At 47.8% G+C, this 86,891-nt stretch carries 66 protein-coding genes, 2 tRNA genes and 2 pseudogenes (1 of these 70 only partly in view); 41 read left to right on the plus strand and 29 right to left on the minus strand.

All coding sequences use genetic code 11. The features are described 5' to 3' along the window. The 9 genes from N530_RS0108960 to N530_RS0109000 form a co-directional block, all read left to right on the plus strand. A protein-coding gene (locus tag N530_RS0108960) for a response regulator (RefSeq protein ID WP_026480425.1) crosses the window boundary here: on the plus strand, positions 1–175 show its end. 620 nt of this gene lie to the left of the window's left edge; the window shows 175 of its 795 coding nt (coding positions 621–795); its start codon lies off the left edge, out of view; its stop codon occupies positions 173–175. 58 nt (positions 176–233) lie between these two features. After that, entirely contained in the window at positions 234–395 is a 162-nt protein-coding gene (locus N530_RS18850; protein ID WP_026480426.1) for a DUF1328 domain-containing protein, read from the plus strand. 69 nt (positions 396–464) lie between these two features. Further along, on the plus strand, positions 465–1,463 hold the full coding sequence (locus tag N530_RS17740; RefSeq protein ID WP_051540856.1) for a sensor histidine kinase: 999 nt from the start codon (positions 465–467) through the stop codon (positions 1,461–1,463). A gap of 106 nt (positions 1,464–1,569) precedes the next feature. Beyond that, positions 1,570–3,210, plus strand: a complete 1,641-nt coding sequence (locus tag N530_RS0108975) for a CHASE domain-containing protein (protein WP_081773932.1) — start codon at positions 1,570–1,572, stop codon at positions 3,208–3,210. 73 nt (positions 3,211–3,283) lie between these two features. Continuing rightward, positions 3,284–4,378 (plus strand): AI-2E family transporter, encoded by a 1,095-nt coding sequence (locus N530_RS0108980; protein ID WP_026480428.1) that lies wholly within the window; start codon positions 3,284–3,286, stop codon positions 4,376–4,378. 369 nt (positions 4,379–4,747) lie between these two features. After that, positions 4,748–6,658 (plus strand): autotransporter assembly complex family protein, encoded by a 1,911-nt coding sequence (locus N530_RS0108985; RefSeq protein ID WP_051540857.1) that lies wholly within the window; start codon positions 4,748–4,750, stop codon positions 6,656–6,658. Then, positions 6,658–10,959, plus strand: a complete 4,302-nt coding sequence (locus tag N530_RS0108990) for a translocation/assembly module TamB domain-containing protein (protein ID WP_026480430.1) — start codon at positions 6,658–6,660, stop codon at positions 10,957–10,959. The genes N530_RS0108985 and N530_RS0108990 overlap by 1 nt, the downstream gene beginning before the upstream one ends. An 86-nt stretch (positions 10,960–11,045) precedes the next feature. Then, entirely contained in the window at positions 11,046–11,963 is a 918-nt protein-coding gene (locus tag N530_RS0108995; RefSeq protein WP_026480431.1) for a sugar kinase, read from the plus strand. A gap of 154 nt (positions 11,964–12,117) precedes the next feature. Continuing rightward, complete coding sequence (locus N530_RS0109000) at positions 12,118–12,579, plus strand: hypothetical protein (RefSeq protein WP_026480432.1); 462 nt, start codon at positions 12,118–12,120, stop codon at positions 12,577–12,579. A 75-nt stretch (positions 12,580–12,654) separates the two neighbouring features. Here N530_RS0109000 and N530_RS0109005 read toward each other — a convergent pair whose 3' ends face one another. From N530_RS0109005 to N530_RS0109020, 4 genes and pseudogenes are all read right to left on the minus strand, one after another. Further along, positions 12,655–13,473 carry a substrate-binding domain-containing protein gene (locus N530_RS0109005; RefSeq protein WP_035266742.1) on the minus strand — a complete coding sequence of 273 codons (819 nt, stop codon included), beginning with the start codon at positions 13,471–13,473 and terminating at the stop codon, positions 12,655–12,657. A gap of 238 nt (positions 13,474–13,711) precedes the next feature. Further along, positions 13,712–14,258: pseudogene (locus N530_RS0109010) on the minus strand (ATP-binding cassette domain-containing protein); the annotation flags it as partial. Beyond that, positions 14,251–14,958, minus strand: coding sequence for an ABC transporter permease (locus N530_RS0109015; RefSeq protein WP_026480435.1), 708 nt, complete (start codon positions 14,956–14,958; stop codon positions 14,251–14,253). The gene N530_RS0109015 and the pseudogene N530_RS0109010, both read right to left, overlap by 8 nt. A 114-nt stretch (positions 14,959–15,072) precedes the next feature. Then, a complete protein-coding gene (locus N530_RS0109020) occupies positions 15,073–16,521 on the minus strand; it encodes an aminotransferase class V-fold PLP-dependent enzyme (RefSeq protein ID WP_026480436.1) in 1,449 nt (482 codons plus the stop codon). Positions 16,522–16,603: 82 nt separating this feature from the next. Between N530_RS0109020 and N530_RS0109025 the strand changes: the two genes are divergently transcribed. The 3 genes from N530_RS0109025 to N530_RS0109035 all read left to right on the plus strand — a co-directional run bounded on the left by N530_RS0109025 (position 16,604) and on the right by N530_RS0109035 (position 18,755). Next, a complete protein-coding gene (locus N530_RS0109025) occupies positions 16,604–17,077 on the plus strand; it encodes an Lrp/AsnC family transcriptional regulator (RefSeq protein ID WP_371179700.1) in 474 nt (157 codons plus the stop codon). 190 nt (positions 17,078–17,267) lie between these two features. Beyond that, positions 17,268–17,585, plus strand: a complete 318-nt coding sequence (locus N530_RS0109030) for a Dabb family protein (protein ID WP_026480438.1) — start codon at positions 17,268–17,270, stop codon at positions 17,583–17,585. Between the two features lie 18 nt (positions 17,586–17,603). Further along, positions 17,604–18,755 carry an aminodeoxychorismate synthase component I gene (locus N530_RS0109035; RefSeq protein ID WP_026480439.1) on the plus strand — a complete coding sequence of 384 codons (1,152 nt, stop codon included), beginning with the start codon at positions 17,604–17,606 and terminating at the stop codon, positions 18,753–18,755. Between the two features lie 130 nt (positions 18,756–18,885). On the opposite strand, the gene N530_RS0109040 is transcribed toward N530_RS0109035, so the two are convergent. Beyond that, a tRNA-Ser gene (locus N530_RS0109040) sits at positions 18,886–18,975 on the minus strand. A 210-nt stretch (positions 18,976–19,185) separates the two neighbouring features. On the opposite strand from N530_RS0109040, the gene N530_RS0109045 reads away from it, so the two are divergent. The 4 genes from N530_RS0109045 (at position 19,186) to N530_RS17745 (ending at position 22,343) form a co-directional block, all read left to right on the plus strand. Then, complete coding sequence (locus N530_RS0109045) at positions 19,186–19,509, plus strand: hypothetical protein (protein WP_026480440.1); 324 nt, start codon at positions 19,186–19,188, stop codon at positions 19,507–19,509. A 37-nt stretch (positions 19,510–19,546) separates the two neighbouring features. Continuing rightward, the gene (gene msrA / locus N530_RS0109050; protein ID WP_026480441.1) at positions 19,547–20,200 is read left to right on the plus strand and encodes a peptide-methionine (S)-S-oxide reductase MsrA; all 654 of its coding nucleotides are present in this window, start codon (positions 19,547–19,549) and stop codon (positions 20,198–20,200) included. Between the two features lie 190 nt (positions 20,201–20,390). Beyond that, on the plus strand, positions 20,391–21,377 hold the full coding sequence (locus tag N530_RS0109055) for a BMP family protein (RefSeq protein WP_026480442.1): 987 nt from the start codon (positions 20,391–20,393) through the stop codon (positions 21,375–21,377). A gap of 72 nt (positions 21,378–21,449) precedes the next feature. Further along, a complete protein-coding gene (locus tag N530_RS17745) occupies positions 21,450–22,343 on the plus strand; it encodes a carbon-nitrogen hydrolase family protein (protein ID WP_051540859.1) in 894 nt (297 codons plus the stop codon). A gap of 48 nt (positions 22,344–22,391) precedes the next feature. Here N530_RS17745 and N530_RS0109065 read toward each other — a convergent pair whose 3' ends face one another. Then, positions 22,392–22,688, minus strand: coding sequence for a hypothetical protein (locus N530_RS0109065; protein WP_026480443.1), 297 nt, complete (start codon positions 22,686–22,688; stop codon positions 22,392–22,394). A gap of 105 nt (positions 22,689–22,793) precedes the next feature. On the opposite strand from N530_RS0109065, the gene N530_RS0109070 reads away from it, so the two are divergent. Further along, positions 22,794–23,693: a LysR family transcriptional regulator gene (locus tag N530_RS0109070; protein WP_018689602.1), complete on the plus strand. Its 900-nt coding sequence runs from the start codon at positions 22,794–22,796 to the stop codon at positions 23,691–23,693. Between the two features lie 13 nt (positions 23,694–23,706). Here N530_RS0109070 and polA read toward each other — a convergent pair whose 3' ends face one another. Then, positions 23,707–26,646 carry a DNA polymerase I gene (gene polA / locus N530_RS0109075; protein WP_026480444.1) on the minus strand — a complete coding sequence of 980 codons (2,940 nt, stop codon included), beginning with the start codon at positions 26,644–26,646 and terminating at the stop codon, positions 23,707–23,709. Between the two features lie 203 nt (positions 26,647–26,849). On the opposite strand from polA, the gene N530_RS0109080 reads away from it, so the two are divergent. Further along, positions 26,850–28,754 carry a murein L,D-transpeptidase gene (locus tag N530_RS0109080; RefSeq protein ID WP_051540860.1) on the plus strand — a complete coding sequence of 635 codons (1,905 nt, stop codon included), beginning with the start codon at positions 26,850–26,852 and terminating at the stop codon, positions 28,752–28,754. Between the two features lie 61 nt (positions 28,755–28,815). On the opposite strand, the gene N530_RS0109085 is transcribed toward N530_RS0109080, so the two are convergent. The 6 genes from N530_RS0109085 to N530_RS0109110 form a co-directional block, all read right to left on the minus strand. After that, entirely contained in the window at positions 28,816–29,190 is a 375-nt protein-coding gene (locus tag N530_RS0109085) for a septal ring lytic transglycosylase RlpA family protein (RefSeq protein ID WP_026480446.1), read from the minus strand. A gap of 21 nt (positions 29,191–29,211) precedes the next feature. Next, the gene (locus N530_RS0109090; RefSeq protein ID WP_026480447.1) at positions 29,212–30,090 is read right to left on the minus strand and encodes an SDR family oxidoreductase; all 879 of its coding nucleotides are present in this window, start codon (positions 30,088–30,090) and stop codon (positions 29,212–29,214) included. Continuing rightward, complete coding sequence (gene queG / locus N530_RS0109095) at positions 30,087–31,250, minus strand: tRNA epoxyqueuosine(34) reductase QueG (RefSeq protein ID WP_026480448.1); 1,164 nt, start codon at positions 31,248–31,250, stop codon at positions 30,087–30,089. The genes N530_RS0109090 and queG overlap by 4 nt, the downstream gene beginning before the upstream one ends. Positions 31,251–31,261: 11 nt before the next feature. Further along, positions 31,262–31,951: a glutathione S-transferase family protein gene (locus tag N530_RS0109100; RefSeq protein WP_026480449.1), complete on the minus strand. Its 690-nt coding sequence runs from the start codon at positions 31,949–31,951 to the stop codon at positions 31,262–31,264. A 78-nt stretch (positions 31,952–32,029) separates the two neighbouring features. After that, positions 32,030–32,974 carry a carbohydrate kinase gene (locus N530_RS0109105; protein WP_026480450.1) on the minus strand — a complete coding sequence of 315 codons (945 nt, stop codon included), beginning with the start codon at positions 32,972–32,974 and terminating at the stop codon, positions 32,030–32,032. Positions 32,975–33,011: 37 nt separating this feature from the next. Then, positions 33,012–34,121, minus strand: a complete 1,110-nt coding sequence (locus N530_RS0109110) for a Gfo/Idh/MocA family protein (protein WP_026480451.1) — start codon at positions 34,119–34,121, stop codon at positions 33,012–33,014. Between the two features lie 142 nt (positions 34,122–34,263). Here N530_RS0109110 and N530_RS0109115 point away from each other — a divergent pair, with 142 nt between their 5' ends. Further along, positions 34,264–35,031, plus strand: coding sequence for an SDR family NAD(P)-dependent oxidoreductase (locus N530_RS0109115; RefSeq protein ID WP_026480452.1), 768 nt, complete (start codon positions 34,264–34,266; stop codon positions 35,029–35,031). A 63-nt stretch (positions 35,032–35,094) separates the two neighbouring features. Here N530_RS0109115 and N530_RS0109120 read toward each other — a convergent pair whose 3' ends face one another. From N530_RS0109120 to N530_RS0109135, 4 genes are all read right to left on the minus strand, one after another. Next, a complete protein-coding gene (locus N530_RS0109120) occupies positions 35,095–37,248 on the minus strand; it encodes a malate synthase G (protein ID WP_026480453.1) in 2,154 nt (717 codons plus the stop codon). Positions 37,249–37,364: 116 nt separating this feature from the next. Continuing rightward, a complete protein-coding gene (locus N530_RS0109125) occupies positions 37,365–39,365 on the minus strand; it encodes a hydantoinase/oxoprolinase N-terminal domain-containing protein (RefSeq protein WP_026480454.1) in 2,001 nt (666 codons plus the stop codon). A gap of 62 nt (positions 39,366–39,427) precedes the next feature. Then, positions 39,428–40,816, minus strand: coding sequence for a cytochrome P450 (locus tag N530_RS0109130; protein ID WP_026480455.1), 1,389 nt, complete (start codon positions 40,814–40,816; stop codon positions 39,428–39,430). 27 nt (positions 40,817–40,843) lie between these two features. Next, entirely contained in the window at positions 40,844–41,485 is a 642-nt protein-coding gene (locus tag N530_RS0109135; RefSeq protein ID WP_035266745.1) for a glutathione S-transferase, read from the minus strand. Between the two features lie 43 nt (positions 41,486–41,528). On the opposite strand from N530_RS0109135, the gene N530_RS0109140 reads away from it, so the two are divergent. Beyond that, on the plus strand, positions 41,529–42,572 hold the full coding sequence (locus N530_RS0109140) for an aldo/keto reductase (RefSeq protein ID WP_026480457.1): 1,044 nt from the start codon (positions 41,529–41,531) through the stop codon (positions 42,570–42,572). Positions 42,573–42,581: 9 nt separating this feature from the next. Here the strand turns inward: N530_RS0109140 and N530_RS0109145 are convergent, their stop codons facing one another. Then, positions 42,582–43,079, minus strand: a complete 498-nt coding sequence (locus N530_RS0109145) for an acyl-CoA thioesterase (protein WP_026480458.1) — start codon at positions 43,077–43,079, stop codon at positions 42,582–42,584. A 219-nt stretch (positions 43,080–43,298) separates the two neighbouring features. On the opposite strand from N530_RS0109145, the gene gyrB reads away from it, so the two are divergent. Beyond that, complete coding sequence (gyrB, locus tag N530_RS0109150) at positions 43,299–45,749, plus strand: DNA topoisomerase (ATP-hydrolyzing) subunit B (RefSeq protein WP_026317444.1); 2,451 nt, start codon at positions 43,299–43,301, stop codon at positions 45,747–45,749. 417 nt (positions 45,750–46,166) lie between these two features. Here gyrB and N530_RS0109155 read toward each other — a convergent pair whose 3' ends face one another. Continuing rightward, positions 46,167–46,775 carry a ribonuclease H gene (locus tag N530_RS0109155; protein WP_051540861.1) on the minus strand — a complete coding sequence of 203 codons (609 nt, stop codon included), beginning with the start codon at positions 46,773–46,775 and terminating at the stop codon, positions 46,167–46,169. 624 nt (positions 46,776–47,399) lie between these two features. Beyond that, the gene (locus N530_RS0109165) at positions 47,400–50,813 is read right to left on the minus strand and encodes a DEAD/DEAH box helicase (protein ID WP_081773933.1); all 3,414 of its coding nucleotides are present in this window, start codon (positions 50,811–50,813) and stop codon (positions 47,400–47,402) included. Positions 50,814–51,851: 1,038 nt separating this feature from the next. On the opposite strand from N530_RS0109165, the gene N530_RS0109175 reads away from it, so the two are divergent. From N530_RS0109175 to N530_RS0109225, 10 genes are all read left to right on the plus strand, one after another. Beyond that, positions 51,852–54,155, plus strand: a complete 2,304-nt coding sequence (locus N530_RS0109175; protein WP_026480462.1) for a class I SAM-dependent DNA methyltransferase — start codon at positions 51,852–51,854, stop codon at positions 54,153–54,155. Continuing rightward, positions 54,155–55,579, plus strand: coding sequence for a restriction endonuclease subunit S (locus tag N530_RS17750; protein WP_051540862.1), 1,425 nt, complete (start codon positions 54,155–54,157; stop codon positions 55,577–55,579). Before N530_RS0109175 ends, N530_RS17750 begins: the two co-directional genes overlap by 1 nt. Further along, positions 55,576–58,836 (plus strand): type I restriction endonuclease subunit R, encoded by a 3,261-nt coding sequence (locus N530_RS0109185; RefSeq protein ID WP_202899050.1) that lies wholly within the window; start codon positions 55,576–55,578, stop codon positions 58,834–58,836. The genes N530_RS17750 and N530_RS0109185 overlap by 4 nt, the downstream gene beginning before the upstream one ends. A gap of 451 nt (positions 58,837–59,287) precedes the next feature. Continuing rightward, a complete protein-coding gene (locus N530_RS0109195; RefSeq protein ID WP_026480465.1) occupies positions 59,288–59,902 on the plus strand; it encodes a hypothetical protein in 615 nt (204 codons plus the stop codon). 785 nt (positions 59,903–60,687) lie between these two features. After that, on the plus strand, positions 60,688–61,425 hold the full coding sequence (locus N530_RS0109200; protein ID WP_026480466.1) for a hypothetical protein: 738 nt from the start codon (positions 60,688–60,690) through the stop codon (positions 61,423–61,425). Continuing rightward, positions 61,422–61,892, plus strand: coding sequence for a hypothetical protein (locus tag N530_RS0109205; RefSeq protein ID WP_026480467.1), 471 nt, complete (start codon positions 61,422–61,424; stop codon positions 61,890–61,892). The genes N530_RS0109200 and N530_RS0109205 overlap by 4 nt, the downstream gene beginning before the upstream one ends. Further along, complete coding sequence (locus N530_RS0109210) at positions 61,882–63,267, plus strand: DDE-type integrase/transposase/recombinase (protein WP_026480468.1); 1,386 nt, start codon at positions 61,882–61,884, stop codon at positions 63,265–63,267. Before N530_RS0109205 ends, N530_RS0109210 begins: the two co-directional genes overlap by 11 nt. Continuing rightward, positions 63,264–64,019: a Mu transposase C-terminal domain-containing protein gene (locus N530_RS0109215; protein ID WP_026480469.1), complete on the plus strand. Its 756-nt coding sequence runs from the start codon at positions 63,264–63,266 to the stop codon at positions 64,017–64,019. The genes N530_RS0109210 and N530_RS0109215 overlap by 4 nt, the downstream gene beginning before the upstream one ends. A 12-nt stretch (positions 64,020–64,031) precedes the next feature. Beyond that, positions 64,032–65,093 (plus strand): TniB family NTP-binding protein, encoded by a 1,062-nt coding sequence (locus tag N530_RS0109220; protein WP_026480470.1) that lies wholly within the window; start codon positions 64,032–64,034, stop codon positions 65,091–65,093. Next, a complete protein-coding gene (locus N530_RS0109225; protein ID WP_026480471.1) occupies positions 65,090–67,285 on the plus strand; it encodes a TniQ family protein in 2,196 nt (731 codons plus the stop codon). Before N530_RS0109220 ends, N530_RS0109225 begins: the two co-directional genes overlap by 4 nt. A 138-nt stretch (positions 67,286–67,423) precedes the next feature. Here the strand turns inward: N530_RS0109225 and N530_RS0109230 are convergent, their stop codons facing one another. The 7 genes from N530_RS0109230 to N530_RS17765 all read right to left on the minus strand — a co-directional run bounded on the left by N530_RS0109230 (position 67,424) and on the right by N530_RS17765 (position 75,706). Beyond that, a complete protein-coding gene (locus N530_RS0109230) occupies positions 67,424–69,277 on the minus strand; it encodes an AAA family ATPase (RefSeq protein ID WP_026480472.1) in 1,854 nt (617 codons plus the stop codon). A gap of 683 nt (positions 69,278–69,960) precedes the next feature. Further along, positions 69,961–71,166 carry an alanine racemase gene (locus N530_RS17755; RefSeq protein WP_051540863.1) on the minus strand — a complete coding sequence of 402 codons (1,206 nt, stop codon included), beginning with the start codon at positions 71,164–71,166 and terminating at the stop codon, positions 69,961–69,963. 41 nt (positions 71,167–71,207) lie between these two features. Then, entirely contained in the window at positions 71,208–72,488 is a 1,281-nt protein-coding gene (locus N530_RS17760) for a D-arabinono-1,4-lactone oxidase (RefSeq protein WP_051540864.1), read from the minus strand. Positions 72,489–72,887: 399 nt separating this feature from the next. Further along, positions 72,888–73,742, minus strand: coding sequence for a fumarylacetoacetate hydrolase family protein (locus N530_RS0109245; protein ID WP_026480473.1), 855 nt, complete (start codon positions 73,740–73,742; stop codon positions 72,888–72,890). A 13-nt stretch (positions 73,743–73,755) separates the two neighbouring features. Continuing rightward, positions 73,756–74,502, minus strand: a complete 747-nt coding sequence (locus tag N530_RS0109250) for an SDR family oxidoreductase (protein ID WP_026480474.1) — start codon at positions 74,500–74,502, stop codon at positions 73,756–73,758. Between the two features lie 16 nt (positions 74,503–74,518). After that, complete coding sequence (locus N530_RS0109255; protein ID WP_026480475.1) at positions 74,519–75,313, minus strand: IclR family transcriptional regulator; 795 nt, start codon at positions 75,311–75,313, stop codon at positions 74,519–74,521. Between the two features lie 75 nt (positions 75,314–75,388). After that, positions 75,389–75,706: a DUF1294 domain-containing protein gene (locus tag N530_RS17765; RefSeq protein ID WP_051540865.1), complete on the minus strand. Its 318-nt coding sequence runs from the start codon at positions 75,704–75,706 to the stop codon at positions 75,389–75,391. A gap of 108 nt (positions 75,707–75,814) precedes the next feature. On the opposite strand from N530_RS17765, the gene lysM reads away from it, so the two are divergent. The 3 genes from lysM (at position 75,815) to N530_RS0109275 (ending at position 78,262) form a co-directional block, all read left to right on the plus strand. Beyond that, positions 75,815–76,324: a peptidoglycan-binding protein LysM gene (lysM, locus tag N530_RS0109265; RefSeq protein WP_026480476.1), complete on the plus strand. Its 510-nt coding sequence runs from the start codon at positions 75,815–75,817 to the stop codon at positions 76,322–76,324. Positions 76,325–76,490: 166 nt separating this feature from the next. After that, a complete protein-coding gene (locus tag N530_RS0109270; protein ID WP_026480477.1) occupies positions 76,491–77,480 on the plus strand; it encodes a complex I NDUFA9 subunit family protein in 990 nt (329 codons plus the stop codon). A 17-nt stretch (positions 77,481–77,497) separates the two neighbouring features. Next, the gene (locus tag N530_RS0109275) at positions 77,498–78,262 is read left to right on the plus strand and encodes a sulfite exporter TauE/SafE family protein (RefSeq protein ID WP_026480478.1); all 765 of its coding nucleotides are present in this window, start codon (positions 77,498–77,500) and stop codon (positions 78,260–78,262) included. On the opposite strand, the gene N530_RS0109280 is transcribed toward N530_RS0109275, so the two are convergent. Then, complete coding sequence (locus N530_RS0109280) at positions 78,259–79,065, minus strand: undecaprenyl-diphosphate phosphatase (protein ID WP_026480479.1); 807 nt, start codon at positions 79,063–79,065, stop codon at positions 78,259–78,261. The two genes, N530_RS0109275 and N530_RS0109280, sit on opposite strands and share 4 nt — an antisense overlap. A gap of 147 nt (positions 79,066–79,212) precedes the next feature. Between N530_RS0109280 and N530_RS0109285 the strand changes: the two genes are divergently transcribed. From N530_RS0109285 to N530_RS0109310, 6 genes are all read left to right on the plus strand, one after another. Next, positions 79,213–80,403, plus strand: coding sequence for an NAD(P)/FAD-dependent oxidoreductase (locus N530_RS0109285; RefSeq protein ID WP_035266752.1), 1,191 nt, complete (start codon positions 79,213–79,215; stop codon positions 80,401–80,403). A 91-nt stretch (positions 80,404–80,494) separates the two neighbouring features. Beyond that, positions 80,495–81,277: an AAA family ATPase gene (locus N530_RS0109290; protein ID WP_026480481.1), complete on the plus strand. Its 783-nt coding sequence runs from the start codon at positions 80,495–80,497 to the stop codon at positions 81,275–81,277. 209 nt (positions 81,278–81,486) lie between these two features. Beyond that, positions 81,487–83,724: an EAL domain-containing protein gene (locus N530_RS0109295; RefSeq protein WP_081773934.1), complete on the plus strand. Its 2,238-nt coding sequence runs from the start codon at positions 81,487–81,489 to the stop codon at positions 83,722–83,724. Positions 83,725–83,939: 215 nt separating this feature from the next. Then, positions 83,940–84,107, plus strand: a complete 168-nt coding sequence (locus N530_RS17770; protein WP_247869182.1) for a helix-turn-helix domain-containing protein — start codon at positions 83,940–83,942, stop codon at positions 84,105–84,107. 198 nt (positions 84,108–84,305) lie between these two features. Beyond that, a complete protein-coding gene (locus tag N530_RS0109305; protein WP_026480483.1) occupies positions 84,306–84,656 on the plus strand; it encodes a hypothetical protein in 351 nt (116 codons plus the stop codon). 1,125 nt (positions 84,657–85,781) lie between these two features. Beyond that, a tRNA-Arg gene (locus N530_RS0109310) sits at positions 85,782–85,858 on the plus strand. A gap of 425 nt (positions 85,859–86,283) precedes the next feature. On the opposite strand, the gene N530_RS0109315 is transcribed toward N530_RS0109310, so the two are convergent. Then, the gene (locus N530_RS0109315; RefSeq protein ID WP_026480484.1) at positions 86,284–86,502 is read right to left on the minus strand and encodes a hypothetical protein; all 219 of its coding nucleotides are present in this window, start codon (positions 86,500–86,502) and stop codon (positions 86,284–86,286) included. Between the two features lie 100 nt (positions 86,503–86,602). Between N530_RS0109315 and N530_RS0109320 the strand changes: the two are divergent. Next, positions 86,603–86,891, plus strand: a pseudogene (locus N530_RS0109320) (hypothetical protein); the annotation flags it as partial.

The raw sequence follows: 86,891 nt of genomic DNA on the forward strand, positions 1-86,891 counted from the left end.
TTTAAAGACCGCTGACATCCCTGTGATTTTCATTACCGCTTTTCCTGAAAAATTGCTGACGGGTGAACGGCCTGAACCTGCGTTTCTTGTAACAAAGCCTTTTGATCCACAGATGGTGAAGGCCTTAATCAGTCAGGCACTCTTCTTCAATGAATCTGAAAGTGAAGTTGCTTAATTTGGAACAGAATTAGCAGTTGAGCGTTTAGTTCTCAGAAAATAAATAGGAGAGAACAATGCTACATTATGCACTTATATTCCTCGTTGTTGCGATTGTTGCAGGCCTACTGGGCTTTAGCGGTATTGCAGGAGCGTCAGTTGGAATCGCGCAAATTCTGTTTTATGCATTCTTGGCTTTTCTGCTGATTTCAGCAGTCTTAACGCTGGTGCGTAGATAAAAAATAACATCAGGTGTTGCTCTAGCGGCACCTGATGTGACGTAATTAGAGTAATTAAAGGGCTAGACTGTGAAAAGAAACCTGACGTGGCACCGCAAGGATTACAGGGAAGATCGCTTCCGTGATGGACTCATCCTTGCGCTGGTTCACTCAGGTGTTTGCGTATGCGCGCAGGCCGAAAGCGGCGAATATCTATTCGTTGCCAATATGCACAAGCCTTGGCACTTCGATCAGGACACGGACCCAGTTGATACGGAAATCTTCGGCGAGGACTTAGGGCAAAGGTTGAAGCTTGCCAAAAGCCGCGTTTTGGAGAACCGAGAAACAGAAGAGTTTGAAGTTCATCTGCCGGATAGCGGCTTTTACCAAATCATCATTGATTTTGTTGCAAGCCCCTATGGTGCGCCTCTCATTCTAACAATGATTAAAGACATATCTGAAGAGCGCCACCGTGAGCAGGTTTTGAAAAACCTTTTGCGCGAGCTTAGCCATCGCTCAAAAAACCTTCTTGCTATCGTGTTAAGCTTGGCTTCGCAGACAGCGCGCGAGCACTCTGATCTTGGCGGTTTTTTGAAAATCTTTCGTGGACGCATCTTTTCTTTGTCCGCATCGCAAGACTTGGTCACAGATATGAGCTGGTCTGGTGCCGGTTTTCATGACTTGGTTGAAAATCAGGTCAAAAAATACTTCCCCGAAGATGCTTCAAGAATCAAAGTTAAGGGCGATGATCCGGTTTTAACCCCCAATGCAGCTACCCATGTTGGTTTAGCGCTTCACGAGCTTATCGTTAATCTGGCAAGCCGCGATGCTCAAAATGAAGGCGCTGTCTCCGCGGTCATTGATTGCTGGGTACTGCCCAATAAAGCAGGCATTGATGAAACTCACATTACCTGGCGTGAGAGCGCCGAATCAGGGGCCATCCAACCCGAATTTACCAATGTTTTCAGTGAGCCGATGTTGCAACGTATCATACCGACATCTGTAAGTGGTTCTGCCGAAATAGAAGTGGATGGGGGGACTGTAAGCTATTCATTGGTATTCCCATCAGCAGAGAACCGGCATAGCTAAGCGATGAAGACGCGGCCTATGGTTGCGCCAAACATGCGTACTCTATGCATTTATTATATTGTAAAAACCCTGCTTGGCGTTAAATGTCTTCGCATAACATGGAGATATGATGCGTAACCGCCTTCCAACAATTCTGTTTTCGGTGACGATGCTGCTCGGGCTTGTTGCTGCGTATGCGGTATACAATTCCACTCGCCAAGCTGAACGTGCAAGCTTTGATATTGTTGCCGATGATATTATCGACAATCTGGAAGAGGGTGTGAAGCAGCACGTTGCTCTTCTTTCAGCGACACGCTCCTTGGTCAATACGGTTGATATTGATGATAAGGGCAGCGGTTTTAAAGAGTTTGTCGCTGATCTTGGCTTGGTTGAGAATTATCGCGGCATTCAAGGGCTTGGTCTCGCGCCGATTTTTGTGTCGGGTAATGAGCTTGCAGCAGAGAATGAAATCAAGCGCAATTATAACCTTGAAAGAAAATTATACCCAGCATCAGACCAAAGCTTTCGCGTGCCGGTTTTGCTGCTTGAGCCAAATGATGAGCGCAATCAAAAAGCATTGGGCTATGATATGTTTGCCGAAAGTAATCGCCGTGATGCGATGATTGCGGCTGCACGAGATCGTCGCCCAAGTGCAACAGCGCCTGTTCGTCTGGTTCAAGAGATTGATAGTGATCAGCAGCTTGGTTTTTTGATTTACGCACCGATTAAGCAAAAAAACATTGATGTTGTTCGCATTGCTAATAACTACCAACCGCTAACAGGTTTTGTTTTTGCAGCGTTTCGCATTGGCGACCTTCACAATGCTGCATTGTCCAGAACGCTGTCTTCTGCCTTGGGTCTATATGTTCAAACGATAGATAAGACAGACAATATCGAAACGGTGGTTTTTCAAAGTAAAAATTATGAAAACTATGCTGATAAAAATGGGCTGAGATCAGTAAAGACGATCAACATGGCCGGCCGTGCATGGGAGGTTGAAGTTATCAAACCTGCCAGCGGCTCGCTTGATAGCAGTTTATTATATGCGCTTATGACGGGGCTTTTGTCATTTTTGTTTGCCGGTGCGTTGGCATCATCTTCCAAACTCCAATTGAGTTCATTGCGCGATTCTGAAGAGTTGCGTCTTTATTCTGAAAAGGCGGCACAGGATAAAGATTTGATGCTGCAAGAGATGAAGCATCGGATTAAAAATTCGATTGCCCGCATCAACTCAATCGCGCGCCAAACGGCCCGTAGCTCAAAAGATTTGCCTGAATTTACCAAATCCTTTTCAGAGCGGCTTCAGGCCATGGCGACAGCACAGGACGTGTTGGCGCGGTCAAAGTGGCAACGCGCAAGTTTTGGTGATCTTTTGAAAAGTGAACTTGAGCAAGTATTCGGCAAAAATGCGAATGAAGTTAAGTTAATTGGCCCCGAAGTGTCGTTGGATGAAAAATATAGCCAAGCCTTTGGTTTAGTACTTCATGAATTAGCGACCAACTCGTTAAAATATGGCGGCATGTCAGGCACTGAAAACGCCATGCAAATCAATTGGAAAATCAAAAAGCTACCCAAGCGCAAGCGCGGACTTTCTATTGTTTGGCGAGAGAATTTCACGGGTGAAAAAACAGAAACAGTTAGCGCAGGCGGCGGCTTTGGCACAAAACTGATAAATGCCAATATTGTTGGTGAACTGGGCGGTTCTTTTGATCGCAGCTTTGACGAAAAAGGTATGATTGTAAAAATTGACGTTCCTTTGACGCAATAATTTACAGATCGGCGGTTTGGGCGGAACCTTTCGGCTGGCGCTGTATTGTTATCCAAGGGGGACAGTACAATTGATGCAACATGCCGATGATATTTATGAAAAAAAAGCTGCAAATGCGATAGAAAAAAACTTGCAGATCGCCGCGAATGTTTCAGCGGTTGTGATCGGTTTGTTCGCCTGTCTTGTGGCGCTGCATTTGGGAAAGACAATAATTGCGCCCATCGCGCTTGCCATAGTCATTGGCATTATGTTCGGCCCAATTGCTGACCGGATCGAAAAGAGTAAAATCCGCCCTTCCATTTCGGCTATGCTTGTCGTCGCGCTATTTGCGGGCTTGATACTCGCAAGCTTTGCTGCGTTCGCAGTGCCTATGTCGAGCTGGATGGATCGGGTGCCAAGAATCTGGAACCAATTCCAGATAAGTTTGGCCGACTGGAAAGGCATGTTTGAAACCGTTGGGTCATTTCAGCAAGAATTGCAAAAAATGGCTGGCGGCGAAGCGACTGCAATGAAAGTGGAAGTAGACGAAAGCGGCCCGTTTGAAGAGGCAGCTTTTCTAGCGCCTGTCATTCTTGGCCAAATCGCAATATTTTTAGCAAGCTTTTATTTCTTCGTTGCGACGCGCCATGATTTGCGCCTTCTCATACTTAAATTATGTGTTCGGCGGAAAACACGTTGGCATGTGGCGCGCATATTCAAAGACGTTGAAGACAGCGTATCAGGCTACCTTATTTCTATTACCTATATCAATTTAGGTATGGGAATAACGGTGTCATTGTTGTTTTGGCTGATAGGTGTGCCGTCGCCTTTTTTGTGGGGCATGCTGGCAGGCGTTTTAAACTATGTCGTTTATATTGGCCCTGCGGTCATGAGCGTGATTTTGATCGGTGTCGGACTGGCAACACATACAGAAACATTGGCGATTCTAACGCCCGCTGCCGTTTTCTTAGGAGTTAATTTCCTTGAAGCACAGTTCATAACGCCCACAATTATCGGAAGACGCACGACGATGAATCCGTTCTTTGTCTTTTTAAGTTTGGTCTTTTGGATATGGCTTTGGGGTCCAGCTGGCGGCTTTATTGCAATTCCTTCATTGCTAATAACAAACGTCATTTATCTGCATATGTTTGTCGCACCACAGCAACGTCGGCAAAGGGCACGGTTTTAAAAAAAATAGCCCAAGCGGAACTATTTTTCAGGTTGAGCGTTCAGGTAATGAAAACACACCCTCAGTTTTCGTCCAGCGGCTCAACCCTCCCCACCACAGGGCCGCAAATAAAGGAGAGAGCATTATGTGCTCTCTCCTTTCGAATTTATAGGGCCACAATATGTGTCTGTAAAAGCAGTACGCAGCTAACTCCCTAATTGTCTGCAATTTTGAAATATAGTTAAGAATATGCTTAGCTATTGAGGTGCAAATCATTGTAAATGGAAAGTTATATTCACCTCCTATTGACTTATTTTGTCCATCATAGCGTGTTATGAGGTCACCTTGTTTTTCGAGTCTGGGTACATCGCTATTGTGAGAAAACATAAGTTGCAGTTGTTACATGCTGCGGGGCTTGCGCTTTTGTGCAGCACTGCACCGTTGTCGCATGCCTATGCTCTGGAGCTTTTTGGCCGCTGCATCCTTGGAAAATGTACTTCCGATGAAGAAAAAGACAATGCTGATCTGATTGATCCCAAACGTTATGATGTTAATTTTTCAGTTGTTAATGATGAAGACGTCGTGGGTGATGCGATAAAATCAGCCTCTCAACTTTGGCAAGGTAAAGACCGCGCTGTGGGCGGTTCTGCGGGCGTGATTGCACGTGCTAAAGGTGATTATCGACGCATCTTAGCTTCTCTTTACAATGAAGGCCGTTATGGCGGCACAATCTCGATCAAAATCAACGGTACAGAAGCTGCAAGTGTGCCGGTTGGAACGGAATTTAACTCAGGCGACACCATTGTTGTCGAGGTGAATCCAGGGCCGGTTTATCTATTCGGTAATGCGCAAGTTGAAGGTGCGCCGCCTGCGCCAACCATGCGCGGTGATGAACTGCCAAGCTTGGAAGATGTTGGGTTTAGCGCTGGTGCGGAAGCTAAGGCAGGTTCTGTCGGCAAAGCATCAAAACTTTTAAAAGATAAATGGCGCCAACAAGGTTATGCGACCGCTAAGGTAACCGATAGGGCTGTTACGGCCAACCATCCTACGCAAGAGCTCAATGTTGTGCTTACCGTCGAGAGCGGTCCACCCGCGGTTTACGGCGATGTTGATGTGCAAGGCACTGATCGTATGGACCCAGCTTTTGTTGCGCGTCAAACTGGTTTGGTGGCTGGTAATGAGTTTGATCCTGATGATTTGGTAAAAGCTAAAAAGCGCTTAGACCGCCTTGGTGTTTTTTCAACGCAAAAAATCGAAGAAGGCAAAGCTGTCTCTGAAGATGGAACATTGCCGATAGGGCTGATCGTCAAAGAACGAAAATTACGGCGCATCGGATTGGGTGCAACCGTGTCCAGCCTCGATGGCGTCGGGTTGGAGAGTTACTGGCTTCACCGCAACCTGTTTGGTAAGGCTGAACGGTTGCGACTTGATGCGAAAGTGGGCGGACTTGGCTCAACCTTTGATTATCAAAAGTTTGATTACGAACTTGGCGCAGCATTCACAAAACCTGGTGTTTTCACGCCTGATACAGATTTAAATTTCAATCTTTATGCGCGCCGCGAGTACAATGATAGTTTCATAGAAACATCTGCTGGCAGTAATATTGGTCTTACGCATTATTACTCTGATGCATTGATTTTCAATGGCGGTGTCTTTGTCGAAGCCGCAAAATTCGAAAGCAAGCTTGGAGATCGGGACTTCATCACAGCAGGCTTGGATTTTTCAGCGGTTTACGATTCACGTGACAGCAAGCTTGATGCGAGCGAGGGTTTTTATCTGAGCGGCGCAGTAAAGCCATTTTATGAGTTTAATTATCAAAATTTTGGTGCGGCAGTTAAGGCCGAAGCACGCAGTTATTTGTCCTTTGGTGAAGATGACCGCATTGTGCTTGCAGGCCGTGCATTGGCCGCGTCAATTGTTGGTCCTGATCGCAGCGAAACGCCTGACAATTTTCTTTATTTTGCCGGTGGCGGCGGATCGGTACGCGGCTATAACTTTAATGGGATAGGCGTTGAGGATACCAGCGGTGATATAACGGGTGGTAAATCCAAATTAGAGGCCTCTGCGGAATTGCGTTTTAAGGCGTGGGGCAATTTTGGCGGCGCAGTGTTTATTGATGCAGGCTCAGTGTCTGCGGACACGCTGCCAAGTTTTGATCAGGATGTACGTTTAGGCGCAGGCTTTGGCGTGCGTTATTTCACCGGCCTTGGTCCCATACGTGTGGACTTTGCAATGCCGCTTAATCGGCGTGATCGCGATCCGCACTATGGCATCTATGCGGGAATTGGGCAGGCATTTTAATGATCCGCATTACAAAATTTTTCGCCCTTATTTGTTTATTCGTAGGCTCAACGCTTCATCAGGGCTTGGCGCAAGAGGCTGAGCAGCGCTCTACCCTTATAACATTCGTTGAAGAAACATTATCGACTGATAACCGTCAAATCAGATTGAACGGTATCAAGGGCACACTTTCTTCAAATGTATCTTTCGATAGCATTACAATTGCAGACGAAGATGGCGTTTGGCTAACGATTGTAGAACCGCAATTGATTTGGAGCCGAACAGCGCTTTTGCTTGGTCGGTTAGAAGTCGAAAAGCTGACAGCCAAAAGCATTGATATGCCGCGCGGACCAAAGGCCGATGACAGCGCGCCATCGGCAGAAGCCATGGACTTCACGCTACCTGACTTGCCGGTTTCTATAAAATTAGAAGAGCTCGATGTTCCTTCTATCACTTTTGGACAAACCGTTTTTGGGCTTGAATCAGAACTGGCCGTTAAAGGCGCGATATCGCTGATAGACGGCTCTCTGACGACAGATTTAGATATTGTTCGCTTGGATGGCCCCGGCGGCTCTTTGGTGCTCGATATTGTTTATAATGATGTTGATAAGACCGTTAAACTTGATGTGGCTTTGCAAGAACCAAACGACGGCATCATCGCAAATCTTTTGGATTTAGAGGGCAAGCCACCAGTTGCGCTGACAGTTAAAGGCGATGCACCACTTAACAAGCTGCGTGTTGATCTTGGGCTTGATGTCGACAGCAAACGTATTTTGAACGGCAACGTCAATGTTAACGACATCGAGGATGGGCGGCAAATCTTTGCAAGGCTTGGCGGGCCTTTGTCCAGCATTATGCCAGCGCAATATCAAACGCTTTTGGGCAATGCGAGCCGGCTTGAGGCGCAAATTTTATTATCGAATGCAGGGTACACTCAACTTGATCGTTTAACACTGAATAGTGGCGCAATCCGCCTTGATGCGAGCGCGCGTATTCTAGTCGATGGCTTTCTAAGCCAATTAAACCTGAGCACTGAAATTGTTGACGCTGATGGTAATAGCATTGTGCTGCCAGACGAGAATAGTGCAACACCAACGACCTTTGAGCGTGCAGACTTTAACATCGCTTATGATGCAGCCAATGATGATGGTTTCGAGCAAACACTCTCATTGACAGGGCTGAAAACGGCCGAGGCATCTGTCACGCAAATTAGCCTTAAAACAGAAGGCACGATTTCTAATTTTACGGTGCCTGAAAACCGCGCGATTGAATTTATAACGCGTGGCACAGTTGATGGCATTGCGCTTGAAGATAAGGCGCTTAGTCAAGCAATTGGCGACGCTGTACAGATTGCAGGTTCAGGCTCATGGCGCACCAGCGAAGCATTGCAACTTTCTCAATTTGATGTTGAAGGTCGCGATTATTCGCTGCGCACAAATGGTGCTCTAACGACCGGAAATTTTGATGGACAAATTGGTTTTCAAGCAAGCAATCTGTCCTCATTCAGCGACGTGTTGGAGCGCGAACTGGCCGGCACACTCGCACTGGTGGCGACGGGTAATATTAAATATATTCTAGGGGCTTTTGACCTTGATCTGAACGGTGTTGCGAACGGTATTCTTACCGGCGATGAAACGACAGATAAGCTACTTGCTGGCGGAACCAAACTGTCGGGCAATGTTACGCGTAACAAAGACGGTCTTTCTTTTGACCGCTTACGGATTTTGAACAATCAAGCCGATATCCTTCTCACCGGTAATTATGCGTCTGAGAATACAAGCTTAACGGCCACCGCAGATTTGCGCGATATTGCTGATATTTCTGATGCGGGACAAGGCGCTGTATCGCTCGTTGGAACTGTCAAAGGCGTACAGCTGCCCTATGATACGGATATTGTGGTCAGTATTGAAAATGGCACTTTATCGGGAAAACCAGTGAGCGGACTAAAGGCTGCTTATCGCGGTGTCGCAGGGCCTGAGCTTGTTGAAGGCGCGCTTTCCGGTAATGGTTTCATTGATGGTCAGCCACTTTCATTGGCGGGTAAGATTAAACGCACTGAACTTGATCTGATCTTAAACAGCATTGCTGCAAAAATTGGCGGGGCAGATATTCAACTGGATTTAACGCGGCAAAACGCATCTGGCCTTATGGATGGTCGCGCCGTTGTAAAAGCCACGGATATTTCCTCTTTGGCAGCGCTTGCTTTGCAAAAAGCTTCCGGCAGTCTGAATGCCGATGTTAAGCTGATCACAGAAGATAATTCTCAGTCTGCTGAGATTACCGCTACCGCAAACAACATTATCTACGCCGACAACAAGGTGGGCAGTGCGGATATTGATGCGCAAATCAAAACACTTTTAAAGTCGCCCGTTGTTAATGCCAAAGTGTCAGCACGCAACATTTCTGCTGGCGGTGTTGAGGTTAAAACAGTTTCAGGAAAAGTTGATACGAACGGAACGATCACAGATTTCGATCTTGAAGCTATTATGGTTCAAGAAAATGCGCGTCTTGTAACGGCGGGTCGATTTGAGCAAACCGCGCGTGAGCAGCGCGTCACGGTGAACACGCTGACACTGCGTTCTGACAAGGGCGATGCTGCACTGGTTAATCCAGCCAAAATTGTCATCCGCGATGGGAAAACAACAATCTCTGATGCACGTTTAAATGTTGATGGTGGCATGATCAATATTGCCGGTAGTGTGAGCGAGACGATCAACATCACGGCAAATATCTCCAATCTTCCGCTGCGTGTTGCCAATGCTTTCAGCCCTGGGCTTGATGCTGGTGGAGCGCTAAGTGGGCGGATTGTTGCCACTGGCACACCTGCGGCACCAAGAGTAAATTTCAACTTTGACGGAAACGGCATTACAGCAAACGCGCTTCAAAGCAATGGCGTTACGCCGCTCGCGATTGCGATAAGCGGTGATTTTAATGGCGCTAATCAAAATGTGTCGCTTGCGCGTTTGAAAGTTTCAAACGCTCAAGACATTCAAATTAACGGCTCAGGGCAAATCCCATTACAAGGAAACGGCCTTAATGTTTCTTTGGATGGCACAGCACCGCTTAGTGTTGCCGAACGTTTTCTGGCTGATCGTGGAACGCGCATTGGCGGGCAGGCCCGTTTTAATGTGACGGCAACAGGAAGCCTGAGTGCGCCTAAAGCCGAGGGCATATTGTCAGTTGCTGGCGGCACGGTCAGCGATCCACTATCAAACCTTAGCCTTAATAATATCGGCCTTCTTGCGGGACTGCGCGGTGATGCAATCGTTATTCAACGCTTTAACGCACAGCTTGCGCGTGGTGGTGCGGTATCTGGTTCAGGCACCGTCGGTATCAGCGGTGATTTGCCTGCAGATTTGGCAATTCAAATCAATGATGCTGCCTATAGCGATGGCCAGACATTTTCCACGCGTGCGGGCGGTAATTTAACACTAACGGGCAATTTGCTGCGCGATCCAACGTTGGCTGGTCAGATTGACTTAGGTAAAACCGAGATCACTGTGCCTGAAACATTTGGCGGCGATATCGAGTTGCTCGATGTTAAAAATGTTAACCCTGATGCAGATGTTCAACGCACATTGGATCGCTTGGCGAAGGCATCGCCGCTACCCACACCATCCAGCCGGCCGAGCATTATCCAGTTAAATTTGACGATCAATGCACCGTCTCAGATTTTTGTGCGCGGACGTGGATTGGATGCTGAGTTGGGCGGTAGAATCACAATTCAGGGGCCTATTACCAATGTAAATCCAAGCGGTCGTTTTGATTTGCGCAGAGGCCGTTTGAGCATTATCGGAAAGCGTTTTGACTTAACTGAAGGTTCAGTCACCCTGTCCGGCGATCTTGATCCGACATTACGCTTTGTGGCAACGACACAATCAGGTGATGTAACCGCCTCTATAATACTCAGTGGCCGGGTATCTGATCTTAATGTCTCGTTCTCTTCTTCACCTGAATTGCCCGAAGATGAAGTTCTTGCTGCTATTATTTTTGATCGCAATATAGGTGAATTAACCGCGACACAGATCGCGCGTCTTGCAGCAATTGCAATCGAGCTAACGGGCGGCAAAAGTCCAGGATTGGTCGATGGTCTTCGAGATGGTCTAGGTTTTGATGATCTTGATATTGTTCAAGATAGCGATGGGAACGCGGCCGTTAAAGCTGGCAAATATATATCGGATAATGTTTATCTTGGCGTGCAAGCTGGACAAAAAACAGAAGCAACGATCAATTTGGATATTACCGAGAGCCTAACGGCGCGTGGAGCCGTAGATTCAAACGGTGATACCAGCCTCGGGGTTTTCTTCGAGCGGGATTATTGATTTTCAAGCCTTGCACTTTACCCAACGATAATTATTACTTCCGCCTATTCGGCGCATGTTGCGCATAGTTGAAAAGGCAGTTTCAAATGATCTCGTTCGAAAACGTAAAAGACATACGATGCGCTGGTGAAGCGATGGTAGAGTTAAGCGTCGATGCCGATGGTCATTCCGCCCGAATAGGCATTGCGGGCGATGTCTTAAACTCAGCAATTTATTTAAAGCGCACAATCGCTGATAAAGCTAATGTGTCTTTCGTCTCCCGCGTGGGCGATGACAAGTTTTCAATGCGTTTGAAGTCTGTTGTTGAAGCCAGAAATATCAATGCCAATCTGATCGGCACTGATAAGACGCGCACGGTTGGTCTTTACGCCATTAACACAGATGCACAGGGTGAGCGCACTTTCCAATATTGGAGAAGCCAGTCCGCTGCGCGCATCATGTTCGGCACGGACGATGCGCCAGACTTTTCATCACTTGATGGTGCAGATCTGATCTATTTATCTGCAATTACGGTTGCGATTTTAACGCCGACTATCCGCAGCGCTTTATTACAGCGGCTCGCAGAATTGCGCAGCAATGGTGTTTTGGTCGGGTTTGATTCCAATTTTCGCCCTGCGCTTTGGGAGTCTCCAGAAGTGGCACGCGCTGTCATATCGGATTTTTGGAAACTCACAGATATTGGATTTCCTTCAATCGATGATGAGATGGCGCTGTTTGATGAAGATGCAGCAACAACCACAGAGCGTCTACAATCTTATAATATGCCCATTTGTATTCTGAAGCGCGGCGATAAGGGACCGATTGTAATCAGCGGCGCTGAAGCTTTGGGTGACGCCAATTTCATGCCTGCCGAAAATGTTGTCGATACGACGGGTGCCGGTGATAGTTTTAATGGTACTTTTCTCGGTGCATTACTAAGCGGATGTTCCATCCACGAAGCATGTCACAAAGCACATGCAATGGCTTCTCGTGTTGTTGGTTTTCGCGGCGCTATTATTGATTAGGTGATGGAATATTACAGCACTCTAACCAGTATGAAGTTGAGCAGATTATTTAAAATGAAGTTTTAATTTAAAGAAAACTGCTCAAAATTCGAAGGCTAAATTTTAAAAAAAAGGCGCGTAGAAGATCCGCATATAAATAACTGGATCTATAAATATGCTAAGCGGTTTTTCGAATATCTACACACCTTCAAATCCAAAGCGAACAGAAAATCAAAACCAGCAAACTCAGCCTAAAGCTGAGGAGCAAGGTCAGGCACAAGGCCCATCTTCGCAAAACAATTCTACTGGTAGCCAGAATGCAGGCTCGACCAGTTCGACCCAAGCACCGTCAGCAGCAAGCGGCCAATCAAGCGCAACGCTGCACACCCAAACGGCCAAGGCGTCAATGGAAAATATTGTACTTGAAGAAGATGAAGGCACATCTTCGTTTAATGAAGCTGCCTATATGCGGCGTGTGGCTGAACGTGTGCAGTCTGAAATGGCTTTGAACTCTATCTTCAACATAAAAGATGAATCAAACGTACTGCCAAATCTGTTCGCACCTGAGGCGCAAGAAAGTGAACCAATTAATAAGGCGGCACTGAGGGAATATATGAAAAATAGTGAACCGGCTTAATTCGGTGAGCTAGAAGGTTCTGTTATGCCAAGATGCCGAAGCGCAATTTCAACGCTTCGGCATTTTTTAGCCGGCTTACTTGCTTGCGTTCGGAAAGAACAATTGCTCGCCGCCAATCTCATATTTTTGAATTTCATCCTGGCCTTCAAGTGACGTTAGCCAGTCGATAAAAAGCTGGCCTTCTTCAATTTTTACATTTGGGCATTTTTGCGGATTAACAAGAATAACGCCGTACTGATTAAACATTGCGTCATCGCCTTCGACATCAATTGTATAATCGCCTTTGTTGCCAAAACTTATCCAAGTCGCACGGTCTGTCATGACATAAGCGCCCATGCCTATTCCAGTATTGAGCGTTGCGCCCATGCCTGAGCCTGTTGATCTGTACCAACTACCCGTTGGCTCAATCTGAGCTGTTTTCCATAGGGACTGTTCTTTTTTGTGCGTGCCAGAATCATCGCCCCTTGATGCAAAGAGCGCTTGTGCACCAGCAATCTGTTTGAGTGCAGCTTTGACATCTTTCATGCCGGAGACTTTAGCGGGGTCACTGTCAGGCCCGACGATAACAAAGTCATTATACATCAGATCAAACCGCTGAACGCCAAACCCGTCTTTGATAAATTTTTCCTCTGCTGCTTTTGCGTGAACAAGCAAAACATCCGCGTCGCAATTTTGTGCATTCTTGATGGCTTGGCCGGTGCCTACTGCAACGACATTGACCCTGATGCCGGTTTTCTTTTCAAACACTGGAAGTAGATGGTCATAAAGCCCCGAATTTGCAGTCGATGTGGTGGATTGTACAAGAATAGATGCTTCTTGCGCCAAGCCAGAAGAGGGTATGGCAACGAGGGTCAGTATTGATAATACAGCAAGCTTTTCAGATATTTGTTTCAATACAATTCTCCTTAAGTAACGGGAAGCCCGCCTTCCAAATAGGTTTGGGCGATCTTTGTTTCGGGGTTTTTGAAAAATGACGCAGCACCAGTTTGTTCACTAATGCGCCCGTGATTGATAAAAATTACTTCGCTCGCTAACCGCTTGATCTGGCCAATATCGTGCGACGCAAAAATGATTTTCGTGCCTTTCAGGCATTCCTCATGAAGAATGTTCTCAATGATTGCGATGGAAGTCGGGTCAAGGCTGGATGTTGCCTCATCTAAAAACAGAATTTCAGGTTTTGTCGCAAGGCCACGCGCTAGCGCAAGGCGCTGTTGCTCCCCGCCTGACAAAAGACGTGCAGCGCGCGATGAAACATTCTCAAGTCCTACTTTTTCAAGTAAAGAAAATGCAATGTTTGGATCATTCGAGCCACGGCTTTTAAGAACAAACAGAAGATTATCTAAAACGCTGCGCCGCAAAAGAACGGGCTTTTGGAAAACCATAGATTGGCGCTTGCGATTATCATGCGTTACGGGCGTATTATCCCATAAAACGGTTCCAGAGTCTGGTTGGATTACACCGTGTAAAAGCCTGAGAAGAAGGCTTTTCCCTGCGCCGTTAAAACCCATTATTGCTGACATGCCGTGTGCCGAAAAATTCAGGCTTATATCTTTTATCAGCACATTCGAATTGGCAGAAAAGCATAATCCACGGCAGCTTAAAAACGGGCTAGCTTGAGCGTTCTGTGTAGCGCTCTTGGGTTTTGCGGTCTGTGTGTGGGAAGGTGTTATATCAAGCATAGCCAAGCCGTGTGGCGGTCAGCCTTAGGCTGGACACAAGAATGTTGATCGATAAGGAAATGCACAACAATACCAGCCCCAATGCCATTGCCATTTGCAGATTTCCTTTTGACGTTTCAAGCGCAATGGCGGTCGTCATGACGCGGGTTAAATGCTCGATATTACCGCCAACAATAATCACCGCGCCAACCTCAGCGGTAGAGCGCCCAAAGCCTGCCAGCGCGACCGTGATTAGAGAGTACCTGCCATCCCATAATATCGCACCTGTGCGCATCGACTTTGTTAAAGACAGGGATTCAAATTGCTCGCGGTACTCTTCATATATGTCTTCCAAAATCTGTCTGGAAAGCGCCGCAACGATCGGTGTGATCAAAATGGTTTGCGCAATGATCATGGCTGTTGGCGTGTATAAAAATCCAAGCCATCCAAAAGGGCCGGACCGTGATAAATTGAGATATACAAAAAGCCCGACAACGACAGGCGGCAAGCCCATGAGGGAATTCATCACAATGATCACAAGGCTTCGCCCACGAAAACGGCTGACTGCGATGGTCGCGCCAATAATCAAGCCGATCAGACATGAAAGCAGTGTTGCTGATAGGCTGACACGCAGCGAGAGAAGGACAATTTCAACCAAGTCAGGGTTGAAAGTCACAATGTGGGTCAATGCCGTCCAGAGGCTGTCTGTCATATCATTCATGATTGTTCATCTAACCACAAACGATGAAGGACACAAAGAATAGTGTCGACATTTTAAGCCGCAATTAGGTTGTTACTTCGCTGGCTCTAGCTTGTACGCTTTTCGGTAAGTCGCCTATGCGGGGGAGAAAATCGCGGTGGTTGGATCACACTTATAAGAGGCCTCATGTTGCCCTGCGCTATCAGCCAATTCCAAGACTGCATTGAGAATTGTTTCTATCTCGGCATCCGTGGCCAGGAAGCTAAAATTCAAGCGGACGAATCCAGGTTTTTCAACTTCATGCCCTGCAAGGATCGCCGTGCGCATTTTATCCGAACTATCCGCATCAATGCCCAGCACGCGGTGCACATAAGGGCCTGCACATGCGCAGCCACCACGGGCTTGAATGCCGTAGCAGTCTGATAGGAGGCGCGTGACAAGTTGCTGATGAACATAACCGCCAGCCTCGTTGCGCAGTCGAAATGAGAAAATCGGAAGCCGGTTACAATCGGTATTACCAAGGATCTCAATATTGGGGTGATTTTCCCATGCTTGCATGGCTCGCGAACAATTCTCATTGTTGCGCTTGGTGATGTAATCTTGACCGATTGCGGACTTTACAAGCAAGCAAAGCGCAGCACGCAAATCGCCGATGACATTGGGCGTGCCAGCCTCTTCACGCGCTTCAACATTGCCCGAATAATCATGATTTGTCGGTGACACAAACCGCACAGTACCGCCGCCGGGCAGTGTGGGTTTTTGAGTGCGTACCGCATCATGGCGCAGGATTAAAACGCCAGATGCCTGAGGCCCACCAACGAATTTATGGGGTGATAAAACAACCGCATCAATTAAAGCGCCGGGTGCAGGACAAAGATCAATCGAAAGATAAGGCGCGCCGCCTGCATAATCCCAGACAATCGTTGCGTCTGCTTGTTTCAAAACGCGGCTGACAGCGATAACATCCGTGATAATGCCTGTAACATTGGATGCTGCGGAAAACGCACCGATAATGGGCCGCCCGCGAACACTTGCCAGTGTTTCGGCAAGCGCTGTCATGCAGGGCCCGCCATTTTTTGCTTCAGGGACTTCAATGACTTCCGCGCCACTTTCGCGCCAAGGCAAGATGTTGGAATGGTGCTCATAAGGGCCGATGAGAACCACAGGCGATTTGCCTTGAAGGGCCATATCGCGCAGGCCCAAAAGGTGCACGAGCCTGTTAATCCCCGTTGTCGCGCCTGAGCCCGTGAATATCACAGCGTGCTCTTTAGACGCATTATATTCGCGGCGAATAATATCACGCGCTTGGCGGCGCAGACGGGTCATCATGCCGCCAACATAAGATGCTTCGGTATGGCTATTGGCGTAGAACGGCAGCAACTCTTCCATCACAAAATTTTCGATCTGCCTAAGGGCGCGCCCTGAAGCGACATAATCAGCATAGATCAAAGGCTTCTGACCAAATGGGCCGTCAATCACGGCGTGGTGCCCGATCAGGCCTTCTGTGAGATCATGCACAATGGTGTCTGTTTGAATGCTGGCTTGAAAGCGCTCAAATAGATTCTGGCCTGCTGTTTGGTTCATTTTGGAGCTCCCTAGATCGATGAGCTATATTTAACTCACCGCGAAGCAAATTATTGTACTTGTTTATGGGTGATTTGTATGAATATTGGGTCATATGATCGAATATGATAGAATAGACCGTAAAATTATCACCGTCCTTCAAAGAGATTGCACATTGTCGCAGCGCGACGTTGCTGCGGAAGTTGGCTTGTCACAAAATGCCTGTTGGCGGCGCATGCGACGTCTGGCTGATAGCGGCATCATTGAAGGGTATCATGCGCGTATTTCACCGGAAGCGGTTGGTCTGGATTTAACCGTTTTTATGATGATCCGTACCCGCAAACATAGCGAAGAGTGGTCGCAGGCTTTTCGCAAACATGCTGCCACTATTCCTGAAATTGTTGATGTGTACCGTATTGGCGGCGATTGGGATTATCTGATTAAGGTCGTGACAACATCCATGGCAGGTTATGACGCGGTCTATCAAAAATTGACTGCGAAAGTTGAGCTGGAAACCATTACAGGGTTGTTTGCGATGGAAGCGATATTGGAAAATCGTCCCCTGTCATTGCCGTAAGGTCTTAGGTGAGTGCCGAGCCAATGGCGGCCACATGTTCTTTCTGCGACCATGCACAGATGTTTCTGCATTTAATGGATGTGGTTGCAGTCATTCCCGCTGAGTTGTAAAATACCTTGCGCAACCAGACTATAGATTTGGTTTGCGTGACAAGTATCCCGCAAATATCAAGAAGCTATCGGTAACCCTAATGATCCGCCATATCGTTCTTTTCACCGCCAAACACGATGGTAATATCGATCCTATCCGGAAAGGCTTGCAGGTCCTCACGCAGATTCCGCATGCCCAACATCTTGAGATCGCGCTAAACCGCAAGTCCGACCCAAAGAGTAAAGAGGTTGATGTCATCGTTTATGGGGAGTTTGCCGATGACGCTGCTCTAGCCGCATACAAGGCTCATGATCTTTACGCTGTATCTATCCAAAATGTGCGCCCTTTGCGTGAGATAAGGATGGCAGCTGATTACGATGTGGCGCAGGCTTTTAGTACTAAAAATAATGACCTCTAGCCCTTCGTCAGGCAATTCATGACAGGGCAGTTCGAACCTTATATTTTGCTTCGCGACGACCTTGCGAACAAAGAAATGATGTTCGCAAAGCCATGCGACATCATCTGCGCGGATGATGCTGAGGATGTAATTGACGCGCTGGCTCAAATTGAGAGCGCGCGTGCATCTGGCAAATGGTGCGCCGGTTATTTGAGCTATGAAGCTGGTTATGCGTTGGAACCTAAACTGCGCCAGTTCCTACCTGAGGGGCGCTGCTTGCCGATGGTTCTGATGGGAGTATTCGATAAGCCCGAAATACGGCCCGTCACCGCACAAAGCATATCAGGTGCCACGCTAAGAGACTTGCAACCTAGCTTGTCATTTGAGGCCTATGCACCGCGCTTTGAGCAAGTTCACCGTCACCTTTCTGCAGGCGATTGCTACCAAGCGAATTTGACCTTCCCCATCACAGCCAGCTGGCAAGGTGAACCGGCCGCACTCTTTGATGACATGACGATCCGGCAACCCGTTCGCTATGGAGCGCTTGTTGATTTAGGCGGACCGATTATTTTGTCGCGCTCGCCCGAGCTATTCTTTGAGGTGGATGATGCAGGCTGGATTGAAACGCACCCAATGAAGGGGACAATGCGGCGCGGGGAGACACCTGAAGAAGATGCAGCCCTTGCGGAAGCCTTGAGGCAAGACAGCAAGAACCAAGCAGAAAATCTAATGATCGTCGATCTCTTGCGCAATGATATCTCCCGCATATGTGAAGTAGGCTCGCTTCATGTGCCTGAACTCTTTCGCGTGGAAAGCTATCCGACGGTTCATCAATTGGTTAGCCGTGTTCGCGCTAAGCTCGCTAAGGCCGTGACGATATCTGACATTATCACGGCACTCTTTCCCTGCGGCTCAATTACGGGCGCACCGAAAATCCGTGCGATGCAGATATTGCGCGGATTAGAGGATCAGCCACGCGATATCTATTGCGGGTCGATCGGTTATATCGCTCCCTCGGGGCAAATGCGTTTTAATGTCGCGATTCGCACACTCACCTTGCATAAAGCAGGCAAGGCAGTGCTCAATGTAGGCGGCGGTATTGTCTATGACTCTATTGCGCGCTCAGAATATGAGGAGTGCTTGCTAAAGGCGCGATTTGCATCAGAACAAAAATTGGCAAATCAACCATAATCACAATCAAACGCTTCGCTTTGCTGCATACCATCTAGAATACGGTTTAGGCGTAGGGTTTGAGTAGGGATTACGTGGTCTGAAACCATCGCATTTTTCAAGCTCTATAGGTGATTTCTGGTAGTGGGAATGGCGGACAGACAGGGATTCGAACCCTGGAGACGGTCACCCGCCCACACGCGTTCCAGGCGTGCGCCTTCAACCACTCGGCCACCTGTCCATTCCATTTTTCGCTCGTCGGTTAATCCGAGCGGGTTGAAGCTATGTGTAAGCCACAACGTGAGCGGACGTGTAGCGCGTGCTTTTTCTCGCTGCAAGAGCTAAGTGAAGGCTAATTTAGATAAATCATTTGATTGTGTTGATTGAACTTTGCCCTAGGTCACTCTATTGACGGTAATCCTAATTCGTTAATTTGCATCATCAGGTAGGCATGTCCCGTTTTATACTTCGCTTTATCGCTGTGCTTTGTTTGGCCATTGCTGTCATGTTTATCGTGCTGGATGCAACGCGCTCGCTGGGTGTTTCCAAACTAGTTTTGACGCCGCTTGAAATGAGCTGGCGGGAATTTTTCCCAGATACACTTGAGACGTTTTCCTCTTGGCTCACGCAGTCTGTTCACCCATTTTTGAACGACCCTATCCTTGTAACTTTTCTAACCTTGCCCACATTTGCTGTATTCTCAGTTTTGTCGGCGCTTTTTTATGTCATTGCGTATAAAAGAAAACGACATGCCGCAGGATTTGTAAAAAGATAAACCGATACTAAGCCGGTCACGCAGAAGGGCGCAAACTATGCTTTTAAATGATATGTTTCGCAATAAATCGGACATGATTGATGCCAATGAGGCACTGCCTGGCCGCGATGAACCTTTGCCATTGTCGCCAACCCATTTCGTGAATGGGGAAAATATGCGCGGACCACACCCCGATAATATGGAAACTATCTATTTAGGGATGGGCTGCTTTTGGGGCGCTGAGCGTATTTTTTGGCAAATGCACAATGTGTATGTGACGGCGGTTGGTTATGCAGGCGGCTTCACAAAAAATCCAACCTATGAAGAAACCTGCACGGGTAAAACTGGCCATGTTGAAGTGGTCAAAGTTGTTTTTGATCCTGCCAAATTAAGCCTTGATGCTATTTTGAAGCAATTCTGGGAGCAGCATGACCCGACACAAGGCATGCGCCAAGGTAATGATATCGGCACAACCTATCGTTCTGCTATTTACACAACAAACGATGCGCAGCTTGAACATGTGCAAAAAAGCAAAATCCAGTTTCAACAAGCCCTAAAGGCTGGTGGGCACCAAGGTGCGATTACAACTGAAATTGAACCTTTGGACGTGTTTTATTTTGCTGAAGACTATCATCAGCAATATTTAGCTAAAAATCCGGATGGTTATTGCGGCATACGTGGAACAGGCGTGAGCTGCCCAATACCAGGTTGATATTTTGCTGAACTGGCAAGCGTTTACGATAATTCTTAAGGCTGAGGCAGCGCTTGCATTTTTTGCGTGATTTTACCTCAATGCCGTGCCAAGCTCTTTTCCAAGGTGGAAAACCACCGCGAGGTTTCGCGCTTTCACTTGTTTAAGTGATGTGCGGGGAGAGTAACAAACGTTTACAGGGTGATTTAGTATGAAGCGCATAGCTTTAGGTCTTTTGGCCGCAACAGCACTAACATTTTCAGCAAATGCCGAGCCGGCTCTTATTTATGATTTGGGCGGCAAGTTCGACAAATCGTTCAATGAAGCTGCTTATAATGGCGCTGAAAAATACAAAGAAGAAACCGGTGTCGCTTACCGCGAATTCGAAATTCAGAACGATGCACAGCGTGAGCAGGCTCTGCTTAAATTTGCTGAAGATGGCAATTCTCCAATTGTTGTTGCTGGTTTTTCATGGGCGCAAGCGCTTGAGCAAGTGGCAAAAGAATTCCCGGATACAAAATTTGCGATCATCGACATGGTGGTCGATCAGCCAAATGTACGCTCGGTTGTTTTCAAAGAACAAGAAGGTTCATATCTTGCGGGCGTAATGGCTGCGACAGCATCTGAAACAGGCACAGTTAGCTTTGTTGGCGGCATGGGTATTCCGCTGATTTCTCGCTTTGCTTGCGGTTATGCTGGCGGTGCAAAATCCGTTAATGCTGACGCGAAAGTTATTGAAAACATGACCGGTGATACACCGGCAGCTTGGAACGATCCTGTTAAAGGCGGCGAGATCACTAAAGCGCAGATCGCACAGGGATCAGACGTTGTTTTCCATGCAGCTGGCGGTACAGGCGTTGGCGTAATTCAAGCTGCGGCTGATGCCGGCAAACTTGCTATCGGCGTTGACTCAAACCAGAACGGTTTGCAGCCGGGCAAAGTTCTAACGTCAATGGTCAAAAAAGTGGACGTTGCTGTTTATGAAGCGTTCATAGATGGCTCAGAAGGCGGAACTTGGGAATCTGGCATCAATGTTCTTGGTCTTAAAGAGGGCGGTGTTGACGTCGCTATGGACGACAACAACAAAGAACTTGTGACAGAAGACATGATGAAAGCCGTGGAAGATGCACGCGCTAAAATCGTATCTGGCGATGTCGTTGTTCACGACTTCATGAGCGATAATAACTGCCCGTACTAATTTAGAAACGGTAGTTGACGATCTTAGCCGCCAGAGCTTTTGTTCTGGCGGCTTTTTTATAAGGCCCAGCCAATGAAACTTTCTCCAAACTATAAATCAAAAATACGTGTCGCATCCGTACAAATGGCGTTGATGCAGACATCTTCATTTCGTGATCTGTTTGATCGTGTGCGTGCTTTTGCTGAAGATGCAGCGCGGCAAGATGCAGACTTTATCTGTTTTCCGGAACATTTCACGCTTCAGCTTTTATCTGCCGCTGAGCAGAAATTATCGCCGGAAGCATCTATCGATAAGCTGACACAGGCAACGGCTCAAATCGTCGCTGAGTTTACAGGTTTAGCAAAAGAGCTAAACATCAATATTGTTTGCGGTAGCCATGCAACGCGCACAGATGCTGGAAAAACAGAAAATATTGCATTTCTAGCGCGGCGTGATGGCACAATAGCGAGCCAGTCAAAGTTGCACCCAACACCTGACGAATGGGACGTTTGGGGCATTAAAGGTGGCGATAACTTAGAGCCGATAGAAACCGATTGCGGTCCTGTTGGTATCCAAATTTGTTATGATAGCGAATTTCCGGAGCTGGGCCGCCGCCATGCCGATCAAGGTGTGGGGCTGGTTTTCGTGCCCTATTGTACGGAGGCAAGAAGCGGGCATTTGCGTGTGCGCTATTGTTGCCACGCCCGTACCGTGGAAAATCAATGCTATATCGTTACATCAGGGCTGGTGGGCACGATTGAAAATGTTGAAAATTGTGATGAAGCCTATGCACAATCTGCAATATTAACACCGTCTGATACAGGTTTTCCGCCAGATGGAATTTTAGCGCAGGCTCCCATAAATGAAGAAAACCTCATAATCGCTGATCTTGATATGACGATGTTGGAAAAAGCGCGCACTCTTGGCTCGGTGCGTAATTTAGCCAACAGACGCAATGATCTTTATGACGTTAAGTGGAGCGTATAAAGTAATCGCCTGCTGGCATTTTTGCTGGCAGGCGAATGGTTCAGGTCATTAAAGGTTCTTCCGGCTTTGCAGCCTTATTTTTTCAAGTTCTTGGGCTGCGTTAATTTGGATAGGGAGTCTGGATGCCCAGTCAACATCACCTTCATGAATGCCCATGTCCTCATATAGCCAGTTTTCTTTGCCGACGAGGTTCATAAAAGCTGCGCGATCTCGCTTTTGCTGGGCACGCAAAGCATATGCGGCCAACAAGGCTGTTGCACGGTCAGAAATAATTTTCCAACCACGTTGAAGGCTATTTGAGCGGTGATTTCTAACGTCAAAATTGTTGTTATCAATGCAAGTCATGTCCTTGTCTCCTTTTGCCTAGCTAGACAATGCGCATGAATCGTGATTCAATCAAACGAATAGATGTGTACTTATCTTTCAGTTTTATTGATGTTAGGAGAAGACATGAATGTACCCGATAAGCAATTTAACGCCGTCGCGCTGGCTGGTGTCGATATCGATATTTTGAAAACATTCATCGCGATTGCTGAAACGGGTAGTTTTTCCAAGGCAGCAAACAGAGTGTTCCGCACGCCCTCTGCCGTGTCGATGCAAATCAAAAAGCTAGAAGATGTGCTCGGCGCATCCGTTTTGCAGCGTGACAGCCGATCAGTTGAACTGACGCAGGACGGTGAAATGCTTTTGTCCTATGCGCGGCGCATTATAGCGCTGTCCAATGAGATGATGGCGCGGTTCTTAATGCCGGATATTGAAGGCTCGGTCGTGCTTGGAGCGCCGGATGATTACGGCAATAAATTACTGCCAGCTGTCCTAAAGCGCTTTGCTGAAACGCACCCCAATGTTTGCGTCGATGTGGTCATGGACAGTTCAGCAAATTTGAGGGAACGCTTTGAGCGCGGCGAGTTAGACGTGGTGGTTTATACCTCATCAGACAAGCATGTGATGGAAGACGGTGCGCATGTGGTGTTAGAAGAAGATCTTGTTTGGGCGGGCCTAAAAGGTGGCTGCGCCTATGAGAAAGATCCATTGCCCGTTTCAATGTGGGAAAGTGGTTGTGCGTGGCGTGCTGGTGCGGTGGAAGCGCTGGACAAGATCGGGCGTTCTTATCGCCTTGCTTATAAAAGCGCGCAGGTCGTTGCGCAGCGCGCAGCAGTTTCTGCTGACCTTGCCGTTGCGCCCATGCCAGCCTCTTTTATTGAGCCGCCATTGATTGAATTAACACTGAAAAAACATGGCCTACCGCCTTTGACAAAATATCAAATTCGCATGCGTTTAAAGTCAAATGCAGGGTGCTGCTCGCAAGCTGTGGCTGATCACGTTATTGCCTGTTTTGATGAACTTTGAGAATGAGGCGCGCTTAATGCGCCTCATCCCAATTGTCTGCGGCCTGTGCTTCAACCGCGAGCGGAACCGCCATGTCGATGGCAGGCATCGCAGCATTTTCCATCACGTCTTTGACGCAAGTGATCGTCGCATCGACTTCATCTTCTGGCACTTCAAAAATCAATTCATCATGCACTTGTAGCAGCATTTGGCCGGAGAGCTTTGCGGCTTCCATAGCAGGCTCTATCCGCACCATTGCGCGGCGAATCACATCAGCGGCTGACCCTTGAATTGGTGCATTGATAGCTGCGCGCTCATTAAAGGCTCGCACCTGCGGATTGCTCGATTTGATTTCTGGATAGTGGATGCGGCGGCCAAAGATCGTTTCGACATAACCTTGCGCACGCGCCGTGGCTTTAATCTCATCCATATAATCTTTGATGCCTGGAAAGCGTTCAAAATATTTTTTGATATAGTCCGAAGCTTCTGACCGGCTGATGCCCAGATTGTTGGCCAGACCAAAAGCAGAGATGCCGTAAATAATACCGAAGTTAATCGCCTTCGCGCTACGGCGTATATCTGACGGCATGCCCTCAACAGGCACGCCAAACATTTCAGAGGCGGTCATTGCATGAATATCGATTCCATCGGCAAATGCTTGGGTCAGTTGCGGAATGTTTGCAACATGTGCCAACACCCGAAGTTCGATCTGGCTGTAGTCGGCAGAGATCAGCTTTTTGCCCTTGTTGGCAATAAATGCTGTGCGGATGCGACGTCCTTCAACGGTACGAATCGGTATGTTCTGCAAGTTCGGTTCAGACGAAGATAATCGACCCGTTGTTGTCGCTGCCAGTGAATAGGATGTGTGAACGCGCTTTGTTTCTGGATTAATGTAGCCTGGCAAAGCGTCTGTATAGGTAGATTTTAGCTTTGTGAGCTGGCGCCAATCGACAATTTTGCGCGGTAGTTCATGGCCTTCTGCTGCAAGATCTTCCAGCGCTTGCGCACCGGTTGCCCACTGGCCTGACTTTGTTTTCTTGCCGCCCGGAAGCCCCATTTTCCCAAAGAGTATTTCGCCTAATTGCTTAGGCGAGCCGACATTGAATTTCTCGCCAGAAAGACCATAAATCTCATCTTCGATTGCTGCGGCTTTTTGCGCAAATTCACCCGATAGTCGGCTAAGAATTTGCCGATCGACAGAAATACCTCGGCCTTCCATGCGTGCAAGAACGGCCATGAGAGGTCGTTCAAGTCGCTCGTAAACCGATGTCAGCCCGTCTGCGATCAAGCGTGGTTTTAAAACCTGCCAAAGCCGAAGCGTAATATCAGCGTCTTCAGCGGCATATCCAGTGGCAACCTCAATCGCGATACGGTCAAAGGTGATTTGCTTTTTGCCAGTGCCCGCAATGTCTTTAAAAGCGATTGGCTGGTGACCAAGCCAGCGCTCGGATAGCGCGTCCATGCCATGCGTGCCGCGTCCTGCATCAATCACATAGGATAAAAGCATCGTGTCATCATAGGATTGAATGGTAATGCCGTATCGCTGCATGATGAGATAATCATATTTCAGATTTTGCCCGATAATGAGGATAGACGGATCTTCCAGCAGTGCTTTGAGTTTCTCCAGCGCTATGTTGAGATCAAGCTGGCCATCAATGACACCGCCTTCACCAAGCAAGTCATCTTCACCCTCGCGGTGCTGCAAAGGAATATAGGCAGCCTCTCCAGCTTTATGGCAAAGCGAAAAGCCGACAAGGTTTGCCTGATTGGCATCAAGCGAATCGGTTTCCGTGTCAAAGGCGACGACGCCTTCTTCAAACGCCTTTAAAATCCATTCATCCAGCGTAGCTGCATCGCGAATACAAACATATTTACTTGCGTCAAATTTTGCACCGGTAGCCTCTGCGGCCAGCTTATCAGCAAGCGCTTGCGGCGTATTCTCAACGCTTTGTGCTGCTTCTTGCGTGCTGGCTTTACCGTCGCTTGAAGCAGAGTTTTGCGATGTTGCCTTATCAAGATCGGGGCCGCGCGCGCGTCCAGCATTCTCAACGGGTACATCGGCGGCTTCAATTTCACCTGCTTCAACGCCGGTGGCTTCGGCAACGCGTCGCGTGAGTGTGGTGAGCTCCATTGCTTTTAAAAATGCAACGAGCTTCGGTCCGTCTTGGTCTTCTAAGACAAAATCATCAATGGAGGCCTCAACGGGCGTATCAACTTTGAGCGTAACAAGTTCGCGCGACAGGCGTGCTTGATCGGCAAATTCAATGAGATTTTCGCGTCGTTTGTTTTGTTTAATTTCACCGGCGCGTTCGAGCAGCGTGTCCAGATCGCCATATTCGCTCAGTAATTGCGCGGCAGTTTTAGGCCCAATGCCCGGCACACCTGGAATATTATCAGTCGAATCACCCGTAAGCGCCTGCAGGTCGATCATTTTTTCGGGCTTAACACCGAATTTCTCGACAACTTCATCAATGCCGATTTGGCGGTCCTTCATCGAATCATACATCGAGACCTTTTCGGTCACGAGCTGCATTAAATCCTTATCCGATGAGATGATTGTCACCTCGCCGCCTGCAGCTTCGGCTTGTGCAGCATAGGCAGCGATAATATCGTCGGCCTCATAACCATCCATTTCAATGCAGGGCAGGTTGAAGGCGCGGGTTGCTTCGCGAATCAGGCCGAATTGCGGGCGCAAATCTTCCGGCGGTTCCGAGCGGTTGGCTTTGTACTCAGCGTAAAGCGCATTGCGAAACGTTTTGGATGAATAGTCAAAAATGACTGCAAAATGGGTAGGCGTAACCCCAACATCGGTATTGCGCGAGTCCTGCAACAGTTTCCAGAGCATGTTGCAATAGCCAGACACGGCACCAATGGGCGTTCCATCGGATTTACGTGTCAGCGGTGGAAGTGCGTGAAAAGCCCGAAAAATATATGCCGAGCCGTCAACGAGGAAGAGATGATCACCTTTTTTCATGTGTCGATATTTAGCGACAACCGCTAGGTCCGTCCATGAAAAACACTGTGTTTTACAAAAATCACAACGTGTTTTGGCTGTGGCAAAAGCGTGACTCGCAAAATTTGATGTAAATCATCAAGACATTATTCACCAAGCGTCTGCTTTATAGGCGGTAATAAATGCGTTAGATTGGTTCTATCGAACAAGCTTTGGAGAATAGAGTGACTTACAGAAAAATTGCGCACGCATTGCTGGCTTCAGCCGTTGTAGTCACTGGCATGAGCTTCTCGGTTCCAGAGGCATCGGCAGTCCAATTGCATGAGCTTCTTTTCAACCGTGCAAAGCGCAAAGAAGTGCGCCAGCGCCGTGCGCCAGAGCCTGTCATCCAGCAGCCAAAGAAAACCGTCACTGCAAAGCCGGCCACACCGCGCAAAGCAATTAAGAAAATTTCAGGCCCGCAATATTATACTTATAAAGCAGCGCAAATGGCGACATTTACGCTGGCAGGTTTAACAACAGCTTCTGTTGGTCAATCCGGTGAGCTTGGTTTGCCGACGATGGATTTCGAATCGCAACGCTTTAAAGAAGCTGTTCGCTATTCGCCAACGCTTCAAATTGCTATTGAGGAAGACATCGCCAAGGCGGTGACAGATCATTATAGCAAAAAACCAGCTTTCCTGTGGTCTCGCGGTTCGAGTGTAACGACACAGGCCAAAGCCGTTGCTGCGATGCTCAACAGTGCAGACAAGCATGGCTTGGAAGCAAAAGATTATGCCGTTGATGTGCCTGCGGATGCATTCTCAATCGATGATCCTAAAGCACGTGCAGCCGAATTGCTGGCATTTGAAACGAAATTGACCGCCTATGCCATTCGCTATGCGCAGGACATGAAAGATGGCGCGGTTAATCCGAATAAAATATCAGGCTATCACGACTTTACTAAAAACCGTTTGACGGCATCTGATGCACTTGTGGGCCTTGTTTCTGGCGACATGGACCCAGCGGGTTACTTGACAAGCCTTATGCCTAACCAGCAGCATTACGCGATTTTGCAAGATGAGCTTGTTAAATTGCGTGGCAGCACAGAAAACGAGATAGTGCTGCCTGCTAATTTGTTAGTGAAACCTGGCACTACAGCTGAAGAATTGCCGCTTTTAATAAAAGCGATGGAACGCAAAATGCGCGATGAGACGCGCACAAAGCATCAGGACTTATTGAACGCTTATGCGGGTGAAACGCTCTACCAAGGCGATTTAATTGAGTTGGTGCGCGATGTTCAGCGCGATCTTGGCTTGAACCCAGATGGTGTTGTAGGTGCCAAAACGGTTTCACGTCTTGGCGGGCAAAGTCTTGCTTCGAAAATTGATCGTGTAAAATTTGCGCTTGAGCGTCTGCGTTGGCATCCGGAAAATTATGGCAAACGTCAGGTCGTCATAAACCAGCCAGAATACCGCGTTCGCTATATGGAAGATGGTGAGACGAAGCTTGCAATGCGCGTTGTTGTTGGCAAACCATCCAATCAGACAAATTTCTTCCACGATGAAATTGAAACTGTTGTCTTCAATCCTTATTGGGGTGTGCCGCAGTCAATTATTGTCAATGAAATGTTGCCGAAACTGCACCGCGATCCAGGCTATCTTGATCGCGCAGGTTATGTCGTATCAACGCATGGCGGACAGCAGATTGCCTCATCCAATATTAATTGGTCTCAATATTCCGGTCCTGTACCCTACAGCGTTCGCCAGAAGCCAGGTCCAAGAAATTCGCTCGGCGAGTTGAAAATTTTGTTTCCCAATAGACATGCGATCTACATGCACGACACACCTGCAAAAAGCTTGTTCCAACGTGATAACCGCGCCTTTAGCCATGGCTGTGTACGTTTAGAAGACCCACGCGCTATGGCAGCAGCCGTGCTTGGCAAGAGCCGTGACTATGTTGCATCACAATTGGGCGGCGGTGAAAAAGGCGAAAGGATTTCGGAAAAAATTCCGATTTTCGTAGGCTATTTCACTGCTTGGCCAAATGATGCAGGCAAAGTGGAATACCATCCCGATGTCTATAAGCGCGATATGTATTTGGGCCGCGCTCTTGAAGCGGTGAACGGCGCGCGTGACGCTTCAAGCTAATATCGAGCATCTGAACTTTAAATCCGTCAGCATTTGTTGGCGGGTTTTTGTTTGTGTGAATTTAAGAAATACGTTGGAAGCAGATCGGCGCATGGCCGTTTTTAATCATGCCGATTTGGCTTGCTGCTGCTTTTGAAAGATCAACGATGCGGCCCTTAATAAACGGCCCGCGATCATTAATGCGCACAATAACCGATTTCCCGTTGTTGCGGTTCGTGACTTTGAGCTTGGTGCCAAATGGAAGCGTTTTGTGGGCAGCCGTTAGTTTGGCAGGGTTCATCATCTCGCCCGATGCGGTGCGTGAGTGGAGCGCATACCATGATGCCTTGCCACATTGCGCCGCAGAAGCTTCTGCCTGTTTGTTGGTGAAAACTGTTGTTGAAATAGTCAAAGCGATTACAGCTCCCGCGCTTGCGAGACTGAATATTTTATACATTTGATACACCCTATTTGGCGTTTAACGCCAATCGTCTTCGTCCCACATCTTCTTCAAAGATTGCCGGTAGTCCGAATATTGAAATTGAAAACCAGCCTCCTTCAACTTTGAGTTGGAGACGCGCTTGTTCTCCCCGTAAAAAGAGCGTGCCATGGGCGATAATGTGGCAGTTTCAAAATCAATTGGTTCAGGGGGATCAATTTTTGTTACCGATGCAGCGTATTCGACAACATCTTGTGGCGGCGAAGGCATGTCATCCGTGACGTTATAAATGCCGTTAGCGCGCATATTTGAGAGAAAGCGCAGGCTGCCTGCAATGTCTGCAACATGGATACGGTTAAACACTTGTCCAGCTTTAACCAGTCTGCGGGCCTTGCCTTCAACCATATTTTTCAAAGCGTTACGTCCGGGCCCATAGATGCCCGATAGCCGTAATATGGCGAGTGGAAGCTCTTGCGTGGTTGCAAATTTACGCCATTCCAATTCAGCTTCCATGCGTTGCACAGATCGCTTGGAAACAGGTTTGCATGTGCTTTCTTCATCAACCCATGCACCATCATGATGGCCATAAACACCCACCGTCGAAAGATAGCCGATCCAAGAAAGATGGGGTGCCGATGACAGCGCGCTAGAGAGGGCTTTTAACGATGGGTCGCCAAATTCATTCGGCGCAATGGAAACCACCACATCGGTTGCTTGGTTTATAGCGTCTTGCAAGGCGGGTGTCAGTTTTGAACCATCAAAGACTATGGGCTGGATGCCTGCCTTTTTAAGCTCAGGCATCTTGTCTTGCGAACGTGTCGTGCCAAAAACCTGCATGCCATCACTTGAGAGCAAAGCGCCATATTTTTGGCCTGAAAATCCTGCGCCCAATATCAGCGTGGTTCGTTTATTATTCATTCCAGTTCCAAGCCTGTACTTTCAAGTGCAGCCGTCCATTCACAGCGCACTGATGCATCATTTTCTTTTGGGTGATATGTTTCATAAAGCACGCATAGATCGTCACGGCTTAACTGTTGTGCCAATGCCCAAACCGCAGCACCCCGAACGACAGCGTCTGGGTCGCTTAAATGTGGTTTGATTGTTTGGGTGAGGTTTTCATCGCTGCTGTTGCCAGCTGCAATCAAGCAATTACGAATAAAACGGTTTCGGCCAATTCGCTTGACTGGTGAGCCGGCAAACATTTTCCTGAATTCTGCATCATCAAGTTGAAGCAAGTTTGCAAGCGGCGGGCTCTTTAAATCATCACGCGCCTGCAATTTTGCTTCACGTGCTTCCGCTGCAAATTTATTCCATGGACATACTGCGAGGCAATCATCACAGCCATAAATGCGATTGCCCATGGGTTTGCGAAATTCGATATCTATTGGACCAGCATGCTCAATGGTTAGATAAGAGATACAGCGCCGTGCATCGAGGTGATAGGGCGATGGGAAAGCATTTGTCGGGCAACTATCAAGGCATGATCTGCAAGAGCCGCAATGGTCTGTTTCAGCTTCATCAACTGGCAATGCCATATCTGTAAATATCGAGCCAATAAAAAACCAAGAACCAATTTCGCGGCTAACAAGATTAGTGTGCTTTCCCTGCCAGCCTAACCCTGCTTTTTGAGCAAGCGGCTTTTCCATCACAGGCGCTGTGTCGATAAACACTTTGACTTCGGCACCCGTTTTGGCAACGAACCGACCTGCAACCTGTTTAAGCTTGCCCTTTATAACGTCATGATAGTCGCGGTTGTGCGCGTAGCAAGAAATTGTACCGCGATCGTCGCGCTTTATAGCCTGCAATGGATTGTAATCATTATCCGGCGAATAAACCATCGCGGCGAGAACAACAGTCCTTGCGTCTTCCCAAAGGTTTTTGGGTGCGCTTCGGCGCTCTTGTGTTTCTTTCATCCATTCCATTGAACCGAAATAATCAGCGTCAATGAACTCAGAAAGCGCCTCGCCCATATTGCCGGTGTCTTCTGCATCCATCACACCGACCAACTCAAACCCCTCAGATGATAAATCCTTGATAAGGGCTGATTTAGCTTTCTCGGGTGACAGGACGGTCGACATGGATCACTGGTTCAAAAGTCTAGGTCTGCATAGTGCGAGACTGGAGTTAATGCGCGAATCCGATCTTCTAAAATTGGCCTGAAGGCAGGGCGTGATTTGACCCGTTGATACCATTCTGCCGCCTGCGGTGAATCCGCCCATGGGATCTCACCCATATAGTCTAAAACGGAAATGCTGGCGGCCGCTGCAATATCGGCAGCAGTGAGCGACTTTCCACTGAGACAATTGCGACTACCGGCAAGCCAGTTCAAATAGCGCATATGTTGTTTAACATTACCGCGAGCAGCGCGCATGGCGGCTGAATCTGGCGCGCCACCACCATTCGTGCGTGGCATGTCCAGCTTGAAAACTCTTTCGCGTACAAGCGTCTTTGTTGCATCTTGGTCCAAACGGACGCAGAACCAGTCGATAAGCCTGCGCACCTCTGCGCGATCCAGTGGATAATCGGGCATTAAGCGACGTTCGCGCATCATTGTTCCGCGTGTTTCATCAATATATTCGCAGATTGCATAGATGCCGCAGATGGCGGCACCGGATTCTGAAACCAATACAGGCAGTGTTCCTGCAGGATTGAGTTTCATGAACTCAGCTTCGCGGTCCCAAGGGTTTTGGTGAATCAAATCATATTCGACCCCATACTCGCCCAACAAAAGACGTATGAAGCGTGAATTCGCAGACATGGGATGATGATAAAGCTGCATGCGTTGATCCTGTGTGCCGAGACTGGAAGCCTATTGATAGGAAACCTTTAGAGGCTGTGCAACGTCATACAGTATTGTCTAGCGTGCAAAAGCCTCAATCTGCGCAAGCGTTGGTAAATCTGCGCCGCGTCTTGTGCAAGTAAGTGCTGCTGCATCAATAGCAAATTTTACCAGCGCCTCAAGGTCCACTTTTTGAGCTTCACCTTTGCGCGTTAGCTGCGCTTGGCCTAAAAAATGCAAACTGGCTGCTTGAAACGTATCGCCAGCGCCAACCGTGTCGATGACATCAACGCTTCGGCCGGGAATATCAACGCTTTGGCCATTGGCGGATTTGGCAATCGCACCATCAGGACCGCGCGTCACACAAGCAACATCAACACCCGCTGCCATGCAGCGATCAAGAAAAGCTTCAATGGGTTGTCCAGGATAGAGGAATTCCAGGTCTTCATCGCTTGCTTTAACAAAGTTGGAAACGGGCAGCATTTCATCCACCGTGGCGTGCCAAATATCGCGTTCTGGGATTACTATCGGCCGCGCATTTGGATCAAAAGCGATAAATCTTTTACCGGCTTGCTGCTTGGCAAATTCTCGCAATACGCCGCCGCTTTCTGGAAGCGCAGTGGCGAAGGAACCAAAATGGATGACTTGGTCACGCTCATCGAGTTCAGCGGGAATATCAGACATTTCCATAGAGCAGTCGGCCGTACCCTTGGTGTAGAGCGAGTAATCAGGCTGCCCATCAGGTTTGGTAAGAATCATCGCCAAAGTGGTTTGCTGATCTGTTGCCACGCAGTAATCATCATGCACGTCCACATCCTGCATGAATGCACGAATGTTTCGGCCAAACATATCATTCGATAAGCGCGTAAAAAGACTTGCGCGGTTGCCCATACGCGACAAACCAAGGGCAACATTGAGCGGTGAGCCGCCAACAATGCCATCAAAACCGATCCCATGTGGCGTGCTGTTTGCTGAAGGCTGTGCAAAAATATCAAAAAGTGCTTCGCCGCAGGTGATAAACATCCGCTTATTCCTAAATAATTAAATCGATTTAGGTCTTTTAGCTTCTATTTTCTAATTGCACAACGGCACCTGTGCGGATTGATTGTTCGGCAGCTGCACCAAGCGTAACAGCATGAGCTCCGTCGCGTAGTGTCACTTCGGGTACACCTGTTTGCGCTACGCATAATTCGTAGAACTTTAGGTGTTGAAAATAGGTGCTTCCGTGATGGTCACCAGCGGCAAGCAGATTCTCGTCCACATGGACTTCAGACCGTGTTGGCGCACGTTCTGCACGCGGCGAAATGATGACTTCTGATGCGCGTTCAACGCCGCCCGGCCAAAAGCGCGATGGGCCAGGCACGAAAGCCTGAACTTTCCCAGTATCCCCAACAATAGAAACCTGTTCTTGCCAATATGACCCTTCTGCAAACATGCATAAATCAAGTGATGCGCGCATGCCGTTTTCAAAATCCACAATGACAAAAGCATTGTCTAAAATGTCGGGTTGTTTGCCGTCATAGCGCTCGTCAAAGAAATTGACGTCTTGTGCGCCCGAGCCAAAGACGCGAATGGCTTCGGAACCTGTGACAAGACGCATAAGATCAAAAAAGTGGCAGCATTTTTCAACCATCGTGCCGCCGGTACGTGCATTGAACCTGTTCCATGAGCCAATCTTATTCAAAAATGGGAACCGATGCTCAACGATAGAGATCATCTTGGTGTTGCCAATAGTGCCGTTGCGCACTTCATCAATGATGCGCGCAACGGGTGGCATATAACGATATTCCATAGCCACCCAAACCGGAGCGGCGCGCTTTTCAGCGCTATCTACTAGGCTCCATGCTTGATCAACGCTGGTAGCGCTAGGTTTTTCCAAGAGAACGGGCAGGTCGGTTAGAAGTAACTTCTGCATCATGTCGAAATGTGTGTCATTTGGGCTAACGACGACGACCACATCGGCAATATTTGAGCTTAGTAGATCACTAATCTCTGTGTAGCGTTTAGGAGCCTGCATGCCAGTCTCAGCAGCCATTTGCGTGGCAAGGGCTGCCATTTCATCATCAGGTTCAACAATAGCGCTAACACAAGCATCCGGCATAAGAGCAATATTGCGCATATGTTCACGGCCCATCATGCCCGCCCCAATGATCGCGTAACGCAAAGTCATAATGTTTCTTTCCTATAAGAGCGCCGTGTGTCAGCTTCACATCTGTAAATATGCCTAGTACGTTGCGAAAATACGCGCAATTTAAATATAGTTCAATAGTGAATGAATTTTGTCTTTGGCGGCCTAAAATGAGGAAACAAATATGACGGATGTTGAGAAGGTTGTTCTGATTACTGGCGCTGCACGGGGCATTGGCCTTGAGACCGCAAAGCGGTTTTTAAAGGAGGGATGGCGCGTTGTGATGCTTGATCGGATGGCTGAAACTTTGCAAGCCGCGGCTCACTCCCTTGGCTCGAATAGAATATATCATATCGTTGCGGATGTTTCAGACCCTGAACAGGTGGCTAATGCGGTTGAAGAAGCTGCGACAAAGTTTGGCCGCTTGGACGCATTGGTCAATAATGCTGGAATCGCAGATTTTGCACCTGCGATGGATCACGACTATGCACTTTGGCGCCAAGTCATGGCGACTAATCTGGATGGGCCATTTTTAATGACGCAGGCCATTGTGCCCCACCTCATCGAGGCTGGCGGCGGCGCGATTGTCAATATTACGTCTATCTCTGGCTTGCGTGCTTCCACCATGCGCGTTGCCTATGGCACATCCAAGGCTGCCCTTGCACATTTGACAAAGCAATATGCCGCTGAGCTTGGCGAGCATAATATACGCGTTAATGCCGTTGCGCCCGGACCTGTGGAAACAGATATGGCCAAGAAGGTTCATAGCGACGATATTCGCCGTGCCTATTATGATGTGATGCCAATTCCAAGGCACGCAGAAGAACGTGAGCTTGCCAATGCGATCTGGTTTCTAACCTCATCAGAAGCAAGCTATATTACAGGTCACGTATTGGCGGTCGATGGTGGGTTTGATGCCGTTGGCATCGGTATCGACAAGCTAAGACAGTAAATGCCATGAAAAAAGCCGCCTCGATTTCTCAAGGCGGCTTTTAATGTTTGCTTATGAATTGCTTTAGCTTGCTTTGAGCTCAAGGCGGCGGCGGTGAAGCACCGGCTCTGTATATCCAGAAGGTTGCGCGCGGCCATCAAGCACAAGTTCTAACGCTGCTTGGAAAGCAATAGACCCATCAAAATCATCCGCCATTGGGCTATAGGCAGGATCGCCAGCGTTTTGTTTATCAACGACTTTGGCCATTTTCTTCATGGTCGCAACAATTTGCTCTTTCGTTGCAACATTGTGATGCAACCAATTGGCCATATGCTGTGAAGAGATACGGCACGTCGCGCGGTCTTCCATCAAGCCAACATCATTGATGTCTGGAACTTTTGAACAGCCAACACCTTGGTCGATCCAGCGCACAACATAGCCAAGAATACCCTGCGCATTGTTATCCAGTTCGTGCTGAATGTCTTCCGGCGTCCAGTTTGGCCGTGTGACAACTGGAATAGATAGAAGGTCATCAAGTTTCGCACGTCCCCGCTGAGCAAGGGTTTTCTGCACATCATGAACATCAACTTCATGATAATGTGTTGCGTGAAGCGTTGCTGCTGTTGGTGAAGGCACCCATGCGCAGTTTGCGCCGGCTTTAGGATGGCCGATCTTTTGCTCAAGCATGGCATGCATCAAATCGGGCATTGCCCACATGCCTTTGCCAATTTGTGCATGGCCAGCAAGGCCGCATTCAAGGCCGATATCAACATTCCAGTCTTCGTAAGCGCTGATCCATGTCGCTTGCTTCATGTCGCCTTTGCGCATCATTGGGCCAGCTTCCATGGATGTGTGCATTTCATCGCCAGTACGATCAAGGAAACCGGTGTTGATAAAGACAACACGGTGCTTGGCGGCGCGGATACATTCTTTCAGGTTCACCGTTGTGCGGCGCTCCTCATCCATAATACCCATTTTGATCGTGTTTGGTTTCATGCCTATTGCCGCTTCAACGCGGTCAAATATTTCAACCGCAAAGGCAACTTCTTCAGGGCCATGCATTTTCGGTTTCACGACATACATTGAGCCTTCTGCCGAATTGGCGCGGCGACCATTTTCGCCCACATCATAGAGTGCAATCAGCGCTGTAAACATTGCGTCCATGATGCCTTCAGGCACTTCATTGCCGTCGCGGTCATGGATCGCTGGGTTGGTCATCAAATGTCCGACATTGCGGATAAGCATCAATGAACGGCCTTTGAGCGATGTCGTGCTGCCATCAGGGGCGGTAAAATCCAAATCTGGATGCAACTCACGCGTGATAGTTTTGCCGCCTTTTTCAAAACTTTCTTTGAGGTCGCCGCGCATCAGGCCAAGCCAGTTGCGATAGACCAGCGTTTTATCTTCGGCGTCAACGGCGGCAACAGAATCTTCACAATCCATGATCGCGGTCAGCGCTGATTCAAGCCACACGTCTGAAATATGTGCAGGGTCCGTTTTACCGATCTGATGGTCTGCATTGATATGAATGCCCACATGCATGCGGTTTTTGACAAACATCAATGCGCGTGGGGCGTTAGCGTCGCCCTTGTAGCCAGTAAATTGGGCTGCGTCTTCAAGGCCGGTATCGCCTTTGCTGCTCGTGATCAGCAGAGCGCCATCTTCAATCTTGAAGCCTGTAACATTGGCCCATTGTTCGCCTTTTAAAGGCACAGAACTGTCGAGAAAGTCCTTTGCCCATTTAATGACGCGTGCGCCGCGGGCTTCATCATAGCCCTTGCCTTCAGGCAGGTCGCCAATTGCGTCGGTGCCATAAAGTGCATCATAGAGCGAACCCCAGCGTGCATTGGCAGCGTTAAGCGCAAAACGCGCATTCATAATCGGTACAACGAGTTGCGGCCCAGCGACTTTTGCGATTTCTGGATCAACATTGCGTGTATCAACTGAAAACTTATCGCCTTCAGGCACAAGATAACCAATTTCGCTCAAAAAGCCTTTATAGGCTTCCATGTCAGAAGGCGCGCCGTTCTGTTTGTACCAATTATCAAGCTTTGTTTGCAGGTTTTCGCGCTTTGCCAGCAATGCGCGGTTTTTAGGTCCAAGATCATGAACAATATCGGAAAAAGATTGCCAAAATTGATCAGAGCCGACACCTGTGCCTGAAAGCGCCTCATTCTCGAGAAAATCATGAAGGGTAGGCGATACTTTAAGGCCGAATTTATCGATCGGTGCAGTCATAATATTCTCCCGTATAAAACGTTTTCGCGCGTGTTACCTGTTAAGTAGGGGAGCGCTGATTATGCGTCAATCACGCAAGAATGCTAAAGATCTTATCTAAATAGGCAATAATGCATTTAAGCGGCAGGTCTACCGCTGGCTGTTGCAACAATTGTTGCAGATATGAACTGACGCTTTCCGTCCAGATCCGTTGCACTAACACCATCATTGACGACAACAACAACATTATGCGCCCCAGCGCGTTGAGCCTTATCATGGGCTGCACGTTCGCAAGCAGATTTTGCGACCGCCAAGGCTTCTTCTTCTTTTGCAAACAGGTTTACTGTGAGCTCTAGCTCGGAACCTGTGACAGCAAATTGCATATTTTCGTTTTGAACAATTTCAGCGCTTACCTGCACCCGAACTTGTCCAACGACAGCGCCGATGGCATTTGCTACATCCGCATCGTCGGGCACGATACATTGAAGTCCAAGTGTATCAGCCGCTACCGGATAATAGGCCGCCGCACCTGCACCAAGCCCGATAAGTGGTCTATCAAGAAACAGCGCCATGCGCGCGATGCCCGCTGTTCGGTCAAGGGCACGTTCAATGAGCGGTGATTTTATCGCCAAAGCGCCGTCTAACCCGTCCTCATAAAAAACGCTTTCCAAAATATGCTCTGCAGACAGCCGAGTTAGCCGGTTAATGACGAGCTCGCAGAGTGCCTCTGGAGTGTCGCATATAGGCTTACCGTTGCCATCGCGCTTTTTAGCAAAAAGTTCGGCAGCAAGAGCAGCAGCTTCGCGGTTCCAATGATTAAACGCGCCGCAAACATGATTGGCATCCGATGGTGTAAAGCCAGCGATTAAGACAAGCCCGCGTGATGCAAGCCCGTCCAATGTGACGACTTCTGCCGTTCCTCTTAATAGTCTATCAAGCGGTTGCGGCGTGGTTGTGATACGGGCCAAAAGGGCTGCCTGAGTCTTTGAAAGTCCTGCTGCCATATTTTCTGGCATGCCCGTCAGAAATGTAAAGCGTCCATCAAGCTTGGTCGGGATTTGCTGATTAAGCTGGCGCTTGAGCGCGGATATTATAATGTCTGGATAGGAAGCGGCGACCAATGAAATTGGTGCAAGCCTGCGCGGCCCGAGTTGAATGGTCGCATGAAGATTTTTATCATTGAGCTTTACTTCGCTGTCACCGCCAAGCCCGTGCGTGCGCATGGCAACCGCGTCCACCATAGTGTGATAACCACCAACGCTTGCGCCGGTCTCATCTATGCGTGGGCGGCCTTGGTCGAGTATAGCAATGTCCGTCGTCGTGCCGCCAATATCAGCAATGATTGCATCATCGACGCCTGTTAGAAAATGCGCGCCAACCATTGATGCTGCAGGGCCAGACAAGATTGTTTCGATTGGTCTGTGCAATGCAAATTCAGATGAGATCAAAGAGCCATCACCGCGCACAACCATCAGCGGCGCTTCAATGGCGTGTTCATCCAAAAAGCTCTGTGTCGCGTTGATCAACCGTGCGATCATATCAATGAGCCGCGCATTAAGCAGTGTCGTTAAAGCGCGTTTGGGACCATCAAGTTTTGACGATAATTCATGACTGCAGGTCACAGGACGTTGTGTCCGATCAAGGATCATCGCGCGCACCGCATTTTCATGCTCTGGGTTACGCACGGCAAAATATCCAGCAACGGCGAAGGCGGAAACCTGCTCGGCAAGATCATCAAGCGCAGCGTCCAATGCGCTTAAATCAAGGGTCTTTGAATTGCCGAATGTGTCGTGGCCGCCGGGCAAGAATATTATAGGATCGTCGCGCAAAGCGTTCTTCAATCCTGCTCGTTCAATATCCTTTTCGCTAAAGCCGATCATAATGAGCGCAACGCGCCCACCTTGACCTTCAACCAGCGCGTTCGTCGCAAGTGTGGTTGATATGGATACAAGAGAAATATCGCGGGCAGTAACGCCGCTGCGCTTTAAAACTTGGGCCGCAGCACCAGCAATGCCAATTGCTAAATTATGGCGCGTTGTAAGCGATTTTGCCTTAGCAGTGACAATGTTTTGCGTGTTATCAAAAACAACTGCGTCAGTATAAGTTCCGCCTGTATCAAGGCCTAATGAAAATGACATGAGAATTCCGGCTCTAATTGCAGCTCCGGTCTAAGTCACTTTGTCAAAAATGAAAAGCCGACTTATGAGCGCAGGCTAACCTGCATTGGCAAACCGTTTTGCGGCTGAACAGTAAGTTTTTGAACAGGCCAAGGCGACAGTGATGGTGTTGCGTCAAACCGGAAATCATTGAGCAACAGCGCTAGAGCAATGACAGCTTCTTGTAATGCGAATGTTGCGCCGATGCAGATGCGCGGTCCTGCGCCAAACGGTAAATATTGATATTTGTCAATTTTATCGCGGTTTTCAGGCCAGAAACGTGACGGAATGAATGCATTTGGGTTTTCCCATAGCAATCGATTGCGATGAAGAGTCCAAGGCATCACCAATGCGGTCGTGCCTTTTTCAATTTTAACGCTCTCGCCAGATTTAAACGTAAAAGTTTCTGGCTCTACGGCTTCTCGGTTGATCGACGGCGCTGGCGGATAAAGGCGCATTGCCTCTTCAAACACGGCGCGAGTTTTTGGCATAAGTTCTAACCAGTCAACGGGATCGGGATTACCAGATAAAACCCTTCTGATCTCATCTTCCACGATTGTGCGTTCTTCTGGTGCTTTAGAGAGCAGATACAGTGTCCAGCCAAGCGCACGGGCGGTTGTTTCGTGTCCGGCACCAATGAATGTGATCAGATTATCTTCAATCTCACTAGCACTCAGGCCATCAGGCCCTTCTGCGTTTAACAGCAGCGTTAGAAAGTCATTTTGAACATTATCCGGCGAACTTTTTATTTTCTCTCGCCGTGCATCCATGGTGTTGCGCACCACATTGCGGAATTTTTCTAAAACCTTTCGCCCACGCAAACGCCTAAAGCGCGGTAACCATTCAGGAGCCTTTAAAAGGTCTAAGGGATCAACAGCCCCCATCGTTGACAATAACTCATCGACATCGCTTGCAAAATCAACGCCTTCGGTAACAACCTCATCAGAGAATAATGTTAAGGCCAATATCTCGAATGTTAATTCTGTCATATCATGACTTATATCATGAATGCCCAGATTGTTACGGTAGCGTTCTAAAAAGCTTTGCGTGCGATCGCGCATCATATTGGCAAAGCCATGAATATGACGAGGCGTAAAAACAGGTGCCATTGCCTTGCGCGAACGTTTCCAAGTGTCACCTTCGGCAGTTAGCAATCCTTCACGCAATATTGGCTTCAGAATGAGTTGCCTGATGCGTGCCATCTGATAGTTTTTAGCATTGTCCACCAAGACATGTTTGATCAATTCAGGATGGTTGATAATCAGCGTTTTCTCATTGAGAAATTTTGCCGTGATATACGGCTCGCGATAAGAAACCTCACCCCAAAGCTCTAAGGGGTTGCGCATAACGGTGCGGATAACTTCCAAGCGGCTTGGCGGTTCAGTGCGCGGGGAAGGGTGCGGCGGAATAAACGGTGCTGTTTTAATATCCATGACATATCCTTTGCACCTATGTGGTGATTAGACACCAAATATCAAAGGCTCATCGCCTATTTTCCAAGGCGTATGCTTACGCATGATGTAGTCAAAACGATCAGAACTCAAAAAATGTTCAAGCCATTGATGCAGATGGTCCCAAGGCTGTGCATCAAACCATGCGCGATCAACATTAGCACATTGCCGTACAAATGGAAAAATCGCGTTGTCAGCAAGCGAGGGCTTGTCGCCTAAAAGAAACTTCTGGCGCTTGAGCCGATCTTCATAATCTTCAAAAGTTGCCGCACAAATATCGCGCTGTCCGTTGCGGTTAATTGTTTCGTCAGCGTATCGATTTGGGTATTTATAGCGATCAAGCGCAGCTTTAAACGGTCCGTCATTATGCGCGACAAGTTTCAAAGCTTCTTCAGATAGCCAGTACTCGGGATCATTTTGGCCAAGCGCCCAAAGCATAACATCAAGGCTTTCATCCACAATTGTACCATCTGTTGCAATGAGCACGGGTACGGTTGCTTTGGGTGAGGCGCTAAGCATTTCAGCGGGTTTGTCTTTGAGCAAAACTTCACGCAATTCGACTTTAATACCGGAGGATACAATCCCCATGCGCGCGCGCATCGCGTAAGGGCATCTGCGAAAAGAATACAAAATGGGTAGCGGTTCGCTCATTCGTGACATATCTCCTGATGCATAAAGATATATGAGGATAAAGATGAAATACAATCAGCTAGGCCGCACTGATATTAAAGTGAGCGAAATCTGTCTTGGGACAATGACTTGGGGTGAGCAGAATACTGAAAGTGAAGGCCATGAACAAATGGACTATGCTGTCAGCGAAGGCGTCAATTTTTTCGATACTGCCGAGCTTTATCCTGTCGTTCCAATTCGCGCAGAGACGCATGGCGATACAGAGCGCGTTATTGGTAATTGGTTTAAAAAGCGCGGCAAGCGCGACGACATTATCTTGGCAAGCAAGGTTGGTGGCCCAGGCCAAGAACATTTGATCAATGGCGCGGGTTTTTCTCATGAAGGAATTAAGAAGGCTTGCGAGCAGAGCCTTCTACGTTTGAAGACTGATTATATCGACCTTTATCAAGTCCATTGGCCGAACCGCGGGTCGTATCACTTCCGCCAAAGCTGGGGCTTTTCACCAGATCAGGAAAACAGCCAGCAGTGCAAAGATGATATTGCCATGATTTTGGGCGCATTGGGCGAGCTTGTTGATGAAGGAAAAATTAGGCAAGTCGGCCTTTCAAATGAATCCACTTGGGGAACCGCGCAATATATTCGCCTGTCAGAAGAGCAAAATTTGCCACGTGTCGTGACGGTGCAAAACGAATATAATTTGATGAACCGCATCTATGATTTGGATATGGCAGAACTGTCTGCTCACGAGGATGTGGGCTGCATGTGTTTTTCTCCGCTTGCAGCAAGCATGCTGTCGGGAAAATACCAAAATGGTGCTTTGCCAGAAGGCTCACGCCGTACAGTTCAAGAGGATTTAAGTGGACGATATATACCGCGCGCGATGCCTGCATTGCAGGCTTATCTTGATATTGCACAGCGCCATGGGCTTAACGCTGCGCAAATGTCCATCGCATTTTGTATCAGTCGTCCTTTCATGACATCCACAATCATTGGCGCAACCAATATGGAACAGCTGAAGTGTGACATCGCCGCCAAGGATGTGACCTTATCTGATGCGGTCATGCAGGATATTTTTGATACCTATCAGAAATGGCCAATTCCGATGTAATGCAGGTCGTTAGGAAAGAGCTTGCTCATCGGCGGGATTAATTTCCGGCGATGGGCCATCATAGCCAATGGCATGCGTGACTTGACTGCTTGGAACTTTATGACCGTCTTTGAGAAATAACGTCTTAACAATGCCGCGTGCGTAAAGAACATCGCCCACGACGAATTCTTGTTCGAGATAAATCCACTTTTCATCCCACCCATGAACGCGTGTTTTCAATTCATAACGCTGAAATGGAGAGAGGGATCTTTTATATGATATTTTGGCTGATCCGACGACTGGATACCATTTTTGCTCACGCAATTGCTTGGCCATGCCGCTGCGAATGATGAAGTCCACGCGGCCAAGATCCATGATTGTGAGATATCTGCCATTATTCATATGAATATTGGTATCAAGGTCATTGGGCATAACACGCAATGTGATGACGCTCTCCTCCATCATGCCGAGTTTTGAACGTCTAAAAGCGGTGATGATAACCCAAAGCAGGCGAAAAACGAGGTTCATAAAACGACAAATGCTCCATTGAATTTACCAATTTACCTATAGCAATAAATTGCCTTTTACGTAAACGGCAAAAAGGACAGTTTATAAGTGTTGATCAGATTTGGTGTTTGAGGCCAAAAAGCCTATATATTTAAGGGATTAAGATGTGTGATTCGCAAAGCGGTTACATATCGTGTGAAGGCGCGTGTGGGGCGCGGACCTGAAAAGAGATTTTACTATATGAACGACATACCTGAAACCACAGAATCTGCAGCCGGCGCAGCCTATGGTGCTGATTCTATTAAAGTTCTCAAAGGGTTGGATGCCGTGCGTAAACGGCCCGGCATGTATATCGGTGATACGGACGACGGCTCTGGTCTGCATCACATGGTCTACGAAGTTGTCGATAACGCGATTGATGAAGCTTTGGCGGGTCATGCTGATCTTGTCACTGTGACGCTGAATGCCGACGGATCTGTCACTGTGACAGACAACGGACGCGGTATTCCTGTTGATATCCACAGCGAAGAAGGCATTTCTGCCGCTGAAGTGATTATGACACAGCTTCATGCGGGCGGTAAGTTTGATCAGAACTCCTATAAAGTATCTGGCGGTTTGCACGGTGTGGGTGTTTCGGTGGTGAATGCGCTGTCAGTCATGCTGAAATTGCGCATCGGCCGCAAAGGCAAATTCCATGAAATGACGTTCACACACGGTGTTGCAGATGCACCGCTTAAGGTCGTTGGCGAGGCCGGTGATTATACCGGTACAGAAGTCACCTTTTTGCCAAGTCAGGAAACCTTCACAAATGTCGAGTTTAAGTTCGACACGTTGGAGCATCGCCTGCGCGAATTGGCATTTTTGAACTCGGGCGTTCGCATTCTTTTATCTGATAAGCGCCACGCCGATGTGAAAGAGGTAGAGCTGGTATACGAAGGTGGACTGAAAGAGTTTGTTCGCTACATCGATCGCACACGCAAATCCCTCATTGAAGAGCCGGTTTATATCATTGGCGAGAAGGACGGTATCACAGCAGAAGTCGCTCTATGGTGGAATGATTCCTATACGGAGAATGTTTTCTGTTTCACAAACAATATTCCGCAGCGCGATGGTGGCACGCATATGGCTGGCTTTCGTGGTGCCTTGACCCGTCAGGTCACAGGCTATGCGGATCGCTCTGGTATTTTGAAAAAAGAAAAAGTCAGCCTTACAGGCGATGATTGCCGCGAAGGCTTAACATGCGTCTTGTCCGTTAAGGTGCCAGACCCCAAATTCTCATCGCAGACAAAAGACAAGCTTGTTTCATCCGAAGTGCGCCCCGTTGTGGAGAGCCTTGTAAACGAGACATTGTCGGAATGGCTAGAAGAGCATCCCAATGAAGCCAAAGTATTGGTGTCTAAAGTTGTTGAAGCGGCCGCTGCGCGAGAAGCAGCGCGTAAAGCACGTGAACTGACACGCCGCAAAGGCGCGCTTGATATCACGTCGCTCCCTGGCAAGCTTGCTGACTGCCAAGAAAAAGACCCTGCATTATCAGAAATCTTCATCGTGGAGGGTGATTCTGCTGGTGGTTCTGCCAAGTCAGGCCGTAGCCGTAAAAACCAAGCGATCTTGCCATTGCGCGGTAAAATTCTAAATGTTGAGCGCGCACGCTTTGACCGCATGCTCGGTTCCGATCAGGTTGGAACGCTTATCACGGCGCTTGGTACGGGCATTGGTAAGGACGAGTTTAACGCTGACAAATTGCGCTATCACAAAATCATCATCATGACGGATGCGGATGTTGACGGCGCTCACATCAGAACGCTTTTGCTGACCTTCTTCTTCCGCCAGATGCCGGAGCTGATTGAACGGGGGCATTTGTATATTGCGCAGCCGCCCCTTTACAAAGTTTCGCGCGGAAAATCTTCTCAATATCTCCATGATGAGAAAGCGCTGGAGGAATATCTCATTAGTGTTGGCCTTGAAGAGGCGACCCTTGAAATGGGCAACGGCGAAGTGCGTACTGGCAACGATATCAAGCCGGTCATCGATGTTGCTCTTCAAATGCGCACCTTACTTGCAGGTCTTCACTCCCGTTACGATCATGCGATTGTCGAACAGGCTGTTATCGGCGGCGTTATGGATGCTTCCATATTGGACGATTTGTCAGCGACAGAAGCGGTTGCCGCTAAAACTGCTGAACGTCTTGATATGATCTCAGAGGAGACCGAGCGCGGTTGGACAGGGCGTTTGAATACGTCGAACGAAGGCGCTGGCGGCTACATTTTTGAGCGTACAGTGCGCGGCGTTAAAGAGGTTCAGGTTCTCGATGCCAGCCTGATACAATCATCAGATGCACGAGCGCTTAACCGTTTAGCACCGCAATTAACGGAAGTATTCGATCAGGTGCCGACACTTCGCCGCAAAGATCGTGGCGATAGGCTGACAGGACCAACGATGTTTATCGACATGTTGTTTGCAACTGGCCGTAAAGGCTTGTCACTGCAGCGCTATAAAGGTCTTGGCGAAATGAATGCAGAGCAACTTTGGGAGACAACACTTGATCCCGATGAACGCTCATTGCTGCAGGTGCGTGTAAACAATGCCATTGATGCGGACGATTTGTTTAGCCGTCTCATGGGCGATGAAGTCGAACCACGCCGTCTTTTCATTCAAGAAAATGCATTGAATGTGGCCAATTTGGACGCATAATGGAGCTGTGCATTAACCCATAAGTTTAGCCATTCACCCATATGTTTGCCAATTTTCACCCATAAGTCTGCCAACTCCATAGAAGCCTCAGGACGCGTGTTTGAGGCTTCTGTGTGGTGAAGTAACCAAAACAATTCTGCTTAATTCTGATGGGGTTTTATTTTAGACCTTTGGGAGTGCGTGGGGAGAACGATATTATGTACGTATTCTTGTGGGTTTTTTCTCGCTAGCAAGTTCAAACACTATCTTTGCGTGGTGTACCCCACTAAACGATCTTGACCCTAGGAGTTCAGCGAACGGTTTAGTTGGGCGGATTCCGGACTTTAGCTGCAGGTGCAAATGTTTAACCGACAACGTTAAAAGCGGACACCTCTGTGACCGTGGAAGCCTGCTTCGCAACAGCTCATCACCCTTGGTTTACGGCTGACTTTGTTTGGCTGCAGCGAGACCTGCCAGCTTGTCAGCCCGTTCATTGTGCAGATCACCAGCATGACCTTTGAGCCAAACGACCTTGATATTTCTCGTTTCGGCCTCGTGCTGTAGCTTTTTCCAGAGATCTATGTTTGTTTTTAAAGCCGTTTCTTTATTGAAGCCGTTTTCAACATACCTGCTGTCAGTGCGTATGATTGCAGAAGCACCCGACGGTAAGGAAAGAAGTGCCTCCAGAACCGCGCGAAGCTCCATTCTATTGTTGGTGGTAGATGCCTTGCCGCCAGATTGTTCATCTGCCGTGTCATGAACTACGTACGCCCAACCTCCCGGGCCTTGATCCTTACCGCGCTCCTTACCCCAAGTTAGCACAGAGCCATCAGTAGAAATTGTAACCGTGTTCATGCTCGTCTGAAATTGCTTATTTTTTGGCAGAACGATTGGTGCATTTTCAAAGAACTTTGGCTTGATGTCGGCGAGCAAGCCTATTCCACCTGTGCGGCGCTTATCTTCAGTATTCATCGATTGAGCCTGCTGTGCATACCACTTGCGAAAATTCTCAATCTTAACGTCAATTTTCTTGTCTAGATCTTTCATTGTGGTGCGTAAAGTAAAGTAGGCAAAAGCCTCGCCCCATCCACGCAGAACTTGGTCAATGAGTGTTTATGTTTGTGTATAGCGTTGACGAACAGCGAAGCTGTCCTTCGCTCTACGCACTTCTTTAATCGCAGATCGGCCGTTTGAAAAATGCTCGTCAATGGACTTCAAGATGCTTGCTCGTGCTTTCGGTGAGGGCTGAAATAAACCTGGTTGGCAAGCATACCCCAAGAACCAAAACCCACCTAATCGAGCGTCACCATATTCAGTCTTGTTCTTGTCTGCAGCCAATTGAAAAGGATCGTGGCAGTCTAAATTCATCTCTTTTAGGAAATTTTGGGCGGGCACAAAGGCACACCTACATTTTTTTCAGATGTTGAAAGCAGCAGAAAGTCGTCAATGAAACGGATGCGGATCGCACCTCTATCATTGAACTTAATATCAAAATCGTAGAGCAGGATATTGCCAAACAGCGGAGACAACGGCGATCCTTGCGCCTCAAGTGTTCAAGAAATGCGATTGATGCAATGAAAGTGGCATCTTTGCACAATAGCAGCAATGGGCCCAGACCGCGTTAGAAGCGAATTCGGTTACCAAGAGCTCGATCCTGCACGCAGGACGCGACTAATCATAACAAAAAAACTTCAGTTTCGCATTTGCTCGCGCACAAGAAGTCTGCATGGCATCCCAGTGCATCAGGAACTGTCGCAGCCGGTTCTGGAGCTGCTCCTGTGCGAGGCCATCTTCAAGCACCTGTCGGCGCGTCATCTTAGCCCCAACAATCCAGATTTCCCTGTCAAAGGAGGGGTTTCTGCAGGCAGAAATCAGTAGCTCATTGACGTCCTCGGCGTCTAAGCCAGCAGGATGGCGAAACATTCGGTTTCGGCCAGCAAGGGTAGCAGCGTTCGCTTGAACTTCACTCTGCCACCGCTCTGCTGTCCAAACAGGTGAAGGTCTTCCGAGTGAAATGAATCCTAAGCTTGCAAGGGCCTGCCGCCCGACGACCTGTAATCCGCCCACATTAAAACCGCGACCATTGGGTCCCTGACTTCCGACCTTCGCGTGCACGAGAATCATTTTCTTGTTGTCTGGATCAAGTCCAATAAAGTCGGCAACTTCCTGACCGTCATCATCACATAACCAAATCGGCAGGGCTTCAATTGCGGCAGTCAGTTCATCCTCAGGTATTCCATCGGCAGCACGTTGTCCTTCACAGGTAGCAGAAAAGACTCCAAAGATTGATTGCTGGTGCCAAATGCTCCTGTTGGGCGCGAAGTAATTTTCACCTTTCTCGGAATTCACCTGATCAAGTGACGGAGAGGCCAAAACATAGTCCAAAATCGGGGTGCTTCCATCTTCAAGTTGCCAGCGAACGCGTGGCTCATAGAAGTTTCCTTCTGAGTAAATCACGCCCTGACGAGAGGTGAGAACGCGAAATGACTGTCGCTGGTTTAGACGCTGTACAAGCGTTTGGCCTTGACGGCGGTCGTCCCGTTCTTGTGCAGGAAAGCGCGCGTTCAGTTCATGGCTTTCAATGCGATACTTTCCTGTATCCTCAACGAACTCCACTGAACAATGGATTTCTTGATCATCGATTTCGATCGTGAAGTTTCCATTCGCTTCATCAACGTCTGAACACAGATCGAAGTAGTTGACATCCTCATGCAAAACGAAAGCCGCTCCCCCAACGTCATCGTTACGCATGTCGTCCAGTGACGGATCAATAAGTATGGAGACTGGCTGGGCATCTTCCGTCGTGACATCTTCAACGACGGCAGCATAGCGATCGAACACAGGGCTTCGAGAACGACCGTTGTCACTTAGCTCGGCAGCGACTTCTGCCGTCCACGCAACATACTCGGCTATAGGGACATAGCGTTCAGATGCATCTCGCAAGCGCGAGCGCCCAAACCCAACATATCTTGCGCTGCCATCTACAAAACCCGCCGCCGTCGAAGGCACGAGCGATGGGTCAAGTAAGTCAGTGAATACGTCGGCAAAGGACCGTGTTCGCATGGCCATGCCACGAATAGCGTGCTGCGACATATCGAGTGAAGAGAAAGACATACGTGAAAGGCGAGAAGCATTGTCTTCGCCGTCTTTCGGAAAGGCCTTCTCCATGAGAGAGCGACCAGCGCGCTTTAGTTTGAGGCCAGCCATATCGACAACAAGTCCTTCGGTATCGTGCATGAACACAAACTCGCCCTGCTGTACCGCGACAAATATCCCGAGCTTCCATTCAGAAAAGAAACGGTCAATCAGATAAGGTGAATTGCGCCAAGCGTAGTAAGAAAACCCCAAAGCGTTGCCCGGCATGCCGTCTACGGGCGTAATCTTGAAGCGATCTTTATCCATGATCGCTTCTTCGATAACCGATCCAAAGATCTTAATATTGGGAATAGGTTCAATTGTTTTGAGAACGGCAGCGGATTGGGGAAGCTGGATATCAACTGCCGCAAGCGGTTGCTCAAACTCAAACCGCCCTCGAAATTCACCGCTGATATATTGGTATTCAGCCATGTATTCGAGCAAACGGTCAGGCAGAGTCACTTCGTTGCTAACGATGTGCTCAGTCTTTCGTGCAGCATAGTCCTCATAGCCCTTATAGCGTTCCCAGGCAGTGTGAATTCGTGATGCGTTAGCCGGAGAACCAAGGACCCACCCTGTTTGTCGAAAGCGCGCATCGCCCTTTGAATGTCGTGTGGCCCGGCCAATCTGCTGTACGAGTTGACGCGCATTGCCCATGAGATCAAAGATGCCGACGGCGACAAATGCAGGATCATCAATACCTTCCATCAACTTGTACTGATGAATCCAAAAAGTGGCATCAGCACGATTGTGCTGAGCAGATGCAACGCTGGTAAATCGATTCTGATTTTGAGGAGTCCTCTTGGCGCGGTCATGTATCACTAGAGACTGAGTTTCAAAGACGCGGTCAATTTCGGATTGAAGCATATACAGCGTATCTAGGTCATCACCACGCACCATGACTTTCGGTGCGGTGCCATCGCGAAACCAGTTTCTTGCAGCGGCGAGCCTGTCGGAAAGTTCTTGATGCAAGATTTGGACAAACTGACCTACAGCAGCTTGCCGGTCGCCCTCTGGTTCAACAGTAGGAAGAATGACTTCGGCAGGACGTATTATCTTTCGTTCAATGGCTTGTGCGTGCGGAAAGTTGAAGAGATAGCGGCCCCGCACCCTGAACGACTTGTAGTCATTTCGATAGGGTGTGGCACTTAGAAGAAGCGTTGGTAAATTGAACTCCCGAACACCACGGGACCACGACACTGCTGGTTCGTAGTGGCCTTCATCTACGATAACCAAATCGAAATTGTCACGTATCTCCGCGAGCATAGCTTGGCAGGCGTCTGAGCCAGGTGCATCGGGATCGAACGCCGCTTTCCGAATGGCACCGAGGGCATGATGCGTGCCGACCAAAATGGCCCTATCCACATCATCCCCTCCGAGATTTTGAACAATTTGCCGGGCACCACTTGGCAGAAATTGCTCAACATAAACATCGTCGAGTGCCATTCCCATAGTTTGAGCATCACCGGTAAAAAGGGCGGTTGCATCAACTTCGTAACCCATGTGCTTCCAGAAACGATGGCGAATATCGGCGATCAACTGTTTTGTGAGTGCTGTGCGAGGCGTTAGAACAAGTACACGCCGCACGTCTGGCAGGCAGCGCGCCAGGACGGCAACAATCCCAGACTTCCCTGTGCCGGTTGGTAACTTGAGAAGAGCGGCTTCAATTTGTTCCGGACGCTCTGGAATTGATTTGTCGCCGTTTAGATAAGCGACCACTGTCCCGATAGCCGCTTGCTGATGTTCCCAAAGACCGGGGGCATCGTCTGCCGCCTCCCAAAACCCGTAGGATTGAAGATGTCGAATGTCTTGACCGAATGCCCGCGCATCAATCACATCCGCATGCAATGAAGTCCGCCCGTCGGCAATGAGGTGTCTTAAATTCAATTTCTTATCCAAATACGGACCAAACAGGCACGACAGCTCGCCCCAGAGTTGAAATCGTAACATCTTATTATTGCGATAGAAAGGACCGCCTAAGCGACGGCCCGATCATCAAATTGAAGTCCATGCAGGTAATCAGCAGCGCGCTGCGCATGCGCAGCGGAAGAGAAAATCACGCGTTTGTCATTCTTCGACGCGGTGAGCTACGAATCGAAACATAGCTCATGATCATCGCGATCTTCAGAAGCCCTCACGAGGTCGACACAGAGGAGAACTGCGCCCAACTCGGCGGCGAAATCTTTACGGACATAGTCTTCATTGCAAAATCGCATGCGCCCGAAGGGACTGTCAGGACAGAATTTTTTGACACGCCCAGTGTACGCTCTCATATCAAAACGCCAACGGCAGTTTCGAAAGCTTCAGTAAACTTGTCTCCGTCAGAGCATAGGCCTTGCGAGCGCAGCGAACGGCCGGTCTGACGGGCCTCATCACAGCATAGCGATCAATGGGTGAATGTCTCCTTTGGGCGTGTGCTGTGCCCCTCGATTAGATTGGAGTAGTAGCAATTCATCACTCGAACCAAATCAGCAAGTTCGTTTGCTGATGCGGGGTGGAGACCATTTCCCAGTCTCGCAGCCTCAGACTGGATTTCGACAGCTAAATCGGCCAACCTCGACGGTACGGCCCCTTCAAAAAGGCACGGTTCAATGCGAACCGGAGTCTCTAGCATGTTATTTGCCGATCTTTAAATTAAAATAACTCAATATTTATAGCATGTTAAAAGACATATATCAATAATTTGCCGATGTTGGCTGCCGATGTTGTTTGGCGTCTCTAAGCGCTATTAATCGCATTGCGTTTAATTAATGACCACACGTTGTTTCCTTGCGCATCCACTGCCTTCACAATTGCATCCGTTGTGTATTGTCTACAGGCTTTTCCAACACGCTTGGTGAGGTTGGAGACAAACTTTCTATCGCGCGCATCTAGGCCGCTGTCATTTACAATATCTTGTGCGATTCTGAATCATGCGAGGCTATACAAAATCTCTGCAACAACTTACGGTTAACTCAACAAAAATATTCTAGTTGACGGGTAGTACACGTGTCTCAATCAACCAATAATCTTGCAAGCTATATCTGGTCGCTGGCAGACCTGTTGCGCGGTGACTTCAAGCAAAGCCAATATGGCCGCATTATTTTGCCATTTACACTGCTTCGGCGCCTCGAATGCGTGTTGGAAGCGAACAAGACCAACGTTCTTGCTGAAGCCAAGCGAATCGAGACGCTGGGATTGCCAGAAGAGGCAAAAGAGAAGCTTTTACTGCGTGCTTCAGCCCTATCATTTTACAATACGTCAGAAATGGACCTGTCAACGCTCGGTGCGAGCGGTATCAAGGATAACCTCGAAAGCTACATTCAAAGCTTTTCCACCGACGCCCGCGAAATTTTTGAACATTTCAAATTTGGTGAATTCATTGCTCAGTTGGCTGACGCCAACTTGCTATACAAGGCCGTGCAGCAGGTTAAGGGCGCTGATTTGCGGCCTGAATCTGTTTCCAACCATGACATGGGGCTGGTCTTTGAGGAACTCATTCGCAGATTTGCAGAAGGATCGAATGAAACTGCCGGTGAACACTTCACTCCCCGTGACATCGTAGATTTAACAACATCTCTTGTCTTCATGGAAGACGATAAAGGCCTCACGCAGGACGGTATCATTCGCACCATTTACGATCCAACCGCTGGCACAGGCGGCTTCCTGTCTGCAGGCATGGAATATGTCATGCAAATGAACCCCAATGCGGTGATGCGGGCATTTGGGCAGGAATTGAACCCTGAAAGCTATGCAATCTGCAAAGCGGACATGTTGATCAAGGGCCAAGAGGTCAGCAACATCAAACTGGGCAATACTCTGTCGCAGGACCAACTGGTCAACGATAAATTTGACTATATGCTGTCCAACCCGCCCTTTGGAGTGGACTGGAAGAAGATCGAAAAGGACATTAAGGACGAACACACGATCAAGGGCTTTGATGGTCGCTTCGGGCCAGGCTTGCCACGTGTGTCGGATGGGTCGCTCCTATTCCTAATGCACTTGATCTCAAAACTACGCGACACAGACAAGGGCGGCGGGCGCATCGGGATTATTCTGAATGGCTCACCCTTGTTCACGGGCGGCGCAGGATCCGGCGAAAGCGAAATTCGCCGCAACATTCTTGAATCCGATCTGCTTGAGGCCATCGTCGCGCTACCCACGGACATGTTCTATAACACGGGTATCTCTACCTATGTCTGGGTGCTGACGAACAAGAAGGCCCCTGAACGCAAGGGCAAGGTGCAGCTGATCAACGGCACCGACCTGTATAGCAAGATGCGCAAATCTCTGGGCTCCAAACGCAAATGGATGGATGAGGGCGATATCGCCACGATCACCCGCTGCTTTGGTAACTTCGAACCTGTCGCTGCGGAAGCCCTCGACAAACCCGAGGATGCGAAAAGTAATCGTGGGCGGCAATCTGCGACACCCAAAGCGGCCACGCCCAAAACCTTTGCTTCTAAGATCTTCCACACTCATGAGTTTGGCTACCGGCGTTTGACGATCGAGCGGCCCTTGCGCGAAAGCTATCAGTTTAGTGATGATCGCATCGCCCCTCTGCGTTTTGCGCCCAAACCGTTGCACGCGATCATGCAATGGATTTACGATAGATTTGGCACGGGTTGGAGCGAGAACGGTACGGATTATGGCGTTCTGAGCGATCAGGAAATCGAAATCCGCACTCATATCAAGGCGGAGTTCCCCGAGCTAAAAGAGAAACAGATCAAGGATGTGCTGGACCCAAAGACGTGGCGGGATCAGCTGGCCATCTTGCAAGCTGCCCGTAAGCTACAGGACAAGATCGGGACTGATCAACACGACGATATGAACGGCTTTGATAAAGCGCTCAAGTCTACGGGTGTCAGCCTTGATGCCACGGCCAAGAACCAGATCACCGCTGCGGTCAGTTGGAAAAATCCGAAGGCTAAAAAGGTCATCAAGAAAATCCACAAGAACACGGCCGCCAATCCGCTGTATGGGCTGTTCGATGTGGATCGCCAAACCATTGAATACAAACCCGACGGTGATCTGCGCGATAATGAAAACGTACCGCTGGACCCATCGCAGCCTGTGAATGTGCTGAACGAGGCATATTTCTTGGCAGAGGTCGCGCCCCATTTGCCTGACGCATGGATTGACGCGGGCAAGGTAGATGCGATTGATGGTGGCATTGGCGTTGTTGGCTATGAAATCCCGTTCAACCGGCATTTTTATAACTACACCCCGCCGCGCGAGCTGGCCGAAATCGACGCCGAACTGGACGCCGTCAGTGCCGAGATCATGGCGCTGCTACAAGAGGTGCATGTGTGATGGCAAGCGCAGGACAAGCGAAGTATCGGCCCTATCCGGCCTACAAACCCTCTGGCGTGGACTGGTTGGGGGATATTCCTGAGGGTTGGGAGGCAGTCCCGATAAAGAGGATAGCTAAAATCGAGAATGGGGCTACACCGAAATCAGGTGAAACTGCGTTTTGGGACGGCTTGATACCTTGGGTGACGCCGGCAGATCTTGGGAAAAGCCCAAGTCCGTATTTAGCTCGTGGTAAACGTAATATATCTGAGAAAGGATTCGCTTCATGTGGCGCATCGTTGGTACCAAAAGGTTCTGTGATCCTTTCGTCACGCGCACCAATCGGAGCACTAGGAGTTTCCCAATGCTCCTTGTCGACAAATCAAGGCTGCAAGTCATTGATACCGCTGGCCAACCTTTCAACTAAATACTTGTATTATTTTCTCAGCACGAATTCCGAAGCCCTTAACATGCTCGGACGCGGCTCTACTTTTCTTGAGTTATCATCATCAGACCTAGGCGCTTTCAAAATCGGTCTCCCTCAACTCTCAGAACAAACCAAAATCGCGGCTTTTTTGGATCATGAGACGGCCAAGATTGATGGGTTGATTGCCAAGCAGCAGCGGTTGATTGCGCTGTTAGAGGAAAAACGTCAAGCGGTGATCAGCCATGCGGTGACCCAGGGTCTTGACAAATCCGCCCCCCTGCGCCCCTCCGGCATCGACTGGCTCGGCGACGTCCCTGCGCATTGGGAGGTGAAGCGATTGAAATATTTAATCTCGGACTTGGAATCGGGAGTAAGTGTCAACGCCTCAGATCAATCAGCAAACAAAAATGAAATTGCCGTCCTGAAAACCAGCTGCGTGTACACGAGATCTTTTCGTGCTGACGAAAATAAAACTGTCGTGCCTGAGGAAATTAGGCGCGTGAAGTGTCCGGTACGTAAAAATGCAATTATAATAAGTCGAATGAATACACCAGAACTTGTCGGAGCAAGTGCTGTAGTCTTAGATGACAGCCCAAACGTCTTTTTACCAGACCGTTTATGGCAAACTGTTTACTTCGATGACAAACTTCAGTCTTCAGCATTCTTAGCGTATTTTATGATGCATCGGGGTTTTCGCAGCGAAATCTCGCTGGCGGCTGAAGGTGCTAGCAGCAGCATGCAAAATATCGCAAAGGGTGATTATTTATTCATTCCCGTCACACTCCCGCCCCTAAATGAACAGCTGCAGGTCGTTGATTGGCTGGTCAAGAAGGTAGGGATTATCAGTGATCTTGAGCGTAATACTCAATCTGCCGTCGACCTCCTCAAAGAACGCCGCACGGCGCTGATTTCTGCCGCTGTGACGGGAAAGATTGATCTGCGCGATTGGCAATTACCTGAGGGGATTGCGCGTAATTCCAAACAAGGCATTGACCAAAACGAGGAGGCCCTCGCGTGAGAATTTCCCACGGCGTGACCCGCGAAATGATTTTTCAAAACGAGATGATTTCCCAGATGATAGCCAGCGGTTGGCAGCTTGGCACGCCTGCGGGGTATAATCGCAAACTGGCGATATATTCCGAAGACCTGATCGGTTTTGTCAAAGATACCCAAGAGGGTGAATGGCAAAAGCACTGCAAGAATTACCCCAGTAACCCAGAGGCCAAGCTGTTGGAACGTGTGGCAAGTCAGCTTGATAAGGCCGACCCGAATGCCACCAGCAAAGACCTGCGTACTTTTGGCACGTTGGGTGTGCTGCGTCACGGCGTCAAAGACCGCAACGCCAAGTTTAGCCTCTGCCAGTTCAAGCCCGAACATGATCTAAACCCAGACACACTTACCCGTTACAAGAAAAACCGCCTGCGCATTGTGCCAGAGCTGGTCTATAGCCCCTATGCCACCGACGCGCATCTGGCCGAGACAGGTACGCAGGCCAAGAAATTTCGCATCGATCTGGTGTTGTTCGTGAACGGTCTGCCGATCGTCACGCTTGAACTGAAGTCAGAGTTCAAGCAATCGGTGCAAAACGCGATCACGCAGTACAAGAAAACCCGCTTGCCGATTGATCCTGCGACCAAGAAGCCAGAGCCGTTGTTGACGTTCAAGCGCGGGGCTTTGGTGCATTTCGCGGTCAGTCAATACGAGGTCTATATGGCGACCCGTTTGAGCGGCGATGACACGTACTTCTTGCCTTTCAATAAGGGCACCAAAGAGGGGGGCGCGGGCAATGACGTGCCAGAGGATGAGAACACCTATGCCACAAGTTATCTGTGGCAAGAGGTGCTACAGCCGGATGCGCTGCTCAACATCCTTGCACGGTTTATGCATCTGCAGATCGAAGAACACGAAGATTTTGAAGGCCGCAAATTCAAGAAAGAGACGATGATCTTTCCGCGCTATCATCAGTGGGATGTGGTTGGGAAGCTGGTTGAAGCTGGCAAGGTCGAAGGGCCTGGCAAAAAGTATTTGATCCAGCATAGTGCCGGATCGGGCAAGTCGAATTCCATCGCATGGACGGCGCATCAGCTGTCATCGCTGTTTGATGGCACGAAGAAGGTGTTCGATAGCGTCATCATCGTGACCGACCGCACGGTGCTGGATGATCAGTTGCAGGAAACGATTTATCAGTTCGAGCATCAAGACGGCGTCGTTGGGCGCATCAACCGCCAAGAGGGTGATGGGTCGAAGTCCGAAAAACTGGCTGCAGCGCTGGAAGGCTCGCAGCCGATAATCATCGTGACCATTCAGACGTTCCCATTCGTCATGAAGGCGATTGAGAACAGCACCAATCTGAAAGAGCGCAACTACGCTATTATCGCGGATGAGGCGCATTCTTCTCAAACAGGATCGACAGCGGGCAAGTTGAAGTCCGTGTTGATGACTGAGGGGCGAGACGATGATGCCGAGTTAAGTTCAGAGGATATTCTTGACGCTGCCGTTGACGCGCGTCGCGAGGCACCGAACTTGAGCTATTTCGCATTTACTGCAACGCCGAAGTCCAAGACGCTTGAGTTATTTGGGCGCGTGCCGAACCCAGATGAACCGCCTTCAAAAACAAACCTGCCCAAGGCTTATCATGTCTATTCGATGCGGCAGGCTATCGAAGAGAAATTTATTCTCGACGTTCTTCGCAATTACACGAGCTACAAAGTTGCGTACAATTTGGCTCTGAAAGCGCAGGAAGCGGATACTGAAGTTGATGCTAAAAAGGCTAAGGTAAAACTGAACCAATGGGTTCGCTTGCATGACCACAACATATCGCAAAAAGTGCGCGTGATTGTTGAACACTTCAAAGACAACATAAGTGGCCTGTTGGGTGGGCAAGCCAAAGCCATGGTTGTGACCAGTTCACGTAAAGAAGCCGTGCGCTACAAGCTCGCGTTTGACAAATACATCAGTTCGAACGGTTATGATAAGATCCATGCAATGGTGGCTTTCTCGGGTGAGGTGGAATTTGCGGAGAATGATCCAGACGCCAAAGCGTTGTTAGGCGAGAAGTTTACCGAGACAAACATGAACCCCAATCTCAAGGGCCGCGATATGCGCAAGGCCTTTGATACTGACGACTATCAAGTGATGATTGTTGCAAACAAATTTCAGACGGGCTTTGACCAACCGAAACTATGCGCGATGTATGTCGATAAAAAGTTGGCCGGTGTGGAGTGCGTTCAAACATTGTCGCGCTTAAACCGGACTTATCCTGGCAAGGACGTCACCGGAACATATGTGCTCGACTTCTTCAACGATCCTGAAGATGTCTTGGCCGCCTTCCAAGAATATTATCAGACTGCCGAATTGATTGATGTTTCCAATCCCAATCTAATTTTTGACCTGTCTGAGAAGTTGCGTGCATTCGGTGTTTTCACCTGGTCCGAGGTCGAGAGGTTTTGCGAGGCGTTCTTAAAGCAGTCACTTAGTAATGCCGCCGTTGCAAATATCTGCAAGCCTGCGGTTGATCGTTGGACATCGCGTTACAAGTCCGCCACCGAGGCATACCGCACTGCCATAGAGATGTTTCAGCGCGCCAAAAAGAGCGGCGACGCTGTGTTAGTTGCAAATACAGACCAAACTTTGAAAGACTGCAAAAAGGAAAAGGATGCCTTAGAGCTGTTCAAGAAGGATCTTGGGACATTTGTTCGGTTTTACGAATTCATTTCTCAAATCGTCGACTATGACGACAAGGATCTTGAAAAGCTAAGCATCTATGCGCGCCAACTGGCACCGTTGTTACGAGAAGCGAACATCGATGAAGATGAGATGGATTTAGGTGATGTCGCATTGAGCCATTACCGTCTGTCAAAAATTAAACAGCAGAACCTAAAACTTGGACCAGATGCAGCCGAAGGTCTTCAACCAGGAAGCGGGCTCGGCAGCGGTAAGGCAAAAGACAAACAAGAAGAATTTCTGTCCCTGATCATTGCACGGCTCAACGAGGTTTTTGAAGGCGATGGTCTGACTGAGGCTGATATGCTGAGCTACGCAAGAACGATCAAAGACAAAGTGATGGAAGATCGAAAAGTCATTTCACAAATCGCAAACAATTCACGCGAACAGGCTCTCTTGGGGGATTTTCCAAAAGCTGTTGAAGAGGCAATTCTAAACAGTAACGAAGCGCAGCAAGTTCAGATGATGAAGCTGCTTTCGATGTCGGACAAGTTCGGTCAGTTCCTGGATACCATTTATGATATGATGCAGCATGACGCTGGACCCAAATAAAATTTGAGCGTGTTCAGTTAAAAAATCTGTTGCACAGTTTCAGAGAGTGCCAGCACTTCTTTCACGCTCCAAATACTCCGTAAGTACCTCTTCTATAAGCTCGTAAGTGTGCTTATCAGCTTGTAAAGCCGCAGTTTTAATCTCGCGGATTAGTTCGGGCTTCATCACGAGCAGAAGTTGCTTCCTGCCGTCTTCACGAGTGCTGCGTCTCTGTGAGTCTTTCATATCTATTTCTACCCTGAAGACAAAACATGCTGGTTTATTATAACCGAAAAATACAACTGTAGTCGTCCATAGAGTTCTTTTCACAGACATTATCGACCTATATATATATATGTATATATAGGTGTTGACTCTTAGTTTAATCGGCCGTTTAGTGATGAGGCAAACTGGGCTGCATGCCCTTAGGTGCTCACAGGTTTATATCGATTTTAGGAACTGAGGAGACAATATGCACAAAACAGCTAAAGGACTCACCGTCTTATCCCAGCCGGAGTATTCAATTTTTAGAGGGCCGAAAACCAGCTCATGTATTACTTATAAACATGGTTGGCATTTAGCACTTTTAGTAAAACTGTCATTAGATCTCGATGTTATTTCGATATCGGTCAATGATAAAACGTTATCCAAGGAAGCTCCCGAAACGCTATCACTGTCTGTCAAGCGCCGTTCGCAAGTGGTTCCACTTGATGTGATTGGCATTCATGATGATCAGGTAGTTGAACTTGAAGGTGCTCATAATCAAGAGGTATATAGGCGCTCTGAGATACTTGATGATCCGAACAAATCAAACTCTCTCGAAGTTTGGGCGAAAAGAAGCCACCATACCGATCTAGCATTGCGAATGCGCATTCTAACTGAACTACATTCAAGCTTCGAACAGATGACGTTTGAAGCAATACGATCCAAACTAAACATCGATATAACGAGATTGGTGACGGCGCTGTCTTTAATGCGGATCGAAGGGCTGATCGATTTTGATCTTTCTAGGCCGATTCACACGATTCCGGACCTGAAATTAGTACAAAATTTGGATCGGGCACTAGATGTAGTGCCTCTACAGTGATTCGCACAATGTCAATTCTGACAGAAATCGTGTCACAAAATGATGGCTATACCGTTTGAGAAGTGAGTTTTCCACATCTGTATCGAAGGCGATTTGCACTTAACATATCCACTTTGTCGATACTAATTAAGCAGCGATTTTGTGCTATAAATGTATTTATAGGGGTATTGAATAAGGGGTTTGTAAATCAGCCAAATGCACCAGACGAAATCTTGGTAAATCAGTTGATAAAAATTTCAACCTAAGTAACGCCTATGTTTTCGAAAATGGAAGGTTAGAACCCATCGCTTGGGAAACCTCATTAATTAAGTAGGTTCTGTGAAAAGGATCTCCACTTGAAAGAAAAACAATTCAGTGATTTTTTTGCGCTCAAATAAAAGGGCTGAATTAGAGTCACTAAAAAAAACTACGATCGCCTCTTGCCAAGAGTGGGTGATTTAGATTCGACTGATTATGTTGCTGAGAGGTGACGAGTGAAGTCCTAGGCACGAGGCCTAGGACCTTAACAAAATGAGACGACGTTCCGTGTAAAGAATCAGTCTCAAATTCGCCGTGAGGAAAATATCGCATTGGCCTCTTTAAGAGTCAAATGCGTAACATTTTTTCTCGGTTCAAAGGAACCTGACAAATGACAATTCGCTAACTCAATAGATTCAAAAAAATATAACTGGACCTAGAATTGCCCTCGTCGAGGGAACAGCGAAGCTATGTCCAAACTTTTAATTAGCCGGCACATTAATGATGTGGCCGGATAGGTAAAGTATACCTAAAGTTGGAGAGATTATATGTATATCTCAACACCAAAAGTTACATTCGAACGATCAAAAACGAATGCTGTGACCAACCAGATGCGGAAACGGAAACCTCCGCAACTTCGTGTTAAAGGGCCGGACTCATCTTTCCGTTCTCCTCGGAAAAGTCGTCGTACTATTATCGGAGAAACGCAGAACTTCAAAACAGGTCAATCGGTTCAGTTCGCTAGCGATCTTGAGCGCAAAGCTTTGCAGTATCTGTTTTGCTCGGCGACGATACATAACGTGAAACGCAACGAAACTTCCATCCAATGGTACGATGGAAGACGTCTTCGTGAACATACCCCAGACTTTCAAGGTTTACTGGTAAATGGCGCCCCCGTTTTTATCGAAGTTAAATCGCGAGTGTTTTTGCGAAGGTCCGATATCTTTTGGAAATTTGACGTAATTAAAAGCCAGGCTCGAAAAGCAGGGCTAGCTTACTTGTTGATCACTGAAGATCACATCTGCGATCAAACTCGCATGAGAGCCATAGTTGAGCTCTGTAGCTACGGCAGCGTTGATACAGTGTGTGAGCAGCTAGTCGATAAGATTCTGTCGCTTTTCAAAATCAAGTCAAATCTGTCAATCGGGGAAGTTGTCGAAAGGCTTCACATGTCGGCAGCTGAAGCGCGCGCATGTCTCATGCATCTAACAGCCAACAACATCCTTAAAATTTCACTCGACGAAATCGTCGGTCCCCACACCATTTTTACGGGAGAAGTTGCATGATGAACTATGTTGGAGCGCCTATTGGCGTGAGCAATCGTGTTGGTACTGACACTGCTGGAGATCTATTTGTTGAACATATATTAGAGCGCGATCGCTTGGTCATATTTAGAAATATTAAGACCGGAGACTCAGAAATAATTGGTTTCGACGTCGTCTATGAGCAAATGATGCTTGGACGTATGCGTATCACTGCTCGACGACAAATTGCCAAACGCACTCTCGATACCACCATGTGTAACATTGCGAAGCATCGATTGAATTTCTGCATTGGTATCGATGAGGCTGACGCACGGTTTATGATTTCACGTGCGAGATGTGTTCCGATCATTGAACGCGTAGCGATGCGCTTGCATGTGAGCCCACCCAGTTATGAAGAGGTTATGAAATGGTGGCGCGCGTGGGCTTTCGCTGACCGCAACTCAGCTGTTTTAGAGGAAAATAAATGGGAGGTTGATTATGCTGCATGAACCAATCAACCGTTTCCCTGTAAATGAAGGGCAGTACCTTACGATTAAAGGCAAAGATTATATTGCGGAGAGGCATCGTCCATCAGAGCATTCATTGATCGCTCGGCCAACTGACGGGGGGCTAGAGGTCAAAGTTCTATGGCGAGAGTTGGAAGATTATTGGCATAAAGGCGAATTAAAGCTTTTCAGTGGTAACCCCGCCCAACTACCAAAGCATTTGTTAACAACATTAAATCGTCAACTCAGTTCTTTCACTGTTGAGGAGCGGCGCATTATAGAGCGACGTTTGCAATATGTGAGCGAAATCCACGAACGGCTTTCGTATAACCAGCGTACTAAACTACGTTTAGATGCGATCTGCAAAGAAGTTGCTGAGAGAATCGGTGACGATAAACCTCCTTATTATAAAACAGTAAAAGCATGGCTGTTACGATGGGAAAGCAATAAAGACCCGCGAGGTTTAGCGCCAAGCAATCGTGCGAAAGGCAACAGAACTAATAAGCTAAGCGGTGTAGCTTCTGCGGCAATACAACATGGAATACATTACTTGTTGGATGATCGTCAGCTAAATGTCCAACAAGGATATGTGGCTGCCATCAATTTTGCCCGAGAATTTTATCCCAGCGATGCAGAGAAACTCTTTAGTAAGAAAACTTTCTACAAGCATTATATGCTGTTTGATGACCGCGTTAAAGTAAGATTTCGCCAAGGTGCTAGAACAGCTTTAGCTAAAGCACACTCTGCCGGCGTTGGCGTTGACTTTCGCTTTCCTTTAGAACGCGTTGAAATGGATTGGACCAAGTCGGGTATCATCATTGTAGATGAAATTAATCTTACGCCGCTAGGCAACCCTTGGATTTGTATTGCCATCTGTTGTTACACAAGAATGATCGTTGGATTTTATGTGGGATTCGAGCCGCCAAGTTGGTCCAGTGCATCTCAGTGTATCAAAATGTCGATTTCGCCTAAGCAAAGGTGGATCGATTTGCTGAACGAGCGACGCCCGTTTGATGATGCTCAAATCAAAAATGACTGGCCGGTCAATGGAGCACCAAAATCGCTGTGGCTTGATAATGATATGACGTGGCTCTCAGAGTCGATGAGAGAAACATGTCGCTCAATGAATACAGATATCAGTATTCTTCCCTCTTATTGCCCGCAGTTGAAAGGCGTGATTGAGCGTTTGAACCGTACAATCACCACTGGTCTTTTCGACCTTTTGCCTGGGCAGAAGTTAAAGACAAAGCAGCCTACGCAACCAGAATATAATGCAATGGGGCAAGCCGTTCTAACCCTCACTCAATTCAACTTTCTAATCACTAAATGGATTGTCGATGTTTATCACATGAGTGACCATGGAGGATTTTCCTCATGACACCGCTAAATAAATGGACGGAGGCTCTCGATGATTGGGAACCTCGTATGTTGCCACCTCATACAACGTTGATGGAATTAACTGGGCAATTAGCAGAGCGTGTCCTTGATCGTGGCACTATTCGTATTTTTGGGTTCCGTTATGCATCGCAGGAGTTGGCGAGGTTTAGTCATAAAATTCCAGGTCGAAAAGTGATGAAAATCAGATTTGATCCAGAGGATATCTCAACCATTTATGTCATCAATTATGAGACTGGAGAAACATTCAAGGCGGTTTGCCAAGGGCGCTTAATTCGTGAGTACACACACGGAATTTCGCTTCATGTTCACCGCGTAATTCGAATGCATGCCATCAAGGGTCGCGAAAATAACGAGGAACAAAAATTACGTATCAAAGAACTGATGGACGCTAAAATCGAATTGATGAAAATCGCAGATTCCATGTTGAGTAAGAAGAGCGTCAAAGGCCGTAAGGGGCGGATTGCTCGGTTCCTGGAGGGGCTGGAGCATATATATCAACAGAACGACACTCAAAAATACGATGACTTTGGATCAGTCGACGATGAGATCGAATCTACACTGTTTGAGACAAGTGCAGCTACGGAGATGCGACGAGGTAATACGCCCGATATTTTTTCACAAACAAAAAGAGACACGCCAGAAAAATTACGAACAGACCACTTTCAGACGAAGTCTTTTAGCGCAGATATTCCAGAGTATGCCGATACAGATTTCGATCTTGAGGTTGAGTGATTGGAGAACATTATGAATAATACTATTTCAGTAGCCCCCAAAAAAAGATTTCAGTACTCGCCGGAACAACTGCGAAGAATTGAGATGCTCAAGACAAAAACGGTAATGACCCGATATGTAACTGAAGGGCGCGATTGGTTGTATGAAGTATATGCTAATGCGAAGCTAGGACGAGAAGCAGAGCTTTATCGGATTATTGGACCGGCGGGCGTTTCGAAATCTACCACTATTGCAAAATTCATAAGCGAAAATCCGCGATTTGAAGACAGGTTTGATGAGAACAATAGGATTCTGAATGTACCGGTTCTAAAAATCGAGGTGCCCCCAGGAGTTGGGAAGAACGGATTGTATGTAGAAATTCTATCCCAATTGGGGTGGTCTTTTGCACAAATTCCGAGATCGGGAGACGCTATACGCGGAGCAGCCCGTAAGGCGCTTAAAATTCATCGAGTAAAAATGCTGGTCATCGATGAAGCGCAAAATTTAGTGTTCTCGCGCACTGAAAAAGCGATCATTACTGCCCATGAAGTTCTACGTGCGTTGATCAATGAGAATTCTTGTCAAATCGTTTTGGTCGGAGTGGAAGAATTAGCAAGCGTAGCAAATTGTGATGGTTCAAAGGCCGTTCAGGCAGTGGAAAGACAGCTTGAGCGAAGACTTATGGGCACTCTTTATATGCATCCTTATCATGCAAATAACGGTGCCGATTTTCAAGAATTTAGCAAGATTATTAAAGCACTTGAACGAGTTGTTTTTGATCAACCTGAGTTGTCCAACTTATCGCAATACACAGAGGAGTTTTTTGAAGCCACAAATGGGATTTTAGCAGACCTTGTGAAACTTCTAACTATCGCAGTGAAGTTAGCTTTTAAAGAAGGTCGCGAGTACGTTACTAAAAATGATCTTTTATACGCTTACGCAGAACGACTTGGCGGTAATAAAGCAAATCCATTTGGCGTTCCAGCCTATGCGGCCAAGATCATAAACTCTTCACGTAATAGTCATGATGATTTGTCCGATTTGACATCGCTCTGGGGAGAAAAGCGTGTGCCAAGTTCGGATTTTAGCAAATGATGAAAACTCAAAATATAGATATCGCGCCGTTTACTGTTTGGTGTTCAAAGCTAGAAAAGGATGAGCCGAGTTACGCATTTTTAGCTCGCAACGTAGAACAGAACACTGCTCAAAGTCCGGGTTCACTTTATGCTGCACTGGGGCACCGCGGTAGCCACATTAGCTGCGTTTCACCTAAAGTTATTGCTGATCTAACACGTAGCAATTTGGAAGACATTGTCGATGCTTCTTTCATCGATAGTAAGGATGAAAGTGTCAGCATAATATTTGGGGAGCGTATTTCACGAAATCAGTGCACCGTAAGTACTCGTAAATGGTGTCCCCAATGTTTGCGAGAAGGCCGGTACCACAAATTTGTATGGGATTTAAATGCCATAAACAGCTGTCCCTGCCATCAGGTTGCGCTCAGTAACATTTGCGACTGTGGCAGGGCTGTTCACTGGAGTAACTCATTTGTATGTATTGCAGCGTGCGGATGCGAGCTTGATGAGATCGCGGCGCCAACCCGGCATGTAACCGAAACGGAGCAGGCTTTTTCGGCCTATATAGGTGGCCGTCTACGATCATCCCGACGTATAAAAAACGCCTTGCTTGATGAGCTTGATCTCAATGTTGCTATACAGGTCGTGGAAAATTTAGGTCGTTATCGATTGGCGCCGAGTAAAACACTCAAAGCGGCTCATCAAACCTATACAAGGGCTTATGTGTGTGCTGCAGGCTACGCCGTAATTTTAGATTCAGACGTTGAGTATGGAATCTTGCTCGATACAGTGCTTAACGACGATCGAATTGGTGATTTTGCTAAGTGGGGGCTTCTGGCAAGTTATGGTGAGTTTCGCCAGTGGATAACTGAATTGTCAGACAACACCCAAATTAAACATGTACTGCATGAGGGTATGCTGAAGCACGCCCAGAAAAACAAACTTGTAGTCTCGAAGAGAGCGACTGACAGCAGCGGTCAACGCATACAAGTTGACCGGTTTACACTTCAGGAAGCCGCTACCTATTGCAGTGTATCGCATAAGCGTTTGAAGGAGGTCGCCATAAAGCTCGGGTATATTCCGTTAAACATAGGATCTGGGATGCCCGTTACATTGCGTCGAACGCAAGTGGAGGAAATCTCTCAGCGATTGCAAAATCGCATCAATGCAAAAGAACTCGCGGGCCAGCTTTGTATTGATCGTCACGCGATAAATCGCTTGCGAAAAGCAGGACTGATCAAATGCTTTGGTGAAGAAGTTGGTCTTGAGGTCAATCAACAAGGGTCTCAAGTTTGGAATTCCTACTCATCGAATATAGCAGAACGGTTCATAGCGGAATTAGACCAAACGTTGCGACGTGGAGACCAAAAAGACCTGTCCGATATTCCAACGGCCGCTAAAAATCTTCGATGTTCTGTTCAGCGCATTGTCGCATATTTGAAAGAAGGTCGACTTCATGTTCGTGAGATTTTTGAGAGTGCAGAAGGGTTGAAGCGGCACCTAATTTCACGATCCGAACTCCGGCGATTAGACTCAAATGATCACCCAAATGGTATGTCGTTGAGGCAAGCAAGTAGGGAGCTAGGTTTTAATTATGGAACGATAAATTCAATGCGTAAATACTCGCTTGTAAAAACCATTTCCACACCTGGAGCACATAGGGTCAGTACAAAAGAAATTGAGCGGGTTAGAAGGACCTTTATGGTAGCGAATGAAATTATTAAAACTTATGATGTACCCAAGCAGTCCAAAGCTGTGACAAAGTTACTGAACGTCCTAGGCGTTGCCCCATTTTTGGATGGTGATGATGTTCACCAGAAAGTTTACCTCAGAGTAGATGTTCATCGAGCATTAAAGTCGTATAACCAGCAGCGTGTTTCGTTCTCAATGGATAAGCCACTCCCTATTAGTAGTGCACGAAAAGCACTTTACATTTCCAACGGCCAATTTTCATCGGCCCTGATCAAGGGCGAGTATCTTAATGTTAAATCTGAAGGTCGATCACAAATTGTCGAACCTGATGAGTTGCAAAGATTTAAAAGGCTCTATGTTACGACCGCCGAACTGGTGGAAAAGCTGGAATTAGGACGTTCACATACAGCAATTCAAGAGCTGAAGAAACGTGGTGTAAACCCCGTGTGCACATTGGCTTCACATAAAGGCATCATGTTTCTTCGTGAGGATGTAAAGAGGGCGGGTATGGATATTTAGGCTCGTACGCAGAGTAATTTTTTTGAACTGTGCAGATTTCCTAAGCATTTATGCATGGATTTAAGCGTTGGCTGGTTTAAATATTTGTCATTACGACGCCAATTGCCGCTTGTATGTAATTTTAGAGCGAGTATCTAATTAGGCTTCGGAAGTATTGAATGCGGCGATCCAACTTGTTGTCCTCAAATGGGGCGTCGAACTATAAAATCTTTCCTCGGTAGTCTGTGACGAGCCACCTACGCGCTGGTGGATAGCGCCACGAAGGCTGACGACCAGCATCTTACCATGAGTATGCTCGAACGCTACAGGCGTTAGGCCGTCGGCGGGGATGAAATTGCCGATTGGTGGTGCGTCATCCTGCATTCCGCAACTATTCCATTCTGGTTTAGCGCGTTTTCGTGGCACATTGTAGAGTGAACTATCAATCTGCTTGCGAGCAGTGCGTGCGGCGTTCACGAGCTCATCACGTTTAAGTGCGGTTACGGTCTTGATGGTCTCATCAATATCATCATGATTAATATCATGAAAGACTTCGTTTAAGTGATTAAGCTGGGCAAAAGAGTGCTCCACGTCGTTGAGAGGCGTAAATACTTCGTAGACACGAGTCACACCGTTACGCTGACGTTCAGCTTCCGCTGTTGCGATTTCAAATTCCACTTCGGATGCTGTTCTAAAATCGCGGTCTCTGTGAATGACTATCCTTACATCGGGCCGAATGTCTGCAATCATATTCGCTAGGAGTCTTGCTGCTGGAAGATTTCCACACCCATTGTAAGAAAGTACCGCCAAACTATCAGGAGCCCCGTTGGCTCTGGCTAGAGTTGTTACTGGATGGGTTATTTTGTCCTCTGTCATAAGGATTACAGGGCGTGCAGGATCGAATACATCGCCACCGGCAGATAATGCGCCAAGTGTCATTAATATAGGGATCGCCGGACGTTGGGTGGCGTCAACGGGAACCTTTTCTCCCTCACTCATCCATGCCAGCGCGGCTTTCTCGTCAAACATAAGACGTTGTATTAGTTGTGGTGAATGGCTGGCAAACAAAATACGTGTGTTTGTTTTGGCTGCAACTCCTCTCAGTGCTTCGTAAAGACGCGACTGACTATCTGCGTGAAGATGCGCGTCAGGTTCATCAAGAAGCAGAAGGGGGGGCGCGTAAAAACAAGCGTAAGCGACAATTTGAATAACCTGCAACATACCGGTTGACGCCATGTCAATAGTGACCCGTGAACCCGGGCTTTCAACATCGACGTTCACGTAACGGTCTTTGTGCTGGTCATGATTAACAATCACGCGAGCCCCTGGATAACATACGTCTAGAAGTGATGAGAAGGTTTTCCACCCACTCTCAGGCAGCTGTTCGATTTCACGATCTTGACGCCAAATCTCCATTGCTTCTTCATTTAAATCGCGTGCAAATAAATGGTCGAGCACGGTGCGAAGGTAGAGGTTTGCATCACCATGCATAATAGCTGCATCCATTGCTCCCTTAGTTCGCCACTCTTCACGTATTGGAATGCCTGATAATCCAGGTGTCAAAATAGAAAATGGTTTATCGCCATTTGCTAGAGCTGCAGCAAAACTGTCGATTCCTGTTCTTGTTATTGCGATGTTTGCATTCTTCCCACGTCGGATATCAATCTTCACCCACAGCTCTTCTTCGGTTTCTAAGTCAAAGCCGTCATATTTAATTGAAAACCCATTATATTGAGTTGCCCCACCCCCGCGTCGAAGGTCAAGTAGGCGTTCTGTTGGGCGAAAGAGCACGGCATCGTTAGAGACGGTGCCGGAAAATTTAGGAGTGCCGTTGTTGTTTCGTCCGAGAAAAGCTGCCTGTAAGATTGATATGCCGAGTTGTGCAGCCTGCAAGGCGCTGCTCTTGCCGCTGGTGTTTCCCCCAATGAGTGCGGTTAAAGGTTTCAAATCGATAGTAAGTGTCTGAATCCGTTTGAAGTCGGTAATTGTGATCCTATCGAGCCTAATAAGCATTTTTTGCCGATCTCATTATTGCATAGTCACCTTAAGTAAGGTGCTACTCATAGCAGCGTGATCAGCCTTATGACAATGGAACTACTAAGTTTCGCAAAATTTCTGCTAAAAAAACTATAGGCTTGTCGGTCAAAGCTTCGAATTGCAATAGTCCCTTCAATGGGCCCCAATCAGTCATTTGCTACAACAGAGAAGACCGTAACTTTGGCTTAATGCAAGTTCTCATGCTGTTTCAACTTCAATTTTTCTTTCAAGAATACTAAACACAAACGTCATTATCTCAGATCATATGCTAAGTTGAATTTGGCTTGCCGCCGCAGATAAGCTGATCATTTCACCTTCCGGCAAAGACACGCGCGACGATTTTAAGGACTGTTATTTGTACGCCGCGCGCTTTTTTATAATATGCAACTAACGTGCGTGGACTTTGATTTTACGTCGAAATTTCGTTTTTTTTGGCAAGCTTATGGGTGAAAAATCACAGGAGTTGGCAGACTTATGGGTGAAAATTGACTAACTTATGGGTAAATGTTGTAGGGTAAGTTATTGATTTTTATAGGGCGCCTCGACCAACTTATGGGTTACTGCACAGAGCCGCCAAGCCAAAAGCGCGATTGAGAACGCACAAGCAGACTTTGTCGCGCAGCAGAAGAAATGATCAACCTCACGCGGAGGATGAGGCGCTAGGCTGAGATGGCCATGGGCGCCCAGTGGTCTGTAATGGCGCCATCTTCAAACACGGCAATGTCACCAAATTGCAGCAATACGGCTTCTGATTGGGTGGGACGTAGAAAGACAAAATCGTTAGCGACCAGCGGCACATGGGCACCTCCAACCAGTAATTCCTGGTTGGAGGAACGACCATAGGTCTTGTGATTAGACAAACCGGGTGGATCAACGGGCATCGCTTTCCAATAACCACCATGAATGAACACCCGTGTCGACAGGTTCGGGTTTAATGCGTTTTTGATCCGGTCCAGTTTTTCAATCACGGGTGTTTGCATCGGACCCATCACCTTGAGTGCAGGTGTTGCAATAAACAGGGCAGGCGCATAAAGCTTTAACAAATCTGTGTCGAAATCTGTGGGCCGCACCAACGCCGAGCCGACAGAAACCTCGTTCAAAATCTCTGTATCTTTGTGCAATTTGAAGGTTGGGCTTCCTGCGCCATTGCGGATCATCTTTTGCACATGATCGGGGCCAAAAAGCGCGCTGGCCTGTGCCAATGCCGCACGGTATGTGCTAAGCGCTTTCGTCAATGCACCGCGGCGCATGCCAAAGGCTTCGGGGGCTTTGGCAACATGCGCGTCATACCCCATGAACCCATGTAAATTAAGATGTGCAGATTGATGAATGATCGCCAATGCGCGGTCCAATTCGTCACCAGGCACAAACCCGCCGCGATGAAGACCAACATCAAGCTCAAGCGAAATATCCAGCGTCAGGCTGCGCGCTGCGGCGAGTTCAGCATATTCCGCCAGCCGCGCATTGGTGTCGATCAGCCATCCAATTCGTCCCTTGGGCACACCGCCACTTTGGTTTGAATAGAATTTTGCCGCCGCCTGAACGGGGAAGGGTTTGCCCAGCAATTGATCTGCATCTGGAAAGGCTTCTGACACAGCTTCCAACATCGGGGCGTTGAATGTCATGAAGCGGTTGGTTTTCATTTCCGTCGCTACTTCCTTGAGAAGCGGAATAGACGGTAGCGATTTAGCCACAATCCTAAGCGCCATATTCGGCGCTAGATCTTGCTTTAGTTGCTCAAGGTTTTGCGATAACCGGTTGCGGTCCACGACCAAGATTGGCTGGGTCTGCCCTTGTGCTTTCAATGCCGATTGAAGGCGTAGAAAATACGCATCTCTTGGGCCGCTTTTGTCGTGCTGCAACATTGCTAACTTTCTCTTCTTACGGTGATCATAGCAGGCGTGCTTCAAGCCAACGTGACATCAAAAACCTTTGCCAGATGTTCGTTAATCAAACGGCCCTTAGGGTCAAGTTCGCTACGCAATCTTTGGAAATCACCAAACCGTGGATAAAGATCTTTGAGGTCGCGTGCACCCAGACTATGCAGCTTGCCCCAATGAGGGCGGCCTTGATGGCGACGGAAAATAGGTTCGACATGTTTAAAGAACCAATCATATTGTTCCGTGTGGTAGGCATGAACCGCAACCGAAATCCGCGGCGCACCCTCAAACGGGCTGAGCCAGCCGGTATCAGCCGCTGTTTTACGCACCTCGATGGGGAAAAAGACATCCGCTCGTTCACGTTCAATCACAGCGATCACTTCTGCCAGCGCGTCGATCCCGTGTTGAACAGGCATGTGGTATTCCATCTCGTTAAAGATAGTATTGCGCACATTAGCCAGCAACTCAAAACTTGTTCCAATCTCGACTTCGGTTTTATTGTTTTTCACGAACCCGTTCAGCAGTTTCCGGCGCAAACGCGGGAACCTTTTGGTCGCATTACGCAGCCATCTAAGTTGTTTGAGGGCCGCCTCATCGTCACTGCTGCCTTCGCACATGTTGGGCTTTGTTGTTTCCTCATGGGTCAGCGAAAGGGCATAGTCACAATACGGCAATACGAAGAACTCAAAGTTACGGTGGGTGTTCCAGAGATCATGGGCGTCGGCCATTAAGTCTTTGAGCTTGGCCGTCTTCGCCGCACGGTGCAATTTGAACGCAGGCCGAACCGACATTTCGGCCTCTGTCAAAATGCCCAGTACTCCCATAGAAGCACGTGCCGCATCCAGCAGGTCAGTATCCGATCCTGTTTCAATCACATCGCCCTGTGCTGTGACCAATCTCGCCTGACGCATTTCTCCTGCCAAGCATGGAAAGTTCTGACCTGTGCCATGGGTCGCTGTCATCGTTGCGCCTGCGAGCGACTGAACGTCAATATCACCGAGGTTTTTGAATGCGAGGCCGTGTTTTTGCAAACCTTTGGACAGTTGATTTAGGGAAGCTCCTGCTTGCAGCCGCACAATATCTTCTTCGCCGGACGTGCGATGACCAAGAACGCGCCCCTCCATTTCATCCAGTGAAATCAGAGTTTCATCGGTTGCGCAAAGCCCCGTGAACGAATGCCCGCTGCCTCTCACCCTTAGCCGGCCAGTGCTTTGCGCGAGCGCTGATGACAGGGCTGTTTCGCTTTTCGGCTTTAGTATTTGTTCCGGTTTAGTGACAACGGAGCCTGACCAATTTGTCCAAGTCATTTTTGTCTCCTAATATAGAATAGTGCCAATAACTAAGATCAAATGGCTGCAGTGAACTGTTTGCGATATCTCTCAAGCGAGTTTCTGCAGCATCATGGCTGGGCAATTGATTTTAAACAATAGTAAGAGGAGTATTTTCAATTTATATTGCTGCTATGATTGAGTGGATGTTGCCAGATTGCATTTTGTACTAGCGTATGCAGTATCTGCAATTTTTATGTGCAGAGTGAAGCAATTTGGCGCAGCTTTTATGGCTTAATAACGAGCAAGGCAGCTTAGGCGCATTGTGTTGAAGGCAATATGTGCGTTTTACCCAAGGCAAATGCGTCATGGGTAAAACAGTTTTAAAGCTGCAAGCAACCGATCGCTCGTATCGGTTAATTTGCACAAAATAACGTTTTAGGCGGCAACCGTTTTTTGGGTTTGAGTGCCCAAACCTTCGATACCTAATGTCATTTTATCGCCAGCTTTCAAGTAAATCGGATCAGGCTTTTGTCCCATGCCGACACCAGGCGGTGTGCCTGTTGAAATAATGTCACCTGGGTGCAGGCTCATAAATTGAGACAAATAGGCGATCACATGGGCAACTCCGTAAACCATCGTTGCCGTAGAGCCGTCCTGCATGCGTTTTCCGTTTACATCCAAATACATGTTGAGTGCTTGCGGATCTGGCACTTCATCACGCGTAACCAACCATGGGCCAATCGGACCAAAAGTATCGGCAGATTTTCCTTTAACCCACTGTCCTGAACGTTTGATTTGAAAATCACGCTCTGAAAGATCATTGATAACGCAGTAACCTGCCACATGCTCAAGTGCGTCTTCTTCCTTGATATATTTAGCATGCTTGCCAATCACGACACCCAGTTCAACTTCCCAGTCAGTTGCAGTAGAGGTGCGCGGAATTTCAACATCATCATTGGGTCCACAAATAGCTGATGTTGCCTTAAAAAAGATGACGGGTTCTGGTGGTACATCCATGCCGGATTCAGCCGCATGGTCCGAATAGTTTAGGCCTATGCAAATGAATTTGCCTACATTGCCAACGCATGGGCCGATACGGGGTGCGCCATTGGCCGTTGAGACCAGTGGAAGAGTATCAACATCAAGCGCTGCCAGCGCTTTTAGGTTCTCATCGCTTAATGCAGCGCCGGCTATATCATCAATATGATTTGATAAATCGCGCAGATTCCCATCAGCATCCAGCATTCCTGGTTTTTCGTGGCCACGATCGCCATAACGTATTAGTTTCATTTTTTCCTACCCGTTAGTTGGACCAACCACCGTCAATGATGTGTGTTTGTCCCGTTGTAAATGCGCTGGCATCGCTTGCTAAATAAAGGGCAAGAGATGCAATTTCCTCTGGTTTGCCCACCCTGCCGATCGGTTGGCGGGCAATAAAATCTTTCATGGCCTGTTCATAGTTACCTGTCGAGCGCAGTCGCTCGTGCAAAGAAGGGCTTTCAACCGTTCCTGGGCAAATAGCGTTGCAACGAATGCCCTTTGTAATAAAATCAGCAGCAATTGCTTTTGTAAGCCCGATAACGGCAGCTTTCGTTGCGCAATAGGCAAAGCGGTTGGGAACCCCTTTGATGGATGATGCAACGGACGACATGTTGATAATCGAGCCGCCACCATTCTCAATCATATTCGGCAGAACATGTCGGCAAAGGCGGTACATCGATTTCGTGTTCAAATTAAATGAGAAGTCCCAATCATCTTCGCTGCAATCGAGTATCGTGCCTGCGTGAACAAAGCCTGCGCAATTAAACAGCACATCAAGAGTACCGATTTTTGCCATTGCATCATCAACGGCGCGCTTGTCCGTCACATCCAGTTTAAGAGCCGTGACATTGTCTAATGCAGATAACTCCTCAAGCAATTGCGGGTTAATGTCGGCAGCGATGACGTTAGCTCCCGCGCGGCTAAAGGCCTCCACTGTTGCGCGGCCAATTCCTTGACCCGCAGCTGTGATTAAGCAGGTTTTTCCATCAAGTTCGTTTTTGTTTGTCATGGTATATTTCCACCTATTAGCTTCGTATCAATTGCCGCGATACGTGTTTTGAAATCTCAGATAGCATGCAGCCAATTTCCGTAATTGTGCATTCGCAAGTCGCATTGTTTGTATAAGGAACGGTGAGCGCGCCGATCACTTGTCCAGATTTTGAAACAAGAGGAGCGGAAACATCAATAACGCTATCCATTAACCGGCTATTGAATTTCAGATAGCCATGAATTTGTAAGTCGCTTCGATACGTGCTGAGTTCATCTTGCGAAAAGGATGGATTTCTCTTTTGAATCTCATCAGAAGTTCTGCTCAATTCTTCCGCACTCATTGAACACAGCATCGCAATACCAGAAGCTGTAACCTCCAAATCGCGCCGTGAGCCAACGGGGACTGAAATAGACAGGCGGTCCTTCGGTTCCCACCGCCTGATGACAATCATTTCGTCGCGGCTCGCAAAGACAAGTTGGCAAGGCACGCCAGTGGTTTTGGTCAAATTATCGGCAAGAGGTGAAACGACTTCGAAAATATCATTTATCTGAGGCTCTTTCAGCCCCAACTCAAGCAGTCTGCCTGAAATCACATATCCTTGCGGTGTTCCTGCTTTCAGCAGATACCCTTCCATCTCCAGAACAGCGATTACGCGGAATATTTCATTGCGCGTGACATTGAGCTCTTTTGCTATTTCTTGGGTTGTGGATGGTCCGCCGCAATCACTCAAATATTCCAGCACACGCAGACCTTTGCTCAAGGCCGGTGCAGAATATTGGGCGCTGTCTTTTGTAGCAGACGCTTGCTGAGGCTTGTGTATTAAATTCATATTTAACACACTGCTTCATATTTGAGTAAATCGCAAGAGCGTTAAACTTGTGATTGGTATCTAGGCTAGAGCTCTTTATCGCAATTGCGTTGAGGACAGGTAATAGCTTGAAAATCCTACGATAATCATGATTTCTAAAACGACGATAATATCCAAATAAGTGGAAAATGGCTGTTTGACTGTTTTGTGGCGAAGCATATGGCGCGCTAAAAGTGCTGCTGGCCACCCGCCAAACAGAGATAATTGCAGCAATGTTCGCTCTGGAATACGCCGTGCGTTTTTAGTGCGCGAACGTTCTTTGTCGAGCCAGAAAATAAAAAATGTAATCAGCCAAATACAGATCAAATAAAGAGCCGTAGCACTGGCGATAAACGGTAAAGGTAAGTCTATCATTTGCTTTTCACGCAGAAGCACCACCTAATGTCTTGCTATTGTTATGTCGGCTTTCTATTTCATAAATATCAGAAAGCAAAAACAGTGATTATTCACGGAGGAACTAAAATGGGTCTATTTGATTTTGTAAAGAGTGCTGGCAAAAAGCTGGGCTTTGGCGATGACGATGCTGATAATGCACAAGAGTTGAAAAAAGAACTCGATTCACACAAGCTCGGCACAGACGCTGTTCAGATTGAAATGAAGGGCGATACTGCGATTATTCGTGGTGCGGTTGAAGATCAATCAATCTTTGAAAAAGCAGTGGTCGCAATCGGGAATACGCTCGGTGTGTCCAAAGTTGAAGCTTCTGAGCTGAAAGTAAGCATTCCATCAAGCGGAATGAAACTCGACAGCAGCGTTGATATCAACAGTGTGATTGCTTCTGCTGAACCTGCAAAAGCGCCTCGTTTTCACACCGTTGAAAAGGGCGACACTTTGTCGGCTGTTTCGAAAAAAATGTACGGTACTGCAAATAAGTATCAGATAATTTTCGAAGCAAACAAGCCGATGCTTTCTCACCCAGATAAAATTTATCCAGGTCAGGTGCTTCGTATTCCAGAAATTGACGCAGCTTAATTTCTAAAAACCTTCGAAAACCGGCGGGAATTGCCTTTCTCGCCGGTGTTTTTATAAATACTTGTCATTGAAAATCGACTTTGTGCTTCAAATCTTGGCCAATGTTCATTAGACAGCATTAACTGGTTTAATCCGGTGGCTTTGTGCCGCGTTTACGGAGAATAAAATGTCAAACTCATCCCGCAGCCCTAAAATCATCACTGTCTTTGGTGCTTCTGGCTTTCTTGGTCGTCATGTAACGCGCGCGCTGGCAAAGCGTGGATATCGCGTACGCGCCGCCGTGCGCAGGCCAGACCTTGCTGGACACCTGCAGCCCCTTGGTGATGTTGGACAGATTGCAGCCGTGCAAGCAAACTTGCGTCATCGCTGGTCGGTTGAGCGCGCACTTGATGGTGCAGATGCGGCCGTAAACCTTGTTGGTATTTTGTTTGAAAGCGGCAAGCAGAACTTTAATGCTGTGCAGGAGTTTGGCGCAAAGGCAGTCGCGCAAAGCTGTGCTCAGCGTGATATTCCGCTCGTACACATCTCGGCCATTGGTGCCGATGAGAACAGCAATGCTGATTATGCCCGCACCAAGGCACGCGGCGAAAAAGCTGTGATGGATGCACTGGGCGACAAGGCGATCATAATGCGCCCATCAATCATTTTTGGCCCAGAAGATAATTTCTTCAACCAATTTGCAAATCTCGCACGCTATTCACCCGTCCTGCCTCTCATTGGCGGCGGCCATACGAAATTCCAGCCTGTCTATGTGATCGACGTGGCCGAAGCGATTGCTAAGGCCATTGACGGCGAATTGAAGGGCGGCCAGATTTATGAACTGGGTGGCCCAGAAGTGATGAGCTTCAAACAATGCATGGAAGAAGTGCTTAAAGTCGTCGAGCGCAAGCGTATTTTGGCGACTGTGCCATGGGCTATTGCACGCCTCAAGGGTGCAATTCTCGGCATGCTGCCTAACCCACTTCTAACAAAAGATCAGGTTATCTTGCTTGAAACGGATAATGTTGTATCGGCTGACGCTAAAGCGCAGGAGCGCACGCTAGAATCAATGGGTATCAAGCCATCAAGTGTTGATGCGATCTTGCCAACCTATCTTTGGCGCTTTCGCGAGACAGGCCAATTCCGCAACCCTAATGCGATATCCAAAGATAGCTAAAATTGGTGGCTGCCAACATGCAGCTACCTGAACTAGCTCATCTGATACCGGATAGTCTAAGCATAGCGTCCGCTGTGCTTTTGATTACAGCAAGCTTTTTTACATCAGCAATTACCGCCGCCTTTGGCGTCGGTGGCGGCGTTGCCATGTTAGCGCTTATGGGCACTTTGATGCCGGTTACGTCCCTTATTCCTGTGCACGGCCTTGTTCAATTGGGATCAAATACGGGGCGCATGTGGCGTATGCGCATGTTCTTAAACAAGCGTGTTCTGCTGTTCTTTATGCTAGGCGCTGTGCTTGGCGCATTGTTGGGCGGCTCATTGGTTTTCGCTATACCCGAAGCCGTGCTCAAACTAATGCTGGGGGCCTTTATCCTGCTCGTGACGTGGACGACATTGCCCAAATCAATCAGTAGCTCGATGACCACGATTGGTATTGGCGGCTTCATCACAACAATATTGACGATGTTTCTTGGCGCAAGCGGTCCGCTGGTTGTTGCGCTATTGGCCAAGACTTTTGATGAACGCAAACAATTGATCGCCAACTCAGCTGCGGCGATGACTATTCAGCATGCGTTAAAAGTCGCAGCGTTCGGTTTCTTTGGCTTTGCCTTCGCACAATGGCTGCCTTTGATCATGACGATGATGCTCACCGGTTATCTGGGCACAATCAGTGGCGGCAAGCTTTTAGGCGTCATGGACGAAGGTCTGTTTCGTACCATTTTCAAAATCGGCGTTACGCTCTTGGCACTTGATATGATCCGTCGTGGTCTTGGATTTTAGCCGACCAGCCAAAGTCCGATAAGGCCTGCAGTTCCGATAAATATACGCCACCATGCAAAAAGAGCAAAACCGTGCTTGGACACATAGTCGAGCAAATAACGCACAACAATCACAGCAGAAATAAACGCGGTAATAAAGCCCGCAACAATCAAGGTGATGTCATCGGCAGTTAGCAAATCATAGTTTTTATAAAGATCAAGCGCGAAGGCACCAGCCATTGTCGGCATCGCAAGAAAGAAAGAAAATTCTGCCGCCGAGCGCTTGTCGGTCCCCATCAGCAATGCACCTGCAATGGTTGCGCCAGAGCGTGATGTGCCAGGAATCATAGCAAGACACTGGCAAAGGCCGATTTTAAAACAAAGCGATGGTGGATATTCCATGATGTTATTATATTTTGGCTTGAGCGGTAGCTTATCAATCCAAAGCAAAATCATGCCGCCAACAAGCAATGCGATACAAATCGTCATCGGAGATTCAAACAAAATTGTCTTGATAAATCCATGCGCCAACCCGCCGATAACAGCTGCTGGTAAAAAGGCGAGTAAAATTCCTGCGACAAAGCGCTGCGTTTTAGGATCGGATGGAAGGTCCGTTGTTATTTTCCATAGCCGCGCGGCATAGACCGATAATATTGCTAGAATAGCGCCGACTTGAATGAGAACTTCAAACGTCTTGCCTGTTGAATCAAAACCTAAAAAGTGGCCTGCCAACAGGATATGTCCGGTAGAAGAGACAGGTATAAACTCTGTGAGCCCTTCTAAAACACCTAAGAGCAGCGCTTGAACTATTGTCTGATCGGCCATGATCTAATCCCAAATTTAGCTTTGCTTGCATCCAATAGACGGCAAGTTCTAAATAAGCGACTAATATTTCCAATGGTCGTTGGTTCGAGCGCGTTTTTGCTCAATCCTGCAGTCGCTTTTTAATGAATGTCGTCGTAATGACCTATTATGAAAAATATAAACAATTATGATGTGATTGTACTGGGCGGCGGTGCAGCAGGATTGATGTGCGCGATTGAAGCGGGTAAGCGCGGCCGCCGTGTTCTCGTCATAGACCATGCTAAAGCACCGGCTGAAAAAATCCGCATTTCAGGCGGCGGCAGGTGCAACTTTACTAATCTTCATTCCAGCCCAAAGAACTTTCTTTCTCAGAATCCGCATTTTTGTAAATCTGCGCTGAGCAATTATTCTAGTGCTGATTTCATTGCGCTTGTTAAGCGTCACAAGATAGCATTTCATGAGAAAACACTTGGCCAGCTATTTTGTGATAATTCGGCTAAAGACATTATCAAAATGTTGCTTGTGGAAATGGCCGCAGCCAAGGCCGAGCTCTGGCTGGAAACAAGCATTGAGCATATTTCCAAAACCGAAGACGGTTTTAGTGTTGAAACAAGTGAAGGTGTTTTGAATGGGCAAAGCTTAGTTGTCGCAACCGGCGGCAGGTCCATTCCCAAAATGGGAGCGACAGGCCTTGGCTATGACATCGCGGCACAATTTGGGCTGGCTATCGTTGAACCGCGCCCTGCGCTCGTTCCTTTCACCTATACATCAGACATTGCAGAAGCATGGAGTAAACTGTCTGGCGTTGCGTTGGATGTACGTGCGACGGTTGCAAAAACCCGTTTTGAAGAAGCAATGCTTATTACCCATCGCGGGTTAAGCGGGCCTGCAATATTGCAGATTTCATCCTATTGGCGCGAAGGCGGCACAGTTGAAATCAACATGTTGCCAAAGATAAATATCGCGGAGGAACTTACAAAAGCACGCCATGAAAGACCAAAGGCGACAATTGTAAATCTGTTGTCAGATTTCTTGCCGAAAAGATTTTCGCAGCACATTGTCGAGCATCTCGGCATGCGCGAACAAAAGCTGGCCGACCTATCTAAAAAGACCATTCAGATTTGTGAAGATTATATCCATAGGCATCCTTTTATGCCCGGCGGCACAGAGGGCTACCGCACTGCGGAAGTGACACTGGGAGGCGTTTCGACCGCTGAATTGTCGCAAAAAACGTTGGAGGCAAAGTCGGTGTCAGGGCTATATTTCATCGGCGAAGTTGTCGATGTTACAGGACACCTTGGCGGGCACAACTTCCAATGGGCATGGTCATCGGGTTACGCGGCGGGCCAATCTGTCTAGGGATTGGCTGTGGGTGTTCTATGGTGATGTGCAGCAAATCGGGGTCAACGTAAAGCGATAGTCTTAATGGTTTAAACGCGAAAGTGCAGCAATGGCGAAACGAAAATCTGGAACGAAGCTACCTTCACCATATTTGAAGAAGTTGACGCTCATGCGCGAGAAGCTGGTTGGAAAGTCCGGTTATCCATTTAATTTGCCTTGGCTCGAAAATCAGAATTTTGAACTCGAATTCACGACGCCGATCACGATTATTGTTGGTGAAAATGGAACTGGAAAATCAACGCTCATTGAAGCGATTGCAACAATATGCGGCTATGATGAAGCTGGCGGTGGCAAAGGATACATGCCCGTAGATCACTCGAATGCACTAGACAAAAGTGGCTCCGAACTTGCCACAATATTGCGCGCTGCATGGTTGCCAAGAGTAACAAATGGTTGGTTCTTCAAAGCTGAGTCGTTCTTTTCTGTCGCCCGATATCTCGATGATGCTGCAAGAGAAGATCCTGGCGGCGGGCCTCCGCCTGACTTTCTTTCTTCCAGCCACGGCGAAGGTTTCATGCGGTTTTTTGAAGAACGCATGTCACGCCAAGGCATTTACTTCATGGATGAGCCAGAAAGCGCATTGTCGCCGAGTAGGCAAGTCGAACTATTGCGTATTTTAACCAGAATACATCATGACGCGAATGCGCAAATTATCATGGCAACCCACTCGCCCATTTTGATGGCGCTACCCAATGCGCGTCTATTGGAGATTGGTCGTTTGGGACTACGCGAAACGCGTCTCATGGATACGTCACATTTTAAACTTTATCAGTCTTTGACGGCTGATCCGGAACAATTTATTTTAGATGAATTACATCGCGGTGATAGCTAAACTGTTGATGTAAAATGCAATTTAATGCGCAATAAAGTGAACTTTCGTTTGCAGAGCTGCACGCATTGCGAAATCGCACTCACTTCAAAATTCGTGCGAATCAGCTGTTTAAATAAATATCAAGGTTCATGTGGTTAGATTTAGTTTAAATCGGAAAACGGTGGTGAGCTTTTTGCTTTGTCGTTAACCCCAAAAGCTAAGGTCCATGAATGGCTTACCCATGCCCGACGAACGAGTTCGAACGACTTAAAGCGCTGAGAGCGACCGGTATCATGAATACGGGATCGACACCGGAGTTTGATGCGATTGCTGAACTCGCAACCTCAATATTCGACACCCCTATGTCGGTGGTTGCCTTTATTGAAGATGATTTTCAGTGGTTCAAAGCGCATCTCGGACTTGATATTGAGCAGACCAGCCGCGAAGTCTCCTTTTGTAAATACACAATTCTTCAAGATGAAGTTTTGGTTGTTAATGATGCAACCAAGGATGAGCGATTTAAAGATAATCCTCTCGTCATTGGTGAGCCAAATGTGCGCTTTTATGCAGGCGCGCCCATTTCACTGGATGGGGAAACTAATATTGCCGCGATTTGCGTTATCGACACGCAGCCGCGCATTGCCAGCGACGAACAAATTGCTCAACTAAAAAAACTAGCCAATATCGCTGCTGCTTTAGTGCGGGCTCACCAATCTGAGAACGAAGCCAAAACACTCGAAATGAAAGCCCGCCAACGCGGTAAGCTTCTTTCTCAAACAGCGCGAATATCTAAAATTGGCGCTTGGTCGTTAGACACGAATACATTGACCGCGGAATGGTCATCTGAGACGTATGCAATACATGAGCTAACGACGAACGAGCCGCCCAGCTTAGATGATGCTATTTCCTTCTATCCGGAATATGAACGTCCAGGGCTCGTCAAAAAAATAATAAAATGTGTCGATCACGGTGTTCCTTTCGAAATTGAATGTGATTTCATCACGGCACTTGGGAACAAACGCCGTGTTCGTTGTTTTGGAGAAATTGAATATAGTGAAGATGGGACGCGGTGTCTGATCGGCATCATAAAAGATATTACTGACGAGCACGAAAATGCCAAGAGGCTATGGGATGCTGCGCATATTGATGCTTTGACCGGCATCGCCAATCGTTTAGCGTTCCAGCATAAACTCGATAGCTTGTCTGAAAGATCAAGCGATGACGACGACAATTTCAAAATGCTTTTGATCGATCTCGATGGGTTCAAAGATATCAATGATAGCTTTGGTCATTTGGCGGGTGACAAGATCCTCTGTACAATCGCAAAGCGTATTGAAGATACCATTCCTGAGAATGCACTTTGCGCGCGCCTTGGCGGTGATGAATTTGCAGTCCTTATGGGGGTGCAAAATGAAATGCTGAAACCTGAAGATCTGGCTTCTGAATTGATTGAAGTGATCAATTTGCCCGTGCCCTATGAGGGTCATGAGATTAGTGTTGGTGCGTCGATCGGCATTTCTCTAACATACCAAGAAACGCGATCCTGTGAAGAATTTCAGCAGCAAGCCGATTTGGCATTATACCATGCAAAGCAGACTGGCCGCGGTGTTTGCGAAACCTATAATCCAAGCTTAACCGAAGCTTTTGAAGAAAAACGACAAGCATTTGAATTGGTGAAAGAGGCAATTCATGAGGGAAGATTGCTTCCGCATTATCAGCCAATATTCGATTTAAGCTCGCAGCGAGTAAAAGGCGTAGAGGCGCTTGCCCGCATTCAAAATAAGGATGGTTCAATCGTTGGCCCAGCGAAATTTTGGCATGCTCTGTTTGAGCCCAAAAGTGCTTTAGCTGTCGATGAAACTATTCTGGATATCGCGCTTCGTGATTTTGCAGAATGGAAAAGTAAAGGGCTCGATATTGATTTTATAAGCATCAATGCCTCCTCTTTATGTATTCAATCGATGGATTATGTTGAACGTGTTTTAGAAGCATTGGCGCACAACAATTTGCAGCCACATCACTTAAAAATAGAAGTCGTAGAGAACATATTTTTAGACGATGCGGATTCTAAGATAACGCATGTGTTGGAGCGCCTTTCAGAAGCTGGTGTTATCATTGCGCTTGATGATTTTGGCACTGGATACGCGTCGCTTAGCCATTTGCGAGATTATCCCGTTAATTGCATCAAGATTGATCAGTCTTTTGTATCAGGCCTTGGGGAAAGTGCAGGCAATACAGCCATTGTGCAAGCGCTTGTAAGCTTGGGAAAATCCTTAAACTTGGATATTATTGCGGAAGGAATTGAAACCCAAGGTCAACTGGATTTCATGTCAGCCGTTGGGTGCACATTTGGTCAAGGGTACCTCTTTTCTAAACCGATATCCGCCCATCAAATGTCCGATTATTTGAAGCAGGCGAGTTTTCCTTTGGTAGGCGACACCAATCTGTCAGTTGCAGGTAAGTGCTGAAAGCTGCAAAAGGCCATCGTAGACGTGTAAGGTGCATCATCCGCAGAGTGTAGGCCGGAGCTTGCCAGCTCCAACCTTCATTTGACCATGTTGTTTACCCGTTCACGGTGCCAAAAGTTGCAGCGTGACGGTTCTCTGCCTCGGCGTTGCGCAAAAAGTTGACGCGGCTTACTAAAACCTCGTCCGGAACTTTATAATCATGTAGCGATGGTCTGGTGACCCGCACGGTCTATCCAGTTGTGCCACCGAAAGTGGAGTACCGGCTGACGGACCTTGGCTTGGGGCTGATTAAAGCATTCTGTGGTGTATGGCAGTGGGCGGAGGCAAACTTTATCGCGATTGAACAGGCCCGCAAGGATTATGCTGAAAAGCAGAACCAATAGTAATCTTATTTAAGGCCCCGTGGAGGCAATGCCTAAATTGGGCACTACGCGTTTAAATCCAATTCTTAAACCCTTTCGATCGGATAAGTCAGGCACAAGCTATTCGAGAAACCATGCAGGGTATTCACGCATTGCGTGTTACGCAAACATACCTGCGCGCGATGATGCACGCCTGTTCCCATACTGATTGGACCTAACATGCAACTTCCTGAATGGACAAAACCAGCGCTTCTTGGCGCGGGAGCTGGCGCAATCGCACTAGCCGTCATTGGATTCAACTGGGGTGGTTGGATGACAAACAGTTCGGCTTTAGAAATGTCAAACGAGCAATCCACTGCAGCAATGGTTGCCGCACTAACCCCTTACTGTATTCAAATGTCAAAAGATGATCCAAAGTCTTTCAGCGTGCTTGCTGAGCTTAAAGAAGCCAGCAGCTATAAACGACGTGGTATTGTTGAAAAGGCCGGATGGGCGACACCTTTGGGTGCTGAAGAACCTGACCGTGATCTTGCAGAAGCTTGTCAAACAGCACTCGAAATCGACGCCTGATAGACTTCTAAATACGTTTTATGTTCGTCAAATATACGAAACGTAAAGCACACACGCATAAAGCTGGGCTAGCCAAGTGGAGCTGGCCACAGCTGTTTGAGCAGCACTGTCAAATCAGGAATTTGATAGCCGATGGCAGATTTTCAAATTTATACTACTTTTAGGCACACATCCGGCACAGCTATCCAGCCAACATCCGCCTGAAGAGCAGATCACGCACCTCAAAAAGCATTTCATCTAATTTCTGCAATTGCAGCAAAGCTCAAGCTTTGCTATGGCTCACGCGTGCGGCGATATATTCGCACCTTACGATCCTCCCTATCAAGCACGGCTGACGGTTTGTGCGAGCGCAATCCAACAGCGACCATAAACGCGTTCGTTTCAAGAGTCGCTGGCGAGCTTCATGTTTCCGATTCATCTTTACTCATCCGGATAGACAGATTGCGCCACGGCGTTGCTGTGAGTCAATGCAACATCAAAACGAACGTAGGAAGGGTAGTGAGTCGGGAGTTTAGATGAGCTGAAGACGGGTTTGCGATATCATCATGCCCGTTACCTGCATATTCCAAACTTTCGTAAGGATTGAAAAGTGTCACCGAGGAAATTTTGATTTGATGCGACAAACCGGCAGGCGCTCCGGAAATCTATCGGATTTATTGAATGGTAAATTAAAACAAGAATTATAATTACCAAGGTAATGTAAAAAAACTTCTTCCGCATTTGCAGATAATAATACAATTCAAAACAAATGTCACATATGTAAACAATTAGTGTCCGCTTGAGAAGAATGCCAAATTGTCAGAACAAGCACAGTGCAATGTCTTTGTAAGTGCTTTCTATGCGCGCCTAAAACTTCGTTGAGATAAGAGTAGCTGGCGACCGTTTGAGTTTGTCTGAGCAATTCATCATCGAAAAAAGCGGATCACGCCACGAGGCTAGGTTGAGTCGAAAATACAGCAGTCAACAGTTCTAGGTAGGTGCCACACATCCGGCACAGCTATTTAGCCAACATCCGCTTGAAGAGCTGATCACGCACCTCAAAAAGCATTTCATCTAATTTCTGCAATTGCAGCAAAGCTCAAGCTTTGCTATGGCTCACGCGTGCTGCGATATATTCGCACCTTGGCACCCGTAGCTCAGCTGGATAGAGCGCTGCCCTCCGAAGGCAGAGGTCTCGCGTTCGAATCGCGACGGGTGCACCAATCTTTTCAAGGGCTTGCTAGGTTTTATGTTTTATAAACATATAAAAAGTAACCTCATAGTAACCACTAGGCAAACAGCTTGGCGGCGGTGTTTTCCTAGTTGTTTCAATTTGAAATAATTTAAGTTAGAGAAAAGTATGCCGCTTGAGAGTGAGCGACTGGCCGTCCAGTTGCACTTCAAATGTGTTTTCGCAGATTTCGACAGACACATTTCCATAGTGCATCTGCTTGTGGTGGTTGGCGCAGAGCGTCATGATTTTCGAGGCCGCGAGTGAGCCGATCTGCAGTTCCGAGACGGGGGTGACGTGATGAGCTTCCAGATAGGGAATTCCGTTTTTTTTCAGAAACGACAGCGGGTTCGCACCTTGGGCTGCGCATATCTGACACTTGTAGCCATTCGCTTTCTTGACGGCCTTGCCAATCGGTCAACGTTCAATGGCAAAACTTGTCTTCAGCTTGGCCTTCGGGGTTTCGCCGAGCGCCTGGCGTTCCAGTTCAGCCATTCTTGCCAGTTCACCGGCGAAAGGATTGGAATCCGATTGAGCCAGGTCAGCTTGATCAACTGCCTTGAGTGAAAAGGCCCAAGTGCGAACAGCGCTCTCGTTTTCCCGCAGTTCCTGCTTCCATGGGATGTTGAATGTCACTCAGATCTGACCCGGTAGAGGTCAGGATTGTCACTGAGAAATGCCCCATGTGCAACCTTGCCCTTGACCAGATTTGTCGGGGGTAATTGGAGTGATAGACATGGGATTTTTGAGCATTATTCGACGGTGGGCCTTGAGGGAAAAGATGCCTATTCGCGAGATTTCACGGCGGACCGGGCTATCTCGCAACACCATCAGGAAGTATCTGCGAGCTGACATAATTGAGCCTAGCTTCAAGGCGCCGACGCGACAAGGTAAGTTGGATCCGTTTGCGGAGAAACTGTCGGGTTGGCTGCTTACGGAGCAGCGCAAATCGCGCAAAGAGCGGCGCACTGCCAAGCAGCCTCTCGTGACATTGCCTCTGGCAATGCACTGTCAGCCAGTGGGTG

The sequence above is a fragment of the Ahrensia sp. 13_GOM-1096m genome (genome assembly GCF_000620605.1).
Classification (GTDB): Bacteria; Pseudomonadota; Alphaproteobacteria; order Rhizobiales; family Rhizobiaceae; genus Ahrensia; species Ahrensia kielensis.

Coding starts and splice junctions, on each gene's coding strand:
- N530_RS18850 (WP_026480426.1), top strand. CDS start 234: ATGCTACATTATGCACTTATATTCCTCGTTGTTGCGATTGTTGCAGGC.
- N530_RS0108975 (WP_081773932.1), top strand. CDS start 1,570: ATGATGCGTAACCGCCTTCCAACAATTCTGTTTTCGGTGACGATGCTG.
- N530_RS0108980 (WP_026480428.1), top strand. CDS start 3,284: ATGCAACATGCCGATGATATTTATGAAAAAAAAGCTGCAAATGCGATA.
- N530_RS0108990 (WP_026480430.1), top strand. CDS start 6,658: ATGATCCGCATTACAAAATTTTTCGCCCTTATTTGTTTATTCGTAGGC.
- N530_RS0108995 (WP_026480431.1), top strand. CDS start 11,046: ATGATCTCGTTCGAAAACGTAAAAGACATACGATGCGCTGGTGAAGCG.
- N530_RS0109000 (WP_026480432.1), top strand. CDS start 12,118: ATGCTAAGCGGTTTTTCGAATATCTACACACCTTCAAATCCAAAGCGA.
- N530_RS0109015 (WP_026480435.1), bottom strand. CDS start 14,958: ATGAATGATATGACAGACAGCCTCTGGACGGCATTGACCCACATTGTG.
- N530_RS0109020 (WP_026480436.1), bottom strand. CDS start 16,521: ATGAACCAAACAGCAGGCCAGAATCTATTTGAGCGCTTTCAAGCCAGC.
- N530_RS0109030 (WP_026480438.1), top strand. CDS start 17,268: ATGATCCGCCATATCGTTCTTTTCACCGCCAAACACGATGGTAATATC.
- N530_RS0109035 (WP_026480439.1), top strand. CDS start 17,604: ATGACAGGGCAGTTCGAACCTTATATTTTGCTTCGCGACGACCTTGCG.
- N530_RS0109045 (WP_026480440.1), top strand. CDS start 19,186: ATGTCCCGTTTTATACTTCGCTTTATCGCTGTGCTTTGTTTGGCCATT.
- msrA (WP_026480441.1), top strand. CDS start 19,547: ATGCTTTTAAATGATATGTTTCGCAATAAATCGGACATGATTGATGCC.
- N530_RS0109055 (WP_026480442.1), top strand. CDS start 20,391: ATGAAGCGCATAGCTTTAGGTCTTTTGGCCGCAACAGCACTAACATTT.
- N530_RS17745 (WP_051540859.1), top strand. CDS start 21,450: ATGAAACTTTCTCCAAACTATAAATCAAAAATACGTGTCGCATCCGTA.
- N530_RS0109065 (WP_026480443.1), bottom strand. CDS start 22,688: ATGACTTGCATTGATAACAACAATTTTGACGTTAGAAATCACCGCTCA.
- N530_RS0109070 (WP_018689602.1), top strand. CDS start 22,794: ATGAATGTACCCGATAAGCAATTTAACGCCGTCGCGCTGGCTGGTGTC.
- polA (WP_026480444.1), bottom strand. CDS start 26,646: ATGAAAAAAGGTGATCATCTCTTCCTCGTTGACGGCTCGGCATATATT.
- N530_RS0109085 (WP_026480446.1), bottom strand. CDS start 29,190: ATGTATAAAATATTCAGTCTCGCAAGCGCGGGAGCTGTAATCGCTTTG.
- N530_RS0109090 (WP_026480447.1), bottom strand. CDS start 30,090: ATGAATAATAAACGAACCACGCTGATATTGGGCGCAGGATTTTCAGGC.
- queG (WP_026480448.1), bottom strand. CDS start 31,250: ATGTCGACCGTCCTGTCACCCGAGAAAGCTAAATCAGCCCTTATCAAG.
- N530_RS0109100 (WP_026480449.1), bottom strand. CDS start 31,951: ATGCAGCTTTATCATCATCCCATGTCTGCGAATTCACGCTTCATACGT.
- N530_RS0109105 (WP_026480450.1), bottom strand. CDS start 32,974: ATGTTTATCACCTGCGGCGAAGCACTTTTTGATATTTTTGCACAGCCT.
- N530_RS0109110 (WP_026480451.1), bottom strand. CDS start 34,121: ATGACTTTGCGTTACGCGATCATTGGGGCGGGCATGATGGGCCGTGAA.
- N530_RS0109115 (WP_026480452.1), top strand. CDS start 34,264: ATGACGGATGTTGAGAAGGTTGTTCTGATTACTGGCGCTGCACGGGGC.
- N530_RS0109120 (WP_026480453.1), bottom strand. CDS start 37,248: ATGACTGCACCGATCGATAAATTCGGCCTTAAAGTATCGCCTACCCTT.
- N530_RS0109125 (WP_026480454.1), bottom strand. CDS start 39,365: ATGTCATTTTCATTAGGCCTTGATACAGGCGGAACTTATACTGACGCA.
- N530_RS0109130 (WP_026480455.1), bottom strand. CDS start 40,816: ATGGATATTAAAACAGCACCGTTTATTCCGCCGCACCCTTCCCCGCGC.
- N530_RS0109135 (WP_035266745.1), bottom strand. CDS start 41,485: ATGAGCGAACCGCTACCCATTTTGTATTCTTTTCGCAGATGCCCTTAC.
- N530_RS0109140 (WP_026480457.1), top strand. CDS start 41,529: ATGAAATACAATCAGCTAGGCCGCACTGATATTAAAGTGAGCGAAATC.
- N530_RS0109145 (WP_026480458.1), bottom strand. CDS start 43,079: ATGAACCTCGTTTTTCGCCTGCTTTGGGTTATCATCACCGCTTTTAGA.
- gyrB (WP_026317444.1), top strand. CDS start 43,299: ATGAACGACATACCTGAAACCACAGAATCTGCAGCCGGCGCAGCCTAT.
- N530_RS0109155 (WP_051540861.1), bottom strand. CDS start 46,775: ATGAAAGATCTAGACAAGAAAATTGACGTTAAGATTGAGAATTTTCGC.
- N530_RS0109165 (WP_081773933.1), bottom strand. CDS start 50,813: ATGTTACGATTTCAACTCTGGGGCGAGCTGTCGTGCCTGTTTGGTCCG.
- N530_RS17750 (WP_051540862.1), top strand. CDS start 54,155: ATGGCAAGCGCAGGACAAGCGAAGTATCGGCCCTATCCGGCCTACAAA.
- N530_RS0109195 (WP_026480465.1), top strand. CDS start 59,288: ATGCACAAAACAGCTAAAGGACTCACCGTCTTATCCCAGCCGGAGTAT.
- N530_RS0109200 (WP_026480466.1), top strand. CDS start 60,688: ATGTATATCTCAACACCAAAAGTTACATTCGAACGATCAAAAACGAAT.
- N530_RS0109205 (WP_026480467.1), top strand. CDS start 61,422: ATGATGAACTATGTTGGAGCGCCTATTGGCGTGAGCAATCGTGTTGGT.
- N530_RS0109210 (WP_026480468.1), top strand. CDS start 61,882: ATGCTGCATGAACCAATCAACCGTTTCCCTGTAAATGAAGGGCAGTAC.
- N530_RS0109215 (WP_026480469.1), top strand. CDS start 63,264: ATGACACCGCTAAATAAATGGACGGAGGCTCTCGATGATTGGGAACCT.
- N530_RS0109220 (WP_026480470.1), top strand. CDS start 64,032: ATGAATAATACTATTTCAGTAGCCCCCAAAAAAAGATTTCAGTACTCG.
- N530_RS0109225 (WP_026480471.1), top strand. CDS start 65,090: ATGATGAAAACTCAAAATATAGATATCGCGCCGTTTACTGTTTGGTGT.
- N530_RS0109230 (WP_026480472.1), bottom strand. CDS start 69,277: ATGCTTATTAGGCTCGATAGGATCACAATTACCGACTTCAAACGGATT.
- N530_RS17755 (WP_051540863.1), bottom strand. CDS start 71,166: ATGTTGCAGCACGACAAAAGCGGCCCAAGAGATGCGTATTTTCTACGC.
- N530_RS17760 (WP_051540864.1), bottom strand. CDS start 72,488: ATGACTTGGACAAATTGGTCAGGCTCCGTTGTCACTAAACCGGAACAA.
- N530_RS0109245 (WP_026480473.1), bottom strand. CDS start 73,742: ATGAAACTAATACGTTATGGCGATCGTGGCCACGAAAAACCAGGAATG.
- N530_RS0109250 (WP_026480474.1), bottom strand. CDS start 74,502: ATGACAAACAAAAACGAACTTGATGGAAAAACCTGCTTAATCACAGCT.
- N530_RS0109255 (WP_026480475.1), bottom strand. CDS start 75,313: ATGAATTTAATACACAAGCCTCAGCAAGCGTCTGCTACAAAAGACAGC.
- N530_RS17765 (WP_051540865.1), bottom strand. CDS start 75,706: ATGATAGACTTACCTTTACCGTTTATCGCCAGTGCTACGGCTCTTTAT.
- lysM (WP_026480476.1), top strand. CDS start 75,815: ATGGGTCTATTTGATTTTGTAAAGAGTGCTGGCAAAAAGCTGGGCTTT.
- N530_RS0109270 (WP_026480477.1), top strand. CDS start 76,491: ATGTCAAACTCATCCCGCAGCCCTAAAATCATCACTGTCTTTGGTGCT.
- N530_RS0109275 (WP_026480478.1), top strand. CDS start 77,498: ATGCAGCTACCTGAACTAGCTCATCTGATACCGGATAGTCTAAGCATA.
- N530_RS0109280 (WP_026480479.1), bottom strand. CDS start 79,065: ATGGCCGATCAGACAATAGTTCAAGCGCTGCTCTTAGGTGTTTTAGAA.
- N530_RS0109285 (WP_035266752.1), top strand. CDS start 79,213: ATGAAAAATATAAACAATTATGATGTGATTGTACTGGGCGGCGGTGCA.
- N530_RS0109290 (WP_026480481.1), top strand. CDS start 80,495: ATGGCGAAACGAAAATCTGGAACGAAGCTACCTTCACCATATTTGAAG.
- N530_RS0109295 (WP_081773934.1), top strand. CDS start 81,487: ATGGCTTACCCATGCCCGACGAACGAGTTCGAACGACTTAAAGCGCTG.
- N530_RS0109305 (WP_026480483.1), top strand. CDS start 84,306: ATGCAACTTCCTGAATGGACAAAACCAGCGCTTCTTGGCGCGGGAGCT.